Below are 113,339 nucleotides of genomic sequence, written 5' to 3' on the forward strand. Positions count from 1 at the left end.
CACGGAGCGGGCGTTGGGCAATCATCCGCAGGCGTACTCGCATCTGGGGTTGATCCGCTGCGCCCAACTCCTGGACCAGCACGTGTGAGCTGCCCGGCCCGCACCCGGCCCGTGTCCGGTACCGGACGTGGTGCCGGGCGCGAGTCGGGTGTGGGCCGGGTGCGGGTCGCGGGCCGAGCGCGGTGTCGGGTGCGGGCCGGGTGTCGGACACGGGCCGAGCGCGGGTCGCGGGTCGGGTGTGGGTCGATGGTCCGGACCGGCGGATGGGGTGCCGCCACACACCGATGTCCGGAAGGCGGCACCGATGACCACGACCGGCACCATCCTGACCCGGCGCGCGGTCAACCGCGCCACGCTCGCCCGCCAGTACCTGCTGCGCCGTGTGGACCTGCCCGTCACCGAGGTCGTCACGCATCTGGTCGGCCTCCAGGCCCAGACCACGCACACCTGGTACGTCGGTCTCCAGAGCCGGATCGAGGGGCTCGATCCGCACGCGGTCGGGCGGCTGCTCACCGACGGGGAACTCGTCCGCGCCACCCTGGACGTGCCCCCGGCCGCCGCTCACCCCGAACGGCGCAACCGCCACGCCCGGGGCTGGTCCTGACCGTGCGGCACGCCCAGTTCGGCGAAGCGTGACCGTACCCGCGCGCCGCCGAGCTTCCCGCGCTCCAGGTGGATGGTGCCGCCGGTCGTCTCCACGGCGTGCCGGACGATGTCCAGGCCGAGCCCGGTCGAGCCGCCGCCGCTCGTGCCGCGCCGCAGCGCCCTGACCGGGTCGGCGAAGCCGGGGCCCGCGTCCTCCACGATCAGCGTCACCCACCCCGCGTGGCACACCGCCGTGACCGCGAACGGGCTGCCCGCCGGGGTGTACCGGAACACGTTGCCGACCAACGCGTCCAGGACCGCGGCGCAGTCCTCGCGGGACAACCCGACCCGTGCGGGCGCCTCGGGAAGGCTCACCTCCACCTCGCGGCCCTGGTCCGAGGCGAGCAGGGACCAGAACCCCATCCGGTCGCGGACCGCCTCCGCCAGATCGCACTCACGCGGTCCCGCGTCGTCCGCCGGACGCACGTTGCGGATGATGTCGTCCACGTCCTGTTCCAGCGTGCCGACCGCCTCGCGGATCCGGTCCCCCTCCGCTCCCCGCAGGGCCTCGGCGTCCAGCCGCAGCGCGGTCAACGGGGTGCGCAGCCGGTGCGAGACGTCGGCGGCCATCTCGCGTTCCCGTTCCAGGAGCCCCTGGACGCGGTCGCCGATGGCGTTGATCGACTCCCCCAGCACCACCAGGTCCCGCGGGCCGCGCACGCGGACGCGGGCGTTCAGCCTCCCCTCACCGATGGCGACGGCCGTTCCGGCCAACGCGCCCAGGGCCAGTCTGGCCGGGCGGCTGAGCCGGTCGGCGAGGGCCACCGCGCCCGCGACCGACAACACCGCCACCAGGGCCAGGACCGCCACGGTGCGGCCGAGTTCCGCCACCGCCTCGCCCCGGGGCACGTACACCTCGACGACCGCGTCGCCCTCCGCCGGGGCGGGCGCCGGGAACAGGTGGGCGGTGCCGCCCTCCACCCGCACCTCGTCGGGCTCCCCGGCACGCGCGCTCGCCCGTGCGTCCCCGGGCAGGGCGTGACTGGCCCCGACCGTCGTCCCGTCCGGCAGGTGGACCGCCAGGTGGCCCCGTTCCCCGGCCGCGGTGGCGGCCACCGCCGCGCGGAGCACGTCGGGGTCCGCCCCGGCCGCGACCACCGCCGCCACGACGTCGGACTGGGTGCGCACCCGCGCCTCGGTCCGGGCCCGGGCGTCGTTCCAGCCCCAGGCCGCGGTCACCGCGACCATCGCCCCGGCCACCAGGACGGTGGCCAGGGTGACGGCCCGCGCCAGCAGGGACCTCACTCGGGTTCCACCAGCTTGAGTCCCACGCCGCGCACCGTGCGCAGGTAGCGGGGCCGGTTCGCGCTCTCGCCGAGCTTGCGGCGCAGCCAGGACATGTGCACGTCGATGGTCTGGTCGTGGCCCACGAAGGGGTGTTCGTGCCAGACCGCCTCGACCAGTTCCCGGCGGCTCACCACCCGGCCGACGTGTTCGGCGAGGTAGGCCAGCAGGTCGAACTCGCGCCGGGACAACTCCAGGGGCCGTCCGGCCAGCGCCGCCTGGCGCGTGGTGAGGCTGATGGTCAACTCCCCGACGGTCAGTTCACCCGGGTCGGACGAGTCCACCGGGGACCGTGACGATCTGCGCAGCAGCGCGTTCATCCGGGCCGCCAACTGGGCGCTGGAGAAGGGCTTGACCACGTAGTCGTCGGCACCGTCGTTGAGCAGGCGCACGATCGACGGCTCGTCGCCGCGCGCCGTCGCCACGATCACCGGCACGTCGCTGTGCCCGCGCAGCATGCGCAGCGCGGCGGCCCCGTCGAGGTCGGGCAGGCCGAGGTCCAGGATGACGAGGTCCGGTTCGTGCTCCGCGGTCTGCCGCAGAGCGTCCAGCGCCGTGCCGACCGGACGCACGACGTGTCCCTGGCCCCGCAACGCCCGTACGAGGGCGTCGCGCACCATCTGGTCGTCCTCGACCAGTAACACCGTTGCCATACGAACACGTTAACCAAACATAAACTGCGACACGAGGCTCAGATCACCTCCGAACTGGACGAACACCGGATGTGAGGGGCGTATCGGGCGTCCTTAAGTCGAACGAGACGTTGCGTTAAGGCTGCCTTAGGGCGCACGACACTACGGTCGTTGCACATCGCCGGTGAGTGGTCCGCGTCACAGGATGCGGAGGTCCCACGCGTACCGGCCCCGGACTGGTCGAGGGGTGCGTTCGCGCACCCGTCCCTCGGAGGTGTCGTGGCAGAAATCGTGATCGACGGCCTGGGCAAGGTCTACACGGACGGAACCCGTGCCGTCAACGACCTCTCACTGGACATCCAGGACGGTGAGTTCCTGGTGCTGGTCGGCCCGTCCGGCTGCGGCAAGACCACCGCGCTGCGGATGGTCGCCGGCCTGGAGCGGATCAGCGAGGGCACCATCCGCATCGGCGAGCAGGTGGTCAACGCGGTGCCCGCCCGCGACCGCGACGTGGCCATGGTCTTCCAGTCCTACGCCCTGTACCCGCACCTGAACATCTACGAGAACATCGCGTTCGGGCTGCGGCTGCGCAAGCTCCCCAAGGGCGAGATCGACCGGCGGGTGCGCGAGGTCGCGCGGGTCCTGGAGTTGGAGGAACACCTGGACCGCAAGCCGGGCAACCTGTCCGGAGGCCAGCGCCAGCGCGTGGCGATGGGGCGCGCCATCGTCCGCAAGCCCCGCGCGTTCCTCATGGACGAGCCGCTGTCCAACCTGGACGCCAAGCTCCGGGTGCAGATGCGGGCCCAGATCGCGCGGATCCAGCGCGACCTCGGCGTCACCACCGTCTACGTCACCCACGACCAGACCGAGGCCATGACCCTCGGCGACCGGGTGGCCGTGATGAAGCGCGGGGTCCTCCAGCAGGTGGGGCCGCCCCAGGAGCTCTACGACCACCCCCGCAACCTGTTCGTCGCCGGTTTCGTGGGGTCGCCGGGCATGAACCTCATCGGCGCGGAGCTCGTCCGCGAGGACGACCGGTTCCGCGTCCGCGTGGGCAGCCAGGTCCTCGACCTGCCCGACGGCCTCCTGCACCGGCGTCCGGCCCTGCGCGACTACGAGGGCGGGAGCGTCGTCCTGGGCATCCGACCCGAGGACATGGAGGACGCCGAGATCGTCGGCGCCACCGAGAACGCCACCCTCACCTCGGTCGCCGACCTGGTCGAGGCGATGGGATCGGACGTGCTCGTGCACTTCCCCCTGGACGCCGCTCCCGTCGTCACCGAGGACACCCGCGAACTCGCCCGGGACGCGGGCGCGGACGAGGCCCCGACCGCTCCGGAGACCGGGGTCGTCCTGGTCGGGCGGTTCAGCCCCCGCACCCACGTCTTCGAGGGCCAGACCATCACCGTCGCCGTCGACACCGAACGGCTCCAGTTCTTCGACCCGACCACGGGCACGTCGATCTACGACTCCTGAGGAGCATCCCCTATGACAACGCACACTCCCCGACCCCGCCTCGCCCGCCCCACGACCACGTCGGCCGCGCTGCTCGCCCTCGGTCTGACGCTCACCGCCTGCGGCGGCGGTGGCGGCACGGACACCGGCGCCGACCTGGGCGGCGCCGCCCTGGAGGTCGTCGGCCCCTGGGCGGGCGCCGAACAGGAGTCCTTCGAGCAGGTCCTGAGCCTGTTCGAGGAGCGGACCGGCGCCACCGTCGAGTACAGCGGAGCCGGAGACGACCTCCAGACCGTCCTGCAGACCCGGATCCAGGGCGGCGACGCGCCGGACGTCGCGCTCATCCCGCAGGCCGGTCTCATCGAGCACTTCGCCGAGGAGGGGGCCCTCACCCCGCTCAGCGACGACGTCGTCGCCGCCCTCGACGAGAACATGGCCGGGGCCTGGACCGACATCGGGTCGGTGGACGGCACCCCCTACGGCGTCTACCTCAAGGTCGCCAACAAGTCCCTGGTCTGGTACAACGACCCCCTCTTCGCCGAGACCGGCGCCACGCCCCCCGAGACCTGGGAGGACTTCGTCGCACTGGCGGAGAACCTGTCCGACGTCGGCGTCGACCCGCTGTCCGTCGCCGGCGCCGACGGCTGGGTGCTCACCGACTGGTTCGAGAACGTCTACCTCCAGACGGCGGGCCCGGAGATGTACGACCAGCTCGCCGCGCACGAGATCCCGTGGACCGACCCCAGCGTCGAGGTCGCGCTGGAGACCCTCGCCGAGGTCTGGGGCCGGGAGCGGCTGCTCGCGGGCGGGACCGAGGGCACCCTGCAGACCGACTTCCCGACCTCCGTGGTCAACGTGTTCAGCGATGACCCCGAGGCCGCGATGGTCGTGGGGGCCGACTTCATCGGCGGCGTCGTCTCCGACAGCACCAACGCCGCGGTGGGCGACGACGCCCAGGTCTTCTCCTTCCCCTACGTCGCGGGGGACGAGGGCGCGGTGGTCGTCGCCGGTGACGCGGCCGTCGCGATGACCGACGACGCGGCCACCATGGAGCTGCTGCGCTTCCTCGCCAGCCCCGAGGCCGCGGCGGAGTGGGCGGCCCTCGGCGGGTTCCTCTCGCCCAACCGCAACCTGACCGCCGACGACTACGCCGACCCGCTCACCGGCCAGGTCGCCGAGCAGATCGTGACCGCGGGCGACAGCGTCCGCTTCGACCTGTCCGACCTCCAGCCCGCCGCCTTCGGCGCGACCGTCGGCGACGGCATGTGGCAGACCCTCCAGGACTTCCTGGCCGACCCCTCGGACGTCGGGGGAACGATGGAGCGCCTGGAGGCCGAGGCCGCCCAGGCCCACGGCGAGTGACGCCCGGCACCGAGAGAGACCGCAGATGACCACGGCTGACCAGACGCCCCCCGCCGGTGCGACCGACACCGGCGGGGGCGCGCCCCCGCCCACCGCGCCCGTACCCTCCGCGCCCGCACCCGACGACGGCCGCGTGCCCTGGCCGCGCCGCCTGTTCGGCCCGGCGACCCTCTTCCTCCTGCCCGCCCTGCTCCTGCTCGCCGTCTTCCTCGCCTACCCGGCCGCGTACTCGGTGGCGCGCAGCCTCTTCGACGGCTCGGGGACGCGGTTCGTCGGGCTGGACAACTACGCGCGCATGTTCACCGACGACCGCACCCTCACCGCGATCCGCAACACCGGGATCTGGGTGCTGGTCGCGCCCGCGCTGGTCACCGGCCTGGGGCTGATCCTCGCGGTGCTCACCGAACGCATCCGGTGGGCGACGGCGTTCCGCGTGCTGCTCTTCATGCCGATGGCGATCTCCCTGTTCGCCTCCGGCGTCATCTTCCGGCTGGTCTACGACGAGGACCCCGACCGCGGGGTCGTCAACGCGGCCGTGGTGACCGTCCACGACGTGTTCGCCGCGCCCTCGGAGTACCCCGGGGCGCGCCCGCGGGAGGAGGTCGCGACCGACGACACCGTCCTGGGCGGGTTCACCACGGTCGCGACCCACGCCCCGGGGGACGGCGTCGCCCTGCCGATGGTCGGCGTGCGCCCCACGGAACTGCCCGAACAGGCCGCCGCCCCGACCCTTCCGGAGGGCGCCGCCGGCCAGATCCAGGGGGTCGTGTGGTTGGACGCCGCCCTCGGCGGCGAGGCCGGCGGGATCGACGACGGGGAGAACGGCATGCCGCGGGTGGCCGTCGAGGCGGTCCGCGACGGCGCGGTGGTCGCGCGCGCCACCACCGGGGACGACGGCCGGTTCACCCTGAGCGGGCTGGACGAGGGCGAGTACGCGATCCACCTCGCCGCGAGCAACTTCACCGAGCCCTTCCGCGGTCTCACCTGGCTGGGCCCGACCCTGGTCACGCCCGTGATCATCTCCTCGTGGGTGTGGATCATGACCGGATTCGCCATCACCTTCATCGCCGCCGGACTGGCCGCCATCCCCCGGGACGCCCTGGAGGCGGCGCGGGTGGACGGCGCCACCGAGTGGCAGGTCTTCCGCAAGGTCACCGTCCCCCTGCTCGGCCCGCTCCTGCTGGTGGTGTTCGTGACCCTGGTGATCAACGTGCTGAAGATCTTCGACCTGGTCTTCGTCATCGCCCCCGGTTCGGTGCAGGCGGACGCCAGCGTGATCGCTCTCCAGATGTGGCAGGTCTCCTTCGGGGCCGGGGGCGACCAGGGGCTCGGCAGCGCCCTCGTGGTCCTCCTGCTGGTCCTGGTCCTGCCGATCGTGTACTTCAACATCCGACGATTCCGACGGGAGCGCCCGTGAGCACCACGACCACCACGTCACCCTCCGTCGTCGAGGTGTCGGTCTCAGGGACGCCCCGGCGCGGCGCGGTCTCCCGGTTCGTGGGCCGGCTCGGATCGGGAACCCTCCAGGTGATCCTCGTCCTGGTGGCCCTGTTCTGGATGGTCCCCGTCGTGGGCCTGATGCTCGTGTCGCTGCGCTCGGAGGCGGACAACACCAACAGCGGGTGGTGGACGGCCCTGTTGCGGCCCACCGAGTTGACGCTGGACAACTACCGCGCCCTGATCGGCAACGAGGCGATCACCCAGGCGTTCCTCAACACCGTCTACATCTCGGTGCCCTCGACGGTCCTGGTCGTCGGCATCGGGGCGCTGGCCGCCTACGCGCTGGTGTGGATGGACTTCCCCGGACGGGACTGGATCATGGTCGCCGTCGTCGGGCTGCTCGTCCTGCCCATCCAGGCGGCGCTGATCCCCGTCTCCCAGCTGTACGGGGCGATGGGCGTGTTCGGCTCCATCACCGGGGTCATCCTGTTCCACGTCGCGTTCGGCCTCCCGTTCGCGGTGTTCCTGCTGCGCAACTTCTTCGTGGGCATCCCCCGGGACCTGCTGGAGGCGGCGCGCATGGACGGCGCGAGCGAGTGGCGCATCTTCCGCAGGGTCGTCCTGCCGGTCGCGCGCCCGGCGCTGGCCTCGCTCGCGGTGTTCCAGTTCCTGTGGGTGTGGAACGACATGCTGGTCGCCCTGGTGTTCACCAGCCCCGAGTCGGCGCCCCTGACCGTGGCCCTGCGCTCCCAGCTGCGCCAGTTCGGCACCAACGTCGACATCCTCGCCTCCGGCGCCTTCCTGTCCATGCTCGTCCCGCTGCTGGTGTTCTTCGCCTTCCAGCGCTACTTCGTCCAGGGGGTCTTCGCGGGTTCCACCAAGTAGGGGCCGTCGGCGCGCGGCGCCCGGTCGGGGTCCCGGCCGGGCGCCCGCCGCGTGTGATCCGCGACGCGGAACCAGCGGTCACGCGGCGCTGCGATAATGGCCGGGGCCCGTCCGCGGTCCAGGGGGACGGGTCGCGGTGGGGGCCGCGGCCGGACGGGCGGGTGGAACGGGGATGACGGGTGGCTGAGCGCACGGCGCTGGATCTGGACGCGCTCGCGGTCAGCGACCGCTTCCAGCTGTTCAACTTCACCCGGCGCGACGACCACATCACCTACCTGTGGATCCTGCGGGCCATGGACCGGCTGCGCGAGGTCCACCAGGTGCAGGTCGGCGCCGAGGACGTCGCCGCCGCCCTGCGCGAGCTCGCCGGCGTCCACCCCGACGTGACCGTGCCCGAGCGCGGCCTGCGCCACCGGCTGGACGAGCTGTCCGCCGACGGGGTCGTGCACCGCCTCGACGACGCCTCCCGCGCGGGCAACCTGGCCAGCTACCGCAACCGCCAGTCGGTCTACCAGTTCAGCGAACTCGGCTACCGGGTCTACCAGGCGGTGGAGAACGTGCTCGGCGCCCGGGTGGAGGACGTCAACCTCTCCCGCCTGGTCTTCTCCGACGTGCTCGCCGACCTGCGCTCCCTCGCCGAGGCCAACCGCACCGGCCAGGTCGAGGACGTCTACCGGCGGCTGTCGCGGGTGGACGCGGTCATGGAGGACATGGGCCGACGCTCGGCGCGCTTCCACGTCACCCTCGGCGAGATCCTGCGCTCCACCGAGGCCTCCCCGGACACCTTCCTGCGCTACAAGAACGCCCTGCTCGTCCACATGTCGGACTTCATGGCCGAACTGGACCGCTACCTGCCGCGCCTGGACCGCGCCGTGCACGAGGTCGAGGCCACCGGCCTGGCCACCCTCCTGTCCCGCGCGGCCGAGGCCGACGAACGCGTGTTCATGGCGCGCGACGACCGCCTCGTGGACTGGCGCCGCCGCTGGACGGCCGTCCGCGCCTGGTTCGCCTCCGACGGCACGGCGCCCACCCGCGCCGCCGAACTCGGCGCCGCCACCCGGTCGGCGGTCTCGGGCGTCATCGCCCTGCTCCGGCAGATCACCGAGGCCCAGCGCGGCGGCGTGAACCGCTCCACCCAACTGCGCCACCTCGCCGAGTGGGTGTTCAACACCCCCGACGAGGGTGCCGCCCACGCCCTGATGGGCGCGGCCTTCAACGTCCGTTCCGCCCGCCACCTGGGCGCCGCGCACGACGACGACGAACAGATCGCGCCCACCACCACCTGGTGGGACGCCCCCGGCGTCGAGGTGTCGGTCACCCTCTTCCGCAGCGACCGGGCGCCGAGCGCGGGGGTGCCCAAACCCGTCCGCCGCAACCCCGGCGCCCGCTCCGAACTGCGCCGCCGCCAATCCGAGGACCGCGCGGCCGAACGCCTGGCCGCGCGGCGGCTCGCGGCCGACGGGGCCCACGACCGCGTCCTCGACGAGACCGACACCCGCGTGCTGCTGCGCCTGGTCACCCGGGCGCTGGAGTCGCGCGGCGTGGTCGCCGGACGCCTGCGGTCGGCCACCGCCTCCGACGGCGGCACCGTCGTCCGCCTGGTGCCCAGCGACCGCGGCAGCACCGTCCGCACCACCCAGGGCAGCATCCACCTGCCCGGACTCCGCCTCGAACTCGCCATGAAGGGGACGTGATGGCCCGCCGCCGCGGCCCCGCGCGCACCGTCGACCCCACCGAGCTGGGCACCTACCAGCAGGCCGTGCGCCGGGTCCTGACCCACGACCTCATCACCGCCGCCCGGCCGCGCCCCGGGGTGCTCGACCAGGTGCTGCGCTGGGCCGACCAGATGGCCGAGGACCTGCGCTCCCTGTTCGGGTACACGCTCATCGCGACCACCGCGCACGTGCGGCTCGTCCGCGAACTGGACGAGCTCGACCCCACCCAGCGCCAGGTCTTCTCCCGTAAGGGGCGCCCGTTCGACCGCCGCAGGCTCGCCTACCTGTGCCTGCTGCTGGCCGCCTTCCAGCGCTCGCAGATCGAGATCAGCCTCGGGGACCTGGTCCGCCAGTTCACCCCCTCGGCCAACGCGATCGAGGGGCTCGGCTACGACCCCACCGACTCCGCGCACAAGGCCGCCCTCGTCGACGCCGCCCACTGGCTGCTGGACCGCGGCGCCCTCCACCTGTCCGACGGCTCGCTGGAGGCGTGGGCGCGCGGCCACGACCAGGCCGACGCGCTCTTCGACATCGACCACGAGATCTGCGAGATCCTCTTCCGCCCCGCCCGCCCCGTCCAGCACCTGGGCAGCGTCACCGGACTGCTCAGCGACGCCCCCGGCGGGCAGAACCGGGAGCGCGCCGCCCAGCGCGCCCGACGCCTGCTCGTGGAGCACCCGGCGGTGTACTACGCCGACCTCGAACCCGAGGTGGCCGCCGCGCTGCGCGGCAGGGGCGTGGCCGAGGAGGTCGCGCGCGTGACCGGCCTGAAGGTGGAGCGCCGCGCCGAGGGCGTCCTGCTCGCCGACCCCGCCGGGAACTTCACCGACCGGTCCTTCCCCGGACGCGGCGGCGCGGTCACCCGCGCGGCCGGGCTCCTCCTGGCGCAGATCGCCACGCTCTTCGAGGAGTCCTGGGCGGCCCTGGCCCACCTGGACGTCCCGTCCTGCGCCCGGGAGCACGCCGACCTCGTCCGGCTCGTCGACGCGGGCCTGCCCCGCCACGGCGTCGTCGGCGAACTCGCCTGGACCGGAAGCGGCGACGCCCCCGCCGCCGAGGCCCCGCCGGGGGAGAGCGCCCGGATGCCCCTGGTCGAACGCGGGCGGCTGGAGGCCATGGTCGCGGACCTGTTCGACGAGTTCGGCGCCGCCTCCTTCACCAACGCCTGGCAGCAGGACCCGCGGGGGCTCCTCGACGCCGCCCTGGCGCTCCTCGCCGACCTGCGGCTGGTCCGCCCCGTGCCCGGCGGCGTCCTGGTGGCGCCCGCCGCCCTGCGCTACCGCAACATCCAGGGCGCCCTGCCCGAACGGGAGGACACCGGCCTGCTCCCGCTCGGCCCCCTCACCGAGGACTCCCGCGCGGACGCCCCCGCCGCCGAGACCGAGACCGCCGAGACCGCCGAGGCCTCCGCGCCCGAGGCCGACGCCGCCCCCGACCCCGCTCCGTACGAGACCGAAGGAACCCGATGACCACCCGAAGGAGCGACCGCTTCCGGCCGAGCCGCGCCGGTGTGATCAACGTCTGGGACTACGTCGACGAGGAGTTCGCCTTCGCCGACGGCCGCCTCATCCTGCGCGGGCACAACGGCTCGGGCAAGACCAAGGCGCTGGAGGTGCTCTTCCCCTTCATCCTGGACGGCCACACCGACGCCCGCCGGCTCGACCCGTTCAGCGGCCAGAACCGGACGATGAAGTCCAACCTGCTCTACCGCGGGCAGGAGTCCGAGTACGGGTACGTGTGGATGGAGTTCGCGCGGCCCCGTGAGGGCGGCGCCCCGGAGACGGTCACGCTCGTCATCGGCCTGCGCGCCCACAAGCACCGCGACGGCGTCACCCCCTCCTTCTTCGTCACCGACCAGCGCCTCGGCGTCGACTTCGGACTGCTCGCCACCGACGGCCGTCCCCTCACCGAGAAGCAGCTCAAGGCCGCCCTCGGCGAGACCGCCCACCACGCCAGCGCCGCCGACTACCGGCGGGCCGTCGACGCGCGGCTGTTCGGCCTCGGCGAGCGCTACGTCCAGCTGCTCGACCTGCTCCTCGCCCTGCGCCGCCCCCTCCTGGCCAAGGACCTGGACCCCGAGAAGGTCTCCGCCACCCTGGCCAGCGGACTCAGCCCCCTGGACGAGAACCTCGTCGACCAGGCCGCCCGCGACTTCGCCAACCTCGCCGCCGTCCAGATCCGCTTCGACAACGCCACCGCCGCCGACGAGGCCGTCCGGGCCTTCCTGGCCGAGTACGCCGACTACCTCACCACCAACGCCCGCCACCGGCTGGCCAGGGTCACCGCCGCCGCCGACCAGGCCACCGCGCACGGCCGCACCGTCACCGAGGCCGCCGCCGAGCACCGGCGGGCCACCCGGGAACGCGACGCCGCCCGCGCCCGCGAGGAGGAGCTCACCGGCCGCGTCGGCGAGAGGTCCGCCGAGATCGCGGGCCTGGAGGCCGACGAGAGACTGCGCGACCACGACCGCCTCCGCGAGCGGTGCCAGCGCCACGACGACGAGGGCCGACGGCTGGCCGGGCAGGGCGCCCGGCTCGACGGCCAGGCCCAGGAGATCGCCCACCTGCGCACCGAGGCCGCGCGGGTCGCCGAGCGCATCGAGCGGGACCGCGCCACGGCGCGCCGCCTGACCACCGACCTCGCCGACGCCGCCGACCGCGCCGGGATCCACCACGACGCCGAGGGCGGGGTCGACACCGGGGAGGACCTGCCCACCACCGTCCGCGCCCGCGCCGCCGCCCGCGGGGGCGACGTGCGCGCGGTCACCGAGCGGCTGGACGCGCTCGACACCGCCGAGGTCGCCCGCCGCCGCGCCGAGTCCGACAGCGCCCGTGCCGCCGACGAGCTCGCCGGACGCGAGGAGGACTGCGCCCGCGCGGACGACGAACTCGCCGCACTCCGCTCGGGTGCGGCCGAGGCCGTGCGCGCCTGGCACGAACGCTGGGACCTGGTCGACGACACCGGCCGCGACGCCCTCCTGGACGCCCTCGCCCGCCTCGGCGAACCCGGCGCCCCCACCCTGGTCGAGGTCTTCAACGAGCACGTCCACGACGCGCAGCTGGAGATCGCCGCGCGGGTGCACGGCCTGGCGGCCCGCGAGGCCGAGACCGGGCGGGAACTCGACCGCCTGCGCCGCGAGCGCGACGACATCGCCGCCGAACGCGACGACGCGCCGCCCGCCGACCCGCTGCGCACCGCGCCGCGCGGCGGCCGTCAGGGCGCGCCCCTGTGGCGGCTCGTCCGCTTCGCCGACGACCTGCCGGAGGAGCACGCCGCGGCGATCGAGGGCGCCCTGCACGCCGCCGGGCTGCTCACCGCCTGGGTCCACCCCGACCCGGCCCTCACCCGCACCGCCCTCGACGACCGCGACTCCGACGCCTACCTGCTGCCGTCCGCGCCGCACCCCGGGCCCACCCTCGCCGACGTCCTGGTCCCCGAGGACCAGGCCCACGTCCCCGCCGCGACCATCACCCGCGTCCTGCGCTCCGTCCCGCTGCACCGCGACCCCGGCGAGGCCGCCACCACGACCGGGGGCGTGGACACCCGCGCCCGGTTCGGACTGGGCGTGCTCGTCGGCGCCCACCCCAAGGCCGCGGCCGAGTACATCGGCGCCACCAACCGCGCCCACCGCCGCCGCGAACGCCTCGCCGCCCGCGACGCGCGCATCGCCGAACTCACCGAGCACCACGCGGACCTGCGCGACCGGCTCGCCCAGGCCCGCGAACGGCTCAAGGACCACGGCCGCGCCCGGGGCGACCTGCCCGACCCCACGCCCGTGGCCCGGGCCGTCCGCGCCGTCGAACACCACTCCACCCTGCTGGCCTCCGCCCGCACCGCCGCCGACCGGGCGCGCCGGGACCTCGACACGGCCGTCGCCGAGGTCGACGCCCACCGCCGCCGGGTGCGCGCCGTGGCCGCCGAACGCGCGATGCCCGCCGACCGCGCCGGGACCGACGCCGTGTCCGCCGCCCTGGCCGACTTCCTCACCACGGCGGACGCCCTGCACACCGCGCGCACCGACGCCGCCGAGTACGAGCGCGACCTCGCCGGGCGCCACGAGACCGTGGAGCGGCTCACCACCGCGTTGGAGTCGGAACGGGAGGAACTGGCCGGGCTGCGCGCCGCGCACGAGGAGGAGGCCGCCGCGCTGACCGCGATGGAGTCGGCCATCGACGCCCCCGTCAGGGAGATCCTCGCCCGCCTCGACGCGCTGCGCTCCGAGCGCGACGCGCTCGCCCGCGACAGGGACGCCGCCAGGAGGACCGCGCAGACCGAGCACGACCACGCGATCCGGTCCGAGACCCGCCGCGACGAGGGCCGGGGCGCCCTCACCCTCGCCCTGGGCGCCCTCCACGAGGCCGTGGAGTCCCTCGCCGAGTTCACCCAGCCCGCCGTGCGCGCCGTCATGGGGGTCGAGCCCACCACCGCCTGGCCCGACCGGAGCACCTGGCCCGCCCCGGAGGAGATGGCCGGGCGGATCCTCGCCGGAACGGCCGGGACCGTCCGCGACGCCCTCCCCGACGGGGTGGGCGCCCTGCTGGAGGCGTTCACCGAGACCGTCGGCGCCACCCCGGCGGTCGGCGAGAGCGAGATCAAGGCCGCCGCCACCCGCATGTCGAACGCGCTGCGGGCCTTCCAGGAGACCCTGGGCGGGGACGCCGAGGGCTACCGGGTCGACCACGAGGTCGGATCCACCGGCATCATCACCGTGTTCGTCAACGACGAGGGCGGCCGCAGCCCCGTCTCCGCCTTCGCGCGCACCATCGCCGACCGGGTCGAGGAGCAGGGCGCGCTCCTCCAGGAGGAGGAGCACCGGGTCCTGGAGGACGAACTGCTCGGCGGCATCGCCCAGCAGATCCACGAACGCGTCCGCGACGCCCGCGACCTGGTCCGCGACATGGACCGCGACACCCGCGCCCGCCCCATGTCCTCCGGTACGCGCATCGGCATCCGGTGGGTGCGCGACGAGTCCCTCACCGACCGGCAGCGGCTGGCCACCCAGCTGGTCAAGCGCGACGAGGCGGGGCTCGGGCCCTCGGGCCTGGCCGAACTGCGCGCGGTGCTGCGCGACATGATCCGCGACCACCACGCCGCCCACCCGCGCGCCAGCTACAAGCAGGTCCTGGCCGCCGTCCTGGACTACCGCGCCTGGTACCGGTTCGAGCTGCGCCTGGCCGTCCCGGGCCAGGAGGAGGTGCGGCTCACCCGCAACAAGCACGAGCAGATGTCGGGCGGCGAGAAGTCCGCGGCGATCCACCTGCCGCTGTTCGCCGCGGCCAACGCGCTGTACTCCTCGGCCGCCCCGACCTGTCCGCGCGTGGTCGCCCTGGACGAGGCGTTCGCGGGGATCGACGACCGCTACAAGCCCGAGCTCATGGGCCTGACCGTCACCTTCGACCTGGACATGTTCATGACCGGGCACGACCTGTGGGTGCACTACGACACCGTGCCCATGGCCGCCCACTACGACATGCACCACGACAAGGGGGCGCACACGGTCTCGGCGCTGCTCATGCTGTGGGACGGGGAGCAGACGGTCGACGCCGACGCCGGGTTCTCCGGCAACGAGGAGCTGGCCGCCGAACTCCTGGGGATCACGCCCAGCCGGTTCGTGCCCCAGTCCACGGCGGGGACCCTCCTGGCGGAGGCCGGGTGAACCTCGACCGCTTCCGGGAGCCCCGGTAGGGAGGCTCACCGGCGCCGCGCGGGATCTCGCGCTCTACGCGCCTTCCGCGACCCACCCCTCGCCGGTATGGCCTCATTCGGCCAACTTTCGACGGGCGGAGTGGCGGTCCGGTTACATTCGCGGAATGGCCCTCATCGCCGTTGGTCTGAACCCCGTGGTGGTCCCGCAACCTGTCCTCCGGCCGCACACGGAGCCCTCCTCCTACCGGAATCGCTGGTCACAGCGGCTGTGAGAACCCCCGACAGCCTCGGACTTGGAGACCGCCCCATGGAACTGCTAGGTGCGAACGATCCCAGAGAAATCGGCGGCTACCGACTGATCGCCGAGCTGGGAGAAGGAGGCATGGGCCGCGTCCTGCTCGCCGCCGGAGAGAACGGGGAACTGGTCGCTCTCAAGTTGGTGCTTCCGCACCTGTTGCGTGACGAGGAGTTTCGCTACCGGTTCCGTCGCGAGGTCCTGACCTCGCGGGAAGCCGCGTCAGGACCCTACACCGCGGCCGTGGTGGACGCCGACGAGGACGCCCGGCAGCCGTGGCTGGCGTCGGAGTTCTTCTACGGCCCCACCCTGGCCGAGGTTCTGGACTCCCACGGCCCCCTCGACGAGCGCGCCACGCTGTACCTGGCGAGGGGCCTGGCGGCCGCACTCGCACAGATCCATGGAATCGAGGTGCTCCACCGGGACATCAAACCGTCCAACGTTCTGTTGACCGAGGACGGGGTGCGACTGATCGACTTCGGTATCGCCCGAGCCCCGGGGACCCGCGGAGACATCACGCTCACCGCGACCGGCGCGATGATCGGAGCGCCCTCCTACATGTCGCCCGAACAGATCACCGGCGCCGAGCTGACGCCGAAGAGCGACATCTTCTCCCTGGGCACCACCCTGATCACCGCGTACACCGGTACGAACCCCTTCGACACCGACACCCCCTTCCAGACCATGAGCAAGGTGGTGGCCGCCGCCCCTGACCTCGGTGCGATTCCGGCCCGGCTGCGCGGGATCATCGAGCCCTGTCTACGGACGGACCCCGAGGGACGCCCCACCGCGCGGGCCCTGTCGGAACTCCTCGGAGAGGTTCCGCGCGGCGACGACCTGTGGCCTCAGGGCGTGCGTGACCTGGACCGGCGACAGCGGAGCGAGGTGTCCGCCCTGGTCCGCGAGCGCGGACACACCGCCACCGTCCGTGCGTCTGACAAGCGGGTGGTCTTCGACCTGGGCGATGAGGCGTCTCAGGAGTCGGGGCCTCGGGAGCCCGCCGGGCAGGAGAAGACGCCACAGGAACCCGCCGACATGGAGATCGAGGTTCCGGTCGGGCCCTTCGGCAATGTGTTGACGACGCTGAAAGTCCCGGCCGGCGTGGCCGCCGCCGTGCTGCTTGCCGCCGTCGGATTCACCGCCTTGGCCGATGACGCCGACAGGGAGGCTTCCAGCTCCAGCGAGGACGTGAGTGTCACCACCCCTGTCACCGACGACACGGATTTCCCCGGCGCCATCGGAGGCGGAAGCGGTCTCGGGACGGAAGAGCCCGAACCCGAGCCCGATCCGATCGCCGACGCCGGTGTCGGCGACTGCTTCCACGACTACGGCAGCGCGATCGTCCCGGATCTCGAACCGGCGCCGTTGTGCGGCAGCGGGACGTTCGAGGTGGTCGACGTCTTCCACCGCACCACCGACCTGGACCGGTGCGACGATGTGGACCGAGTCACCACCAGCGTCTCCTCGGCGGCCAACGAGATGGTGCTCTGTCTGAGCTACGTCCACTCGTTCGGGGAGGCCTACCACGCAGAGCCGGGGGAGTGCGTCTTCGGCCCGGAGGACGACTCCTCGCCGTGGAACATCGTCGACTGCGGGACAGGGGTGTTCCAGGTCCTGGAGCGCATTCCGCGCGAGGATGACATGGACCGGTGCACGGAGTCGACCTACTACAACCATGCCTTCTCGTTCACCACCTCCGAGGACTACCTGGATGTCGTGCTGTGCCTGTCGATGACCTACCCGAGTGACATCGGCTACGCCTCGGTGAACGACTGCCTGTGGATGACCGGCAGCGAGACGGACAGGGACTTCGAGTTCTCCGCGTGCGATCGCGCGAACGTCTACGTGACCGGACTGACGGGTGAGTACGGTGCCGCGGGCTTCTGCGGCAACGACGGTTGGAGCACGTGGCGGAGCAACGAGTTCGCGGCTCACGCCTACACGGTCTGCTGGAGGTACCTGTGAGTCGCCCGCGCCGACGACGGATGAGGCGAGCCCGCCCGCCGGGCCGGGCGGCCCCGGGGTCTACGCTGGCCGATGCGGTGTCGACCCCTCGGGGCGGCAACCGCCCGGGGACCGGTACCCGCCGCCCCGGGGCACCCCACGGGAAAGTCACCTCATGTCCGTCATCTCACGCGCCGCCGACGCCGTCGGCCGCTGGTTCGCCGTCCTGGTCCTGGCCGGAGGGGCCCTCGGACTCCTCGCGCCCGACGCGACCTCGGCCGTCACACCCCACATCCCCCTTCTCCTCGGCGTCATCATGTTCGGGATGGGCCTCACCCTGCGCCCGGTCGACTTCGCGGTCGTCGCCCGGCACCCCAAGGCGGTGGCCCTGGGCGTGCTCGCCCAGTACACGGTGATGCCCCTGCTCGGCTTCGGGATCGCCCACCTGCTCGACCTGCCGCCGCTGCTCGTGGTGGGCATGGTCCTGGTCGGAGCCTCTCCGGGAGGCACCGCGTCCAATGTCATCGTCTACCTTGCGCGCGGCGACGTGGCGCTGTCGGTCGCGATGACCTCGGTGTCGACGCTGCTGGCCCCGGTGCTCACACCGCTGATCGTGCTGGGGCTGGCCGGGTCGACGCTGCCCGTCGACGCGGGCGCCCTCTTCCTGTCGATCCTGAAGATGGTGCTGCTGCCGATCCTGGCGGGACTGGTGCTGCGCCGGTTCGCGGACCGGGCGGTCACCGCCGCCCTTCCGGCGCTGCCGCTGGTGTCGGTCACCGGGATCGTGGTCGTGGTCGCCGGGGTGGTGGGCGCCAACGCGGACACCGTCCTGGGCACGGGCCCGCTGGTCGCGCTGGCCGTGGTGCTGCACAACGCCCTGGGGCTGGGCCTGGGTTACCTGGCCGGCCGGATCGGCGGCGTGTCGGAGAGCGGTCGCCGCGCGGTCGGCGTCGAGGTCGGCATGCAGAACTCGGGTCTGGCCGCCGCCCTGGCCACCGCGCACTTCGCGCCGTTGGCCGCACTGCCGGGAGCGCTGTTCTCCGTGTGGCACAACATGTCCGGCGCGGCCATGGCCACGTGGTGGGCCCGCCGCCCACCGGAGGACACGGCCACCCGATCGGAGGCGGACGTCACCGAGGGCGGGTGAGTGGCGTGCCCGAGCGACGGCGCCGCGCTCACATCCCGTGGACGGCCCTGCGGACGGCCGTGTACCGCTCCCGCACCCGCGGCACCAGCGCGGGCTCCACCTCCGGACCGGCCTCGGCGGTGTCCCACTCCGGGGGCCGGTCGCCTTCGGTCAGGGCCCACGCCGCCTGTCGCGCCGCGCCGACGGCCACGTACTCCGCGGCGCGGGGCACGACCACCGGCGCGCCCAGGATCGTCGGCGCGATCGCCCGCACGGCGGCCGATCGGGCGCCTCCGCCCAGCAGCAGCACCCGGCGCACCGGAACACCGGTGTCGGTCAGCGCGGTCAGCCCGTCGGCCAGCCCGCACAGCATGCCCTCCACCGCCGCGCGCGCGACGTTCTCCGGCCGCATGGTGGACCGACGCAGGCCGTGCAGCGAACCGGCCGCCTCCGGCAGCACCGGAGTGCGCTCTCCGTCCAGGTAGGGCAGCAGGACCACGCCTCCCGCGCCCGGCTCGGCGGCCATGGCCAGCGCGTCCAGCCCGGCCAGGTCCACTCCCAGCATCGCGGCGGTGGCCGTGAGCACGCGCGCGGCGTTGAGGGTGCAGGCCAACGGGAGGAACCGACCGGTGGCGTCGGCGAATCCGGACACCGCGCCGGTGCGGTCGTGCGTGGCCTCGTCGTTGACCGCGAACACGGTTCCGCTGGTGCCCAGGGACAGCGCGGCGTCGCCCGTCCGCAGCCCCAGCCCCAGGGCCGCACCCATGTTGTCACCGGTGCCCGGGGCGACGAGAGCACCCGAGGGCGTGTGCCCGACGGTCTCCCGGGGGGACGCCACCCGGGGCACGGCGACCTCGCGCCCGAACGCCCGTGCGAGCAGGTCGGTGCGGTAGCGGCCCTCCGACGGCGACCAGTAGCCGGTGCCCGACGCGTCACCGCGGTCGGTGGTCGGTTCGCCCCCGCCGCCCGTCAGCCGCCAGGTGAGCCAGTCGTGCGGGAGCATCACCCCGGCCACGCGCGCGGCGGCCTCGGGTTCGTGCTCGGCCAACCAGCGCAGCTTGGTGACGGTGAAGCTGGCCACGGGGACGCTGCCGACCGCGTCCGCCCACGCCCGCGAACCGCCGAGTTCGGCCACCAGGTCGTCGGCGGCCTCCGCGGAGCGCGGGTCGTTCCACAACAGGGCGGGGCGCACGACCTCGCCCTCGCCGTCCACGGTCACCATGCCGTGCTGCTGCCCGGCCACGGCCACCGCCGCCACGCCGTCGAGCAGGCCGGACGTGGCGTCGGTCAGCGCCGACCACCACGCACGGGGGTGGATCTCGGTTCCGTCGGGGTGCGGTGCGCGCGCCTCACGCACCACCGCACCGCTGTCGGCGTCGCAGACCACGACCTTGCAGGACTGCGTCGAACTGTCGATTCCGGCGACCAGGGCCATGTGCGCTCCGGCGGTGAGGGGGTGGGGTGCGACGTCGTCGAGCCCGTGCTCGATGGCGAACGCGGGCAGCGCGGCGCCGTCCCCGGTTCCGCGCCCCGGCCGACGTCAGTGGTGCGCGTGCGGACGGCGCCGCCCCAGGCTGCGGAACGCGCCCCTGTGCTCCTGGGCGGCCCGGGGCCGCGGGGCGGTGGGCGTCTCACCCTCCTCCGTCTCGGACTCGGTGTCCGCCGCCGTCCCGGCCCGAACGGTCGTCCACGCCACCGGCCAGAACGCCACGATCCCGGCGACGGCGATCACGTAGAAGGCGGCGAAGAACGGAAGCTCCGCGGCCAGGCCCATCACCACCAGCGCGACCGTCACCACGATCGTCATCGTCCTGCCCATGATCCCGGCGCGGAAGGTGCCCGCGGCGAACGCCAAAGACCCCAACAGGAAGGCGACGGAGCCGCCCACCAGCAGCGTCAGGGACCACGGCTGCATGGCCTCCACCAGGGCCGGGGTGCCGGCACCCGTCTGCGCCGCCGCCGCGACGGTCAGCCGCATCCCCGCCATCGCGGCGACGAGGACGCCGCTCACGATCACCAACGGGAACGCGAAGAAGCTCCACAGCTCCTCGCCCGCGTCCCTCAGGAGGCCGCGCAGCCCCTGGAAGGCCAGGACGAACAGCGCCAGGGCCCCGATCGTCGCCAGGTTCGCCGCGGCCCACCGGGTGGGATCGGCCTCCACCGCCTGTGCCACCACGTCCGGGCCCGGAGCGGCGCCCGCCAGGTACGGGTGGTACAGGAAGACGGCCAGGAAGACCACCGGGGCGACGGCCATGGCGGCCGCCCGGAACCAGTTGTGCGTGAGCGTGGACATGCTGCCCACCTCCGGTTCGAGAACCGGCCCGGCGCCCGCGCGGCCCGGGCACAGACGGCTCTCCTCCACCCTACGACGAAGGATCCGCCCCGGTACAGGTGCCCGCGACCGTCGCTCCCCGGCGGCCGGTCCCGGGCAGACGCGGGCGGCCACGGCCCGGTTCCTCATCCCCGCCGCCGCCGACGAGGGTCCGCCCGGAGGGCGCGCGTCGGATCAGTCCCGGTCGGCGCGGGTGAGCCCGCGGTACAGGCGGCGCAGACCCTCCAGGAGCGACCCGAGGAGGAAGGACTGGACCAGGGCGCAGACGACGATCCCGCCGAGGAAGAACCAGGCGGGCGCGTCCGCCCCCCAGACCGCGTCCTCGACGACCGGCACGGCCATGAAGGCGGGGAAGGTGAACAGGGCGGGCCACACCCAGACGAACCCGGGGTCCGCGCTGAACACCGTGACGGCCGTGGCGACCGCGGCGGAGCCGCCGACGAGGGCGAGGTAGACCACCGAGGCGGGGTTGGCGAAGGTCAGGCGGATGAGGGGGTGGGCGTTCATGGGCGCTCCCGAGAAGAGGTGGTGTGGCCCCATGTTCCGGTGCGACGGCGGCGTTGTCGTGAGTATCCGTACCCAGGGCCGACGGTGTCCCCGACGCGCGGTCGGCACGTCAGTCGGCGGGCGTGACCGGTGTGACCTCCTGCAACAGGCCCCAGGTGAAGTCGGCGAGGTGACGGTCACCGGCGGAGTCGGTGAGCAGCAGTCGCCAACGCGACGGGGCGGTGCCCTCCAAGGGCGTCGACGGGAGAGCCCGGGCGACGTCGTCGATGACGAACGACCACGGCCGGAGGTCGTCGACGCCGTGCAGCGGGGGCGCCGGCGCCCCGGGGTCGCGCACGAGCCACTCCTGGACCAGGGCGCCGCCGGGTGCGGTGACCACCTCGAAGCGCAGGTCCGGCCAGAGCGACACCGGCCACTGGTAGGCCGTGCACGTCATGCCTCCCACGGTGATGTCGCGTTGGGACGGGGCGGGACCGAGCACCGCGCTGAACCGGCGGACCGGACCGCCGGATCCGCGCCCGCCCCGCACCATGGCCTGCCAACGCCGGTTGGCCTCACGCATCGCGCTGGTCGTGGCGCCGAGCCTGCTCACCGCCTCCTCGACCAGCTCCGGCTGGAAGTCGGCCATCCTGCGCAGCAGGACCAGTTGGAATTCGAGCGCGCTCATGCCACGACCCTAGCCTCGGGTCCGCGCGTGCCGCCGTCCTGAGCGGATCTGGAGCGGATCCGAAGGATTCCGGGAGCGGGGGCGTGCAGAGTTCCCGGTGTCCCCGCGGCCGATCCGACGGCCGCCCCCACACCGGAGCATCGCATGAACACCCTTCCCACCATCAGCGTTCTCGGCCTGGGCAACCTGGGCCGGGCCGTGGCCGAGCGCTTCCTCGACGCGGGGCACACCGTCACCGTGTGGAACCGCTCACCCGGTCGAGCCGAGCGGCTGCGCGAGAGGGGCGCGGCCGTGGCCGCCGACCCCGGGACCGCCGTGGCCGCCTCCGAACTCGTCGTGACCGTCCTGCTGGACCACCGTGCGGTTCGGGAGGTGCTGGGCGGCGCGGCGGCCGAGCTGGAGGGACGCACCGTCCTGAACCTGTCGTCGGGCACTCCCGAGCAGGCGGGGGAGCTGGCGTCGTGGGTCACCGGACGGGGGGCCGCCTTCCTGGCGGGAGCGGTGCTCGCCGTGCCGCAGACGCTGGGCACCCCGGAGGCGTTCACCCAGATCAGCGGAGACGGGGACGCCTTCGAGCGGTACCGCGCGGCGGTGGAGCCGCTGGGCGCCGTCCGCTACGCCGGTGCGGGGCCGGAGCTGGCGTCGGCCTACGACGTGGCGGTGCTCGCGGGGATGTACGGGATGTTCTCGGGGTTCTTCCAGTCCCTGGCCCTGGCCGAGGCCTCCGGGATCACGGCCGCCGAGGTCACCGAGTTGCTGGTCCCGTGGTTGACCGGGGTGGCGGCGGTGCTGCCGCTCTTCGCCAGGGAGGCGGATGATCGGGAGTACGCGACCGAGACGTCCAACGTGAACATCAACCGGGCCGGGCTGGCCTCGATCCTGGACAGCGGACGGGCGCGCGGGGTCCCCGACGACCTGCTCGCCCCGCTGCTGGCCCGGCTCGACCGGCAGGTCGAGGACGGCCACGGCGAGGAGAGCCTGTCCCGGGTGGTCGAGACGTTCCGGGCGGGACGAGGGGAGGCCGTTCGGGCCTGAGGCGGGTGACCTGCTCGCCCGGACCGTTTCCCACCGGGGCGATCGGATCAACCCGGATCGGTCCGGGCGGCGCGCTCCAGAAGCTCGACCACCTCGTGGTCCGGTGTCTGGGAGAACTCCTCGTACCACTCGCCGACGGCCTGGAAGAACTCCGGCTCCTGGAGGCACACGACCTCGTCGGCGACCCGGCGCAGTCCAGCGATCGAGTCGGGGGAGCCGACGGGCACCGCGAGTATCACCTGGTCGGCGCCCTGGGCGCGGGCCACCTGGCACGCGGCCCGCGCTGTCGCGCCGGTGGCCACCCCGTCGTCGACGACGACGACCGTGCGGCCGGTCACCGGCACGCGGGACCGGCCGCCGCGGAACCGTTCCACCCGCTCGTCCAGTTCGGCCTGTTCACGTCGTCGCACCGACTCCAGCGCCGAGTCGCTGACGCCCGCGATGCGGACGATCCGGTCGTTGACGACCCGCACGCCGCCCTCGCCGACCGCCCCCATGGCCAGTTCGGGCTGATGGGGAACGCCCAGCTTGCGGATCACGATCACGTCCAGTGGAGCGTGCAGTCGACGGGCCACCTCGTAGGCGACGGGCACGCCGCCGCGCGGCAACCCCAGCACGACGACGTCCTCGTCGCCGGGGGCGTCCAGCCGCTCTCGCAGCCGCTCGGCCAGGCGCCGTCCGGCGTCGACGCGATCGTGGAACACCGTCATCGCTTCCTCTGTCCGGGAGTTCTCGCTCGCGTTCTCTCCCAGCGAGCCCCGTGCGTGGCGGGCCGGTCAGCCCCACCGGATCTCGGACAGGCTGCCCAGCGGAGCCCGCTCCGCCAGCGCCTCGGGCACGACCAGCGTCTCCGCCTCGTGCAGGAGGTCCGGGAACCGGAGGCGGCAACGCTCCTCCACCTCGCTCAGGGCGACCTGGAACACGCGGAACTCGTCCAGTTCCAGGGCCTCGATCTGGTCGAGGTTCTGCGTCAGCAGGAACGCCGCGGCCCTGAGCTCGCCGCGGTCGGAGAAGGTGATGACCTTCCAGTACTCGCGCGGAATCCGGATCCCGCGGTACAGGCGGTCGTCGCTCTGGAAGACCGGCCCCGCGAACACGCTCACCCTCAGGTCGTCGACCTCGACGTCGGCGAACACGGCGTCCTCCAGCCGCCCCCACAGCCCGCCCTGGCTGCTCTGGTTGAAGTCGTCCATCTGCGGCGTGATGTTGGTGTAGAAGAACGAGTCAACGTTGGCCTTCTCGGCCTCGGCCAGGCTTCCCCAGAGCAGGTCGGCCCGGCGCGCCAGGTGCCCCCGGTCGAGCCGGTTGGCCTTGTACAGCTCGTTGCCGATCTGGGCCTCATCCGGAATCCGCGGATCCCGGGTGAACGGGATCCCGCTGCGGTTGAGCCTCTTGAGCGCGCCGCCGTCGATGTTCCAGGCCACCCAGAAGGCGAAGCGGCGCGACCTGCTCAGCGCCAGCGAGAAGTGCGTGTAGGGGATGACGTCCGTGTCCCGGAGCAGGAACAGGTCCTGCTCGATCCTGGGGTCGAGCCGCGGGACGGGAACACGCGCCCTCAGGAAGTTGGGGTTGTACCCCTCCAGGGCCTCCACCGCCTCGGGCACGGGCGGCCGCAGGGTGATCCCCAGCTCCTCGAAGACCTTGAGGGGGAAGCAGGCGAGTGCGTGCTCGTCCGGTTCCTGCCGGCTCTCACCCGCGAAGTGGAGACCCGCCAGGACCGCGCCCGGCCGGTCGTCGGAGTCCTTGAACATCCACACCGAGCCCGAGTCGCCGGGCAGACTGATCTCTCCGTCCGCGGGCGGGTGGTGCGGATCGACGCCGATCTCGAAGCAGAGGATGGAGCGGGCTCCCACCCCCGGGTAGTGGATCTGGGCGAGTTTGAAGGGGCTTCGGACCACGCCGTGCGTCACTCCGGTCGTACGGCCGCTCTTGACCACCCTGTCACCGATCTCCGGCTCCCCCAGGTCCTCCGGTGCGACACCGAGACCGAGGATGTCCGGGTCGAAGCGGCGGTCCTCGACCGTGGCGATCGCGCAGTCCCCCGCGAACCCCAGGTGGGAACGCTCCAGCCTGCCGAGCCGGTTGCGGTCGACGTGCGGGTCGTCGGCCCTGCCCGGTTGCACGATGTCCTCACCCGGTTCACCGTCCGCCCCGTGCAGGACGTGCCAGTTGCTCAGGATGAAGGGCGTTCCGTCGTGCTTGTCGAAGACGACGCAGCCGATGGTGCCCGCCGTGCTCCTGACGTGCCCGACGCTCACACCGGGCAGCGCCGGGTCGAGGCGCTTGTGGCGGGTCGTGCTCTCGGCCTCGGCCACGACCCGGAACTGCGGCGCGTAGCTGCGCTGGAGCACGTCCGTGGGCACCTCGACGCCCTCCACGACGATGGACTCCGGGAGCCTCCTCGTGCCCAGCGCCTCCAACCGCTCCGGTTCGGCCTTGGTGTCGACGGTGAACTGGAGCGCGATCTCTCCCTCCGGCTGACCGCTCCTCGACTTGTGGGCGATGCCGATGGACGACACGTTCGGATCCCTCAGGTAGTCCTCTCCGTGGGCTCGGATGAACTTCTTGAGGGAGGCGATGAGCTCGTCCTGGTCGGGGGCGCCCCTGGGCGACGTGTCCTTGTTCTCGGTAGCCATGGGAAGGATCTCCTCAGCGGAACCGACGCGTTGGATTCGGTGGGAACTCCTGCTCGCCGCCCTCAGGCTAACTCCGGTAAACCTGACATTCTACCCAAAAAAGGCATAAGTGAGTCAGTGTCTCACCGCGTCGGTTCGGCCCGCCGATCGGCGCCCGGGGGAGGCGCGGTCGACACACGTTTATTCTAGTACTAGAGTATCGGCATGGCCGACGACCTGACGCCCGCCGAGCTGACCGTGCTCGGCCTGCTCGTGGAGAAGCCGAGACACGGCTACGAACTGGACGAGGTCATCGACGCCCGCGGCGTCCGCGAGTGGACCGAGATCGGCTTCAGCTCGATCTACTACCTGTTGACCCGGCTCCGTGGACGCGGTCTGATCACCGAGGTCGACGCGTCGCCGACGGCACGCGGCAAGGCCCGCCGGGTGTACGGGCCGACGGCCGAGGGGTTCCGGGCGTGCGCGCGGTCGGCCGAGGCGGCGGTGGCCGAACTCCGGCCGGTCTTCCCGCCGCTCCTGGTCGGTCTGGCCAACCAACCGGTCATCGCCCCCGACCGTCTCCGGGACGCGCTCGACCGGCGGGCCGCGGCCCTGACGGAGAGGATCGCCGCCGTCGGCGCGGCCCGCGACGCCCAACCCGACGCACCCGGTTTCGTCCACGCCCTCTTCGACTACGCGCTGGGCCAACTGGCGGCCGAACAGCGGTGGCTGCGGGCCTACCGGGCCGACCTGGCCGAACCCGGCGACCCATCTCACGACACACCCCCCACCAGGAAGGCGGACGGCCATGACGCGCTATGACGTCAAGCGGGAACTCAAGCAGTGCTACGCGCCGAAGAACACCGACTGGGCGCTGGTCGAGGTGCCCGCGCAGCGGTTCCTCGCGATCGACGGCCACGGCGTTCCCCACGCCGACGCCGACTACGGGCGTGCCGTCGAGGCGCTCTACGCCGTCGCCTACACGATCAAGTTCACCAGCAAACGCGAACTCGACCGGGACTTCGTCGTCGGGCCGCTCGAGGGGCTGTGGTGGGCCGAGGACCCGGAGGTCTTCGTCACCCGGGACAAGGACGCCTGGCAGTGGCGCATGCTCATCAGTCAACCCGACTGGATCACCGGGGACCTCGTCGAGGAGGCCAGGGAGGCCGCACTGGCGAAGAAGGGCCTTCCCGCGATCGCCGACGTCCGCCACGAGACCCTGCACGAGGGCACCAGCGCCCAGGTCCTGCACGTCGGCTCCTACGATGACGAGGGGCCCGTCCTCGCCAGGCTCCACCACGAGTACCTCGCCGCCCACGACCTGCGCATGGCCGGGCACCACCACGAGGTCTACCTGAACGACCCGCGCCGGACCGAGCCCGCCAAACTGAGGACCGTCCTCCGGCAGCCCGTGCGTGCGGTGCGCTAGCGGCTCACATCGCACCCCCACCCCCGGAGGCCCGCAGTGCAACCAGTCGATCTCGCGGTCATCGCGGTGTACCTGTCGGGCTCGGCGTGGCTCGGCCTGAAGCTGTCGGGACGGCAGCGCGACACGACGGACTACTTCATCGGCGGCCGACGGCTGCCCTGGTGGGCGGTGTGCCTGTCGGTGGTGGCCACGGAGACCAGCGCCCTGACCGTGATCAGCGTGCCCGGCGTGGCCTACCTGGGCGACGTCACCTTCCTCCAGGTGGCGGTCGGCTACCTGGTCGGGCGCGTGGTCGTCGCCTTCGTGCTGCTGCCCCGCTACCACCGGGGCGAGATGACCACCGCCTACACCTACCTGGGCCGGCGCTTCGGCCGCGGCATGCAGGGCACGGCGTCGGTCGCGTTCCTGTTCACCCGCCTGCTCGCCGACGGGGTGCGCCTGTTCGCGGCGGCCATCCCGATGCGGATCGTCCTGGGCCACTACGGGGTGGACCTGTCCTACTTCGCGATCATCGCCCTGCTGGCGTGCGTCACGGTCCTGTACACCCTCATCGGCGGTATCAGGGCCGTGGTGTGGGTGGACGTGGCGCAGATGGGGCTGTACGCCGTCGGCGGCGCCATCGCGTTGGCCGTCATCACCAGCGGCCTCGACGTGAACTTCCTCGCCGTCGCCGCCGACGCCGGCAAGACCCGGTTCCTCGACCTGGCGTCGAACCCGGTCTCCGCGCCCTACGCGACGGTCACCGCGGTCCTGGGCGGCGCCCTGCTGTCCACCGCCTCACACGGCGCCGACCAGATCATCGTGCAGCGGCTGCTGGCATGCCGCACCCCGCGGGACGCCCAGAAGGCGGTGATCGGCAGCGGCGTCGTGGTGTTCCTCCAGTTCGCCCTGTTCCTCACCGTGGGCCTGGCGCTGTTCTCCTACTTCGACGGCGCTTCCGTCGACCGGCTCGGGCTCTCCGGCTCGGACGAGGTGTTCCCGACGTTCATCGTCGAGGGGATGCCCGCCGGTCTGTCGGGCCTGCTGCTCGCCGGGATCATGGCGTCGGCGATGAGCACCCTGTCCTCGTCTCTGTCGGCGCTGTCCTCCTCCACCATGGCCGACCTGTACGAGCGGTTCAGCCGCCGCGAGCTCACCGACGCCCAGGGCCTGCGGCTGGGGAGGCTGTTCACCCTCGGATGGGGACTGGTGTTCATCGGGGCGGCCGCGATGTTCACCGGCACCGACAACCCGGTCGTCGAGCTGGGCCTGTCCGTGGCCGGCCTGACCTACGGCGGTCTGCTCGGCTCGTTCCTGTTGGGCCTGTGGGTGCGCCGGGCGCGCCAGACCGACGCGCTCGTCGCCTTCTGCGCGGCCGTGGCGACCATGGCCTGGCTGTTCCTGTTCGAGCGCGACCTGGTCGGGTTCACCTGGTACACGGCCATCGGCGTGTCCGTCGTGCTCGGCCTGGGCTCCCTGCTCTCGCTGCGCCACCGCGAACCGGCCGCCGGGACCGCGGGCCGCGTGGACGGGGACGGGACCGTCGACTCCCGCGAGGGCGCCCTGGAGGGCGGAGGGGAACGGCCCTGACGCGCGCGGAGCCGCCGTGCCCGGCGCCGCGGTCCCGCGCGTCGGTGATTTCCGGTTCGGGTGTGCTGCGGGTCATTAATTGACTACGGTTCGGCGGAGCGCCATAATGGATTATGTCCTGAGGATGGATAAATTGTCCTCGGTCATCGAATTCGATCCCTGTGCGGAATGAATTCTATGGCCCGGGGAAAGGATTGCACTGATGCGCAGTCGGCTGAGTATGATCGCGTCTGCTTTCTGTGCTTCGAGTCTGCTGTTGCTCACGGCCTGCGGTGGCCAGCAGGGGTCTGGGCTGGGTGGTTCGGGAAGGGAGGAGATCCGGCTGCTCCAGCAGCCGTGGGAGGACCTGATCGTGGAGAACGAGATCGTTCGGCAGGTCCTCGAGGACAACGGCTATCAGGTGAGTGTCCAGGAGGTCTCCCTGCCCTTTGGCGCGCAGGCACTCGCCGACGGCCACGTGGACGCCTACCTGGGGCACTGGTGGCCGACTCAGGAGCCGTTTTTCGAGGATCGTCTGGAAGCCGGGGACATCGAGGTCCTGAGTACGCTGATGACGGGTACGACCTATGCGCCCGCGGTTCCCGGGTACGTCGCGGACGAGTACGGTGTGCGTTCCTTGGTCGATCTGGCCGAGAACCAGGATCTGTTCGAGAGCGAGTTGCTCGGAATCGAGGCCGGCACCTCGGGCAACCGGCACATCCTCGACGCGATCGCGAGTGATGCGTACGGGCTCGGCGAGTGGGAGCTCGTGCAGTCGAGCAGCGCCGCCATGCTGGTCGAACTCGAACGCCGCGCGGACGCCGGGGAACCGGTCGTGGTCCTGGGCTGGCGGCCCCACTGGATGAACGACGAGTGGGACCTGGTCTACCTCGACGACCCGCAGGGTGTGTGGCCCGGCGCCGGCGAGATTCGCGTTCTCGCGCACGCGGGATTCGCGGACGACAACCCGAACGCCGCGCGCTTCCTCTCCCAGATGGAAGTCGACACCGAAACCGTGTCCGAATGGACCAGGCAGATCAGCAGGGAGAACGTACCCGTCAAAACGGTGGCGCGGGACTGGATCGCGGAGAACACCGACCGGGTCGACGCCTGGCTCGAGGGTGTGGAGGCCGCCGACGGTCAGCCCGCGCGGGCTTTCGGTGCTTGAGGATCACGGAAACGGCGGCCGCGGGAGAACGCCGCCGGCACGGGGGAGCCGCCGCGCGGACGCACACGAGGACCCCGGAAGACGTACGAACGTCATTCGTTGGCCCTGAGCAGCTCCCGGGTCCGGCGGAGCAGCGCCTCGCGCACGGCGTCGGTCGAGAGCACCCGCAGGGAGGTGCCCAGGCCGAGCAGGTAGTCGGCGAGCTGTCCCACGTCGTTGCCGCCGATCTCGACCACGGTGGCGCCGGATCCGTCGGGGCTGTGCGCGCCGATCGTGGGCGGGACCACGGCCAGGGCCCGGTCCAGGGGAAGCGGAAGCCGGATCCTCGCGTACACCGGGTACACGACGCTCGCGATGCCTTGGGAGACGAGCGACGCGGCGTCGGGCGGGTCGACCAGTTCGGCCGGCTCGGCGGTGAGCCGTGTAGCGGTCACGCGGTCGGCCCGGAACGTACGCCACTCGCCCTTGCCGACATCGCGGGCGACGAAGTACCAGCGAAGGCCTGTGTGGACGAGGCGGTACGGATCGACGCGCCGGACGGTCGAACGCCCCGCGTGGTCCCGGTACGACAGCTCGGCGCGCAGCCCGCTGCGGCACGCGCGCGCCAGTTCCAGCAGCGCGTGCAGGCTGATCCGCGGTTCCCGGGACCGCGGGGTGTGCGCCAGGGCGGCGTCGAGTTCGCCCAGCCGGTCGGCCAGCCGCCTCGGCAGGGCCTGGCGAAGCTTCAGAAGGGCCGACAACGCGGCCTGGTCGGCGCCCCGGGCCCCGCTGAGCGCGGCCGTACGCAGACCGACGGCCACGGCGAGGGCCTCCTCGTCGTCCAGGACCAGCGGCGGCAACCGGGCGCCGGGGCTGAGCCGGTACCCGCCCCACGGCCCCGGGTCGGACTCGATGCCGTAGCCGAGGTCCCGTAGCCGGGCGATGTCACGCCGGACCGTCCGGTCGGTCACCGACATGTGCTCGGCCAGCTCGCGGCACGTCCAGACCGGTCGTGTGGACAACAGCGACACCAGGCGCAGCAGTCGAGAAGTGGTACCCATCACAGTCACTCGGTGTGGGGCGGGATGAGGACAGACCCTGTCCGGGTCGCGTCCTACTCTCGCACACCATGAGCACAGCAGACACCTCGTCCACCCCCGTGATCCGATTCCTCTCCGTCGACTTCGACTGCCCGGACCCGGCCGAGCTCGCCCGCTTCTACGGCGACGCCCTCGGGCTGCCCGTGCAGTTCTCCAGCGACGACTTCGTCCTGCTCGGCCGCGCGGGCGCCCCCGGGCTGGGATTCGTCCGGCAGACCGACTACCGGCCCCCGTCCTGGCCGGACCCCGCCCAGCAGAAGCAGGCGCACATCGAGCTGAGCGTCGACGACCTGGACGCCGCGCAGGACCGGATGCTGGCTCTGGGCGCTGTGATGGCGCCGTTCCAGCCGCGGCCCGACGTGTGGCGGGTGCTGCTGGACCCGGCCGGCCACCCCTTCTGCCTCGCCACCCACGGAGTCTGACGCCAGGGGACCGTCCCGCCGAACACCGGCACCCGTGGGAGGCTTCCCCGCCGCGCACGCGACGCGGTGGAGGGGCGACCCGAATCCGGTCGGGCGCCCCTTCCGCCTGGTCGGGCGTCGACGTCGTCGGGGACTACCGGACGACGTCGAAGACCTGCTTCTGCACGCCGTTGGAGTACACCTCGTGCTCGACGAGCTTCAGCTTCTGGGCGTCCTTGTCGGTGTCGCTGAACAGCCGCTTGCCCGCTCCGAGCAGAACCGGGAACACCAGGAGGTGGTAGCGGTCGACCAGCCCGGCGTCGGCGAGGGCCCTGCCCAGGGTGGCGCTGCCGTGGACGGAGATCGGGCCGCCCTCGGTCTTCTTGAGGTCCGCGACGTCGTCGATCGAGCTCAGGATCGTGGCGGGCCAACGCGGGTCGTCCTCGGTCAGCGTCGTGGAGACCACGTACCGGGGCATGGCGTTGTACCCCGCGAACTCGTCCGTCATCGTCGGCCAGACCGGCGCGAACGCCTCATAGCTGCGGCGACCCATGAGCAGCGCCGTGGCCTCCTCCTGCTCGCGCGTCTTGATCTCGTAGGCCGCCGGGTCCATCTCGACGCTCTTGAAGGTCCAGCCGGTGTTGCGGTACCCGGGCTCGCCGCCGGGGGCCTCCATCACGCCGTCGACGGACACGAACGCGGTGACGATCAGTGGGCGCATCTTCGGTCTCCTCCATCACTTCTGTGTGCTGCCTTCATCCTCCCGTCGAACGGACCCGTCCTCGATCGACACCCCGCCCGACATTTCTTCGAGGGCGGTGTGCCCGAGCATCCGTGCTCCAGGGCTGAGTACGCCGGGGATCTCAGCCCTTCGATCCCGGCTTCCAGTCCTGGGCGAGGAGCCCGAGCAGCACCTGGTCCACGAACTCGCCCATCACCCAGGCCGAGGAGCGCAGCACGCCCTCGCGGACGAAGCCGTTGCGCTCGGCGGAGCGCAGCATCGCGGCGTTGTCCGCCAGCGTCTCGACCTGCAGCCGCCGCAGGCCGCGCACGACGAATCCGTAGTGGCACAGCACCGCGACCACGTCGGTGCCGTAGCCCTTGCCCCGGGAGGACGGCAGCAGCCCCAGCCCGATGTGCGCGGACCGGTTGTGGTTGTCGATGCCCCACAGCACCGCGGTGCCGACCAGTGCGCCGCCGTCCAGCTCCACCACGGAGAACGGGACGTTTCCCTGTTCCTTGTCGTCCACCGTGAGCGGCGACGCCGTCGAGCCGGGGGTGATCGGCCGCCACGGTCGGGCCTGCGATCGCGAGTGGGTGACCACGTCGTCGTAGAGCCCGGCCTGCAGGATCGGGATGTCGTCCTCGTGCCGGGCCCTGAGCCCGACCTCGCTGCCTCTGAGCATCCAAGATTCCTATCCGACCGGGCTGGCCGACGGCAAACCGATAAGGAGCTGGTCTTCACGACCGAGAGGGGTGGGGCCCGAGTCTGTCGGGACCGGCCCGCCTCGTCGGACACGTGCCCGAACCCGAACCGCCCATCGGGCATCGGACCGTGCGGATGAAGGATCCGTGACACGACGAGCGGATCGGACACCCCCACGAATACTGAGGCCCCGTATGCGAGCACCCCGAGCAGAAGAGACGCGTCCCCGTCGGGGCCCACGGTCCCGGCCCGTGGCGGTGGCGGGCCTGGTGATCGCGGTCCTCGGGCTGATCGGCGTGCTCCTGCTGCTCGTGACACCGGCCAGCCACCACCTGGGCTCACACGAACCCAGCCCCTGCCACCCCGTGGTCCCCTGGGTGTTCCAACCGAGCGATCCGCTCTTCGACAACGAACGGCTCGGCTCCTGGACGAGGGGCCAGTGCGCCCTCGCCCGCCAGGACCGGATCGCGACGGTGCTGATGGTGGCCGTACCGACGGCCGCCTCCGGTGCGCTCGGCGTGGGCGGCCTGCTGTTCCGTCGGCGCTGATCAGCCGGGTGTTTCGAGCGATGACGTCAGCGGTTCCCGGATTCACCGCCCCCGCGCGTGCGGCTCCGGCTTCCCGTCATCGGCCCCCGGGGGGCGTGATCGCTGAGGGCGAACACGGGATCGGGAAGATAACTCGGCTCCTTTTTATTGAGTCTGTTTGACTCAACTAGGAGGATTCATGAGTGAGACTCCCGCCAGCGTGACCTTCCCGGTGCTTCCCCTCGATGACGACGTCGTCCTGCCGGGCATGGTCGTACCGGTCGACATGACCGAACCCGAGGTGCGCGCGGCCGTCGACGCGGCGCAGGCCGTCGCGCGGTCGGGCGGCCACCGTGACTCCGCGAAGGGCCCCGAGGTCCTTATCGTGCCGCGCGTGGACGGCTCCTACGCCGCCGTGGGCACCGTCGGCGTCGTCGAACAGGTCGGACGCACCCGCGAGGGAACCCCCGCCGCCGTGCTGCGCGGCACGGCCCGCGCCCGCGTCGGCAGCGGCACGACCGGCCCCGGCGCGGCCCTGTGGGTGCTGGCCACCGTGCACACCGAGCCGGAGGGCGAGTACCCGGGCAAGGTGCTGGAGGCGGCCCGCGAGTACAAGTCGCTGCTCACCACCTACCTGCACAAGCGCGGCGCCTGGCAGGTCCTGGACGGCGTGCAGCAGATCACCGACCCCAGCCGCCTCGCCGACCGCGGCGGCTACTCGCCGTTCCTGACCGCCGAGCGCAAGCTCGAACTGCTGCGGACCTACGACGTCCTCGACCGCCTGCACCTGCTCACCGAGTGGACCCGTGAGTACCTCGCGGAGTTGGACGTCACCGAGAGCATCGACCGCGACGTCCAGGAGGGCGTGGACAAGCAGCAGCGCGAGTTCCTGCTGCGGCGGCAGATGGAGGCCATCCGCAAGGAGCTCAACGAACTCGACGGCCGCCCCGGCAGCGAGGAGGACGACTACCGGGCGCGGGTCGAGGCGGCCGACCTGCCCGAGCACGTGCGCGGGGCCGCGCTCGACGAGGTCGACAAGCTGGAGCGGGCGGGCGACTCCTCGCCGGAGTCCGGCTGGATCCGCACCTGGCTGGACACCGTCCTGGACATGCCGTGGAACGAGCGGACCGAGGACGCCTACGACATCGCCGGGGCCCGCGAGGTCCTGGACGCCGACCACACCGGCCTGACCGACGTCAAGGACCGGATCACCGAGTACCTGGCCGTGCGCAAGCGCCGCGCCGACCGTGGGCTGGGTGTGGTCGGCGGGCGCCGCAGCGGCGCCGTGCTCGCCCTGGTCGGCCCGCCGGGGGTCGGAAAGACCTCGTTGGGCCAGTCGGTCGCGCGCGCCATGGGCCGCCGGTTCACCCGGGTGGCGCTCGGCGGCGTCCGCGACGAGGCCGAGATCCGCGGCCACCGCCGCACCTACGTCGGTGCGCTTCCGGGGCGGATCGTCCGGGCGATCAAGGAGTCCGGGTCGATGAACCCGGTGGTGCTCCTGGACGAGATCGACAAGGTCGGCTCCGACTTCCGAGGCGACCCCACGGCGGCGCTGTTGGAGGTGCTGGACCCGGCGCAGAACCACACGTTCCGCGACCACTACCTGGAGGTCGACCTCGACCTGTCGGACGTGGTGTTCCTGGCCACCGCCAACGCCCTGGACACGATCCCCGGCCCGTTGCTGGACCGGATGGAGCTGGTGGAGCTGGACGGCTACACCGAGGACGAGAAGGTCGCGATCGCCCGCGACCACCTGCTGCGCAGGCAGGTCGAGCGGGCCGGGCTGGTCTCGGCCGACGGCGAGCCGGAGGTGGAGGTCACCGAGGACGCGTTGCGGTCGCTGGCCGCGGAGTACACGCGGGAGGCGGGTGTGCGCGGCCTGGAGCGGACCATCGCCCGCATTCTGCGCAAGGTCGCCTCCGCGGCGGCCCTGGGGGAGCGGGAGACGCCGGTCCGGGTGGACACCGGCGACCTGCGCGGCTACCTGGGACGGCCGAGGCACACCCCGGAGTCGGCTGGTCGGACCTCGGTGCCGGGCGTGGCCACCGGCCTGGCGGTGACCGGGGCCGGGGGAGACGTGCTGTTCGTGGAGGCGTCGCTGGCCGACCCCGAGTCCGGGGCGGGCGGGCTGACGCTGACCGGTCAGCTCGGCGACGTGATGAGCGAGTCGGCGCGGATCGCCCTGTCCTACCTGCGGGCCAGGGGCGCCGAACTGGAGCTGCCGGTGGGCGACCTCAAGGAGCGCGGCGTCCACCTGCACGTCCCGGCGGGCGCCGTCCCCAAGGACGGGCCGAGCGCGGGCGTCACCATGACCACCGCTCTGGCCTCGCTGCTGTCGGGGCGGCCCGCCCGCGCGGACGTGGCGATGACCGGTGAGGTCTCGCTGACCGGCCGGGTGCTGCCGATCGGCGGCGTCAAGCAGAAGCTGCTGGCGGCGCACCGGGCGGGGATCACCACGGTACTGATCCCCGAGCGCAACGAGCCCGACCTGGACGACGTTCCGGAGGAGGTGCTGCGGCAGCTGACCGTGCACGCGGTCGGCGACGTGCGCCAGGTGCTGGAGCTGGCGCTGGAGCCCGCCCGCCCCTCCACCGCCCTCGACGGGGACGCCTCGCGTGCCGCCCGGGTCTGAGCCGGTCGCCGCCACGGTGTGATCCCGTGCGACCCCGCCGCTCCGGGAGCCGGTTCGGGCTCCCGGAGCGGCGCTCGCTCCCGATGCGACGCCGCGTGACCCACGAGACGGAGGGTGTTCCGGTACTGAATTTCCCGATAGGTTAGGCTCGCCTTTATTAGGATAGCCTTCCCTTGGGAGTTCCCTCATGCCCCGTACCTCCAGGCCCCTGCGGGTCCATCCCATCGTGCTGCGCCGCGCGACGGTGACCCGGGTCGTCGACGTCACCCCGAACACGCGCCGCCTCACGCTCACCGGGGACGACCTGACCGCCGGGGAGATGGGGGAGGGGCACCCGCGTCCGCCGTTCCGGTCGGACGGGTTCGACGACCACGTCAAGATCGTCGTCCCGCCCGACGACGGCACGGCGCCGCACATCGGCACCCAGCAGGAGACCCGGTTCGCCTGGAACCCCGAGGTGCTCACCCGCACCCGCGACTACACCGTGCGCGGATGGGACCCCGAGGCGAACACGTTCGACGTCGACGTCGTCCGCCACGACCACGGCCTGGCGTCGGCCTGGGCCTACCGGGCGCGGCCCGGGGACGAGCTCCACTTCGCCGGTCCCAAGTCCTGCGCCCTGCGCAACGACGAGGCCGACTGGCACCTGCTGGTCGGCGACGAGACGGCGCTCCCCGCGATCGGCCGCTGGCTGGAGGAGGCCCCCGAGGGCACCCGAGGCCACGTGATCGTCGAGGTCCCCACCGCCGCGGACATCCAGGAGATCCCCACCGCGGCGGACGTCGAGATCGAGTGGCTGGTCCGCGGCGACGTCCCCGCCGGAACCAGCACCCGGATGCTGGAGGCCGTCCTGCGCCTGACGCTGCCGGAGGGACGCGTCTACGCGTGGGTCGGCGGCGAGGCGATGACGGTCGCCCCCATCCGCCGCCACCTGCGCAAGGACGTCGGCCTGCCGAAGGAGGACACCGAGGTCGTCGGCTACTGGCGCCGCCCCGAGGCCCAGGCGGCCCCCTCGGGCGACGACGCCGAGAGTCTCGTGCCCGCGGCGGAGGACGGTGAGCGGACCACGATGGACCTGCTCAACGAGGCGCACGAGCTGACCGAACTCGCCCCGCCGATCATCGCGCGCGTCGCGGTCACCCTCGGCGTCGGGCCGCTGGTCGCCTCCGGCGCCACCACCCTCGACCGGCTCAGCCGGGGGACCGGCGTCGAAGCGGACCGCCTCGCCCTCCTGCTCGACGCCATGACCGCGTTGGGGCTCATCGAGCGCGACGGCGACCACTACCGCAACACGGCCCTCGGCGGCGTCCTCATGGAGGACTCGACGGTGGAGGCGCTCTCCCTCGACAACCCGGCCAACCGCGAGGCGCTCGCCCTCGTCGACCTCGTCGACGTCCTGCGCTCCGGCGGTCGTTCGACCCGGGCGGGCACGCCGTCGTGGCGTGAGCGCCGGGCGGCCGACGCCGCCCTCGACACCGCCCACCAGGACCGCGCCGCCGACCTGCTCCAGTACGTGTTGGAGCCGCTGGCGCGGCTCGCCCCCGTCGCCGACGCCCGCACCCTCGCGGTCGTCGGCGACGCCGCCCCGTACGTGGCCTCGCGGATCGCGGGCGGTCGGACGGTCCAGCTGCCGGGCGCCGACGAGAGCCGGTGGCCCGCCCACGACTGCGCGATCCTCGTCAGCGCCCTGGAGGGCCGCTCCGACGAGGCCGCGCTCGACCTGCTGCGCGCCGCGCTCACCGCCGGTCCCGCCGTCGTGCTCGCCGAGCGGACGGCGGACAAGGCCGCCACCGACGAGCACGTCGCCGAACACGCTCTGACCAGCCTCGCGCTCACGGGCCTCGTACCGCGCACCGGCGACCGGATCGCCCGGCTCCTGCGCGAGGCGGGCGCCTCCACCGTGGAGCGCGCGACCCTCGGCTGGGGGTTCGGCTCCTACGGGACCGTGACCGTCGCCCGTGTCTGAGTCCACCGTCGCCGCACCCGGGGACCGGGGCGTGGACGGACACCCCGGTGCCGCCGCCTCCCGTGCGCGGACGCCGCTGATCCTCCTCGGCCTGACCGCCGCCCTGGTCCTCGCCTGCGTCGTGAGCGTGTTCGTCGGCGCCGAGCACGTCGATCCCGCACGCGTGCTCGTCGTGTTCTCCGGCGCGGGCGACCGCGAGGCCGCGGTGCTGGTGTTCGACTACCGGATGCCCCGCACGGTCATCGCGATCACGGTCGGCGCGGCCCTGGGCGCCGCCGGCGCCCTGATCCAGGCCCACACCCGCAATCCGCTCGCCGACCCTGGCATTCTGGGCGTGAACGCCGGCGCCACGCTCTTCGTCGCCATGGCGATCCTGGTGGGTCTGCCGGCCACGGTCAGCGCGCTCGTGTGGCCGGCCCTCGCGGGCGCCGCCTGCGCGACGGCCGCCGTCCTGCTGCTCGCCTCGACCGGTCGCGGCCCGGCGACCCCCGTCCGCATGACCCTCGCCGGTGTCGCGCTCACCGCGGTGTTCGGCGGCGTCACGACGGCGGTCAGGCTGTTCGACCAGGAGACCTTCGAGCGGTACCGCTCGTGGGTGGCGGGTTCGGTCGCCGGGCGCTCCCTCGGCGATCTGGCGGCCGTCACGCCGTACATCGTCGTCGGCCTGGTGCTCGCGCTCCTGCTGGTGCGCTCGCTCAACGCGATCGCGCTCGGTGAGGACATCGCCGCCTCGCTCGGCGTCAGCGTCCGGCGCACGCGGGTGCTCACGGTCGGCGCGGTCACGCTGCTCGTCGGCGCGTCCACCGCCGTGGCGGGTCCCATCGGCTTCCTCGGGCTCCTGGCGCCGCACGTGTGCCGCCTGCTCGTCGGCAACGACCACACGCGCGTCATCCCGATGTCGATGCTGGTCGCGCCGGTCGTGCTGCTCGTCGCCGACACCCTGGCGCGCGTGGTGGTCCCGCTGCGCGAGATACCCGTCGGCGTCGTGACGGCGTTCGTCGGCGCGCCGCTCCTCATCTGGCTCATCTGCGACCGGAAGGTGCACACCCAGTGAGCGTCTGGATCAGGGCCGAGCGCGGCTCGATCGTGGTGCGGACACCCGGGCGCCCACCGGTGTCGGGGCGGCTCCACGCGCGCACCCTGCTCGTGTGCGCGGGGCTGCTCGCGATGACCGCGGCCGTGACCCTGGCGGCGCTCATGCTCGGCACCGTCGTCTACTCCCCGGGGGAGGTCGTGCGGGCGCTGTTCGGCGAGGCGGAGGCGTCGGCCGAGCTGTTCGTCGTCCAGTGGCGTCTGCCGCGCGCGGTGGCGGCCGCGGTGTTCGGCGCGGCGCTCGGAGTGGCCGGGGCGTACTTCCAGAGTGTGACCCGCAACCCGCTGGGCAGCCCGGACATCATCGGTTTCTCGGCGGGGGCCTCGGCGGGCGGCGTCGCGGTGGTCGCCTACGTCGGTTCGGGCTTCGCTCTGGTCGCCGGAGGCGCGCTCCTGGGCGGGTTCGCCGTCGCGGCGATCGTGCTGCTGCTCTCGCGCGGGGGCGGTGTCGCCGGGTTCCGGCTGATCATCGTGGGCATCGGTCTGAGCGCCATGCTCGCCAGCCTGGAGGCGTGGTTCATGCTCTCCGCGGACCTCGCGATCGCCCAGGCCGCCGCCCTGTGGGGCGTGGGCACGCTCAACGGCACGAGCTTCGAGTACACCGGGCCCGCGATGGTCATCGCGCTCGTCGCGACGCTCGTCTCCGGTGTGCTCCTCCAGCGCCGCCTCGGTCTGCACGACCTCGGTGAGGACCTGTCCGCCTCGCTCGGCGTCCGGGCGTCGCACACACGGCTCATGGCGGTCGTCGCGGGCGTCCTGCTCGTGGCGGTCGTGATCGCGGCCGCCGGTCCGATCGCGTTCGTCGCGCTGGCCGCACCGCACGTCGGGCGCGGGCTCGCCGGTTCGACGGGGGCCTCCCTCGCCCCGGCGGCCTGCGCCGGGGCCCTCATCCTCGCGAGCGCCGACCTCGCCGCCCAACACGCCGTCCCCGGCCACTCCTTCCCGGTCGGCGTCGCCACGGTCGCGGTCGGCGGCCTCTACCTCGTCACCCTGCTCGTCCGAGAGAACCGGAAGGGAACCCTGTGAGCACGTCCGACGGTTCGCCGTCCGCCGCCGCGGTCCCGCTGCGGGCCGACGACATCACCATGGCCTACGACACGCGGGTCATCGGCGAGCACCTGACCGTCGACATCCCCGACGGCGAGTTCACCGTGATCATCGGCCCGAACGCCTGCGGCAAGTCCACCCTGCTGCGCTCCCTGGCGCGCCTGCTCAAGCCCACCGCGGGCACGGTCCGCCTCGACGGCGCGGACATCCACACCCTGCGCGCCAAGGAGGTGGCCACGCGGCTCGGACTGCTGCCGCAGTCGGCCGTCGCACCCGCGGGCATCTCGGTGTTCGACCTGGTGCGCCGCGGCCGCTACCCGCACCAGTCGATCCTCTCCCGCTGGAGTGAGGAGGACGAGCGGAGCGTGCGCCGCGCACTCGACCAGACCGGCGTGACCGCGCTCGCCGACCGTCCGATCGACGAGCTGTCCGGCGGCCAGCGCCAGCGCGCGTGGGTGGCCATGGCGCTCGCCCAGGAGAGCCCGATCCTGCTGCTCGACGAGCCGACCACCTTCCTGGACGTCGCGCACCAGATCTCACTGCTCGACCTGTTCGCCGACCTCAACCGGACGGGCGGGCGCACGATCGTGGCCGTCCTGCACGACATCAACCACGCGGCCCGCTACGCCGGGCACCTCATCGTGATGTCGCGCGGGCGCGTCGTCGCCGAGGGCCGCCCCGCGGACGTGCTCACCACCGCACTCCTGGCCGAGGTCTTCGACATCGAGGCCTCCATCATCGAGGACCCCGTCAACGGCGGTCCGCACGTCATCACCAGACACCGGGGCGGCGCCTCCGCCCCGGCCACCGAGCACCGGAAGGTCGCCCCATGAAGTCCACCCTCGTCCCCCTCGCCGCGGGCGCCGCGGCCCTGTCCCTCGCCCTCGTCGGCTGCGGGTCGACCAGCACCGACGACGGTGACGCGGGAGGCGCGGGCACGGTGCAGACCCGGACCGTCACCGACTCCACCGGCGCCGAGGTCGAGGTCCCCGCGACGCCCGAGCGCGTCGTCACCCTCCACTACGCGGCCACCCAGCCCGTCTACGACCTGGGGTTCACCCCCGTGGGCCAGGGCGCCTTCGAGCCGGGCATCGTCCCCGAGGAGCTGACCGAGGAGATCGAGTCGGTCCCGGTCGTCGCCGAGGGGCCCGAGCCCGACCTGGAGGCGATCGCCGGACTCACGCCCGACCTGATCCTGGCCGGGAACATCCACGAGGAGGAGCTCGTCAGCCAACTGGAGGCCATCGCCCCGGTCTACGTCTACACCCACCGCGGCGGCGACCGGGCCAGGTGGGACCTGCGCACCGAGGAGATCGCCGACGCGCTGGGCGTTCCCGAGCGGGCGGACGAGCTCGCGGACGCGTTCGAGGCGCGGCAGCGGGAGATCGCCGACACCTACGCCGACGTGATCGAGGGGACGTCGGTCGGCGTCATCGGCGCCTACGAGGAGAACAACTTCTACGCGTGGGGCGAGGACAACATGAGCGGCACCCTGTTGACGCCGCTCGGCTTCACGTGGTCCGAGCAGGAGAACGCGACCGTCGCCGACGAGGCGGAGCCGGAGGCCGTCGTCTCGAACGAGCGGCTCGGTTCGGTCGTGGGCGACGCGGACGTGCTGTTCATCGACTCGAACCTGCGCGGCGAGGTCAACGCGTTCATGGCGGACCTCCAGTCGACGCCGCTCTACCAGGAGCTCCCCGCGGTCGAGAACGGGCGCGTGTACGCGGCGGGGAAGAACACCGTCGCGGGCTACACGGACGCCGACTACACGCTCGACCGCGTGGAGGAGGCCCTCCGGGACATGCGGCAGGAGTAGGCCGGTCACCTGACCGGATCGGCTCCGGCCACGGGTCGCGGACCGCCCCTCGCCGCGGTCCGCGGCCCCCGTCAGCCGATGGGGAGACCGGTGTAGTTCTCCGCGAGGTCGGCCGCCGCGAACGGCGAGCTGGCGATCCGGTCGAGCTGCGACAGCTGGAGGCGGCCGTCGAACCCCGACTGCCCCGGATCCGTGTGCAGGGTGGTGGTCATGAGATACGAGAAGTGCTCCGCGCGCCACACCCGGCGCAGACACGTGTCGGAATAGGCGTCCAGCAGCTCCGTGGACCCGGTGGTCTCCAGGTGCGCGAACGCGCGCGCCAGGACGGTCACGTCCGAGGCGGCGAGGTTGAGCCCCTTGGCCCCCGTGGGCGGCACGATGTGGGCGGCGTCCCCGGCCAGGAACAGACGGCCGTGCCGCATCGGCTCGGTCACCGAACTGCGCATCGGCAGGACCGCCTTGGCGGTGATCGGCCCCCGGTGCAGCCGCCACGATCCGTCGGCGCCGAGGCGTGTGTCCAACTCGTCCCAGATCCGTTGGTCCGACCAGTCCGCCGGGTCCTCCCCGTCGGGCACCTGGAGGTAGAGGCGGCTCACCGACGGGGAGCGCATGCTCGCCAGCGCGAAGCCGCGATCGGAGTGCGCGTAGACGAGTTCGTCGTAGGCGGGCGGGGCGTCGGCCGTCACGCCCAGCCACGAGTAGGGGTAGGCGCGCTCGAAGGTGCGGCTGGCCCCCTCCGGGACCGCCCGGCGGGCCACCCCGTGGTGGCCGTCGCAGCCCACCACGTAGTCGCAGGTGAGCACCGTCTCCTGGCCCCCGTGGGTGTACCGGACGACGCAGGTGTCGGTGTCGGCGCCCTCGACCGCGTGGACGGGCGCCTCGAACAGCAGCGGCTCGCCGTCCGCCATCCGCAGCGCGATGAGGTCCTTGACCATCTCCGTCTGGGCGTACACCCACACCCGGCGCCCGCCCGTCAGGGACGGGAAGTCGACGCGGTGGCGGCGCCCGTCGAAGCGCAGTTCGATCCCGTCGTGCGGGATCCCCTCGCGGTCCAGCCGATCGGCGGCGCCCGCCGCGCGCAGCGCCTCGACCGTGCCCTGCTCCAGGATCCCGGCGCGCTGGCGCTGTTCGACGTACGCGCGGTCGCGGCTCTCCAGCACGACGCACCCGATGCCGGCGCCCTGGAGCAGCCGTGCCAGGAGGAGCCCGGCGGGTCCCGCCCCGATGACGGCGACGCGGGTGTGGTGGGGGTGGGACATGGTCACTCCTCGGTGAGGTCGGCCAGCACGCGTTGGGCGGTGGCGAAGGCGGAGTTGGCGGCGGGCACACCGCAGTAGATCGCCGACTGGAGGATGACCTCGCCGATCTCGGCGGGGGACAGCCCGTTGGTGAGCGCGGCCCGCACGTGCATGGCCAGTTCGTCGAGGTGCCCGCGCGCGACGAGGGCGGTCAGCGTCACGCAGCTGCGCGTGCGCCGGTCCAGGCCCGGGCGGGTCCAGATCTCGCCCCACGCGTAGCGCGTGATGAGGTCCTGGAAGTCGGCGGTGAACGGGGTGGTGCGGGCCGCCGCGCGGTCGACGTGCGCGTCGCCGAGGACGGCGCGGCGCACGGCCGTCCCGGCCGCGTACCGCTCGGCGTCCGTGCCGGGGGACAGGTGGCCGACCAGGGCGGCGGTGACGGCCTCGGGCCGCTCGATGCCCGGGAGGTGTCCGGCGCAGCCGATCTCGGTGAGGCCCGCGCCGGGGATGCCGTCGGCGAGCGCGCGCCCGTGCTCGGGCGGGGTGGCGCGGTCCTCGCGGCCGGAGACGACGAGGGTGCGCGCGCGGATGTCGCCCAGGCGTCCACGCAGGTCGTAGGAGGCCAGGGCGGTGCAGCACGCGGCGTACCCCCCGGGGTCCGTGCCGGCCAGGTCGGCGAGCAGTGCCTTGCCCGCGAGGGTGGCGGCGGTGTCGGGGTCGGCGAACCACCGCTCCGGGGCCGTGCCGGTCAGGGGGGCGGTCCCCTCACGCCGTACGAGGTCGGCGCGCTCGTGCCACGCGGAGGGGGCGCCGAAGCGCGCGGAGGAGCACACCAGGGCCAGGGACGCCACCCGTTCGGGGTGGTGCGCGGCCAGGTGGGCGCCCACGGCTCCGCCGAGGGAGATCCCCGCGTAGTGGAAGGCCGTCCACCCCCGGGCGTCCGCGAGGTCGAGGACGAGGCGGGCCAGGTCGGCGACGGTCGCCCCGGATCCCGGCGGGAGCGAGGCGGGCGAGGGCCCGTGGCCGGGCAGGTCGTAGCGGAGCACCCGGTGGTCGCGGGCCAGGGCGGGGAGCTGCGGCTCCCACACGGACAGGGAGGTGCCCAGGGCGGGCCCGAGGATCAGCGGGGGCGCGTCCTCGGGTCCGTCGAATCGGTGGTGGAGCGGTTCGGTCACGGGTTCTCCGTCGGGTGTTCGGGGACGTTCGCCGTGCGCGTCGGGCCGGGCTCGGGTCCGCACGGGCGGCGGGCGGGTGGACTCGGTGGCCTCACCCGGACCTCCGGGGGTCGGCCAGGGCGCGGTCCACCAGGAGGGGCGCGGCGCCCAGGTAGGCGGCGGGATCGGTGAGATCCGCCAACCACCCCTCCTCCAGATCCGCGAGCTCGGGCAGCTCCCGCAGGGCCTCGGCCAGGGGCAGACCCTCCTGGGCCGCCCGGCGCGAGGCGCGGGTGAGCAGCTCCTTGGCGCGGGCGCGCCCGACACGGGCGGACAGGGCCGCGGCGATCCGCTCGGAGGTGATCCGCCCGCCGGTCAGGGCGAGGTTGGCCGCCATCCGGTCGGCGTCGACGCGCAGCCCGCCGACCATGACGGCGGCGTCGCGGGCGGCGCCGCCGGCCAGGCGCAGGGCCTCGCGCAACGTCTGCCACTCGGCGTGCCAGACGCCCGCGTGGCGTTCGTCCTCGCACACCATCCCGGCCAGCAGCACCGAGGCCAGCGCGGGCAGCTGGCGGGCGGCGGCGGCGACGAGCGCCGCCCGCACCGGGTTGGCCTTGTGCGGCATCGCCGAGGAGCCGCCTCCGGTGGCCTCGGCGACCTCGCCGATCTCGGTGCGCGACAGCACCAGCACGTCGGCGGCGATCTTGCCGAGCGCGCCGCCGGTGAAGGCGAGCGCGGAGCCCAGGTCGGCGATCGGCGTGCGCAGGACGTGCCAGGGCAGTCGCGGTTCGGCCAGACCGGTCCGGCGCGCGTACGCGGCCAGGAGTCGCGGGCCGGTGTCCGGCGCCCGGTCCGGCGCGTACTCCGCGAACGCCGCCAGGGTCCCGGCCGCCCCGCCGAGCTGCACCGGCAGCGCGGCGCGCACCCCGGTCAGCCGGTCGACGGCCGCGACCACCAGCTCCCGCCAGCCCGCCGCCTTCAGACCGAAGGCGGTCGGGACGGCGTGCTGGGTGAGCGTGCGCCCCGCCATGGGGGTGGCGCGGTGCCGGGCGGCGAGGTCGGCCAGGGCGCGCTCGGTGCGGGCCAGGTCGTCCAGCGTCAGATCGACCGCGCGCGCCGCGACCAGCATGGCCGCGGTGTCCATGACGTCCTGGCTGGTGGCGCCCCGGTGGACGTAGGGCGCGGACTCCTGGCCCACCGCCGCCGTCAGGTCGGCGACCAGGGCGATCACCGGGTGGCCGTCGGCGCGGGCGCGCAGTGCCAGGTCCCGGGGGTCGAAGCGGGTGGCCTCGGCGGCCTCGGCGACCGCCCGCGCGGCGGCGGGCGGGACCAGGCCCAGGTCGGCCTGGGCCGCGGTCAGGGCGGCCTCCGCCGCCACCATCGCCGCGAGGAAGGCGGCGTCCCCGGTGGCGGCCTCGACCGCCGCCCCGGCGCGTCCGGGGGCGAGCAGTCCGGTGTCGAGCGGGTCCGGCCCGATCGGCTCGCGGTCCGCGGGAGCGGTGTCGTTCGGCTCGCTCACGGGAACTCCAGGAACACGGTCTCGCCCTCACCCTGGAGGCGGATGTCGAAGCGGTGGGCGCGGTACGCGCCCGGTTCGGGCGCCGCCAGCAGCGTCTCGCGCCGCTCCCGGGGCAGCGCGGCCAGCAGCGCGTCGTCGGGGTCGTCCACGAGGTAGGCGCGGGTGTACAGGTGGTGCAGCAGGCCCCGCGCGAAGACCGCCACGCACACGTACGGGACCCCGCCGGGCGGCAGCGTCCGCACCGCCCAGTGCCCGTCCGGGTCCGTCGCGACCCGCCCGAACCCGGTGAAGCCCACCCCGTCGCGGCCCAGGTCGCGGCCGGTCGCCGGGTCGCGGCGCATCGACCCGGGCGCGCCCGTGCGCGTGCCGTCCGGTGCGGGCTGCCAGGTCTCGACGAGCGCGTCCGGCACGGGCTCTCCGGCGCCGTCCAGGACCCTCCCGCGCAGGGTGATCGTGTCGGGATGACCCGTGGGAGCCACCCGGCCGCCGTCCGCGAAGGGCAGGGCGTTGCCGTAGAACGGGCCGACGGTGTGCGAAGGCGTGGGCGCGAGCCTCATCGGTCGTCCTCCTCGGGCTCGGTCCAGGTGGCGGCCGGGCCGTCCAGGACGATGTCCCAGCGGTAGCCCAGCGACCACTCGGGCACGGACAGGTCGTGGTCGTAGGTGGCCAGGAGGCGGTCGCGGGCGGCCTGTTCCGTCACCGACTGCAGGATCGGGTCGAACGGGAGCAGCGGGTCTCCCGGAAAGTACATCTGCGTCACCAGCCGCTGCGTGAACGCCTCGCCGAACAGGGAGAAGTGGATGTGCGCGGGACGCCAGGCGTTGGTGTGGTTGCGCCAGGGGTAGGCGCCCGGCCGGATGGTGGTGAAGGAGTACCGCCCCGCCGCGTCGGTCAGGCAGCGCCCGAACCCGGTGAAGTGGGGGTCCAGCGGCGCCGGGTGCTGGTCGAGCTGGTGGGCGTAGCGGCCCGAGGCGTTGGCCTGCCAGACCTCCACCAGCTGGCCCCGCACCGGTCGGCCCCGGCGGTCCAGCACGCGACCGGTCACGGTGATGCGCTCGCCGAGCGGTTCACCCGCGTGGTGGCGGGTCAGGTCCGCGTCGAGGGCGGTGACGTCGGTGACGCCGAAGGCCGGTCCGGTCAGCTCGACCGCCTCGGGGTCGCGCACCGGGAACAGCGGCCGGGTCGGGTGGCGCAGCGCGCTGCTGCGGTACGGCGGGAAGTCGCGCGAGGGCTGGTCGCTCGCGGGGGCGGCGGCCTGGGCACGGGCGATCGCGACGTCGATGTCGGCCTGGGTGGGGTTCGGCGGCAGTGCGGTCATGGCGCTCCCTGGAGAGGAGGGGCTGGTGTTTCGTGGAACGGGTGACGTCAGGGGCGACGTGTGGCGGGGCAGGTGTCCGCCCTATCACGCCCTAGCGTTCGAGGACGAGGGCCAGGCCCTGTCCGACGCCGACGCACAGGGCGGCGACCCCGGTTCCGCTTCCGGCCGAGGCCAGTTGGTGGGCGACGGTTCCGGCCAGGCGGGCGCCGGAGGCGCCCAGCGGGTGGCCGAGGGCGATGGCGCCGCCGCGCGGATTGAGGACCGCCCGGTCGAACTCGGGCCACTCGGCCAGGCAGCCGAGGACCTGGGCGGCGAACGCCTCGTTGAGTTCGAGCACGTCCACGTCGGTGAGGGAGCGCCCCGCCCGGGTCAGGGCGCGGCTGACCGCCTCGACGGGGCCGAGCCCGAACCACTGCGGTTCGACGGCGCTGACCGCGCTGGCCGAGATCCGCGCCAGCGGTTCGCGCCCGGTCGCGCGCACCCCCTCCTCGTCGGCGAGCAGCAGGGCGGCGGCGCCGTCGTTGAGCGGGGAGGAGTTGCCCGCCGTCACCGTGCCGCCCTCGGGGCGGAACGACGGCGCCAGCCTCGCCAGGGCCTCCGGGGAGGTGTCGGGCCGCACGCTCTCGTCGCGGTCGACCGTGACCGCCCCGCCCCGGCGCCGGGGCACCCGGACGGGGACGATCTCGGCGTCGAACAGTCCACGCTCCCGGGCGGCGGCCGCCTTGCGGTGGCTGTCCAGGGCGAACGCGTCCTGCTCCGCGCGGCCGATCCCGTGCTTGTCCGCGATCAGCTCGGCGGACTCGCCCAGCGGCACCGTCCACCGCGGTTCCATCGCCGGGTTGACCATCCGCCAGCCCAGGGTGGTGGAGTACAGATCGGCGTGGCCCGGGGGGAAGGCCCGGTCGCTCTTGGGCAGCACGTACGGGGCGCGGGTCATCGACTCCACCCCGCCGGCGACCAGGACGGACGCGTCGCCCAGCGCGATGGCGCGGGCCGCCTGGACGACGGCCTCCAGCCCGGAGGCGCACAGCCGGTTGACGGTCACCCCCGGCACCGACGTCGGCAGCCCCGCCAGCAGGGCGGCCATCCGTCCCACGTTCCGGTTCTCCTCGCCCGCGCCGTTGGCGTTGCCGAGGTACACGTCGCCGATCAGGGCCGGGTCCAGGGCGGGGGAGCGGTCCAGCAGGGCGCGGAGGGTGTGCGCGGCCAGGTCGTCGGGGCGCACGGCGGCCAGCGCGCCGTCGTACCGGCCGACCGGGGTGCGCACGGCGTCGACGACGTAGACGTCCCGGGTCCTCACGCCCCCACCTCCTCGGCGACGCGCACCTTCGCCTCGGTCCGGGAGAGGACGTCGTCCGGGGTGACCCCGTCGGCGAGTTCCACGAGCGCGAGCCCGTCGCCGGTGACGTCCAGGACGCCCAGGTCAGTGATGATCCGGTCGACGCAGGCGCGGCCGGTGAGGGGAAGGACGCACTCCTCGACGATCTTGGGGCTCCCGTCCCTGGCCGTGTGCGCCATGGTGACGATGACGCGGCGGGCGCCGTGCACCAGGTCCATGGCCCCGCCGATCCCGGTGACCAGCTTTCCGGGGACCGCCCAGTTGGCGAGGTCGCCGCGGGCGGAGACCTGCATCGCCCCCAACACGGCGGTGTGGACGTGGCCGCCGCGGATCATCGCGAACGAGAGCGCGGAGTCGAAGAAGGAGGCGCCCGGCAGGACGGTGACGGTCTCCTTGCCCGCGTTGATCAGGTCGGGGTCGACCTCGTCCGCCCGGGGGAAGGGGCCGGTGCCGAGGATGCCGTTCTCCGACTCCAGGACCACCTCCACGCCCGGGGGCAGGTGGTTCGGGATCAGGGTGGGCAGCCCGATGCCGAGGTTGACGTACTCGCCGTCGCGCAGTTCACGCGCGGCGCGGGCGGCGATCTGCTCGCGTGTCCAGGACATCAGGCGTCCACCTCCGTGACTGTGCGCTTCTCGATCCGCTTGTCGGCGGCCTGCTCGGGGGTGAGCGGCACGACCCGCTGGACGAACACGCCGGGCAGGTGCACGTGGTCGGGGTCGATCTCGCCCGGTTCGACCAGCTCCTCCACCTCGGCGACGGCGGTGCGCCCGGCCATGGCGGCCAGCGGGTTGAAGTTGCGGGCCGCCCGGCGGAAGACGAGGTTGCCGTGCCGGTCGCCCCTGGCGGCCCGCACCAGCGCGAAGTCGGTGGTGATGGCGTGCTCCAGCACGTGGGGGACGCCGTCGAACCCGCGGACCTCCTTGGGCGGCGAGGCGACGGCCACCCCGCCGCGGCCGTCGTAGCGCCAGGGCAGCCCGCCCTCGGCGACCTGCGTGCCGACCCCGGCGGGGGTGTAGAAGGCGGGGATGCCGCTGCCGCCCGCGCGCAGGCGCTCGGCGAGCGAGCCCTGCGGGATGAGTTCGAGCTCCAGCTCACCCGCCAGGTACTGCCGTGCGAACTCCTCGTTGGAGCCGATGTAGCTGCCGGTGACCCGGCTGATCCGGCCCGCCGAGAGCAGGACGGACAGGCCGGTGTCCATGGCGCCGCAGTTGTTGGAGACGACCGAGAGGTCGGTGGCGCCGCGGTTGAGCAGGGCCTGGATGAGGACCGTCGGGACGCCGCTGAGTCCGAAGCCGCCGACCGCGATCGAGGCTCCGTCGTGGACGTCCGCCACGGCCTCCGCGGCCGTGGGTGCCACTTTGTCCATCCGCTTCCGCCCCATCATGTTCGCTAGGTGAACTAAAGTTCATTAATGAACCGATGTAAGTGTCGCGTGGCGGCCTCGCGCCTGTCAAGCCCCGGTAGCGTTCGATCCGAACGAGGAACTGTGGAGGTCCCCCATGCCGGTCACCGCGACCACGCCCGCCAAGCCCGGGGAGTCCGTGGCCACGCTCGAACGGGGACTGGCCGTCGTGCGCGCCCTCGCGGCGGCCCCCGCGACGCGCATGCGCCGGAGCGACCTCGCCCGCGCCACCGGTCTGGCCCGCGCCACCGTCGACCGGGTCGCCCGCACCCTCACCCACCTCGGCTACCTGCGGGCCGAGGAGCACGACGCCGTGCTCACCCCGCTCCTGATGGAACTCGGCAACGCCTACCTCGCGGCCGACCCGTTGGCCGACGCGGCGGACGTCCCCGCCCGGAGCCTGGCCGACGAGCTCGACGAGTCGGTGTCGGTGTGCGTCCCCGACGGCGACGGGGCGCGCTTCGTGATCCAGTGCCCCCGGCGGCGCGCCATGGCGGTCACCTTCCACGTCGGCGACCTGCTGCCCGCCGAACGCTGCGCGCCCGGGGCGCTCTTCGCCGCCGACTGGGACGAGGACACCTGGCGGCACTGGCGCGAGCGCGTCGCCCCGGCGCCGCCCTCAGCGCCGGCCGGCGACGCGCGCGGGGACTCCTCCGGAGCGGCGGGACGTCAGGGCCCCGGCTCCGACGCGGCCGCCGTCCCCGACCTGGCGGCCCGCACGGAACGGGCGGAGCGGTCGGGCTCGGCCGTGGACGACCAGCTCGTCGAACCGGGGCTGGTAGCCGTCGCCGTCCCGGTGCGCGGCGACGACGGCCGGGTCCGGTGCGCGGTGAGCGTCGTCAGCCACACCAGCCGCCACACCGCCGACAGCCTCGCCGACCTCGCGCTGCCCCGGTTGCGCGCGTGCGCCGACACGGTCGCCGAGGCGTTGGCGGAGCACGTCCCCGCGGAGCCGCCGTCCCCCTCGGGGCGCGCCGACGCCCTGCGCACGGCCAAGGAGGAGCTGGGCGCGGACTTCCTCCAGTCGCTGGCCCGGGGGCTGGAGGTGCTGACCTGCCTGCGCGTCACCGGAGGGCGCACCCTGACCGAGGTCGCCCAGGCCACCGGTCTGGCCCGCGCCACCGCCCGCCGCTCGCTGTCCGCGCTGACCCAGCTGGGCTACGTCACCACCGTCGACGACCGCCGGTTCACCCTCCTGCCCCGGGTCCTGGAACTGGGCTACGCCCCCCTGTCCCGGCTCACCTTCGAACGGATCGCCACCCCCCACCTGGCCGACCTGGTGCGCCGGGTGCACGACTCCGCGTCCGTGTCCGTGCTCGACGGCGACGACATCCGCTACGTGGCGCGCGTGGCCACCACCCGCGTCATGGGCGTGGACCTGGGGGTGGGCACGCGACTGCCCGCCCACCCCACCTCGATGGGCCGGGTCCTGCTGGCCGGGCGCCCGCCCGAGGAGCTCGCCGCGCGGCTCACCCGTGCCGTCCCGGAACGGCTCACGGAGCACACCCGCACCTCGCCCGAGGAGCTGGCCGCCGTGGTCGACGAGGCCCGCCGCTCGGGGTACGCCCTCGTCGACCAGGAGCTGGAGGAGGGGCTGTGCTCGATCGCCGTCCCCGTCCGGGACCGGGACGGGCGGGTCGTGGCCGCCGTGAACGTGGCCGCGCACGCCGCCCAGCGGGGCTCGGACTCCCTGCGCGAGGAGGTCCTGCCCGAGCTCCGCGAGGCGGCGCGTCGGATCGAGGCCGACCTGGCCGCCGCCAGCGAGCGCAACCCCGGCGCCCTGCCGTCCTGACGGCGGGGCCCGGGTGCGCTCCGTCCCGTGGGGGAGGTCAGGCGAGGGTGGCCTCCACGGGAAGCCTCTTGACGCCGTTGACGAAGTTGGAGCGGACCCGCGGGACGTCGCCGGTCAGCCGCATGTCGCTGATGCGCGGGATGAGCTCCTCGAACATGATGCGGATCTCGGTGCGGGCGAGCAGGTTGCCCAGGCACAGGTGCGGGCCGCCCTTGCCGAAGGTGACGTGGTCGTTGTCCTGGCGGGTGACGTCGAAGTCGTACGGGTTGCCGAACGCCTCCTCGTCGCGGTTGCCGGAGGCGAACCACATGACCACCTTGTCCCCCTCGCGGATGCGCTTCCCGCCGAGCTCGGTGTCGCGGGTGGCGGTTCGGCGGAAGTGGTAGACGGGCGAGGCCCAGCGCAGGAACTCCTCCACCGCGTTCGGGATCAGGGACGGGTCGCGGCGCAGCAGGTCGAGCTGGTCGGGGTGCTGGATCAGTGCGTGCATGGCGTGGGAGATGGTGTGCCGGGTGGTCTCGTTCCCGGCCACCACCAGCAGCAGGAAGTAGTTGTCGAAGTCCTGCCGTGACAGTGGCACGCCGTCCCGCGGGGTCACGTTGACCAGCCTGGAGACCAGGTCGGTGCCCTCGCCTCCGCGTCGCTGGCGGGCCAGCTCGCGCCCGTACTCGAACACCTCCAGCGAGGCGGGGGAGCGGAAGGGGAGATCGCGGTACCTCTCGCTCTCCTCGCTGCCGAGCAGGACGTCGGCGTAGTCGGGGTCGGTGTTGCCGATGATGCGGTTGCCCCACTCGATGAGCTGGAGGTTGTCCTCCTCGGGCACGTCCAACAGGCGGGCGAGCACGTTGATGGGGAAGTCCGCGGAGACCTCCTCGACGAAGTCGAAGCGGCCCTTGGCCAGGGCGGCGTCGAGCGTGTGGGCGGTCAGGCCGCGCAGGAAGTCGGTGTAGCTGTTGATGACGCTCGCGCCGAACTGCCGCTGGATGACGCTGCGCAGGGCGCGGTGGCGCACCCCGTCCAGCTCCAGGATGGAGGCGCGCTTCCTGATCTGGTCGTCGTCGACCTCCTCCAGGTTGACGAACCTCGTCGAGGTGAAGGTCTCGGGGTCGCGGTCCACGCGCGCGATGTCGGCGTGGCGGGTGACCGCCCAGAAGCCCGCGTTGGGTTCGGGCTCGGGCTGCCAGTGGACGGGGTCCTCGTGGCGCAGGGTGTGGAACATGCGCCAGGGGGTGACCCCGTCGGCGAACTTCCCGGGGTCGGCCAGGTCGACCTCGTCGAGCGGCAGCGGGTCGGGGGGAGCGGTGGTGCGGGTGGTCAAGGCCGTCTCCTTGGTCGTCACAGGTGGTGGGCGTACTCGGTGAACTCCCAGTCGGTCACGTGCCGGTGGAAGCGATCGACCTCGTCGCGCTTGTAGGAGAGGAAGGACGCGGTGAACTCCTTGCCGAGGACCTCGGTGAGGTCGGTGTCCGCCTCCAGCGCGTCGAGCGCGGCGGACAGGTCGGTGGGCAGGAGCGGGGCACGGGCGGTGTCGTAGCCGTAGCCCTCCAACGGGGCGGGCGGTTCCTCCCCGGCGACCACGCCGAGGAGCGCGGCGGCCGCGGTGGCGGCGACCAGCAGGTACGGGTTGGCGCTGGCGTCGCCGAGGCGCAGCTCGAACCGGGCGGCCGCGCCGCGTTCGGGCGGGACGCGCACCATGGCGCTGCGGTTGTCCAGACCCCAGTCGATCAACCACGGCGCGAGGGTGCCGGGGCCGAAGCGCTTGTAGGAGTTGACCGTGGGGTTGGCCAGGGCGGCGAGCGCCGGGGCGTGGACCAGGACGCCCGCGATGGCGTGTCGGGCCGTGGAGGACAGCCCGAAGGCGCCCTCGGGGTCGTCGAAGGCGTTGCGTCCCCCGGCGTCGTCACAGGACACGTGCAGGTGGAAGCCGGACCCGCCGGCGTCGTTGAACGGCTTGGCCATGAAGGTGGCGAGCCGGTTCTCGGCGCGGGCGAGCTCCTTGACGGCCGCCTTGAACCGGAACGCCCGGTCGGCGGAGTCGAGGGCCGCGGAGTGGTCGAGGTTGATCTCGAACTGGGCGCCGTCGAACTCGTGGTTGCCGTTGGTGACGCCGATGCCCAGGCCGTGCAGCACGCGCAGGGTGCGGAGCAGGTGGTTGTCGGGGTCGGCGCGCCGTCCGGCGGTGTAGATGTGGCCGGTCTGTTCGGTGTAGCGGCGCCAGGCGCCGTCGGCGCCGGGGGAACACAGGAAGTACTCCAGCTCCGGACCGACGATCGGATGCAGTCCGTGCTCGGCGCACCGCTCCAGGACCGAGCGCAGGAGGTCGCGGGGCGATTCCGGGGCGGGCCTGCCGGTGGCGGGGTCGGTGACCTCGCCCAGGCACCAGGCGACGCCGGGCTCCCAGGGCAGGGGGTGCAGCGTGTCCAGGTCGGGGCGGACGGTGATGTCGGGCAGGCCCGCGTCCAGACCGCCCGGGACCGGGACGACGTCCCCCTGGGGGCTGGTGTGGTACACGGCGCGGCAGAAGGCGAGTCCGTGCTCGACGGCGGCGGGCAGCCGTTCGACGAGGACGTCGCGGGCCCGGTCGGTGCCGTTGAGATCGGGGTAGGCCACGCGGACGACGTCGATGCCGGACGCGGTGAGGCGGTCGATGTGCTGGCCGAGGGTCGCGGGGTCGTGAGCGCTCACCGGAGTCTCCTCGTGGTGGATGGGGTGAGACGGGGCCGGATGCGCGTCGATGCGGGTCGCCGCGACACCCAGCATTCGTTTGGTGCCAAACGTTAAGTGGCGGGAGGGTGCTGTGCAAGAGGTCACACGAAAAAAATTATCCAGATGGATAGCCATTGACCAGGCCCTCGGGGCGCGCGTATGTTGTTTGGAGCCAAACGAGTCGCGGAGGCGTGCATCACCACGCTCCCGCGGGCCGGGGGCCGTCCCGAGCGGCGGCCCCCGGCCGACCCGTCATCGGGCATTCCGCACCGACGCCCTCACGCTCCAGGAGGACCGGCCATGAAGGTCGTCGTCGACATGAACAAGTGCAAGGACCACGGCCAGTGCGTCTTCGCCGCCCCCGACATCTTCCAGCTCGACGCCCAGGCGCACCTGACCTACGTCAGCGATCCCGACGAGTCGCTGCGCGCCGACGCCGAGGACGCCGCCGACGTCTGCCCTCTGCAGGCCATCCGGATCGAGGGCTGACGCCGTGACCAGACCCCACACCGGCCGCGTCGTCGTGGCCGGGGCGTCCATGGGCGGTCTGCGCGCCGCCGAACACCTGCGCGCCGCCGGGTGGACCGGGCCGATCACGGTGGTCGGCGCCGAGCCCCACATGCCCTACAACCGTCCTCCGCTGTCCAAGGAGGTCCTGGCCGGGACAGACTCGTTCGACTCCCTGGCCCTCACTCCCAAGGCGAGCACCGCCGACGTCGAGTGGCGGCTGGGCGCCGCCGTGGTCTCCGCCGACCTGGACCGGCGCCGCCTGGGCCTGGAAGGCGGAGACGTGCTCGCCTTCGACGGCCTGGTCGCCGCCACCGGGGTGCGCGCCCGGCGGCTGAACCACCCCGGCCCCACGGCCGGGCGTCACACCGTCCGCACCATCGACGACGCCCGCGCGCTCGCCGGCGCACTCGTCCCGGGCGCGCGCGTCGTGGTGGTCGGCGCGGGCTTCATCGGCTGTGAGGTGGCCGCCACCGCGCTCGGCCTGGGCGTCCGCGACGTGACGGTCGTCGACCCCGAGCCCCTTCCGATGCTGCGCGCGCTCGGCGATCCGCTCGCCCGCGAACTCCTGCGGCGGCACACCGAGCGCGGTGTCCGCTTCGCGCTCGGCGACGGCGTCGCGGGGTTCTCGGGCGCCGACCGCGTCACCGGCGTCGTCCTCGGCGACGGCACGACCCTTTCCGCCGACGTGGTCGTGGAAGCCGTGGGCTCGGTCCCCAACACCGAGTGGCTCCAGGGCAACGGACTGGACCTGTCCGACGGCGTGCGGACCGACCGGCACCTGCGCGTCGGCGGGCTGCCGCACGTCGTCGCCGTCGGGGACGTCGCCCGCTTTCCCAACGCCCGCTACGACGGCGTGCCCCGCAGGGTCGAGCACTGGTCGATCCCCACCGACACCGCCCGGCACGCCGCCCGGGTCCTGGCCGCCCACCTGGCGGGCGGTGAACCGGACCCGGCCCCCTTCGCGCCGCTGCCCACCTTCTGGAGCGACCAGCACGACCTCCGGCTCCAGTCCTTCGGCTCACCCGCTCTGGGCATGGCCGACGTCCGCGTCCTGGAGGGGGACCTCACCGGCGACGCCGTGGTCGGCTACCACGACGACGGGACGCTCGTCGGCGTCGTCGCGCTCGGCGGTCCGGCCGCGGTCGGCGCGGCCGCCCGCCACCGCGCCCAGCTCGTCCGACAGCCCGTGCCCACCGCCTGACGACCTACGGAGACCGACATGACCCTCCGCGGATTCTTCCCGCCCAAGACGGCGACCGGGAAGTCCTCTCTCGTTCCGCCGCCGCCCTGGCGGTACTCCGGCGACCTGCTCACCGTCGAGTACCGCACCGACCCCGACCGCGTCCGCGAGCTGCTGCCCGAGCCGCTGGAACTCGTCGAGGAGGACCCGGGCGCGGTCGCCCTCGTCTGGGCCGACTGGCAGTCCTGCTCCACCGGCGGCGACGAACTGCTCGACCCGGTGCGCGCCCAGTACAAGGAGGCGTTCGCGGTCGTGCGCTGCTCCTACCGGGGCCGCGTCTACTCGCGCTGCGTCCACATCTGGGTCGACAAGGACTTCGCCGTCGCCCGGGGCCTGCACCAGGGCTATCCGAAGAAGCTCGGCTCCATCCACCAGACCCGCCCCCATCCCTTCGGTCCCGCGCCCCGCATCGAGGCGGGCGCCCGCTTCGGCGCCACCCTGGCCGCCGCCGACCGCCGACTCGCCCAGGCCGTGGTGACCCTGCGCGAGCCCTCCGAGACCAACGGGTTCGTCAACGGCCACCCCATGGCCCACCACCGCTGGCTGCCCTCCGTCGAGAAGGGCAAGGGGCTCGCCGTCGACGAGCTGATCGAGTCCGGCGCCGCCTCCTTCGAGGCCGGGCAGGCGTGGAAGGGGGAGGCCGAACTGGACCTGTTCGACTCACCCACCGAGGAGCTGGCCCGTCTGGAGGTCCGCGAACCCATCGCCGCCTACCACCGGCGGGTGGGGGTCGTCTGGGACGGCGGACGCCTGCTGGAGTCGGGCACCTCCGGCGCCGAGTGACCACCCTCCCACCACCAGGAGATCCTGACATGTCCGCACACACCACCACCGTCGCCGGAGTGGACGTCGACACCCGGCACTGGATCGGCGGCCGACGCGTGGCCTCCGCCGAGACGTTCACCGACATCTCCCCGATCGACCAGGGCGTCCTCGGGGAGATCGCCCGCGGCGGCGCGACCGAGGCCGAGGCGGCCGTGGCCGCCGCCACCGAGGCCTTCCCCGCCTGGGCGGCCACCTCCCGCGCCGAGCGCGCCCGCTTCCTCCACGCCATCGCCGACGGCGTCGACAGGCGCCGGGAGGAACTGGCGATCGTCGAGACCAACGACAACGGCGCGCTGCTGCGGTCCCACCGCCGAGGCGTCATGCCTCGCGTGGCGCACAACCTCCGCTTCTTCGCCGACTGGCTCCTGGAGTTGGAGCACGCCCCCTTCGACACACGGGGCCACACCAACCACGTCTCCTGGGACCCGGCGGGTCCGTGCGTGCTCATCACCCCGTGGAACGCCCCGTTGATGCTGGCCACCTGGAAAGTCGCTCCGGCGCTCGCGGCGGGGAACACGGTGGTGCTCAAGCCCGCCGAATGGTCCCCGCTCACCGCGTCCCTGCTGGCCGACATCGCCGCCGAGGCCGGGCTCCCGCCGGGCGTCCTCAACGTCGTCCAGGGTTACGGAGCCGAGGTCGGCGCCCCGCTCGTCGCCCACCCCGACGTGCGCCGCGTCAGCTTCACCGGATCGGTTCCCACCGCCAGGACCATCGCGGCGGCGGCCTCGGCCAACCTCACCCCGCACAGCCTGGAGCTGGGCGGAAAGTCGCCGCTGCTGGTCTTCGCCGACGCCGACCTGGACCTGGCCGCCGACCTGGCGGTCGAGCAGTACGACAACGCCGGGCAGGTGTGCCTGGCCGCCACCCGCCTGCTCGTCGAGGAGTCCGTCGCCGAGGAGTTCACCCGACGCTTCGTCGAGAAGGCGTCGAGCCTGACCCAGGGCGACCCGCGCGACGAGGCGACCTCCGTCGGCCCCAACGTCCACCCCCGCCAGGTGGAGCGGATCGACGGGTTCGTCAAGCGCGCCCTGGCCGCCGGAGCCCGCGCGGTGGTCGGCGGCGGACCCAACACTGACCTGGGCGGCCTCCACTACCGTCCCACCCTGCTCACCGACGTCGCCCAGGACTCCGAGATCGTCCAGGAGGAGGTCTTCGGCCCGGTCCTGACCTTGCAGACCTTCGCCACCGAGGACGAGGCCGTGGCGCTGGCCAACGACACGCGCTTCGGGCTGGCCGCCACCCTGGCCACCGGTGACGCCGCGCGCGCCGACCGCGTCGCCGCCCGGCTGGTCGCGGGCACCGTGTGGGTCAACTGCTTCTTCGTCAGGGACCTGCGCGCGCCCTTCGGCGGCTCCCGGCAGTCGGGGCTGGGCCGTGAGGGCGGCACCTGGAGCTTCGACTTCTACTGCGACCTGAAGAACACCGTCACCGCACCGAAGGGATGGAACGACCATGGGTGAGATCGTCGGGGCGGGGCTGCTCGCCCACGTCCCCACCATCGTCCTGCCCCGCCAGGACCGTCTGGAGCTCAACCAGGGCAGGGAGATCACGCTCGTCACCGGCTTGGAGGAGCTGCGCCGGGACGTCTTCGAGGCCCTCGACTACGACACGGTCGTCGTCCTGGACTCGCACTGGGCCACCACCGTCGAGTTCGTGGCCACCGCCCAGCGGCGCCGGGCCGGGCTGTTCACCTCCGAGGAACTGCCGCGCGGCATGTGCCGGATGCCCTACGACTTCCCCGGCGACCCCGAGCTGGCCCACAACGTCGCCCGCCGCGCCGACGAGCACGGAACCTGGATCACCGCGATCGACGACGACTGCCTGCCGATCTACTACGCCACCGTCAACCTGTGGAAGTTCCTCGGCGAGGGACTTCCCGACAAGCGGTGGGTGAGCATCGGCGTCTGCCAGACCGGCGACATGGAGGACCACCTGCGGCTGGGGCGCGCGCTGGCCGACGGCATCGCCGCCACCGGGGGCCGCAGAGTCGTGCTCATCGCCTCCGGTGCGCTCTCGCACACCTTCTGGCCGCTGCGTGAACTGCGCGACCACGAGGCCAGCGACCCCGCACACGTGTTCAGCCCGCAGGCCCGCGCCGCCGACGAGGAGCGCATCGCCTGGTTCAAGGAGGGCCGCCACGACAGGGTCCTCCAGACCATGGGGGAGTTCTGGAGGTACAAGCCCGAGGCGAAGTTCTTCCATTACCTGATGATGGCCGGAGCCCTGGGCGAGGAGGCGTGCACCGCGCCCGCCCGCCAGTACGGCGAGTACGAGAACTCCATCGGCACCGGCCAGGTCCACCTGTGGTTCGACCGCCCCGAGGGCGGCTGGACCGCGCCCCACACCGACAAGGAGCCCGCCCGTGCCTGAGTACCGCCGTATCCTCCTCGACGGAGCCGCCGTCGAGTCCGTCCGGGACGGTGCCGAGCTGGTGGTCGGGGACGGCCGCCGCGTCAGGGTCGAGGACGCGCTCCACCTGCCGCCGGTGGCGCCCTCCAAGGTCGTCGCCGTGCACCTCAACCACCGCAGTCGGGTCGAGGAGTTCCAGATCCGGCTGCCCGCCGCACCCACCTACTTCCACAAGCCGGTCTCGGCGCTGAACTCCCACGAGGGCGCCGTCGTGCGCCCCGAAGGGTGCGGGTGGCTCAACTACGAGGGCGAGATCGCCATCGTCATCGGCCGCACCTGCCGCAACATCGCCCCGGAGGAGGCCGGGGAGTACATCGCCGGGTACACGGTCGCCAACGACTTCGGTCTGCACGACTTCCGCGACACCGACGCCGGGTCGATGCTGCGGGTCAAGGGCTCCGACACCCTGTGCCCGCTCGGGCCGGGCCTGGTCACCGGCTGGGACTTCCGGGGCAAGTACCTGCGCACCTACGTGAACGGGGAGCTGGTCCAGGACGGGTCCACCGACGAGATGCGGTGGGACATGCACTACCTCGTCGCCGACATCGCCCGCACGATCACCCTCGTGCCCGGGGACGTGCTGCTGTCGGGGACCCCGGCGGGCTCCCGGCCGGTCCGGCCCGGCGACGTGGTCGAGGTGGAGGCCGAGGGGCTCGGGCGGCTGCGCAACCGCGTCGTCAGCGGACCGACCCCGATCCGCGCGGACGTGGGCGCCCAGCCCACGGAGTCGGAGGAGGTCGTCTCCACGGCTCTGGGCGGTGACTGGGAGTTCCGTGGCGTGCGGCCGCCGCGGCGTTGACCGGAGCGGGGCCGGTCCCGCTCCGTGACGGCGGGGACGGGTAGGGTCACGCCCATGACCGACACATCGGACACCGCGCGGCCGACCACGTCCCGTTCACGCGAACGCGCTGGGCGGCGGGTCGGATACGGGGAGGGGCGCGCGGCCCTGCTCCGAGCCGCCGTCCGCGTCGTCGCCCGGCGCGGCCTGCGGCATCTGACCTACCGGGCCGTCGCGGAGGAGGCCGGGGTGACGCACGGCCTGGTCGTGCACCACTTCGGCTCACGCGATGCGCTCATCGAGGAGGCGCTGGCCTACGCGGTGCGCACCAGCGTGAGCACCAGTCTGCTGGAGTCGGGCAGCGGCCGGGTCGAGGACTTCGCGGCGGGGCTGTCGGAGCTGGTCGAGGCCGACCCCGACCTACAGGCGTTCCAGTACGAGTTGCTCTTGGAGGCGCGCCGCCGGCCCGAGCTCCGGGAGCAGGTGCGGGCCCTGTACGACGACTACCGGGCGGCGACCGAGCGGGAGCTGTCCCGGATCCTGCCCGCCGACGCCGGGCCCGGCCTGACCCGCTTGGTCTTCTCCGCGCTGGACGGCCTCGTGCTCTACCAGCTCACCCTGGGCGAGCGCGGGGACACCGACGCGGCCGTCGGCGAACTGCGCGAGCTGCTGCGCGGGCTGGCGGGGGAGCGGGGCGCACGGCAGGAGTAGCCGCGGAGCCGTTCGGGCGCCCCCGCCGTCCTCGGCGGGGGCGCCGTCGTGTCGCGGCCGTGTCGCGGAATCGCGAAGACACCCGCGCACCCCTTGCCATCTGGATAGTTCGCCGCCACCATGGGGTAACTCGTTTGGGTCAAAACGATATTTCCCCCACTCTTCCAAGCAGGTGATCCGCGTGGAACGCCAGAGCGTCGAGCCCCAGCGGCCGGCACCGACCTCTCCCGCACCCGCTCCGGGCAGGCTCAAGTCCGGAGCCGTCGGGGCGGCCGGGATCGTCTTCTTCGTCCTGTCCGCACAGGCCCCGCTGACCGGTGTCGCCGGGGCCGTCCCCATCGCCGTCGGCATCGGCAACGGGCCCGGCGTCCCCGCCGCCTACACCCTGGCGGGTCTGCTGATCCTGCTCTTCGCGGTCGGCTTCACCGCCATGGGTCGTCACGTCGTCAACGCGGGGGCCTTCTCCGCCTACATCGGCACCGGGCTGGGCCGAACCACGGGGTTGGGCAGCGCCGGGGTGGCGCTGTTCGCCTACTGTGCCATCCAGGCCGCCATGTACGGGCTCTACGGAGCCACGATGAGCGGGCTGGTCGCGTCCTTCACGGGCGCCGACACGCCCTGGTGGATGTGGTCCCTGCTGACCATGGCCGTGGTCCAGGCGCTGGGCGCGTCGGGTGTGGAGATCGGTGCCCGTGTCCTCATGGTCCTGGTGGTGGCCGAGTTCAGCATCCTGCTGGTGTTCGCGCTGGTCACCCTGGTCACCGGTGGCGGCCCCGAAGGCCTGAACCCCGCCGGCAGCTTCTCCGCCGACGCGCTGCTGCGGGGGGCGCCGGGGGTGGCCGTGATGTTCGCGGTCGCGTCCATGTTCGGCTTCGAGGCGGGCGCGATCTACGGTGAGGAGGCCAGGGACCCCGAGCGGACCGTTCCCCGGGCCACCTACACCGCCGTCATCCTCGTCACCGGGTTCTTCGCCCTCGCCTCGTGGATGCTGATCTCCTCCCACGGCGCGTCCGCCGCCACCGGGGCGGCACGGGCGAGCCTGGAGAGCGATCCGGCCGAGTTCGTCCTCACCCCGGTGGCGGCCCTCCTGGGCGGCTGGGTCCACGACGTGCTGCCCGTGCTCCTGGCGACGTCGCTCTTCGCCGGCATCCTCGCCTTCCACAACTCCGCCAGCCGCTACATCTTCGCCCTGGGGCGGGAGCGGGTGTTCAGCCCCCTGCTGCTGGTGGTCAACCGCCGCCAGGCGCCGTGGCTCGCGGGGGCGGTGCAGACCGCGCTCGCCCTGCTGCTGGTGACGCCGTTCGCCGTGCTGGGGCTGGACCCGGTCCTGACGCTCTTCTCCTGGTTCAGCGGCACGGCCGTTCTGGCGATGATGGCGATGTACCTGCTGACCTCGGTCTCGGTGATCGTGTTCTTCCGCCGCGAACGGGCGGACGAGCGGCGCTGGAGCACCCTGGTCGCCCCAGCGCTCGCGGCGGTCGGCCTGGCCGGCGCGGTCCTGCTGATCCTGATCAACTTCACGACCCTGGTCGGCGGCTCACCGGGCACCGCGGCGCTGCTGGCGCTGACCGTCCCGGCCGTCATGGCCGCCACTCTCGGGCTGGTCAGGGCCACGAGGCACAGGAGGCCCGCCCCGGTCGGGTGAGGGCGGCGGGCCCGGGCTCACACGGACGCGATCCGATCGAGGAAGGCGTCCACGAGAGCCCGGGCCCGCTCGCCGGCCTCGGCCTCCAGGGCGACGGTCCGGTCCACGAGCGCCGCGGGGTCGACCCCGCGGCGCTCGCACTGGGCCGCCCCGCCCGCCTCCAGCCAGCCGCGGATCATCCGCGCCGTGGCCTCTGGGTGGAACTGCACGCCCAGGGACCGTCCGACGCGGAACGCCTGGGGGCCGACGGCGGTGCGTGCCAGCTCCACCGCTCCGGGCGGCGGGACACAGCGGTCGTCGTGCCATTCGAGCCAGGGACCGGGGCCGACGAGGTCCGGGTCGTCGGTGTCGATCTCCGTCCAGCCGATCTCGGGGCGGGGCGCGGGCTCGACGGAGCCGCCCGTCGCCGCGGCCAGCACCTGGGCGCCGAAGCAGATGCCCAGGACGGGGACGCCCAGCCCGTGGGCCTCGCGCACGAGCGCGATCTCGCCGCCGATCCAGCGTCCGATGGTCTGCTCGTCGTAGACCGACCAGGGGGAGCCCATCGGCACGACCACGTCCCACCCGTGCGGGTCGGGGAAGTCGAACGCCACGTCGGGGGAGTCGAAGCGGTCCTCGGGGACGACCCTCAGGACCGTGGGGTCGTAGCCGCGCTCAGCGAGGCGTTCGCCCACCTGCCCGGGCTCGGTGATGTGCTCGTGGACGATGATGAGCGCGCGCACGCGGCTCCCTTCTCCCGTGTTGTTCGTACGGGCCCAAATGATACGCCCGGACGTCTTGTGCGGGAACAGTCGGGCTCATATCGTTTGGAATCAAACATATTTTCCGTCCCGCGGAGGCCACGAGTGCTGGAGATCACCCACGACGAGCTGACGCACCGCGCCGCGGCGCTCGCCCCGCCCACGCACCACCACATCCACGGCGCCGACGAACCCGGCGGCGGCCGGACCTACCCGGTGGTCTCACCCCGCGACGGCCGCGTGCTGACCGAGGTCGCCGACGGGGGTCCCGCCGAGGTCGACGCCGCCGTGGCGGCGGCCCGCCGCGCCTTCGACACCGGCCCCTGGCCGCGCCTGTCGCCCGCCGACCGGGGCCGCGCCCTGGTGCGCCTGGCCGACCTGCTGGAGGAGCACCGCACCGACCTGGCCCTCACCGTCAGCCTGGAGATGGGCAAGCCCGTCACCGACGCCCACGCCATCGAACTGCGGGCCGCCATCGCCACCTTCCGCTGGTACGGGCAGCTCGCCGACAAGCTCACCGACGAGATCCCGCACACCGATCCCGCCGCGCTCGCCCTCGTCACCCGCGAACCCGCCGGGGTCGTCGGCGCGGTCGTCCCGTGGAACTTCCCCCTCACCCTGGCCTCCTGGAAGATCGCTCCCGCCCTCGCGGCGGGCTGCACCGTGGTGCTCAAGCCGTCGGAGGCCACCCCGCTGTCCGCGCTCACGCTCGGCCGCCTGGCCACCGCGGCGGGGCTGCCGCCCGGGGCCCTCAACGTCGTGACCGGCGACGGCCCCACCGCGGGCCGGGCCCTGGGGCTGCACGCCGACGTCGACGTGCTCGCCTTCACCGGCTCCACCGCCGTGGGCCGCCACTTCCTGCGCTACGCCGCCGACTCCAACCTCAAGCGCGTCTGGCTGGAGCTGGGCGGCAAGTCACCCAACATCATCCTCCCCGACGCCCCCGACCTCGACCTGGCCGCCACCACCGCCGCCTGGGGGATCTTCTTCAACCAGGGGCAGATGTGCACGGCCCCCTCCCGGCTCCTCGTGCACTCCTCGATCGCCGAACGCGTCACCGAGGCCGTCGTCGAACACGCCCGCGCCCTGCGCTTGGGAGACCCCCTCGACCCCGCGACGACCATGGGGCCCCTGGCCGGGGCGGCCCACCTCGAACGGGTCCTGGAGCACGTCGCCGCCGCCCGCGACGGGGGCGCGCGCCTGCGGACCGGCGGCGCGCGCACCCTGACGGAGACCGGCGGCGCCTTCCTGGAACCCGCCGTCCTCGACCGCGTCGACCCCTCCTCCCGCCTGGCCAGGGAAGAGGTGTTCGGCCCCGTCCTGGCCGTGCTCACCTTCGACGACCCCGACGAGGCCGTCGCCCTCGCCAACGACACCGACTACGGCCTGGCCGCGGGCGTGTGGACGGCCGACCTGTCCACCGCGCACCGCATGGCCCGCGCCCTGCGGGCCGGGACGGTGTGGGTCAACTGCTATGAGGAGGGCGACCTGACCGTGCCGTTCGGCGGGATGAAGCGGTCCGGCAACGGCCGCGACAAGTCCGTCCACGCCCTGGAGAAGTACACCGAGCTCAAGACCACCTGGATCCAGCTGTGACCCGCCCGCTCATCGCCGTCCCCGCCCGCTTCTCGGCCTCCGCGTCCGCCCTGCGGTACGCCGCCGAGGTCAACGCCCGCGCCCTCGTCGAGGCCGTCTGGCGGGCCGGGGGCGAGCCCGTCACCCTCCACCCCGCCGACCCCGGCGGAGTGGGCGGGCGGCTCGCGCGCTTCGACGGCCTCCTGCTGCCCGGCGGAGGCGACCTGGCCCCGCACCTGTACGGCGAGTCCGACGCGCACGCCAGCGTGTACGACGTCGACGACGAGCAGGACGCCTTCGACCTGGCCGCCGCCGGGTGGGCCCTGGGGGCGGACGTTCCGCTCCTGGCGGTCTGCCGCGGACTGCAGGTCGTCAACGTCGTGCTGGGCGGAACCCTCGAACAGGACATGGGAGGCGCCGGGCGCGAGCACCGCCACGTCGTCCATCCCGTCGCCCTGGAGCCCGGTTCGCTCGTGGCCGCCGCCACCGGCGAGGGCAAGGTGGAGGCGTCCTGCTACCACCACCAGCGGGTGGCCCGGCCCGGCGAGGGCCTGACCGTCACCGCTCGCGCGGCCGACGGCACCGTGGAGGCGCTCGAACTCCCCGGACGCCGGGGATGGTTCGCCGCCGTGCAGTGGCACCCGGAGGACACCGCGCGCACCGATCCCGCCCAGCGGCGGCTGTTCGACGCGTTCCTGGCCGCCTCGCGGGAGGACTAGGCCCGGGGGCGGCGCCCGCTGCGGCGCCGAGCGGGCTCGGCGCCGTCGAGCAGTTCGAGTCTGCGCTGTTCGCCGTGCTCCTCGACCTGGACCACCACCCGCCGCAGGAGGTCGGCCAGTGTGCCGCACTCCTCGTCGCCGAGGCGGGCGGTGACGAAGGCCTCCTCCTCGTTGAAGGCGGGGAAGACCCGGCCCATCAACTCCTCGCCCCGTTCGGTCAGGGTCAGGAGTACCAGGCGGCCGTCGGTCGGGTGCTTCGAGCGTCGGAGGAGGCCCCGTGCCTCCAGCGTGCGGGCCACTCCCGTGAGCGTCCCCTTGGAGATCCCGGCCTCCTCCGCCACCGTGCGCGTCTCGGACTCGCCCCAGACCCAGACCACCCACAGCACGACGAACGCCGTCCACGTCAGGTCGCTGTCGCGCAGCACGGTGTTCTCCAGGTGCTGGCGCACCGCCGAGGCCGCACGGTAGATGTTGGCGACGGCCGCCATCTGCTCCCGGTGGATCGGGACGCCGCCGAGCTTGGCCCGCGCCAGCTTCTCGGCCTCGGTGATGGATCGCTGGCTGGGCACGCGGGCACGCTCCTTCGACGCGGGGTCGTTCGGTGTCAAAGTGTAGGGCCCGTTCGGGTTCGGCCCCCGAAGAGCGGGCGGGTGCCGAGCGAGGCGGTCCGGGGCGCGGTGACACCGGTCGCGGTCTCACCGCCGGCGGCTCCGGAGACGGGTACACAGGTTGAACGACGAGCCAGTACTGCGACGAGTGGCAGGTGGGGATACTGGCGGTGAGGGACAGACCAGAGAGGCCGATCCTGTAGAGGCGATACGTCATGCCGCAGTCCTATCCGCGCTTCCTGTGGGTCCGGCGCGACGGGAGTCCCCGGTTCGCGGTGAGCGCGCGCAGCGTCGCCGGTCAGATGTTCGTCCTCCAGGTGCTGGTCGTGGTGGTGCTGGTCGCCATGGGGGCGGCGGCCCTGGTGCTGCAGAGCCGGTACGACAGCGAGCGGGGGGCGAGCGCCCGGTCGCTGGCCGTCGCCGAGACCTTCGCGCAGGCGCCGGGGATGCAGGAGGCACTGGCGTCCGACGATCCGTCGGCGGTGCTGCAGCCGCGCGCCGAGGAGGCCCGGGAGGGGTCGGACGTCGACTTCATCGTGGTGATGACCCCTGAGGGCACCCGCTACACCCACCCGAACCCCGAACGCATCGGGCAGACCTTCATCGGCACCATCGAACCGGCCGCCGCCGGAGGGATCGTCACCGAGACGTACACCGGCACCCTCGGCCCCTCCGTGCGCGCCGTGGTCCCCGTCACCGCGGAGGACGGCGAGGTCGTGGGCCTGGTGGCCGCCGGCGTCACCCTGGAGAGGATCGGCGCGACCGCCGGGAAGCAGTTGCCCCTCCTGCTCGGCGGCGCGGTGGTCGCGCTCGTCCTCGCCACGGGCGGGGCGGCGCTGATCGGCCGTCGGCTGCGGCACCAGACGCACGGGCTGGGGCCGACCGAGATGACCAGGATGTACGAGCACCATGACGCGGTCCTGCACTCCGTCAAGGAGGGCGTCCTGATCACCGACGGGGACGGTCGCCTGGTGCTCTCCAACGACGAGGCGGACCGGTTGCTCGGACTGCCTCCGGAGGCCACCGGCCGACCCGTCGACGAACTCGGCCTTCCCGCGTCCATCGCCGCGCTGCTGATCTCCGGACGCGTCGCCACCGACGAGGTGCACCCCGCCGGAGATCTGCTGCTGGCCGTCAACCAGCGGACCACGGAGCTGCGGGGAGCGCCGCGGGGAAGCGTCATGACGCTCAGGGACACCACGGAGCTGCGCGTGCTGTCCGAAAGGGCCGAACTCGCCAGGAAGCGCCTCAAGCTGCTGTACGACGCCGGAGCGGGCATCGGCACCACACTGGATGTGGCGCGGACCGCCGAGGAGCTGGCCCGGGTGGCCGTCCCCCGCTTCGCCGACTTCATCGCCGTCGACCTGGCGGATCCCGTGCTGCGAGGCGAGGAACCCGGTCCCGACCGTGCCGTCGTGCGCCGGATCGCCCTGCGCGGTGTCCGGGACGACCCGCCGCTCTACCAGGTGGGGGAGCTGATCGAGTTCGTGCCGTCCAGTCCGCAGGCGAGGGGGCTCGGCAGCGAGCAAGCCGTGCTGGTGCCCGACCTGACGGACGCCCCCGCGTGGCGGGCCCAGGATCCCGAACGCGCCGAGAAGATCATCGAGTACGGGATCCACTCGCTCATCGCGGTCCCGCTGCGTGCCCGGGGGACCGTGCTCGGAACGGCCACCTTCCTCCGTTCGGAGAAGCCCGCCCCCTTCGACGAGGACGACCTGTCCCTCTCGGCGGAGCTGGCGGCCCGCGCGGCGATCTGCATCGACAACGCCCGCCGCTACACCCGCGAACACACCATGGCGGTGACGCTGCAACGCAGTCTGCTCCCACGGGAGCTGCCCGAACAGAACGCCTTCGAGGTCGCCCACCGCTACCTGCCCGCGCACGCCGGAGGGGCGGGCGGGGACTGGTTCGACGTCATCCCGTTGTCCGGCGCGCGCGTGGCGCTGGTCGTCGGCGACGTCGTCGGCCATGGCATGCACGCCGCCGCCACGATGGGCCGTCTGCGCACCGCCGTCCACAACTTCTCAAGCCTGGACCTGCCGCCGGACGAGCTCCTGGCGCGCCTCGACGAGCTGGTCATCCGCATCGATCTGGAGGAGTCCGCCGCGCCCGACAGGGTCTCCGACCGCACCGTCGCCGACGGGCTGATCGGAGCCACCTGTCTGTACGCCGTCTACGACCCGACCTCCGGGCGCTGTGTCCTGGCGCGCGCCGGCCACCCCCTGCCCGCACTGGTCGACCCCGACGGCACCGTGACCTTCCCCGAGTTGCCCGCCGGGCCGCCCCTGGGCCTGGGCGGCCTGCCCTTCGAAGCCGATGAGCTGCTGCTGCCGGAGGGCAGCCAACTGGTCCTGTACACCGACGGGCTGCTGGAGGACCGCGACCGGGACATCGGCTCAGGCCTCAACCGGCTGCGCCGGACGCTGGCCGCCGCACCCGGCCGGACACCGGACGAGACCTGTCGGGAGGTGTTCGGCTCGCTGTTGACCGACCGGCCGGAGGACGATGTCGCCCTGCTCATCGCCCGCACCCGCAGGCTGCCCCCGGACCGGGTCGCCGAATGGGACGTGCCCGTGGACCCCGCGGCCGTCGCCCCCGTCCGCGCCTCCGTCGCACGGCAGCTGACCGCCTGGGAGCTGGACGACAGTGCGTTCGTCACCGAACTGATCCTCAGTGAGCTGGTCACCAACGCCATCCGCTACGGCCGCGGCCCGATCCGGGTTCGCCTGCTCTACGACCGCTCCCTGATCTGCGAGGTCTCCGACGCCGCGAGCACCGCCCCGCACCTGCGTTACGCGGCCAGCACGGACGAGGGCGGCCGCGGCCTGTTCCTGGTCGCGCAGCTCGCCGAACGCTGGGGCACCCGCTACACCGCCGAAGGCAAGGTCATCTGGGCCGAACAGTCCCCGAACGGCCGACAGGACCAGCTCGTCGGCGCGGGCGACCTGGACCTGTTCTGAGTTCGGTTCGGGCGCCGAGGGGCTTCCGGGACGCGACCCCGGAAAGCCCCTCGGCGCCGCGCGGTCAGCCGCGGAAGCGCAGCACCGGTTTGAGCACGCGGCCCGCCTCGGCGTCGGCCGCCGCCTCGTTGATCCGCTCCGGCGGGTAGGTCCGCACCATGCGGTCGAACGGCAGGCGGCCCTGGCGGTGCAGCTCGACCAGACGCGGGACGAACGTGTCGAGGTCGCTGTCGCCCTCGATCACCCCGCGCACGGTGCGGCCCTGGAGGAGGTCGTTGACGTCCAACGCCACCTCGCTGCCCATCGGCGGGGCGCCGACCACGGCCACACTCCCGGCGACCGCGAGCGCGTCCACGGCCTGGCGCAACACCGCCGGCACCCCGCTGGACTCCACCGCGGCATCGGCCCCGCCCCCGGTGAGCTCGGTGATCCGGGCCACCGGGTCGTCCTCGGCGGCGTTGACCGTGTGGGTGGCGCCCAGCTCCCGGGCCAGTTCCAGCCGGGAGGGCACGACGTCGACCGCCACGATCGGGTGGGCGCCGGTCAGCGCGGCGGCCATCACGGCGGACAGTCCCACCGCACCCGCCCCGAACACCGCCACGCTCTGTCCCTTCTCAGGTCGGAGCACGTTGAGGACCGTCCCCGCCCCCGTCTGCACACCGCAGCCCACGGGCGCCAGAGCGGCCAGTTCGTCCTCGTCGCGGACGCGCACGGGAACGACGCCGCGCTGGTCCACCACGGCCCGGTACGCGAACGACGACTGTCCGAAGAACCGGCCGCCGACCGGCTCGCCGTCGGCCCCCGTGATGGGCGTGGTCCCGTCGGGACGCCGCCCGGAGAAGTTGCGCGGCAGGAACGCGGCGCAGTAGGCGGGGTGTCCGGCGGCGCAGTTCGCGCACCCTCCACACGAGCTGAACGACAGCAGGACGGTGTCGCCCGGTTTGGCGCGGGTGACGTCCGCGCCCACGGCCTCCACGACCCCGGCGCCCTCGTGCCCGAGGACGGCGGGGAGCGGGACCGGCAGACCGCCGTCCCGGGAGGTCAGATCCGTGTGGCAGATGCCCGCGGCCACGACGCGGACCAGGACCTCGTCGGGACGGGGGTCGTCCAGGCTGACCTCCGCCCAGCCGAAGTCACCGGTGCCGGGCCGGGCCACGGCCGCCCGTGTGGTCACCATGAGGGCTCCTTTCATGTGCGTTGGAGGGGAAGGGAGAGTCAGAAGGGGTAGACGGCGGCCCGGGTGCGGACGGTGATCCAGCGGGTCTCGGTGAACGACTCGATGTTGGCGGCGGGTCCGCCGACCCGGCCGAACCCGGAGTTCCCGACGCCGCCGAACGGGGAGACCGCCTCGTCGTTGACGGTCTGGTCGTTGATGTGCGCCATTCCCGAGGGGATGCGTTCGGCCAGGGCCATCCCCTTGCCCACATCGGAGGTGGTGATGCCCAGGCTCAGCCCGTACTCGCTGTCGGCGGCCAGCTCGGCGGCCTCGTCCAGCGTGTCGAAGGCCAGCACCGGGGCGACCGGGCCGAACACCTCCTGCGCGTAGGCGGGCATGTCCCGGGTGACGTCGGCGAGCACGGTCGGCCGGTAGAACAGCCCCTCGTGGGTGCCGCCCGCGGCCAGTCGGGCGCCCGCCTTCACCGTGGCGGTGACCAGCTCGTGCACCCGCTCCACCTGGCGGGCGTCGATGATCGGGCCCAGCGCGACCTCTCCCGTGGCCGGGTCGCCGACCGGCAGCGCCTCCGCCTTGGCGGCGAGCCGCTCGACGTACTCCCCGGCCAGGCTGGAGTGCACCAGGTGGCGCCCCGAGGCCATGCAGATCTGTCCCGAGTGCAGGAACGAACCCCACGCGCCCAGCCCGACGGCGGCGTCCAGGTCGGCGTCGTCGAGCACGATGAACGCCGAGTTCCCGCCCAGCTCCAGGTGGGCCCGCTTGAGGTGGCGGGCGGCGAGCTCGCCCACGGCGCGGCCCGCCGCGGTGGACCCGGTGAAGGAGATGACCCGGACCCGCGGATCGGTCACCAGCGCCTGCCCGGTGTCGGCGCCGCCGGGCAGCACGTGCAGCAGGCCTTCGGGCAGTCCGGCCTCCTCGAAGATCCGCGCGATCGCCGCACCCGCGCTCACGGAGGTGCGCGGGTCGGGCTTGAGGACCACCGCGTTTCCCAGGGCGAGAGCGGGGGCGATCGAGCGCATCGCCAGGATCAGCGGGAAGTTGAACGGCGCGATCACACCGACCACGCCGACGGGCACCCGCCGGGTCAGGGACAGCCGGTCCTGGTCGGTGGGCAGCAGCTCGCCCAGGGGCGCCGAGGCCAGCGCGGCCGCCTCCTCGCACTCACGGACCGAGACGGACACCTCGATGGCCGCCTTGGCCGGGATCGACCCGGATTCGCGGATCAGCCAGTCCTGGACCTGACTGGCGTGGCTCTCCAGGACGTCCCCGGCGCGGCGCAGTACCCGGGCCCGTTCGCGGTGGGGCAGGGCGGCCCAGTCGCGCTGGGCCCTGGCCGCGCGCTCGGTGGCCTCGGCCACGTCGGCGGGTGAGGCGACGCCGACGCGGCCGAGTTCGGCCCCGGTCGCGGGCTCGGTGACGGGCGCGTCGGCGGCGGCGTCGCGCCAGCCGTCACTGAAGATCCGCCCGGTCCAGAGCTCGGGGTCGAGCAGGTCGGGGGTGTCGGTGGTCTCGGGAGTGCCGGTCGTCGGTCGCTGGGTCATGCCGGGTCCTTTGGTCGGTGGTGTCGGTGGTCAGGGGACGTCGATGGACAGGTGCCCGCCGACCGCGCGGGACACACAGGTGCACAGGGTTCCTCCGTCGGCCTTCTGGCGGTCGCTGAGGAACACGTCGCGGTGGTCGACCGGTCCGGTCGAGGAGAGCACCTTCACCTCGCACAGGCCGCACTCCCCCCGGAGGCAGTCGAACATCATGTCGGCGCCCGCCGCGCGCAGGGCGTCCAGCAGCGAGCTGGTGCGCGGGACGTCCGTGCTGATGCTCAGTCGGGGGATCTCGACCGTGAACGTCTCGGAGGGATGGTGCCCCACGCCGCCGAAGGTCTCGTGGCGCAGCGCGGCGGCGGGACGTCCGGCGTCGCGCCAGTGCCGTCGGAGTTCGTCGACCATGCGCATCGGTCCGCACACGTACGCCTCCGTGCCCTCCGGCTCGGCGCGCGCCAGCTCAGCCAGGTCGAGTCGGCCTCCCTCCTCGGAGACGGCGCAGGTGACGCGGTCGGGGTGGTCGGCGAGCAGGGCGTCGAGGAAGGGCATGCGCTCGCGGGATCGGCCGGCGTAGACCACGCGATAGTCCGCTCCGGAGCCGCGCAGGGTGCGCGCCATGCCGATGATCGGGGTGATACCGATCCCGCCCGCCACCAGCAGGTAGCGCTCCCGTCCGGGCAGCAGGTCGAAGCCGCGGAGCGGCTCGGACACGGTGAGGGCGTCGCCGGGCCGCAGCCCGTGCATGTAGCGGGAACCGCCCCGGCTGTCGGGGTCCAGTCGCACGGCCACCGCCAGCATCCCCCGGTCGCGGCCGTCGTCCACGAGGGTGTAGGAGCGGGTCTCGGGGCGGCCGTCGATGTGCACGGTGACGTCGATGTGGCTGCCCGGCGGGGGAACGATCGGTCCGAGGTCCCCGGGGTCGAGGACGATTCGGCGCACCTCGGGGGTGAGGGGGTCGGTGTCGCGGACACGCGTGTGGATCCACCGCGTCCTCCGTCGCCCGGCCATCAGAGTCCCGCCTCGGCGGCGACCATGCGGTCGAGCAGGCGGCGCACCCACATGCCGCCCGCGTCGATGTTGAGATTGTAGAAGTCGTAGTCGGGGTTGGCCTCGATCGCCCGCTGCTGGGCGTTGAGCATGGTCTCGTCCTCGAAGAAGACCCCCGACACCCCCTCGCGCAACTGGGTGGTGACGCGCTGGTCGCCCAGCTGGTAGTCGCGGGCGAAGGCCCAGAAGTAGTGGGAGGCGCGCTCGGTCTCGGGGGTGATGGTGTTGAGGACGTAGCCGTTGACTCCCTGACCGCGGTCGCCCTCGGGGGCGCCGGTCCCGGCCTTGGCCACCCCGACGTCGATGCAGATCGTCGAGGGCCTCTCGAAGCGGATGATCTGCCAGCGGTCCACCGGTCCGGAGTAGTCGGGGAAGCGTTCGGCCAGCTGGGCGGCCCAGAACGGCGGCGCCTGGATCCCGTGCATCCACCGGCTGACGGTGACGGTGGTGTCGGTGTGGGTGACCTCGAAGGGCACCTCGTTGAGCTCGGCGTTACCGATGCTGCCGCCGTGCAGGAACGTCTCGTGGGTCAGGTCCATCAGGTTGTCGAGGACGAGCCGGTAGTCGCACTCGGTGCGGATGGTCGTGCCGTCGCCGGCCCAGGCGGGGTCGTCGTTCCAGTGCATGTCGGGGACGAGGTCGGGGTCGGCCAGGGCGGGCTCGCCGGGCCAGATCCACACGTAGCGGTGGCGCTCGACCACGGGGTGGGACCGCACGCAGGCGCTCGGGTTGATGGTCTCCTGTGCGGGCATGTGGGTGGCGCGCCCGTCGGAGTCGTAGCGGATCCCGTGGTAGCCGCACTGGATCTCGTCCCCGACCAGCTGCCCCATGGACAGCGGGACCAGACGGTGCCAACAGGCGTCGGCCAGCGCGGTGACGCGGCCGTCGGCGCGCCGGTAGAGGACGACCGGGGAGTCGCACACGGTGCGGGCCAGCAGCGTGCGACCGACCTCGTGGTCCCAGGCGATGGCGTACCAGGCGTTGAGCGGGTAGGTGCGCGTCTCCTTCATGGGAGGCCTCCGGTTGGTCGTTCGGATCAGCGGGCGTCGATGTCGGTGAGGTCGCGGCGGCCGGTCTCCCCGGTGAACCAGATGGCGACGGCGCTGGCCAGACCGGCGGCCACGAGCATCCAGGAGACGCCGTGCGTGGCGGTGCCGCCGCCCGACGCGGTGAGGAGCGAGGCCGCGACCAGCGGGCTGAGCCCAGCCCCCAGCACGGTCGCCGTCTGGTAGCTCACCGACGCGCCGGTGTAGCGCAGGTGGGTGTCGAACATCTCGGCGAGCAGGGCGGCCATCGGCGCGTACATGGCGGTGAGCGCCACGGCGTGCGCGAGCACCACCCCCGCGATCAGCCCGGCCACAGCACCGGTGTTCACCAGCCAGAACGCTGGGAAGGCGGTGACCGCCACGGCCAGCGCGCCACCGAGGTAGACGGGCCTGCGGCCGACCCGGTCCGACAGCCTCGCGTAGAGCGGGGTGAGGGCGATGGCCAGGGTGGAGGAGACGACGACGGCGGTCAGCGCGGCCGACCGGCCGTGGCCGATGCCGATGGCGTAGGAGATGACGAAGGCCGTGAAGACACCCTGGGCCGCGAACGGCGCGATTCCGGCCACCACGGCCAGCACCAGGTTCCTGGGCCGGGTGAGCAGGACCTCCACGAACGGGAGGCGGCCGCGCGGGCGTTCGACGGGCGCGGGTGCGGCCTGCGCGAACACGGGGCTCTCGCTGATCCGCAGCCGGACGAACAGGCCGACGCCGATCAGCGCCACGCTGGCCAGGAACGGGACGCGCCAGCCCCAGGCCAGGAACTGTTCGTCGGGCAGCAGTCCGGCCAGGGTCAGGGCCAGGGTGGCCAGCACCGCCCCGGTGGGGGCGCCCATCTGGGTGACGCCGCCCCACACGCCGCGACTGCCCGGCGCCGCGTGTTCGACGGTCATCAGGGCGGCCCCGCCCCACTCGCCGCCGACCGCGACGCCCTGGACGAGCCGCAGCGCCACCAGGATCACCGGCGCGGCCAGGCCGATGTGCTCGTAGGTGGGCAGCAGGCCGATGAGGGTGCTGGCCACGCCCATGAGGATCATCGTGGTGAGCAGCATCCGCTTGCGGCCGAGCCGGTCGCCGAAGTGGCCGAAGACGATCCCGCCGAGCGGGCGGGCGACGTACCCGGCGGCCAGGGTGCCGAAGGAGGCGATGACGCCGACGAGCGGGTCGAGGTCGGGAAAGAACAGCGGTCCGAACACCAGCGCGGCGGCGGTGCCGTAGAGGAGGAAGTCGTACATCTCCACGGTGGTGCCGATGTAGCTGGACAGGGCGACGCGGCGGATCTCGCGCGGGTCGACCCGGGTGCCGGACCGGGGGTCTGGGGCCGGGGCCGCAGGAGTGGCGGAGGAGGTCATGGGGGATGGTGTCCTCTCGGTGGTGGCGCCGGGGCGCCCGGGCGTCAGGCGTAGTAGCGGTAGACGGCTTGCAGGACGCAGGCGGGCTTGTCGGCGCCCTCGATCTCGACGGCCCCGTCGACGGTGGCCTGGACACCGCCCCGGACGTCGGTGACCTCGGTCAGCCGCGCGGCCAGCCGCACGCGCGAGTCCACCGGCACGGGGGAGGGGAAGCGGACCTTGTTGAGGCCGTAGTTGACGGCCATGTCGATGCCCTTCATCTCCAGGACCTCGCCGAACATCGGGATGACGAGGGAGAGCGTGAGGTAGCCGTGCGCGATGGCGCCGCCGAAGGGGCCGTCCTTGGCCCGGTCGGGGTCGGTGTGGATCCACTGGTGGTCGTCGGTGGCGTCGGCGAAGGTGTCGACACGCCGCTGGTCGACGGTGCGCCAGGGGCTGTGGCCCAGGTCCGCGCCCGCGGCGGCGCGTAGTTCGTCGAGTCCGGTGACGGTGATCGGCATGGTGCGGTGTCCTTCGGGGTCGTGGTGGCGGGTGGTCAGGTGGCGCCGTGCTGTCGGCGCAGGTCGGCCTTGCGGAGCTTGCCGGTGGCGTTGCGGGGGAGTTCGTCGGTGAACACCACGGACCGCGGCACCTTGTAGCGGGCCAGACGGCCCTCGAAGTGGGCCAGGACGTCCTTCTCGGTGGGGTTGCTCCCGGGGCGGGGGACGACGACGGCGCGGCCGACCTCGCCCCACCGCTCGTCGGGGACCCCGATGACCGCGCATTCGAGCACGTCGGGATGCTCGTGCAGGACGTTCTCGACCTCGGCGGGGTAGATGTTCTCCCCGCCCGAGATGATCATGTCCTTGGCGCGGTCCACGATGTACACGAAACCCTCGGCGTCCGCCGTGGCGACGTCGCCGGTGCGGAACCAGCCGTCGGCGGTGTGGGCGCGGGCGGTGTCGTCGGGTCGTCCCCAGTAGCCGCGCATCACGTTGGGTCCCTGGACGACGATCTCGCCCGGTTCGCCGGGGGAGGCGTCGGTCAGGTCGGGGCGGACGATCCGCACGTCGGTGAAGACGCTCGGCCGCCCCGCGCTCCCGGCCTTGCGGACGCTGTCGGCGGCGCCGAGGACGAGCACGCCGGGCGCGGTCTCGGTCATGCCGTAGCCCTGGAGGAAGGTGAGCCCCCGCTCCTGGTAGGCGGCGATGGTGGACCCGGGGACGGGGGCGCCGCCCACCATCAGCACGCGGAGCGAGGACAGGTCGGCGTCGGCCCAGCCGGGGTGCGCGGCCAGGGCGTTGAACATGGCGGGCACGCCGAACATCCAGCTGATCCGCCGGGTGGCGAACAGTTCGATGACGCGCGCCGGGTCGAAGCCCGGCTCGACGACCACGCGGCCGCCCTTGAGCAGGGTGGGCAGGCAGGTCATGTTGAGCGCCGCGGTGTGGAACATGGGCGCGCTGACCAGGGTGACCTCGTCGGCGGTGACGTCCACGTCGATGAGGACGTTGACGCAGTTCCAGGTGATGTTGCCGTGGGTGAGTTCGGCGCCCTTGGGCTGCCCGGTGGTTCCGGACGTGTACATGATCATGCAGGTGTCGTCGAGGCCGACCGGCTCGTCCACGGCGACGGGCACGGCGGCGGCGATCAGCGTCTCGTAACCGTCGGGGGCGTCCTCGTCCACCGGGACCAGGACGCGCAGACCCGTCCCGTCGCGCAGTTCCCCCGCGGCCTGGGACTGCTCGGCGCCGTGCACCAGGACGCGCGAACCCGAGTCGTCGATCATGTACGCCAGCTCGGGGGCGGCCAGGCGGGTGTTGAGCGGCACGAACACCGCGCCCAGCCGCGCGGTCGCGAGCAGGGTCTCCAGCAGGGCCGGGTGGTTGGCGCCCAGGTAGGCGACGCGGTCGCCGCGCCGCACGCCCCGGCCGCGCAGCGCCGCGGCCAGTCGGGTGACGCGCTCGTGCAGCTCGGCGTAGGTGAACGACCGCTCCCCGTGGACGATCGCGGTGCGCTCGGGTGAGGAGCGCGCCCGCCGCGCGGTCCAGGAGCCGATCCCCTCGTCACGCATCGCCGCCTCCCTCCAGGCCCAGCAGCCGGGCCGCGTTGTGCTTGAGGATTTTGGGCCGTACCTCGGGCTTGATGTCCAGGCGCTCGAAGTCGGCCAGCCAGCGGTCGGGGGACAGGACGGGGTGGTCGGAGCCGAACAGCACCCGGTCCTGGAGCAGGGAGTTGGCGTAGCGGACCAGCTGGGGCGGGAAGTACGTGGGCGACCACCCGGACAGGTCGATGTACACCTGGGGCTTGTGCACGGCGACCGACAGCGCCTCGTCCTGCCAGGGGAAGGACGGATGGGCCATGATGATCGGCATGCCGGGGAAGTCGGCGGCCACGTCGTCCACGTACAGCGGGTTGGAGTACTTCAGGCGGATGCCGCCCCCGCCCGGGGCGCCCGCGCCGATGCCGGTCTGGCCGGTGTGGAACAGCGCGATGGCGCCCAGCTCCTCCAGGGCCTCGTACAGCACGTAGGCGGAGCGGTCGTTGGGGAAGAACTCCTGGAGGCTGGGGTGGAACTTGAAGCCGCGGACGCCGTACTCGGTGACCAGTCTGCGCGCCTGCCGCGCGCCCAGGCGGCCCTTGGCCGGGTCGATGCTGGCGAAGGGGATGAGCACGTCCGGGTGGTCGGCGGCGGCCTGGGCCACCTCCTCGTTGGGGACGGCGGGCAGGCCGGTGGTGGACTCGGTGTCGACGGGGAAGACGACGGCCGCCATGCGGCGCTCGCGGTAGTAGGCGGCGATCTCGGGCAGCGTCGGCTTGCGGTGGGCGGCGTCGGTCCCGAAGTAGGCGCTGGAGGCGTCGTGCAGGGAGTCGTCCAGGGACTGGTGGCCCTTGGCGGAGATCTCGGCGTGGGTGTGGACGTCGATCGCGGTGATGCTGTCGAGGTCGATGTTCATCGGGTTCCCTCCTCCGGGGCGGCCGGGGCCGGGATGCCGACGCTCTCGGGAACGCGGCCGAGCGTGGCGGGCCAGGCGGCGGCGATCTCTCCGGCGCTCCAGCCGCCGTCGGTGAGCGCGACGACCGTCTCGGCCGGGTGCGACCACAGGGAGAGGCGGTCGCCCCCGATCCCGACGCACTGGCCGGTGACCGAGGCGGCGGCGTCGGAGGCCAGGAAGGCGACCAGTCCGGCCGCGTCGTCGGGGGTGCCGAACCCCTCGCCCTTGCGCAGCCAGCCCGGCAGGGGTTCGCCGCGCTCGCGGGCGGCCTCGACGTAGGGCGCGAAGGCGGGAACGGTCTCGGTCATCGCGGTGGCGGCGACGGGGATGACGGCGTTGACGGTGATCCCGGCTCGGGCGCACTCCATCGACCAGGTGCGGACCATGGCGGCGATCCCGGCCTTGGCGGCGGCGTAGTTGGTCTGGCCGAAGTTGCCGCGCTGCCCGGCGGGGGAGCCGACCAGGACGAGCCGTCCTCCCCCGCCGCGTTCGCGCATGTGGGTGACGGCGGCGCGGGCGCAGGTGAAGGTGCCGCGCAGGTGGACGTCGATCACGGTGTCGAAGTCGTCGTCGGTCATCTTCCACAGCACGCGGTCGCGCAGCACGCCGGCGTTGGTGACCAGGACGTCGAGTCGGCCGAACTCCTCCACGGCCCGGTCCACGAGGCGTCGCGCGGTCGAGGCGGGTCCCACCGCCGCCGCCTCGGCGACGGCGGTGCCGCCCTCGGCGGTGATCGTGTCGACGGCCGCCTTGGCCGCCTCGGCGTCGGCGTCGTTGACCACGACCGCCGCGCCCGCGGCCGCCAGGCGTCGGGCGTAGGCCAGGCCGAGTCCGCGTCCGGCCCCGGTGACCAGCGCGCTCTTGCCCGACAGGTCGGTGCTGTCCGCCATGGGGGTCTCCTCGTCGATGTCGGTTCGGTGTCGGTGTCGGGGACGCGGCGGATCGTCGGAGTGAGGGCAGTCACTCGGTCCGCCGTTGGTCTCGAAGTTAGGCATAATTTAGATTGAAGTCAACAACTTGCCCAACTTTTACCGTGGGCGGCGCGGCTACGCTGATGCCGAAGGGAGAGCGCATGACGACTGAGGAGATCGAGGACTTCGAGGCGCCGGACAGGCCGACGGCCGCCGACGAGGGCTCCGGAGCGCGGCTGCGCCCGCAGTCGCTGATGCTGGCCTTCCTCGGCGACTTCGTGCTCGGCCGGGACGTCGGCGTGTTCTCCGGGAGCTTCATCGACGTCCTCGCCCGCGTCGGGGTGTCCGAGCACGCCGCCCGCTCCACACTGAGCCGGATGGCGCGGCGCGGCCACTTCCACCGGGAGCGGCACGGCCGCAGGGTCTACTACGGGCTCACCCGGCGCTGCGCCGAGATCCTCGCCGACGGTGAGCGGCGGATCTGGACGACCGGGGCGGTGAACCAGGACGCGGAGGCGCCGTGGACCCTCCTGGCGTTCTCCCTCCCGGAGGGGCGCCAGCGCGAACGCCACGACCTGCGGACCCGGCTGACCTGGGCGGGGTTCGGGCCGCTCCAGAACGGGCTGTGGATCGCCCCGGCCGAGCTCGACGCGTGCCAGGTCATCGACGGGCTCGGGATCGCCGACAACGTGCGGATCTTCCACGCGCGGCCCGCCGCTCCCACCGAAGTGGACCGGATCATCGCCGACGCCTACGACCTGGACGACCTGGCCGCCCGCTACCGGTGCTTCCTGGACCGGTGGGACACCCCGGACCCGATGCCGGAGGCCCCCGACGACCTGGCCCGACTGCTCCTGCTGATGGCCGACTGGCTCCGGACCATCCGCCGCGACCCGCGCATCCCGCTCGCGCACCTGCCCGACGACTGGCCCGCGGTCCGGGCCCAGAAACTCGTGTACGAGCTGCACGGGACCCACATCGTGCCCGCCCGGGTCGAGGCCGAGCGGATCCTGGACACCGTCCCCATGCCGCCCTCGGACTGAGCGCCGCCGTTCGACGGGGCGGTCGCGGACGCTGGAGCGGCGGCCCCCGTCCGGTCGGCGCGACGGTGCGCGGCACGACGGCGGCCGGGTATGGTCCGGGGCGCTCCCGCCTCCCGTCCGCCGCGGGAGCGCCCCGGGGTCTACGACGCCTCGTACACCAGGTCGCCCCGCACATAGGTCCGGGCCACCCGGGCCTCGTGGATCGCCTCGACCGGGCCCGCGAACGGGTCCCGGTCGAGTACCACCAGGTCCGCCAGGGCGCCCGGCCGGAGGGTCCCGGTGTCGTCGAGACGGTTGACGTACGCCGATCCCGCCGTGTAGGCGGCGATCGCCGTCGCCAGGTCCAGCCGCTGCTCCGGGAGGAACACCGGACCCGACTCCCCCGGAGAGACCCGGTTGACCGCGACGTGGATCCCCGCCAGCGGATCGGCGCTGCTCACCGGCCAGTCGCTGCCCGCCGCCAGGACCGCCCCGGACCGGTGCAGGGACCCGAACGGGTACTGCCACGCGGCCCGCTCGGGGCCCAGGAACGGGATGGTCAGCTCGTCCATCTGCGGCTCGTGCGCCGCCCACAGCGGCTGGATGTTGGCCGTCGCGCCCAGGGCGGCGAAGCGCGGCACGTCGTCGGGGTGGACGACCTGCAGGTGCGCCAGGTGCGGGCGGTTGACCGACGGCCCGTTGGCCTTCCTCGCCGCCTCGACCGCGTCGAGCGCGTCCCGTACGGCACGGTCCCCGAGCGCGTGGAAGTGCGTCTGGAAGCCGAGCCGGTCCAGCTCGGCGACGTGGTCGGGGAGCAGCTCCGGGTCGATGAAGCTCGTGCCCCGGTTGGCCGTGGCGCAGCCGCAGCCGTCCAGGTACGGGTCGAGCATCGCGGCGGTCCCCGTCTCGGCGATCCCGTCGAGCATGAGCTTGACGGAGTCCGCGCGGAACCGCCCGTGGGAGAGGGCGGCGCGCCGCTCGACGAGGTCGGGGATCTGCTCGGCCCCGCGCCCCCGGTCCCACCACAGCGCGCCGACGACCCGCGCGGTGAGCCCGCCCTCGCGTGCGAGCTCCACGTAGGTGGCCGACGGGTCGGGGATCCCGGAGAAGGACCCGACCAGGGCGTCCTGCCAGGCGGTGACGCCCAGGGAGTGCAGGTGCTCCTGTGCCCGCAGCAGCGCGGCGCGCAGATCGGACGGGGTCGGCTCGGGTGTCAGACGGCTGACCAGACCCATCGCCCCCTCCTGGAGGAGGCCCGTCGGCTCACCGTCGGGGTCGCGCTCGATCCGGCCGTCCGGGGGGTCGGGGGTGTGGCGGGTGATGCCCGCGAGTTCCAGCGCCCGGCTGTTGACCCAGGCCCCGTGGTGGTCGCAGTTGGGCAGGTAGACCGGCCGGTCCGGGACCACCGCGTCCAGATCCGACCGGTGCGGCGCGCCGCCCTCGAAGGCCTCCATCGACCAGCCGCCCCCGGTGATCCACGCGCGCTCGGGGTGCGCGGCGGCGTAGGCGGCCACGGCGGCGAGGGTCTGGGCCCTGGTCCCGGTCGCGGTCAGGTCGCACTGGACCATCTCCAGGCCGGCCGCGACGGGGTGCGCGTGCGCGTCCTGGAAGCCGGGCAGCAGGAGTCGGCCGTCGAGGTCGACCACCGTCGTCGACGGCCCGACCAGATCCCCCACGTCCTCGTTCCCGACGGCGGTGATCCGGCCTCCGGTCACGGCGACGCCGGTCGCGCCGCCCGACGGACCCTCGGGGGTCAGCACGGGGCCGTTGGTGAAGACGAGGTCGGCGTGTGGGGAGTTCAATGCGGTGTTCCCTTCGGTCGGTCAGCGGACGGAGGTCAGCTCGGCCTCGTCCGCCGCGGCGGACTCCGAGGCGCGGAGGAAGTAGGGGGAGCGGCGGACGTAGCGGGCCCAGGCGGCGGTGGCGATCCCGGTCGCGACCATGGCGATCGGGATCGACAGCAGGAACCAGCCGTTGTCCGGATCCACCGCGAAGTGGTCCGTCGAGGTGGCGAAGGACCAGCACAGGTAGCCGGTGATCCCGAGGACGACCGACGCGCCCACCAGCGGCAGGACCACCGCGCGCAGACCGGCGCGCGGCGACTCCCGCACCAGGTGCCGGAACCGCACCGCGGCCGCGAGCGCGGTCAGCGCGTAGATCAGCGCGACGAGGATCCCGACCGAGTTGACCGTCGCCATGATCACGTCGGCGAGCCGGGGGATGACCAGGGACAGGACGGCGACGCCCGCCGCGACGGCGCCCAGCGTCAGGGTCCCCGCGGCCGGGGTCCCGAAGCGCGGGCTGACCCGCGACCACAGCGGACCCAGCGTGCGGTCCCGGCTCATCGCGAACATGCCGCGGGCGGTGGGGATCACGCCGGACTGGAGCGAGGCCACGGCGGAGAACATCAGCGCCACCAGGGGCAGCGCGGCCAGCGGCTGGTCGGCGAGGTGACCGGCGAAGACGGCGAGCCCCTCGGGGCCGGTCGCGGTGAGTTCCTCGGCGGACAGCACGCGCTGGAACGCCACGGAGCCGAACAGGAACAGGGCCAGCGTGGAGAACAGCGTGAGCAGTCCGGCCCGCGAGGCGTCCCTCGGGTCGCGGACCTCCTCGCTGACGCTGAACGCCGCCTCGAACCCCCAGTAGCAGAACACCGACAGCAGCAGGCCCTGCGCCAACACCTCGACGGAGGGGAGCGCGAACGGGTTGAACCAGTCGAGAGTGAACGGGTTGGGGCCGACGGCGATCCCGTAGCCGAGGAACCCGAGCAGGACCGCGTACTCGAACACCAGCAGCCCGCCCTGGAGCCGGGCCGCCGCGCGCAGGCCGGTGACCGCGGTCAGCGTGACGCCGACGAGGACGACGACGCCCACCATGACGGACTGCGCCGTCGACCCCGGGTCCAGGACCAGCCCTCCGACGCGGTCGACGCCCGCCATGAGGATCGTCTGGAGGATCGCGGACCCCGTCACGGCCGTCGTGTAGGCGAGGAAGGCCACGGTGGCGACGATCATCGTCCAGCCCGCGAGGAACCCCAGCCAGGGGTTGAGGGAGCGGCCGACCCAGACGTAGGTGTTGCCCGCGTTCGGCTCGACCTTGTTGAGCTGGGTGTAGGCCCCGGCGATGCAGAGGATGGGCAGGAAGCCCAGGAGCATGATCGCGGGCAAGTGGGGGCCGACCACCATGGCCATCGCGGTGAGGCCGATGCCGATGCTCGTGGTGGCCGCCGTGCTGGACGCCGCGATCGCGACGCCGTCCAGGACGCCGATGGACCTGCGCAGGGGTGGAGGGACAGCCGGGGTGGTCGTCATGCCGGGCTCCGTTCGCTGGGGGACCGTCCGGTGAACGGCAATGGAACACGGCGGCCTCTTCACAGGTCAATGCCGTTGTCATAAGCTGCCACCGGCAGAGGCCGACCGAGGGAGGGCCGATGAGCGACCGAGTGGTGCCGCCCGACGCGCGTCGGAGGAGGCGGCCGACCAAACAGGGGGTCGTGCTGTCGGAGGAACTGATCGTCGAGACGGCGTTGCGGCTGGTCAGCGAGCACGGTGCCGACGCCCTGACGGTTCGGCGCCTGGGCCTGGCACTGGGAGCCGACCCCAGCAGCCTCTATCGGTACTTCCGCAATGCCGACGATCTGCTGTTGGCCGTGGCCGACGCGCTGATCGGTCGCGCTCTGCGGGACTGGGCGCCCTCCGGAGACTGGTGCGCCGACCTGCGTGAACTGGGTCGACGGCTGCACGCCGGTGCCCTGGCGCACCCGCAGGCGACCGTGCTGAGCGCGTGCCGCGTCACCGGTCGCGCGCACGAGATCCGGGCGGTCGAGACGGCGCTGGGCCTGTTGCGCGGAGCCGGGTTCCCCGACGCCGAGGCGGTGCGGATCTACCACGCGTTCATCGACCAGGCGCTGGGCTTCGCGGCTCTGGACGCCGCCAACGCCGCCCTGCCCCAGGCCGCGCACGACGCGGAGGAGGAGGCGTGGCGGACGACGTACGGCGGACTGTCGGAGCGGACCCACCCCAACATCGCCGCGACGGTGCCGCTGCTGGCCGCCACCATGCGGGGCAGCGCCTACCCGACGGCGCTGAACATGCTGCTCGCGGCGGCCGAGGCCCGCCTGGCGGTCCACACCCGGCAGGGATGAGCCCCGGAACCGCTATGCACGCGAGGGGGGCTCACCCGGCGGATGGGGCCCCGCGTGGATGTGGACCTGCCCGATGTTCCCGGCCTGGACGACGGTGCCGTGCGCGTCACCGTGGACCGTGTTCACCGTTGCGGGGTGCCCCCGTGGCCCGTGGGGTGGTGCGTCCGGGGCCGAAGCCGACCACCTCCGCTCGGCCCGGTGTCTCAGCTCCTGCACGACCAGGTCAGCGACGCCCGAGGCGACCCTGCAGGCGAACACGCCGACCGCGATCGCCAGGAGGTACAGCAGGAGTGCGGCGGGGCTGAGCGGCGGATTCTGGGCATGCTCGGCGAGGGGCGGTCCCCCGGGTAAGAGGGGCGAGAGCCAGGATCCGGTGAGCCAGTGCCGTGCACCCTTCGGTCGACGGTCGGTACGCGTTCCGTGACACTACACCGCCCGCCCGACACACCGCGAGACCGGGTGGCAGCACCCGGACCCCGGTGGATCGCCGGTCTCACCCGCGTGAGGATCCCGCGACCGAGCCCCGCACGCCCGGTGGGTCTGTGCCCCCCGCCCCGCGTCCGAGGATGCTCCGTCACCGGCCGAGAGCGACCCCCGCGTGTCAGCGCTCCTTCGTGCGCTCGGAGTGCCCCAGCTCGCGGTCGGGGGCGATCCGGTCCCGGATGAGCCGCTTGAGCTCGGCCGCGTCGGTGAAGGCGGCGTCGGTCGTGCGCGACCACACGCTCTCCCCGTCCAGCCGCACCTCGAACACGCCCCCGGTGCCGGGGACGAGCGCGACCTCGCCCAGGTCCCCCTCGAACGTCGTCAGCAGCTCCTGTGCCATCCACGTCGCCCTGGGGAGCCACCGGCACTGCGTGCAGTACTCGATCTCCAGCCGCGGCTGCCTGTCCACCATGTATCCCAGAATGCCACGCCCGGCGATCGTGACGTCGATCGCCCCGCCTCCCGTCCGGCGTGCCTTCCGCCTCTGGTAGACCGGTGCCATGAGTGTCGCAGCGTTGCAGGAGTTGCTGGAGAGGTTCGCTGACGCCCGAGACTGGGGTCCCTACCACACGCCCAAGAACCTCGCGATGGCCCTGTCCGGCGAGGCCGGCGAGCTGGTGGCCGAGTTCCAGTGGCTGACCGCCGAGGAGTCCGAGCGGGTCATGGCCGACCCGGACAAGGCGACGGCGGTCCGCCAGGAGATGGCGGACGTGTTCTGCTACCTGCTGCGCCTGGCCGACGTGCTCGGGGTCGACCTGGACGCGGCCGTCCGCGAGAAGGTCGCGATCAACGAACACCGCTTCCCGGTCCCGCGAGCCTAGGCCCGGCGCGTCGCCGCCCCGGCCGGATCGGGGCGGCTCCGGGTTTCCCGCCCCCGCGCCCGCCCGCCGCCGGGGAGAGTGGTAGGACGGTGTCCGCCGTCGGGAGCCGTCCCGCGCCGTCGGGCCGAGACCGACCGCGAGACCGCACTCCGTGCCGGAGCCGGGCCACCGCCCGCCGAGGAGTGGGTGAACGGAGGGGCAGTGGACGTTCTGGCGTTGGGGAGACGGGAACGCGTCGCGTGGGCGCGAGCGGTCCGCCGGTACGCGGTGCCGAGGTGGATGATCGAGCGGGCGACCGAGCGGCGTCTGGCCGGGGACTGGAGGGGCGCGTGCGCCGCCGCCGGTGTGGACGTGGCCTTCGACCCCGCGGAGGCGGCGAACCGCCACGGGACCGAGTTCGCCGCCGCGCTGGAGGACGACCTCCTCCACCTCGCCCCCGACCTGGTCCGCTGGCACCTGCCCCGGGGCGAGCCGACGCACACCACGATCGCCCCCGGCCAGCGGATCCTGTTGTCGTGGCCGGGAGACTCCACGGACGCGGAGCGGCCCCTGCTGGTCGTGCGCACGCCCCGGTGGGCGGTGCTCGGGTCACAGCGTCTGACCCTGGGGCTCGACCGCCCCGCCGACCCCGGGAGGGGGCGGTACGCGACCCACCCGACCATCGACCGGCCGCACGCCGCGTTCTGGCGCGGCGTCACGCACGCCTGGACGACCTCGCGCCACCTGTGGGACGCCAGGAAGGCCCCTGAACTGCGCGAACGTATCGGGGGGAACGGGGAGCGCGCGCCGTTTCTGAACCCCGACGGCACGCCCCGCGCCGTCGCCGACCCACCCGCCACCGATCAGGGGAGCCACGACCCCGTGGCGTTCACCGAGTGGGTCGTCCAGACGTATGAGCGCGGGGACGTCGTGGAAGCCCTCGCCGCCGCTGGAGTGGACGCCCGGTTCCCCATGGGGTGGCTTCCGGAGGGTCGGCGCGGCTGGGGGGACCCGCCGCTGCGCCTTCCGCTCGACCCGACCCGGATCGGGCCCGAGACGCGGAGGCTGGCCGAGGCGGGTCACGAACCCCGGTTCTGGATTCCCTTCGACGATCGCACCGTGGTGAGGGTGAGCCTCGACGGGACGGACCGGGTCCGACTGCGGCTCGGCTCCCACGACTCCCTCTCCCCCTGGGGTGTCCTGCTGCCCGAGGCGTGCTGGCAGCGGTCGCCGGACCTGGACCTGCTCCGCGACGGAGGAGCGTCCCCCGACGAGCTGCATCCGCTGGTGCGCGAGGCCCTCGCCCCCGGGGCCCCCGATCCGACCGGTCCGGTGGGGCCACCGGAACCCGACCCGCCCGCTCCCGTGCGGATCCGCTGTCAGGGCACGTGGCACGAGATGGCCTTCGCCGACGGAGAACTGCGCGACTCGCATGGTCGGCGGGAGGACCGCGAGGCCGCGCCCGGGGACCTCGGAGAGCACGGCGCCGGGTGCCTCGCCGTTCGCGAGGCGTGGTCGACGGGCAGGGGCTGGCTGCCCGAACCGTGGGTCGCCCAACGCCAGGGCCTGTTCCAGCGGATCCAGCACGGCGACACCCCCGGCGTCCTTCGGCTGCTGGACGCCGGACTGGACCCTCGCGTGCGCGACGACCTGGGCCGCACACCGCTCCACCTGCTGAGCAGGGTCGACCACGAGGAGGTGCTGCCGAGACTGCTGGCGGCCGGACTCGACGTCGAGGCCCGGGACGACGAGGGGCGCACGCCGCTGTTCACGGCCGTGGCGGAGTACGGCTCGTGGCGGCTCGTCGAGGATCTCGTGGAGGCGGGCGCGCGCTACGACGTCGTCTGCGCGATCGACGGGCGCAGATCGTCGCTGCCCGTGCTCATCTACCGGATGGGCCGGACCGACCTGTTGCTCCTGTCGACCAGGATCGTGAAGGAGTACCCAGAACTCGGGCGGGTGTGAGCGTGGCGCGACCCGCCGCCACCGCGAGCGGGGCCGTTCCCTTCCACCCCGGGGCGTTTCACCCGCCACAATGGAGGGCATGTCGCAGCGCAGTCCTCGCACCCGGTCCGCCCACGCCACGCAACCCTGTCCGTGCGGCCGTGACGCCGCCTACCAGGACTGCTGCGGACGCCTGCACGCCGGGCTCGCGTCCGCCGCCACGGCCGAGGACCTGATGCGGTCGCGCTACAGCGCCTTCGCCGTCGGCGACGAGGCCTACCTGCTGCGCAGCTGGCACCCCGACACCCGGCCGCGCCGCCTCGACCTCGACGCCCGGACCGAGTGGGTGCGCCTGGAGGTCCTCGGCGCCACGGGCGGCACGCCGTTCCACAACGAGGGCACGGTCGACTTCCGCGCCGTCCACCGCGAGGGCGGCCAGGAGTTCGAGCTCCGCGAGCACAGCCGGTTCGTGCGCCACGAGGGCGCCTGGGTCTACCTCGACGCCCTTCCCGAGTAGCGCGTCGGCCCTCCCTCAGGAGCCGAGCCCCCGGCCCCGCACGCCCCCGACCGTCGCTCACGGTCGCGACGCCATGACCGAAAACTGGAACCACGTTCCTGAACTGGACTGATGTGCGCTCTGGGTACCCGGGTGGATGCGGAGAGTTTCGCCATGAAATATTAAGGGTTCGTATAGTTCCTCCCCGCTACAGAACGGACGCAGAGAGCGCATGGACCCGCGAACCCCAGGTCCGCTCGAACAGGATGACCTCATCCAGGCCATCGGTCGGGCCCTCGTCACGGCCGTCCCCGACGGGTGGCGGCAGCTCACCTACCGCACCCGCGTGGTCGGATCCCTCATCGACGACATCCTCGCCGTCCAGGGGGTGGACGGCGAGATCCGCCCGACGCCCGTCCCGGAGGGCGCGGCCGAGCCGCTGACCGACCTCAAACGCGCGTGCTACCTGGAGGGCAGGGGCACGTGGCTCACCATGGTCCTGTCCATCGACCACTCGGGACAGTTCGACGTCGACTTCGACCACGACTCCGATCCCCTGCTGACCCGCCCGCACAACGCCTACGCCTACGCCCAGGAACTCTCCCGCTTCCCCCGCACCGAGGAGCACGTCCCCGCATGGCTGCGCGCCAGGCTCGACGAGGCGCGTCCCATGAGCCCGCTCATGATGGCCGCCGAGTTCGGCGCCGCGCTGGTCGCCGCCTGCGCCGGTGAGGGGCTCACCGCCGAGTACCGCGCCCCGACGGCTCTGCGCGTCGACCTCCCCGACGGCACCGCCCTCCTCGACGCCGACATGGAGGAGACCTTCGACCAGGGGGTCGTCCTGCTCCCCGAGGACCGCGCCAGGCTCGCCGCGCACGTCGCCGGACACCTCGCCCGCTCCGCCGGACTCCGCACGGACACCCTCGCGGGAGCCCCGAACCCCGCCGGGGCCGACGCCCCCGACACCCCGGGCGACCCCGTCGCCGACGCCCTGCGCGCCGCCTTCCTCCGCCACGGCGCCGACGTCTCCTTCCGGGGGCCCGACACCCTCGTCCTGCCGATCGCGGGCACCACCGCCTCCACCGACATCGGCGGGCTGCGCCGTGCCCTGGCGGGCCGGGATCCCGAACGGATCGCCCGGTACGCCGCGGACTTCGCCCGCGCCGCCGTCGACCAGCTCGCCCAGGCCACCGGACAGGCGGTCGAGCCCCCGCACCGGCTGCGAGTCCGTCTGTATCCGGCGACCATGTTCCCCGAGGGCGCCGTGGACCAGGTCCTGAGCCGCGAGATCGTCCCCGGCCTGTGGCAGACGGTCGTCGTCGACGGCGCCGACAGCCTGCAACCCCTGTCCCGCAAGGCGCACGCGAACTCCGGCCGCCCCGAGGAGCAGGTGTTCGCGGGGGCCGTCGCCGCCTCCGTGGCCGAACCCGTGGAGGTCAGCCGACACGAGGTCGACGGCACGCCGTTCGTGCGCATCGGCGGCCAGCACCCCTACGTCGCCGCGCACGCCCACGACCTCGACCGCCACCTGGGCGAGGCGCCGCACGGCGCCCTGGTGGCGTTCCCCGTCCCCGAGGTGCTCATCGTGCACGAACTGGGGCAGGGCCACCCCGTCGAGGCCGTGCGGAACCTCCAGGAGATCGCCCGACGCTGCACCGCCGACGCCGCCAAGCCGATCAGCTCCCAGGTCTACTGGTGGCACCCCTCCTCGCGCACCCGCGATCCGGGCGACCCCGTGGACCTGCGGTTGGTCGGGGTCGACGACGAGGAGGGGAAGGCGTCGCCGCACGCGCCCGACGAGGAGTTCTCCCGGCTCGTGCATTCGCTGACGTAGCCGTCCGCGCCCGGGAGAACGCCGACGCCCCCGCTCTCTCGTCGGACAGCGGGGGCGCCTCGTTCCCGTGATCGTGCCCGCAGGAGCAAGATCACGGAGGGTTGGTTAGTTCAGGTCACCCTTGGCGACGTTGAGGAATGCCTGCCACTCGTTGCCGCAGAAGAAGAGTGCACCCAGGTCACGATGCTTGGTGTCCCGGACCCCGGTGATCGGCCCCTCGGCGACCTCCACGCACTCGCCTCGCTCTGCGCTGTAGCTGGCGGTGTGCCAGGGGGAGACGGGCGCCAACGTCGCTTCGGTGGCCTTGTGCTCGGTCATCAGAGCCTCTCCAGTTCGCCCGCCAGGCGGCGGATGAAGTCTTGCGTGTCATCCAACGGCAGCGCAGCGGCCTGCATGTACTCGAACCTGTGCTCGTGATCGGCCAGTTCCTTGTTGCCTTCGAAGAAATGCCCGCTGGGGAGAACGTCAATGTAGCCCACCCGGTCGGTCTCGCCGAGGTGCAGCAGGGTGTAGCCGCAGGGCTGCGCCATGCCCTTGGACAGTAGCAGCACCTGGATGTCGATGTTCGGCCGCTGGTTGAGCTCCAGCAGGTGCTGGAACTGGGTGCGCATCACCTCCGGACCACCGACCAGGCACCGGAGCGCCGACTCGTCGATGATCGCCCAGATCCGGGGTGGGTGGCCGCGATCCAGAATGCTGGCGCAACGCTCGATCCGGGCAGCGACGCGCTTCTGACGCTCCTCCGAGTCGGCCACGAACCCGCGCGACATCAGGGCCTCGATGTAGTCCGGGTGCTGGAGCAGTCCCGGAACGACGCCCATGGCGTACTGCTGGATCTTGGTCGCCTCGTTCTCCAGGCTGTAGAAGGCGTTGCCCGCCACGTCCTCGTGCTGGAACCACCACGGTTTCTGTTTCCTCGCCGCCTTGGCGATCTCGACCAGCTCCTCCCGGAGCGCGTCGCTCGCTCCGTACAGGCGGCACAGTGCGGCGACGGCCTCCGTCGTCAGGCGGACGAACCGCCCGTTCTCGATTCGGTAGAGCTTGCTGGTGTCCCACCCCAGCTCGTTGGCGACCTGCTCCTGGGACATCTTCGCCTGGCTTCTGAGCCGCTTGAGCTGGCTCACCAGATAGTGCCTGCGGACGGGGGAGCCCTGGGCCACGGTGATCTCCTTCGTTCCATCGATGTCGCGCTGGTGGGTGGGGATCGTGGACATCATCTCACTGGATCCAAAAGGGGCATGTGCTCATAATGCGGACCACTTTAGTTGCATGCCTTGTAAGTTCTTTGGTCTGTGTCTAGCTTAGGGGTGTCAGCGCGGCTCTCAACGAGACAACCGAGCGGAGGTCGGCCATGACCGGTGAACGGCGTGTACGGGCAGGCATGAGCGGTGGAGGGGGGAGGGACGGGACCGCCGACGAGCTGTGGATCCGATTCGGGGCCAGGATGAAGGCCGCACGCGAGAGCGCGGGGCTGTCCCTGGACTTCCTGGCCGACCGGTGCGTCACCTCGATCGACGTCCTCCGTGAGGTGGAGGCCGGGAAGGAAGTCCCGGACCGTCACCAGATCGCCGCCTTGGACCGGGAACTGCGCGCCAAGGGAGTCCTGTGGGACGCGTGGGCGCACGCCCACATCACCGATCGACTCGCCGTCGGGGCCACCGCGGCCGACTTCATGCGCTCGGCACAGCAGATCCGCGTCTACGCCCCGCTCGTCCTGCCCGATCACTTCCTCACCGAGGACTACGCCCGTGCTCTCGACAGGGCCGAATGTCCCATGGAAGTCCGCAGCTTCATCTGCGACCGGCACCGCCGCTCACGCCTGATGCCGACCAGCTCCGGACCGCCCTACTACTGCGTGGTCATGGACGCGGACGCCCTGACCCGTGTCGTCGGCAGCCCGGAGACCACCCGGGAGCAGTGGGGGTTCCTGCACCGACTGGTCTCCGGCGGCCGGGTCAGCCTGCACGTCATCCCGCGCGGCACGGCCCACCACCCCGGGCTGCGCGGCGCGTTCTGGACCCTGTCCTTCTCACCCCGGCACACCCTCGCCCACACCCCGCACCCGCGCGGCCCCGGCCATCTGATCAGCGACGCCTCACTCGTCAAGGGGTACGTCGACCTCTTCGCCACCCTCCAGGGCGCAGCGCTGTCCGCCCCCGACTCGCTCCGGTTCCTGGAGGAACTGCTGCGGTCGCACGAGAACGAGCCCAAGGCCATCACCACCGGCCCCGACCTCCGCAGCGCGGCCGATCGGACGTCCGACCGCGACTCCGGGGCCACCACCGACCCCCTGCGCTCCCTCCGCTGACAAACGGCGAGCTCCGAAACGAAAAAGTGCTCTGGCGGGTGCTGGTACCACCCGCCAGAGCGCGCCGACAACCGATGACGAATCCATCCGAAAGGAATGCCGACATGCCCATGGTGCCGCAGCCGCGCGCTCCTATCCACACCCCCACCCCGCCCTTCGCCGGGCGGCGCTGGCCCTCGCGCGTCTACCCCGGCGACCTCGCCCAGACCTCCTGGGTCCGCGCGGACCTGCGCGCCGACCTCGCCCGCCTGGAGGGAACCGACCCCGACTGGTCGGACACGGTCGTGCTGTGCGCGAGCGAGATGTTCGCGAACGCCTGTGACCACTCCCGCTCCGGCCAGGACCCCGACGGCCGAGTCATCCGCACCCTGTCGATGCCCACCGCCACGACCGTGCACGTGTCGATCGTCGACGACGGAACCCGGGACACGGTCGCGACCATCAGCGGCCCCCGGATCCCCGAGCACCGCACGCCCCAGGAGTGGGAGGAGGCCGAACGCGGCCGGGGCCTGCTGCTCATCGACCACCTGGCCACCGCGTGGGGCACCCGGGCGGTCGTGGACTTCCCGTTCTGCGGCGGCCTGGGCACCGTGATCTGGGCCGAATTCGCGCTGCCCGTCGCCGCGTGCGCGGGCGCGGGCCGGTGAGCGCCGACGTGCGGGCACACGCCGGGCCGGGCCAGCCGCACCGCCACCGCGAACCCCGCTCCACCGGCTGGTTCCTGGCCACCCACACCCTCGCCCGCAGGCGGCCGAACCGGACATCTTGACATGGAACTGCTCCGGACCCGCTCTCAGGAGTCTTCACCGGGGTGGTGCGTGGTGATCAGGCCCAGGTGTCACGGTGCTCGACCACCACGCTCTGTCCCGCCAGACCCAGATGGCTTCCCTTCCCGCACCGCGTCTGCGCGGTTTCCTGAAGGTGGGTCACCAGCAGGGAGATGTTGTCGACGATATCGGTTGAATCCGTCTCCTGCGGCGACTTGCCGATCATCCGTGCGAGATGTGCGTCCAGGATGTCCGCGTTCAGCCTCAGGACCAGTGGTGGACGGAAAGTCGATTCGTATACCCGGTGGATGGCCATCCTTGAGTCCTCGCGCAGAAAATTCATCTCGATACCGGATCTTGCGGCGAAGTCGAGAAAGGTGTTGAGCGCCTGTTCCTTGTCCATGGTCACCCCTGCGGGTAGGAGGTGATGACGCCCTTGCTGCTTTCGATCACCACGACCCCGCGAAAACGCTTCCTGAGCTGCTTACCCTTGTAGAGCATGACCGGCGCGCTGAAGCGGTACCTGTTGTGCGGCTCACGGCTGACGCGCTCGGTGCTGATCAGGACCTGCTCCATCGCCCAGTCGCTGAACGTGCGCCAGTCGAGACTCAGCGGGCTCGCGTATGCCTGCCAGTCATGTCGGTGATCATGCAGGATGTGATAATAGCCGTACTTTCTGGTCCCACATCGCAGATGCACGGTCTTCGCGGAACCGCCGCCGGTCTTCTCGAAGGTGCGCACGATCTTGGACTCATCGTCTCGGAATCCGCAGGCCGCCCAGGTCTTCTGTGGTCGCAGGGCGGACGGTGTGAGGCGCGTGTCTCCGATGACGACCGAGTAGCTCGCGTGTCCGGCCCCGGATCTCGGTAGTTCCGCTTCAGCCAGGGCCGGAGCCGGAGTGAGGAGTACTAGTGAAGAAATGGCATGAATGACCCATTTTCGTAACACCGTGGCCTCTTGCCCTGATGTTGAATCCCGCTTTCTCTCGGTAGGGATATCACGCGGTACCGGCCGTGGGCGTTGATCGGGGAGCGGCGAGTCGTCTACAGGTGGATGCGGGAACGTGATACCCGCGGCGGGGACGTCGAGGAAGACGGTGGGGCCCGGATGCCGTGTGTCGGCGGTGTGTGGTTGTCTTCTCGTATGGGTGTGGAGATCGAGCGGTTCCTGCGGTTGGCGACGGCGCTGCCCGAATGCACGCACACGGAATCGGACGCCTACACGACGTTCCGTGTGCAGGGCAAGCCGTTCGGCTACCTGTGGCCGCGTACCGCCACGGTGGGGCTGAAGCAGACGTTGGTCGAACAGGCCGCGCTCGTGGCGGAGCGCCCCGAGGTGTTCGAGGTGCAGTTCACCGCGGGCGGGTTCGGCTGGGTGGTCGTCCACCTCGACGGGATCGACCTGGACGAGCTCAGCGAACTCACCCTGGAGGCCTGGTACCTGACCGTGCCCGAGGACATGCGGGACGTCTCTCCGACACCGGCGGCCCTCGTCGAGGCCTCGTCCGGATGATCTCCCAGTCCGCGTGTGGCGCCGCGCTGGGCCGATGCTCCCCGTAGCGCCTCCTGACTCCCGCCAGGATCAACGCCCCTCGTCGACCAGCAGCTTCTTCTGGACCTTGCCCATGGCGTTGCGCGGCAGCACGTCGACCACGCGCACCTCGCGCGGACGCTTGTGCACGGACAGACGGGTGGCCACGTGCTCGACGACCGCCCCGGGGTCGATGCCGTCGCCCACCAGGTAGGCGACGATCCGCTGCCCCAGGTCGTCGTCGGGCTCGCCCACCACGGCGGCCTCCCGCACCGAGGGGTGACCGAGCAGCGCCGCCTCGACCTCGCCCGCGCCGACCCGGTACCCGCCGGTCTTGATCATGTCCACCGACATCCGCCCCACGATCCGGTGCCACCCCTCCCCGTCCAGGACCGCCGCGTCACCGGTACGGAACCAGCCGTCGTCGGTCCACGCCGCCGCCGTGGCCTCCGGCAGACCGAGATACCCGTCGAACATCGTGGCGCCGCGCACCTGGAGCTCCCCGATCGACTCCCCGTCCGAGGGGACGGGCTCGCCGCGCTCACCGCGCACCCGTGACGCCACGCCGGGCAGCGCCGTTCCCACCCAGCCGGTGCGGCGCGGGGCGTCGGCGCGCGCGGCCAGGGTGATCAGCGACTCGGTCATCCCGTACCGCTCCACCGGGCTGTGTCCGACCAGTGCGCGCAGGTCCTCGGCCACCGGGTCGGGGAGCGCGGCGCTGCCGGACACCAGGAGCCGGGCCCCGGCCAGGGCACGGGCGCTGGCCGGGTCGCGGGCGATGCGCGACCACACGGTCGGCACACCGAAGAACAGGGTGCCTCCCGCCCGCGCGGAGGCGGCGTAGGCGGCGGGCGTGGGCCGGACGGTGTGCACGAGCGGACCGCCCACCCGGAGGGGACCCAGCACGCCCAGGACCAGACCGTGCACGTGGAACAGCGGCAGGCCGTGGACGAGCATGTCGTCGGGGGTCCAGGACCAGGCGTCGGCGAGGCCGTCCAGGCAGGCCGCCATGGCTCCCCGGGAGATCACGGCGCCCTTGGGCCGGCCGGTGGTCCCGGAGGTGTAGAGGATCAGCCCGGTGGAGTCGGGGGAGGGCTCGGGGAAGTCGGGGCAGGACCGCTCGGACGGGTCGACGGGGACCGCGGGCAGGTCGACGCCCTCCGGCTGATCGCCGAGCCAGAGGGACGCGCCGGAGTCGCGCACGATGTGGCGGCGCTCGGCCGTACCCGAGTCGGCGGGGACCGGGACCACGGGGACTCCGGCCAGGAGACCGCCGACGATCGCGACCACCGTCCTCAGCGACGCCTCCCCGTGCACCGCCACGGCGTCGGCTCCGGCGATCCGGTCGGCGACGGCGGCGGCGGCCGACCAGAGCCCCTCACGGTCGAGCTCCTCGTCACCGACCCGCACCGCGAGCCCGTCACCCGTTCCGGAGCCCAGCAGCATGTTCCGTCCCCGCTCTCGTCCGTCCCCGATCCGGTCGCCAGCCAGTAGACCACACGCCGGTCGCACGTCTCACCGGGTGTTCGCGCGGGTGTTCGTGCGAGCGGTACGGGGAACAGACCCCGCATGGAGGTCGTGGGTGTCGACGGGTGCCGTCGAGGATGGGTGGCCGTGCACCTACGCGACGGCCGGTGGCTGCGCGCCGGGCTCCATCCGGATCTGTCCTGCGTCCTGAAGGACACCTCCGCGCACGTGGTGGCCGTGGACATCCCCATGGGGCTGCTCGCGGACGGGGCTCGCGCGTGCGACGGGCGGATCCGCGGGCTCCTCGGTCCACGGGCGAACTCCGTCTTCCCCACCCCGCCGCGAGGGGTCGTCCAGGTGGAGGACTTCGAGACCGCCAACCGGCTGTGCCGCCGCCTCACCGGTCGGGGGCTGAGCCGTCAGACCTTCGCCCTCTTCCCGAAGATCCGCGAGGTCGACGCGCTCAGGGGCGAGTGGGGCGACCGCCTGTACGAGGTCCACCCGGAGCTGTCGTTCCGCGCGATGGCGGGCGCGCCGCTGAGGTCGGGCAAACGGACCTGGAACGGTCAGGCCCTGCGCATGCGGCTCCTGGCCGACGAGGGCATCGTTGCCCCCGAGGACCTCGCGGAGGCCGGCGAGGTCCCGGTGGATGACGTCCTGGACGCGGCGGCCGCCGCCTGGACGGCGGCGCGGATCGCCGCCGGTCGGGCACACACCTGTCCCGACCGGCCGGAGCGCGACGAGCGGGGCGGTCCGATCGCGATCTGGTACTGAGCGGGACGGGCTCACCCGACGTCGCGTCCGCCCGGCCGCACCTCACCGCAGCGCCTCGGCCGACCGTCGTTCTCTCAGGTCGTCGAGCTGCCTGCGCACGGCGGCCACGGCGGCGCGCCGGGCACCCGAACCAGGCGGGGGAGCGGGTGACGGCACGGGCGGCCGGTGCGCGCTCTCCTCCAGTGAGGCGAGCGCGCGTGCCAGGAGCTCCGGGTCGATTTCGGGGTCGGCGCCCTCGCCCTCCACGTCCTCCGGAGGAGGCGGCGACGGCGCGGCCACGCGCGGCGCGGGCGGGTGGACGAGTTCGTCGGGGACCGAGCGGCAGGGGCGGGCGCACGCCCGGCAGGAGCCGCCGGGCACGTTGCGAACGCCAGGGTGGTCGGGGCAGGTGCGAGGCGCGGTTCCGGCGTCGTCGACGACGAACTCGGGTGGCCGGGCGAAGGGGTCGCCGTCCTCGGACGTGCTCGGCCGGGGCCGGGGATCGGTGGGAACCCCGGGGTCCGCGGCCGACCCACGCCTTCGCTCAGGCGTCCGTCGAGGAAGGTCCGCGCGTCCTCGGCGCTGCGCATGCGGCGCATGAGGACGGGGAAGGGACGGCGCGCGGTGCCCGTGTCGCTGACCAGGGCGGCGAGGTCGGCGGGTGTCAGCCCCTCCTCCAGGACCCTGAGCGCGGCCCGCTCCAGGGCGGCGCGGTCGGCGCGGGGATCGCGCAGGGCGTGGTCCGGGATGCGTTCGATCCACGGGACCGCCGGACCCGCCTGGCGGGGCTCGCGCGTCCGGACGGACGGACGGAGAGGGGTCGCTGGGGGAAGGGTCGGTGGGGAAAAGGTCTGTCGGTCGATCTGACGGGGCGGCGACGTCATCGTGACATGTCGTGGTTTCACGGTGACATGTCGTTCCCGTCGGCGGGTGGGGGCGGGATGCCGCGTCGAGGGGCTCCTCGCCCAGGGTGGCGCGCACCTGGTTGATCTCCGCCACGGTCTGCTCCGGGAAGGCGGACAGGGGGATCAACAGCTCCAGGACCTCGGGGAGGCGATCGGCGTGGAGGCGTCCCGCGCCGATGTCCCCGGCGAAGAAGACGCGCTTCGCGTCTCGGGACAGGCGTCGGACGATCCCGGCGCGCACGAGGTCGTTCACGGCCCGGCTGACCGTGGAGGGGCTCACATGGTGGCCGCAGCGCGCGACGATGGTCCTGTGGTGGAGGAAGCACCAGCGCCCGTCGGGGTCCACGGCCCTCGCGATGGCCATGGCGACCAGGCAGGAGCGGGCGTTGGGGAGCAGCCCGTCGTCGATGGCCTGGGCGACCCAGAACAGGGGGACGAACCCGACCCCCTTCATCACGCCCTTCGGACGCTTGACGGGACCGGAGCCGCACACCGGTGGTGCGGCCGAATCCGGGGTTTCGGACACGGGGTACGGGCAGGGGGCACTAGACTGCACGGCAGCCGCCTTCCTGGTTGTGCAGGAGGGGTGGTCAGAGCCCGGAGCCGGTGTTGGTAGCACCGACCGGGCTCGACTTCTTTTCGGGACCCAACGTAGCGGAGCGAACACGGGTTCGGGTGGGTTCGGGGAAAATGGCGGAGAACCGGCCGAACACCCGTCCGCCGACCGGGGCGTGAACCGCCGGAGCCGCCCGGTGGTCCGGGCGGCTCGCGGCTGGTCAGGGGTTGTTCGCCGGGGCTACGACCCCGCGCCCTCGTGGGCGGGGCCGGGACGCAGCCCGAACGGGACGCCGAGGCCCGTCAGCCACCCGCCCTCCTCCAGCAGACCGAAGATCTCCTGGGTGACCTCCTGGTCCGGGGCCCGACGGGGCGGCCAGCCGAACTCCGTGGACACCATCGCCCAGCTCGGGCCGTGGCCGTGTTCGTCGCGGTAGTCGGCCACCCACCGGGCGACCTCGGCCTCGCGGCCCGCGAGCAGGTACCGGGCGCGTTCGGGGACGGGGACCTCGGCGGGGGTGATGGCCGGGGCGACCCGCGGCGGCGTCGGCGGCACGAACGGGACCGGCGCCATGGGCATGGTCAGCTCGGTCAGGTGCGCCTTGACCGTGGACCCCTCCACCCGCAGGTCCTGGATCCAGTCGAGTCGGAGCAGCCACTCGGCCAGCTCGGTGACCTCGTCCTCACCGCCGGTCAGGGCGCACGCGGCCACGACGTCGTCGGCCGGCAGGCAGATCCGCCCGTCGCTGTCGGCCTGGGCGGCCAGGTAGGCCGCGACCAGGCGCAGGCGGTTGGGCTTCTTGCGCATCTTCTTGTGCGTGAGACTGCGGGTCACCCAGCCGGAGGCGCGCGAGCGCACGCCGTTGCCGACGTCCCACGGGTTGCCCTGGAGGTCGGGCAGTCCGCACCGGGCGATGTCGGAGGGCTCGGCGTTGATCGCCCGCTCGGGGGTGGTGTCGAGCCACCCGGACGAGACCAGTGTGGTCAGGGCGGCGTGCGCGTCCTCCATGCGGAGCGATCGCACGTCCTGCCCCGTCATGTTCGCGTAGCCCTTGATCGCGCCGCGCAGGGCGCAGGTGAGCGCGAGCAGGCGGCTGTCGGGGTCGTCGCCGACCGAGCGCCGCTTCAGGTAGGCCCACACGTCGCGGAGGAAGGCGGACTGGAGTTCGTTGAGCGGCAGCGGGCCGCGCTTGTGCGGCTTCTTGGGCTCCTCCCGCTGTCGCCGTAGGTGCTCCTGTTCCTTGCGCTTGCGCTCCTTCTTGGTCGAGAGCTTCCTGCGGTCGGCCCAGCCGGGCGGGATGCTGATGCCCAGTTCGGCGCAGCGGGCGCACTCCATCGCCGCCGCCAGGTCCGCGTTGGGCTTGTGGAACCTGGGCTGGGGGACCTTCGAGGGTCGGGAGGAGACGTGCACGTCACTGGTCACGGTGCGTTGCGTCATGTGAGGAGGGTAGCGACGATCCCGCCCCTGTTGTCCGCGATCCACGGAATCGGGCGGCCTACGCACGCGGGGCCGGTCCGAGCAGCGCGCCGACCGTGGTCGCGACCCCGGCGCGGATCCGGTCCCAGTCGTAGCCGCGTTCGCGCAGTTCGGCGTTGAGGTCGGCGTCGACCGTTCCCAGCAGGACGTGTGCGAGGTGGTCGGGGTCGGGGCGGTCGGCGCACAGGATGGCCAGGTGCCGGTGCCAGAACACGTAGGACCCGACGCGGTAGCGCGCGCCGGGGGCGGACGTCTCCGACAGCCGGACCAGGTCCAGGTGGTCGGCCAGGTGGGTCAGGTAGGCGTCGAGGAAGGCCAGCGCGCGCTCCCGGGCGGGCGCGCCCGGACCCAGGGGGGGACCGCCGAAGACGATCCGCTCCTGGAGTTCGCGTTCACGCTGGTCCAGCAGGGCGGCGACCAGGCCGGACTTGTCGCCGAACCGGCGGAAGACCGTCCCCTTGCCGACCTCGGCCGCGCGGGCGACGGCGTCGACGGTGAGCGCTTCCACTCCCCCCTCCGCGAAGAGGCGCGCGGCGGCGTCCAGGACCCGGGCCCGGTTGCGTGCCGCGTCGGCCCGCTCGCGTGGGGGACGGCGCAGCACCTGGAGTAGTTCGTCGTTCACGGCGACCAGTCTACTGGACAAACGGACTTTGGTCCGGTTAAGCTCGTCGACGTAAGCGGACCGCAGTCCGGATAGGAGAGGAACCATGACCGCACTCATCAGCCGCGAGGAACTCCGGGGGTACGTCGACGCCGGGACGGTGACCGTGGTGGACGCCCTCGGCGGCGCCTACTACGAGCAGCAGCACCTGCCCGGCGCCGTGGCCCTGGTCGCCGACGAGGTGGCCGACCGGGCGGCCGAGGTGCTCCCCGACAAGGACGCCCTCATCGCCGTCTACTGCTCCAACCCGGCCTGCGGGAACAGCCAGGCCGTGGCCACCGCCCTGGAGGGGCTCGGCTACACCCGCGTGCGCAAGTACCGCGAGGGGATCCAGGACTGGGTGGAGGCCGGGCTGCCCGTCGACAAGGGCTGAGGCGACGCGTCGGGAAACCGACCACGCGTCCGGTGGGGCAGGATCGGTGCCATGGGTGAACTGGTGCTGATCAGACACGGGCAGACCGAGTGGAGCCGCGCACGGCGGCACACCGGTCGCACGGACCTTCCCCTGACCGAACAGGGGGAGCGGGAGGCCGCGGCCCTGCTCCCCCTGCTCGCCGGGCGCGACCTCGACCTGGTGGTGACCAGCCCGCTCCGGCGTGCGGTGCGCACGGCCGAGCTCGCGGGCCTGGGGGAGGCGGTCCCCGACCCGGACCTCATGGAGTGGGACTACGGAGGATACGAGGGGATCACCACCGCCGAGATCCTGCGCGAGCGGCCGGACTGGAACCTGTGGACCGACGGCGTCCCGGAGGGCGACGAGGAGCACCCGGGGGAGAGCGTCGAGCACGTCGGGGAACGCGTCGACCGGGTGCTGGCCGCCGTGTCCCTGCTCCTCGGGAACGGGCCCGGCCCCGACGTGGCACTGGTGGCGCACGGCCACGTCCTGCGCGTGCTCACCGCGCGCTGGCTGGGCCTGGCACCCGGCGACGGGGCGCTGTTCCGGCTGGACACCGGGGCCGTGAGCACCCTGGGCCGTGAGCACGGGCGTCCGGTCATCACCTCCTGGAACCGGACCGCCTGAGCGCATCGCGATCCGAGGGGCGCGCCCGCGGCGTCAGTCCCCTCGGTCGGTGTCCTGTCCCCTGGGGCCGTGCCACCGGTACGAGTGCACGGTGACGTCCTCGTGCTCGGGCGCGGTCGGGGCGTAGCGGCCCGCACGGCGGCCGAACGAGCGGGCCCAGGGTGCGGCCGTGATGCCGTGCGCGTACACGCTGAGCAGGACGGTCACACCCGCGACCAGCAGGATCCGGTCCGCCTCGGCGATGTCGCCCTGCTCGACCACGAGGAGGGCGAACACGATCGACGCGAGCCCGCGCGGCCCGAACCAGCCGAGGAAGCACACCGTCTCGGGGCGCAGCCTCGCGCCGAGGGTCGCCACGGCCACGGCGAGGGGGCGCACCACCGCCAGGCTCAGGGCCGCGTACGCCAGGGTCCACCCGTCGACCTCGTCGAGTCGCGGGCCGATGATCACGGCCCCGAACAGGGCGAACGTCATCAGTGTGAGGAGTTCGCCCTCCCGCTCGGCGAACTGGTGCACGAACGCCCGTTGATCCCGGGCCAGCGCTCCGAAGACCATGCCCGCGACGAACGCCGCCAGGAAGCCGCTGCCCGTCGTCACCTCCGCGCCCGCGTAGGCGAGCCAGGCCACCCCCAGGGAGAACAGGCGGCGGTGGGTCGCGTTGACCCACCCGGCGGCGTCGGCCCGGGTGATCGCCCACCCGCCGAGTCCGCCCACGGCCCCACCGACCAGCGCCCCCACCCCGATCTGCGCCGAGGCGAAGCCCACCCACGACCAGGCGGATCCCTCCAACCCCTCCGACACGGGGGCGAGCGCGGCGAACACCATGACGGCGGGGAGGGCGATGCCGTCGTTGAGTCCGCTCTCGACGTTCAGGGACTGCCGGATCCGGATGGGCAGACGGCGGTCGGAGACCATCGCCGTCCCCAGGGCCGCGTCGGTCGGCGCGAGCACGGACGCCAGCAGCACCGCCCCCGCGAGACTGAGACCGGGAAGGATCCCGAAGGCGGCCGCCGCGCCGAGCGCGATACCGGTGGGAATGCCGATCCCGAGCAGGCGCAGGGGAAGGTGGTACTCGCGGCGCAGCACCCGGAGGTCGATGCGGACGGCGTCGGTGAACAGGACGAGCACCAGGGCCGCCTCGGTGAGGATGCGGACCGCGGTGCCCGTCGTGCCCTCGCCCAGCAGGTTCAACCCGCCCGCGCCGAGGACCAGACCTCCGGTCGTGAACACCATCGGCGCCGTCAGGGACGTCCCCTGCGTGCGGCCCGAGATCAGCGCGTAGCCGAGCAGGAGCACGGCGAAGGCGATCACGTCCGTCACCCGCGCCCCCTCCCTCCGATGACGCGACGACACCGATCGTGTCAGCCCGGACCCGGTGAGGCGAGCACCCCACGCTGGGCCCGCCCAGATCGGCCCGAGGGCGCCCCGTCTCCTGGGACGTGCCGGTCCAGGACGTCGCCCAGGACCGCGCAGGCGTGGCGCAGCTGGGACATCGTGGCCGAGCCGTAGCCGATGATGAGGCCGTGCACGCTCGGCTCGCCCCGGCTCGCGTGGCCCGTGTCCATGACCAGGACGCCGCGTTCGGCCGCGGCGTCGACCACCCCGGCGACGGCGTGCGCGGGGAGCGGCAGGAGGACGTGCAGCCCCGCGGTGTCCCCGGTCAGGTGCTCACCCAGGCACTCGACCAGCAGTCCGCGGCGGCGGGCGTACTCCCGTCGCATGCGGCGCAGGTGCCGGTCGAGGTCACCGCGCTCCAACAACAGGGCGGTGGCCGCCTGGACGGGACCGCTCGTGCGGTCGGTCAGCTGCGCGCGGACCTCGGCCACGCGGTCGACGAGGGCGGGTTCGGCGACGAGCCATCCGATGCCCAGGTCGGGCGAGAGCGTCTTGGACAGGGTGCCCAGGAGGATCACCCGGCCCGGGTCCAGGCCGTACAGGGCGGGCAGCGGGGCGACGTCGTACCGGAACTCGGCGTCGTAGTCGTCCTCCACGACCATCGCTCCGTTCGCCCTGGCCCACGCCAGCAGCCGTTCGCGGCGCGGGATCGGCAACCGCCCGCCCAGCGGGTACTGGTGGGCGGGCGTCGTGTACACCACGGACAGGTCGGACGGCAGGTCCTCGGTCAGGATCCCGTCGTGGTCGACCGGGCAGGAGACGGCCTCGGCCCCGCGCGACCCCAGGACGCGGTGGGCCTTGGCGTAGCCGGGGTCCTCGACCCCCACGCGCGTGCCGGGGCCGAGGAGGGTCGCCGCGACCAGGTCGAGCCCGTTGCCGGTGCCACGGGTGACCAGGACGTTCTCCGGCCCGACCCGGACCCCGCGCGCCCGGCGCAGGTGTTCGGCCAGCAGCGCGCGCAGGCGCGGCTGGCCGCGCGGGTCGGGATCGTCGTCGAAGGGCTCCTCGGCCGCGTGCCGCCAGGCCCGGCGCCAGGCGGCGCGGTCGATGTCGAACACCCACGGCGCGCCCGGCCGCAGGTCGACCATCCCCTGCCGTCTGGCCCGCTCGCGGGACAGACGCGGGGCGGCGGGGCGCACCGGGGGCGGGTCGACGGCGGGCAGGGGGCCGTGGTCGGCGACGAAGGTACCGGACCCGTGCCGTCCCTCCAGCCACCCCTCCGCGTAGAGCTGCTGGTAGGCCTCGGTCACCACGGTCCGGCTGACGCCCAGCTGCGCGGCGAGGGCGCGGCTGGACGGCAGGCGCTCGCCGGGTTCGAGGTAGCGGTCGGACATGCCGTCGCGCAGCGCGTTCGCCAGCTGTGCGGTCAGGGGCGTGTCGCCGTCGCGGTCCAGGTCGATGGGCAGGTCGGTGAGGTGCCGGGCCACAGTGGTCTTCCGTTTGCGGTGAGAAGTGGACGTGGTCGGGATATCCACTCCTCCCTAGCCTAGGGACATGCTCTCCACCACCGAACGGACCCGGCTCGGCCGGGCCAAGCACAAGGCCAGGACCGACCGCGCCGCACTGTACGCCCTGCTCGACGAGGCGCTGGTGTGCCACATGGGTGTGGTCGTGGACGGCACGCCCATGGTGGTGCCCACCGGGTACGGACGCGTCGGCGACACCCTGTACCTGCACGGCTCCACCGGTGCGCGGTCGCTGCGTGCGCCGGGCGAGGTGTGCGTCACCGTCACCCTGCTCGACGGCATCGTCCTGGCCCGCGCCGCCTTCCACCACTCCGTCAACCACCGGTCGGCCATGATCTACGGGACGCCGCGCGTGGTCACCGACGAGGAGGAGCGGATGGAGGGGCTGCGGGCGCTGACCGAGCACCTGGCCCCGGGGCAGTGGGACGCGGCGCGCCGCCCCAACGCCAAGGAGATGGCGGCCACGCGCGTGCTGGCGCTGTCGCTGGAGGAGGCCTCGGTCAAGGTGCGGACCGGCCCGCCCGCGGACGACGAGGAGGATTACGCGCTGCCGGTCTGGGCGGGCGTGCTGCCGGTGCGCCAGGTCTTCGGCGAGCCCGAGCCCGACCCCGCGCTGGCGTTCGACCTGGCGGTGCCCGACCACGTCGCGCACCGCCCCGACCCGGTCCGGACGGGGGCGTGAGGAGGAGGGCGCGGCGGGGTCGGAGGCCGGAACCGTCGTAACCGACTCCGTTCCGTCACCGATCATGGGTGGGATGTCCCCTCCTCCTTCCCCCAGGGCACCGACGCGCTCGTGGACGACGAGGGCCGGTCACCCAGGCCCTGGAGACACTCTTCGACATCGCCGGGTGCAGGCGGGAGAACCACCGGGACCTTGCAGGAATGTGATCTTGCGTTTCGGGGCGTCGACGGTTTGGTGCTCTGGCCGAAGGGAGTGTTCGCACTGTCTCCTGTTCGGCCTTCGGCGGGCCGGGGAGGGAGGTCTCCCCGGCCCGCCGAAGGGGTTACTCGGGGCGGTAGGCGCGGATCGCGTCGGCCATGGGCGTCGCGAAGCCCATGTCGCCTGCCGGGATCGCGCTGCCGTCGAGGGAGAGCACCATGGCGCCCTCGTCCGGGCCGGCGCTCAGCGTGCAGCTCACCCGGTGGGCGGAGGCGCGCTCGAAGCCGAAGCGCGGGTAGTACGCCGGGTGGCCGAGAACGGTCATGGTGTGCTCGCCCATGTCCCTGGCCGCGTCAACCGCCGCGCGGACCAGAGTGGTTCCCACACCGGTGTTCTGGTGCCCGGGAGCGACCGACACGGGAGCGAGGGTGAGCGACGGGACACCGCCGATGCTCGCGCGGGTGACGAGGACGTGGCCGATGACGGTGCCGTGGTCGTCCTCGGCGACGAGCGAGAGCTCGGGGATCCAGCTGATGTCGGCACGCAGGGCGTCGACGAGGTCGGCGTCCTCGGGGGAGCCGAAGGCCTGGGTGATGACCTCCCGCACGCGCGGAGCGTCGGTGGAGGTCTCGGTTCTGATCTTCATGGCGAGTGGGTTGCCTTTCGGGTTGGTCTGTCGGTCTGGTGGCGCCGCCCCGCGGCGGAGGAGGTCGTCGGCGGCGGTCTGGCCACGGGAAGAGGCGTGGCGCCGGTCCTTCCCGTGGCCCGGGGCGCGGTCACAGGGTGAGCAGCGCGCGGTGGGCGATGCCGGTGCCCGTGCCCTGGAGCGGTCTGATGGCCAGGCGCACCAGGGCGAGCGGGTTGTCGTCGCCCGCGACGCGGTTGGCGCTGAGCTCGCCGCAGCTCAGGCACTGGTGGATGAGCATCCACTCGCCGTCCGCGCGCGCGGACATGGCCACTGCCTCCATGCGGCCCCGGCAGGGCGACGCGCGATCGCCCGGGATGCGGTGGTCGACGTGCAGGCTGACCAGGCAGTGCGGACAGTGGTTGCGGTGCGCGGTTCCCGGTGCGTCCAGGGGCACGTCCAGGCGGCAGCCGGCGCACTTGAAGTCGTTCGCACGGTGGCCGCCGTGCCCGTGCAGCACGTCCTTGTGCCGCTGCGGACGACGGCGTGCCGGGGATCGGTCGCGTGAGTTGTTGCGTCGAGGCATGGTCGTCTCCTTCTCCCGGCCCGTCACAGGGCGCCGAACGCTTCGAGCGGGAACGGCGGCTGCGCGAGCGGGCGGACGGCCATGCGCATCAGGATGAGCTGGTTGTCGTCCACGCGGACGGGATGGGAGACGAGTTCGTCGCAGCGTACGCAGCGGAGGATGATCCTCCAGTCACCATCGCGCACTACGGCGACGGCGATGGGGGACATCCGCCCGTGGCACTCGCTGGGCCCGCCCTCGACGTGGTCGGCGACGTGCTGGGAGTGCAGACAGGACGGGCAGTGGTCGCGGCGCGCCCCGTCGGCGGTGGTGGACACGGTCAGGCCGCACCACGCGCAGGAGAAGTCGTCGATCCTGAGGGTGGTGTGCGGGTCGCTCTGGCGAGCGGAGGTGTTGCTGGACACCCGGGTGCTCCTTGCTGGGAGATCAGACATGGCAGCAAGAGCAGGCCGAGCGGCCTCAGTGAATGAGGATGTGCCGAAGGATCACGCCGACGGAGAGGAGGGCGCAAAGGCACAGGCGATTCAGGGCACCGGAAACCCAGGTCCGGTTGCCGCGCGGGAACGGCGGCGCGGAGAACGGACGGTTACGCGGTGCGGAGAGGCGCGCTCGGCGCGGGCCGGGTCATCAAACACCCTTCCTGGGGCACATGGGCATGGTGCATGGTCCGCGATCCGCGGACTTCGATCACCGTAGCAGCAACACCGGAACACCGGCCAACTATTTCCGTGCGGGGTCCGACCGCGACCGCGTGCGGTGCCAGGACCGGGATCCTCCCGCCGCTGGCGCCCGGAAGGCATGTGCTCACCGACCCCGACGGGCGCGAGGTCGACGTCCAGGTGACCTGACCCGTTCCCCCTGGTCGGCGTGTACCTCCCCGAAGATCATTGCTCCATGTCATTGACTTGTTTCCGAATGTAGTGACGAATGGGTTTTCGGAGGAGAAGACATGTCTGTTCGGAACACGCTGTGCACCGTCGCGCTCGCGGTCGTCGTCGGACTGGCCCCGGGGGCGGCGCACGCCCAGAGTTCGGAGGAGCCGGTCGACGTCCGGTGCGAGTCGACGGGTTCGTTCTGGGGCCTGGTGATCTGTGCCGCCACCTGCTCGAAGGCGCTCGACAAGGAGACCGTGACCCTGCAGGAGTGCAAGGCCCTGGAGGAGTCGGGCCGGTAGCTCTCCTGGGGTGGCGGCCCGGTGCGTCCCGTCGACGTTCGACACCGCAACGTCTGACCTCGAACCCGCTGGCTGGTTCGGGTGTCGAAGCACGTTGTGGAGGTGAGCCGCCGGGGAGGCCGTCGCGCTGTTCATGTGCCGCACGTGCCAGTTCCGCTGCCGCGCCCCCCACCCGGGGCCGTGGTCGGGCAAGCCGCGTGACTCCTGGTGCGACGGCTGTGACTGACGCCTGGAGTTCGAGGTCGGGGACGGCGACCGGCATGGGGCGGCCAAGGCGGGGTGGGACGGACGTCCCACCCCAGGGCGTCGGCTAACGCAGGTGGGAGGCGCCGTTGACGTCCAGGACCGCGCCCGAGCTCCACACGGCCTCGGGGGAGGCCAGGTAGCGCACCGCGGCGGCGATCTCCCGGGGCTCGGCGACGCGGCCGAACGGGCTGTCGGCGCGGACGGCGTCGGTGAGTCGGTCCGCCACCCGCTCGGTCTCGACGAAGCCCGGCGCCACCGAGGCGACGCTGATGCCGTGCGGCGCCAGCGCGACGGCGAGCGACTGGCCGAGGGAGTGCAGGGCCGCCTTGCTCGCACCGTAGGCGGGGTGGTCCGGCTCGCCGCGGTAGGCGCCCCGGGACCCGACGTTGACGATGTGTCCGCGCGTGCCCCGATCGACCATGTGCCGGGCGATGAGGTAGCTCACATTGGCCGCGCCGAAGACGTTCACGTCCATGACCGACCGCCAGGCCGCCCGCCACTCGTCGAAGGAGACCGAGGAGATGGGGTGCGCCGGGTTGAGCGCGGCGTTGTTCACCAGGACGTCGATCCCGTCCCTGTGCTCGATCGCCCGTTCCACCAGCGACGCGGCCCCGTCGGGGTCGGCGAGGTCGGCCTGGAGGAGGACGTGCCCCTCGCCGGGCAGCCGTGCCAGTGTGGTCTCCGCCTCGCCGCGACGGCTCCCGCAGTGCACGACCACCCGGTCGCCCTGCTCGGCGAAGGCCAGGGCGATCGCCCGGCCGATCCCACGGGAGGCTCCGGTGACCAGGACGTTCCGGCTCACGCGGTCTCCCTTCGCGGGACTGCGTTGTGTCGTTCGTATCTCATCCCAGGGCATGACATATCCGTGACCCTAGTGCGCGGTTCCGCCCGTTCATCCCCCGTTGGCGCGGTGGGGCACTAGCGTTGCGTGCATGGATCGTCTCACTGCGCTCAGGGAGCACCTCAGATCGCTGCCCGTGGACCGGGTCGCCGACATCCTCGGCGAGCTCGTCGAGGGGGTGGAGGAGGACGCCCGACGGGACCTGTTGCCGTACGCCGCGAGCGCGGTGGCCCGCTCCGGGGTGTTCGACGCCCTCACGTCGGCGCAGTGCGACCTCCTGGTCGCGGCCGCCGACGTCGCGGCCAGGACCGAGGCCGCCTCCGGGCGCCCGGGACGACGGGTCCGCCGGCCGAACGGCCCCGTCGCGCAGCCGTTGCACCGTGGGGAGCTCCTGGCCCGGATCGGCACGTGGCAGGGGACCGCGCGGCGCGCCGCCGAGGCCGCGCTCGGTGAACTGGAGGGACGGGCGCTCCTCTGGCCCGCCGGGGACGACCGCTACCACCTCGCGCTGGGGTTGGTGGAGGCCTTCGGCGTCCACCGCTGGGGCCCGCGCGCCTACTCCGCCTTCTCCGAGATCCTCGCGGTCACCGAGCTGCACCGGGTGGCTCTGGCGCTGGGAGCCGACCCCACGCGGGAGCCCGCCGCTCTGCGGCGCGGGATCGTCACGCGGCTGACCGACCCCGACCGCGTGAGCGCGCTGCTGGCGACCGCGCCGGAGGGCGCGGTCACGCTCTTACGCCGACTCGCGGCCCGTGGCCAGGTGCTGGCCGCGGACTGCTTCGAGGAGGACGGCGGCACGCGCTACCGGTTCCGCCCCGAGGGTTCCGGCGATCCGGACACCGACTGGCTGACCGAACGCGGACTCCTGGTACCGGTCGGGCCGAACAGGGCCATGCCACCGCGCGAGGTGGCCGCCGCCGTTCGGGAGAGCGCCCCGTTGCCCTTCACTCCCCGTCCCCCCGAGCCCGTCGGGGTCCCGACCGACGCGTCGGCCGTGGCGGACCAGGCGACCGCGGCCGCGGTCGCGGCCCTGGCCGCCGTCGACCGGCTGGTCGCCGAGGTCGCCGCCCGGCCGGTGGCGCTGCACGGCGCGGTGGGGATCGCCTTCGCGGAGCGCGACCGGCTGGTGGAGGCCGTGGGCGGCGGCGTCCCGGAGGCCGGGCTGTGGGTGGAGACGGCCTATGAGGCGGGACTCCTGGTTCGCGACGGGCGGCGGATCATCGCGGCCGAGTGGGTTCGGGCCTGGGTGCGTGCCGACCCCGCGCGCCGCGTCGCACCGCTCCTGGAGGCCTGGCTCCGACTGCCCGGGGTGCCCACGTGGTGTCTGGACGAGCGGGAACTGTCGATTCCGGGGGCCCAGGCCCTTCCGGGGGCGGTCGCGCTGCGTTCCGCGCTCGTCCTGGCACTGGGCGCTCTGCCGGAGGGGTTGGGCAGCGGAGTCACCTCCGGACCGCTGCTGAGCGCCGGGATCGTCGAGGATCAGGGCGGGGCGCTGCCGCCCGGGCTGTTCTCCCTGGTGCGGGCGGCGCTGTGGTACCGGCCGGCCGCCGGGGACTCGGGGACCGTGGTCGAGGCGTTCGTCCACTCGCTGTACGAGGCGGAGCTACTGGGCGTGGCGGCGCTGGGCGCGCTCAGTCCCCTGGGCCGGGCCTTGGCGGGGTGCGTACGGGGCGGCAGCGGGCGGTGCGGGGACGGTGAACTGGAGAAGGCCGCGGCGGCGCTCCTCCAGGGCGAGGACACTCCGTCTCCGGGAGACGCACCCGGGGCGCCGCACGGCTTCGCGACGTCGACCGCCCGCGTCGGACGGTCCCTGGTGGAACTCCCGGCGCGGGCGCGGCGCCGCAGGCTACTGGACTGGGCGCGCTCCCTCGCCGACGACGTCTGACCCCTGTGCGGCGACGGGGGCCCGTCGCTCCGTGCGGTCGCGGCGGCGCGCGTGGGTGACGACGACGGCGACGGTCGCGGCCAGGAAGACGGCCTGCATCACGGTACGCGGCACGATTTCCTGGTGCGCCGGCAGGTCCGTGCCGGTCAACGCCAGGTGGACGTTGGCGGGGAACATCGCCAGCAGCAGGGCGGTGAGACCGGCGGCCGCCCAGGGCGCCGTCCGCGACCACAGCAGCGCGGCGGCTCCGAGCAGCTCCAGGACGCCGGTGACGGTGACGAGCAGGTCGGGAGCGGGCAGCGCGGGCGGAACCATCGCGATGAGTTCCTGGCGCATCCCGACGAAGTGGACCACGCCGGTGAGGGTGAACATCGCGGCGAGACCGCCCCGCAGGGCGACCGGCCACGGGCGCAGCCGACGTACGCCGAGGGCACCCGCGACCCCCAGGGCCAGGGTGACGCCGACCAGGGTGATGAGGGGTTCCATGGTGACTCCTTCTTGAACTTTCCAGTGGAAAGATAACCCCATGGGGGGAGATCTTGTCAATGGAAAGTTCTGGCGGGGTCGTCCGTGGGCTCCAGTGGGCCGTACGGAAGGGCATCAAGGGGGCAGGGGTGGTCGGCGGTCGGGTCGACCGGTCGACTGTTCCCGCCGGACACGACCGACGGGCGTTCGCCGAAGCGGTCCCGAGGCGGGAAGGGCGATACCCGACGGCCCCTGATGATGGGCAGGCAGCTGGGTTCGGGGATCGGCCGGAGGGAGGTCGGGCGCCGCGCGTCGGGTCTCAGGTCCTTCGGGCGCCCCGCGTTCGGTTCCCGCCTCTGGGCACAGCGCTTCCGGGTACCCCGCTTCCGGGCACCGAGCGTCGGGTCTCAGGTCCGCGCGTTCGGGTCTCACCTCCTCCGAGCATCCCGCTTCCGGGCACCGCGCGTCGGGTCTCAGGTCCTTCGGGTACCGCGCGTTCGGGTCTCACCTCCTCCGGGCATCCCGCTGTCGGCTCCCGCCTCCGGGCACCAGCGTCGGTAGGGACAGGCGCGGCAGACCGGACCGGGCGTGGCCAGGTGAGCGGTGTCCGCGTGCCAGGAGGCCGCCAGTTCCCGAACGGCCGTCCGCGCCGCGGAACGGATCCGTTGCGGGGCCGGATCGATCGTCCGGACGCGCGCGCCGGTGGGGGCGAGCCGCTCGATCTCGATGACCGGTGGCGTGTGCACCGGGAGGACCTTCGCCGCGACCAGGAGGACCAACAGGGCGGTCCGAGGGTGGTGGGCGAGAAGGCCGGGGTCGTCCCGAACCGGGTCGACCTCCTCCGCCACGAGGTCACGGAGCACCCACGACCCGCCGCGCCGGAACACCAGATCGCAGCCCGTACGGACGAGAACGTCCGACAGAGGGTCGTCGACGGTCAGCGGAAGGTCGACGTGGGTCGGGTCCGTGCGGTCGGCGTCGCCCAGGGGGCAGACGGTCAGGTGGTGTTCGAGCATGGCCGCGCCCACCCGCGCGGCGCGGCCGGTGAGCCCCACACCGTCCGTCGACCAGGCGCCGCGGTCGACAGGGAGGTCGTCGCGGGTGCAGGCTCGGGCGGGCGCGCGCGAGTGGAGCCGCGCCAGCCACGACCGGACGGCCTCCGCGTGACGGCCGACGGGCTGTTCCGCCCCGGCGGCGGGCAGCCCCAGGTCATGGAAGTGGGCCTTGGCCGGGCACTCACGGTGGTACCGTCCAGCCGTCACCGACCAGGTACGGCGTGGGCGCGACCGGTCCTGCACGCCCAGCAGCCCGGGTGTGCGCGGCAGGCGTCCGCAACCGTCCCGGACCCGGCACGGCAGGCAGTCCCCGCCCGGGACGCGCCTGCCCGGGCTCAGCGCCGCGCGCAGCCCCTCGCGACCGGCGGCGGCGAACAGGTCCCGGGACTCCGCCACGGTCCCGTCGAACAGCGTGGTCGCGTCCCCGTCCAGACACGACACCCGAACGACGCGGACGCGTGTGGGCGGCGGTACCTCCGACGGCGTGCGCGTGGGGTACGGCGTGCCGCCCGCGTACCGCCACGGCTCGGCCTCGACCGCGGCCCGGTTCACGTGCGCCCCCGCGGCCGCGACGAACGCCGCGACCGCCGCCTCCGCGTCCGTGGTCGGACACGCTGACGAGGGGACCGGCACGCGCAACTCCCGGATCACCTCGGGTCCGTCGCGCAGGAGGTAGCGGCGGCCCCACACGCAGATCTCGTAGGGCCGGGCGCGCGCACGCCCCGGGCCGGGCAGGTGCTGGAGGATCCACGGGTCGGCGACGGGGGAACGGTCGGCGCCGTCGGCGGTCAGGGCGTCCAGGTAGGTCCTGGCCGCGTGCCGGGTCCAGGCCAGCAGCCCCTCGTGCGCGGGCGCCACCCACCCTCCCATGACGCGGGTGCCGCGATCCCCGCGTCGGGGTAGGTGCGCGCAGGCCTCGTCGACCGGCCGCCCCTGGTGCTCGACCAGGTCGAGCACGGCCGTCAGGGGACCCAGGGGCGACCGCGCGAGGTAGGGCCGCTTGCCGGGGGCGGCGGCGCCGAAGGCCTGCTCGGATCTGCTGCGCAGATGGGTGGGGCAGCGGCGGGCGCCGGGGCGCACGGAGCCGCTGTGGACACGGATGACGGGTGCGAGGTCGGCGATGCCGGTCGTCCAGGGGGCCATATCTCCTCCTGGTCGCGAGTGTGGCACGTTTCGTCACATGCTGGCTGAGAGCCTGTGGATAACGGGGACTGCCTGTCTTCAGGCTGGTAGAAATGCCTCAGAGTTCACTTTTCTCCCAAAACAACCATTAAGGCATCCCCCATGTCATTCCGCCCGCGCGCGGCCCTGAGTGCGGCGGTGGCCGCGCTGACCCTCACCGCCTGCGCTCCGTTCGACGGCGTCCTGCGGGACTCCGTCGAGGACGTCCTCCACGACGTCGCCACGGACACGGCTCCGATCGTCCCGACCCTCGACTTCGACCAGGTCGACCGGGACGACCCGTTCGGCGGCACCGACGCCGAGGACTACGCGGAGGGGTTCGACCTCCCCGACGAGGTCGCCGCCGTCGGCCCCTATCCGACCGGTCGCGTCCGCGAGGCCTACGAGACCGCCCAGGACCTCCTGGAGGCCGTGTACCTCAACCA

102 protein-coding genes and 2 pseudogenes (1 of these 104 running past the window's edge) are annotated in these 113,339 nt (G+C 73.1%); 53 read left to right on the forward strand and 51 right to left on the reverse strand.

Annotated features, from left to right (window positions below; genetic code table 11):
* Positions 1-304: 304 nt before the first annotated feature.
* A pseudogene (locus AB0I72_RS06670) lies at positions 305-541 on the forward strand (crosslink repair DNA glycosylase YcaQ family protein); the annotation flags it as partial.
* 20 nt (positions 542-561) lie between these two features.
* On the opposite strand, the gene AB0I72_RS06675 reads toward AB0I72_RS06670, so the two are convergent.
* Both AB0I72_RS06675 and AB0I72_RS06680 read right to left on the reverse strand, forming a co-directional pair.
* A complete protein-coding gene (locus AB0I72_RS06675) occupies positions 562-1,890 on the reverse strand; it encodes a HAMP domain-containing sensor histidine kinase (protein WP_358563787.1) in 1,329 nt (442 codons plus the stop codon).
* On the reverse strand, positions 1,887-2,582 hold the full coding sequence (locus tag AB0I72_RS06680; RefSeq protein WP_358563789.1) for a response regulator transcription factor: 696 nt from the start codon (positions 2,580-2,582) through the stop codon (positions 1,887-1,889). The genes AB0I72_RS06675 and AB0I72_RS06680 overlap by 4 nt, the downstream gene beginning before the upstream one ends.
* 258 nt (positions 2,583-2,840) lie before the next feature.
* Between AB0I72_RS06680 and ugpC the strand changes: the two genes are divergently transcribed.
* The 9 genes from ugpC to AB0I72_RS06725 all read left to right on the forward strand — a co-directional run bounded on the left by ugpC (position 2,841) and on the right by AB0I72_RS06725 (position 18,450).
* Positions 2,841-4,037, forward strand: a complete 1,197-nt coding sequence (gene ugpC / locus AB0I72_RS06685) for a sn-glycerol-3-phosphate ABC transporter ATP-binding protein UgpC (RefSeq protein ID WP_358563791.1) — start codon at positions 2,841-2,843, stop codon at positions 4,035-4,037.
* A 12-nt stretch (positions 4,038-4,049) separates the two neighbouring features.
* A complete protein-coding gene (locus tag AB0I72_RS06690) occupies positions 4,050-5,378 on the forward strand; it encodes an extracellular solute-binding protein (RefSeq protein ID WP_358563793.1) in 1,329 nt (442 codons plus the stop codon).
* A 25-nt stretch (positions 5,379-5,403) separates the two neighbouring features.
* Positions 5,404-6,795 (forward strand): ABC transporter permease subunit, encoded by a 1,392-nt coding sequence (locus tag AB0I72_RS06695; protein ID WP_358563795.1) that lies wholly within the window; start codon positions 5,404-5,406, stop codon positions 6,793-6,795.
* Complete coding sequence (locus AB0I72_RS06700; protein WP_358563797.1) at positions 6,792-7,703, forward strand: carbohydrate ABC transporter permease; 912 nt, start codon at positions 6,792-6,794, stop codon at positions 7,701-7,703. The genes AB0I72_RS06695 and AB0I72_RS06700 overlap by 4 nt, the downstream gene beginning before the upstream one ends.
* 179 nt (positions 7,704-7,882) lie before the next feature.
* Positions 7,883-9,397, forward strand: a complete 1,515-nt coding sequence (locus tag AB0I72_RS06705; RefSeq protein WP_358563799.1) for a TIGR02677 family protein — start codon at positions 7,883-7,885, stop codon at positions 9,395-9,397.
* Positions 9,397-10,887, forward strand: a complete 1,491-nt coding sequence (locus tag AB0I72_RS06710) for a DUF2398 family protein (RefSeq protein WP_358563801.1) — start codon at positions 9,397-9,399, stop codon at positions 10,885-10,887. The genes AB0I72_RS06705 and AB0I72_RS06710 overlap by 1 nt, the downstream gene beginning before the upstream one ends.
* Positions 10,884-15,074 (forward strand): TIGR02680 family protein, encoded by a 4,191-nt coding sequence (locus AB0I72_RS06715; protein WP_358563803.1) that lies wholly within the window; start codon positions 10,884-10,886, stop codon positions 15,072-15,074. The genes AB0I72_RS06710 and AB0I72_RS06715 overlap by 4 nt, the downstream gene beginning before the upstream one ends.
* Before the next feature lie 297 nt (positions 15,075-15,371).
* The gene (locus AB0I72_RS06720; RefSeq protein ID WP_358563805.1) at positions 15,372-17,324 is read left to right on the forward strand and encodes a protein kinase; all 1,953 of its coding nucleotides are present in this window, start codon (positions 15,372-15,374) and stop codon (positions 17,322-17,324) included.
* 154 nt (positions 17,325-17,478) lie between these two features.
* On the forward strand, positions 17,479-18,450 hold the full coding sequence (locus tag AB0I72_RS06725; RefSeq protein ID WP_358563807.1) for a bile acid:sodium symporter family protein: 972 nt from the start codon (positions 17,479-17,481) through the stop codon (positions 18,448-18,450).
* A 28-nt stretch (positions 18,451-18,478) separates the two neighbouring features.
* On the opposite strand, the gene xylB is transcribed toward AB0I72_RS06725, so the two are convergent.
* The 4 genes from xylB to AB0I72_RS06745 all read right to left on the reverse strand — a co-directional run bounded on the left by xylB (position 18,479) and on the right by AB0I72_RS06745 (position 21,935).
* Positions 18,479-19,864 (reverse strand): xylulokinase, encoded by a 1,386-nt coding sequence (gene xylB, locus AB0I72_RS06730; protein WP_358563809.1) that lies wholly within the window; start codon positions 19,862-19,864, stop codon positions 18,479-18,481.
* A 105-nt stretch (positions 19,865-19,969) separates the two neighbouring features.
* The gene (locus tag AB0I72_RS06735) at positions 19,970-20,722 is read right to left on the reverse strand and encodes a hypothetical protein (protein WP_358563811.1); all 753 of its coding nucleotides are present in this window, start codon (positions 20,720-20,722) and stop codon (positions 19,970-19,972) included.
* 213 nt (positions 20,723-20,935) lie between these two features.
* Positions 20,936-21,268 (reverse strand): hypothetical protein, encoded by a 333-nt coding sequence (locus AB0I72_RS06740; RefSeq protein WP_358563813.1) that lies wholly within the window; start codon positions 21,266-21,268, stop codon positions 20,936-20,938.
* Between the two features lie 109 nt (positions 21,269-21,377).
* Positions 21,378-21,935: a hypothetical protein gene (locus AB0I72_RS06745; protein ID WP_358563815.1), complete on the reverse strand. Its 558-nt coding sequence runs from the start codon at positions 21,933-21,935 to the stop codon at positions 21,378-21,380.
* A gap of 144 nt (positions 21,936-22,079) precedes the next feature.
* Between AB0I72_RS06745 and AB0I72_RS06750 the strand changes: the two genes are divergently transcribed.
* Positions 22,080-22,970: an NAD(P)-binding domain-containing protein gene (locus AB0I72_RS06750; RefSeq protein WP_358563817.1), complete on the forward strand. Its 891-nt coding sequence runs from the start codon at positions 22,080-22,082 to the stop codon at positions 22,968-22,970.
* 47 nt (positions 22,971-23,017) lie between these two features.
* Here AB0I72_RS06750 and AB0I72_RS06755 read toward each other — a convergent pair whose 3' ends face one another.
* On the reverse strand, positions 23,018-23,680 hold the full coding sequence (locus AB0I72_RS06755) for a phosphoribosyltransferase (protein ID WP_358563819.1): 663 nt from the start codon (positions 23,678-23,680) through the stop codon (positions 23,018-23,020).
* 66 nt (positions 23,681-23,746) lie between these two features.
* The gene (locus AB0I72_RS06760; RefSeq protein WP_358563821.1) at positions 23,747-25,606 is read right to left on the reverse strand and encodes a DNA/RNA non-specific endonuclease; all 1,860 of its coding nucleotides are present in this window, start codon (positions 25,604-25,606) and stop codon (positions 23,747-23,749) included.
* 204 nt (positions 25,607-25,810) lie between these two features.
* Between AB0I72_RS06760 and AB0I72_RS06765 the strand changes: the two genes are divergently transcribed.
* The 4 genes from AB0I72_RS06765 to AB0I72_RS06780 all read left to right on the forward strand — a co-directional run bounded on the left by AB0I72_RS06765 (position 25,811) and on the right by AB0I72_RS06780 (position 29,730).
* Complete coding sequence (locus AB0I72_RS06765) at positions 25,811-26,407, forward strand: PadR family transcriptional regulator (RefSeq protein WP_358563823.1); 597 nt, start codon at positions 25,811-25,813, stop codon at positions 26,405-26,407.
* Complete coding sequence (locus AB0I72_RS06770) at positions 26,394-27,014, forward strand: GyrI-like domain-containing protein (RefSeq protein WP_358563825.1); 621 nt, start codon at positions 26,394-26,396, stop codon at positions 27,012-27,014. Before AB0I72_RS06765 ends, AB0I72_RS06770 begins: the two co-directional genes overlap by 14 nt.
* A 36-nt stretch (positions 27,015-27,050) precedes the next feature.
* Positions 27,051-28,583 (forward strand): sodium:solute symporter, encoded by a 1,533-nt coding sequence (locus AB0I72_RS06775; RefSeq protein WP_358563826.1) that lies wholly within the window; start codon positions 27,051-27,053, stop codon positions 28,581-28,583.
* Positions 28,584-28,803: 220 nt separating this feature from the next.
* Positions 28,804-29,730, forward strand: coding sequence for a glycine betaine ABC transporter substrate-binding protein (locus AB0I72_RS06780; protein ID WP_358564571.1), 927 nt, complete (start codon positions 28,804-28,806; stop codon positions 29,728-29,730).
* A gap of 92 nt (positions 29,731-29,822) precedes the next feature.
* Here the strand turns inward: AB0I72_RS06780 and AB0I72_RS06785 are convergent, their stop codons facing one another.
* Complete coding sequence (locus AB0I72_RS06785; RefSeq protein ID WP_358563828.1) at positions 29,823-30,770, reverse strand: YafY family protein; 948 nt, start codon at positions 30,768-30,770, stop codon at positions 29,823-29,825.
* A 68-nt stretch (positions 30,771-30,838) separates the two neighbouring features.
* On the opposite strand from AB0I72_RS06785, the gene AB0I72_RS06790 reads away from it, so the two are divergent.
* The gene (locus AB0I72_RS06790; RefSeq protein ID WP_358563830.1) at positions 30,839-31,231 is read left to right on the forward strand and encodes a VOC family protein; all 393 of its coding nucleotides are present in this window, start codon (positions 30,839-30,841) and stop codon (positions 31,229-31,231) included.
* A gap of 133 nt (positions 31,232-31,364) precedes the next feature.
* Here AB0I72_RS06790 and AB0I72_RS06795 read toward each other — a convergent pair whose 3' ends face one another.
* Together AB0I72_RS06795 and AB0I72_RS06800 are read right to left on the reverse strand one after the other, a co-directional pair.
* Positions 31,365-31,931, reverse strand: coding sequence for a dihydrofolate reductase family protein (locus tag AB0I72_RS06795; RefSeq protein ID WP_358563832.1), 567 nt, complete (start codon positions 31,929-31,931; stop codon positions 31,365-31,367).
* A 142-nt stretch (positions 31,932-32,073) separates the two neighbouring features.
* Positions 32,074-32,616 (reverse strand): GNAT family protein, encoded by a 543-nt coding sequence (locus AB0I72_RS06800; RefSeq protein WP_358563834.1) that lies wholly within the window; start codon positions 32,614-32,616, stop codon positions 32,074-32,076.
* Positions 32,617-32,887: 271 nt separating this feature from the next.
* Here AB0I72_RS06800 and AB0I72_RS06805 point away from each other — a divergent pair, with 271 nt between their 5' ends.
* From AB0I72_RS06805 to AB0I72_RS06835, 7 genes are all read left to right on the forward strand, one after another.
* Entirely contained in the window at positions 32,888-33,184 is a 297-nt protein-coding gene (locus tag AB0I72_RS06805; protein ID WP_358563836.1) for a hypothetical protein, read from the forward strand.
* A gap of 178 nt (positions 33,185-33,362) precedes the next feature.
* Entirely contained in the window at positions 33,363-35,795 is a 2,433-nt protein-coding gene (gene lon, locus AB0I72_RS06810; RefSeq protein WP_358563838.1) for an endopeptidase La, read from the forward strand.
* A 187-nt stretch (positions 35,796-35,982) separates the two neighbouring features.
* Positions 35,983-37,761 (forward strand): siderophore-interacting protein, encoded by a 1,779-nt coding sequence (locus AB0I72_RS06815; RefSeq protein WP_358563840.1) that lies wholly within the window; start codon positions 35,983-35,985, stop codon positions 37,759-37,761.
* Positions 37,754-38,815: an iron ABC transporter permease gene (locus AB0I72_RS06820; RefSeq protein ID WP_358563842.1), complete on the forward strand. Its 1,062-nt coding sequence runs from the start codon at positions 37,754-37,756 to the stop codon at positions 38,813-38,815. The genes AB0I72_RS06815 and AB0I72_RS06820 overlap by 8 nt, the downstream gene beginning before the upstream one ends.
* Positions 38,812-39,879 (forward strand): iron chelate uptake ABC transporter family permease subunit, encoded by a 1,068-nt coding sequence (locus AB0I72_RS06825; RefSeq protein ID WP_358563844.1) that lies wholly within the window; start codon positions 38,812-38,814, stop codon positions 39,877-39,879. The genes AB0I72_RS06820 and AB0I72_RS06825 overlap by 4 nt, the downstream gene beginning before the upstream one ends.
* 59 nt (positions 39,880-39,938) lie before the next feature.
* On the forward strand, positions 39,939-40,733 hold the full coding sequence (locus AB0I72_RS06830; RefSeq protein WP_358564573.1) for an ABC transporter ATP-binding protein: 795 nt from the start codon (positions 39,939-39,941) through the stop codon (positions 40,731-40,733).
* A complete protein-coding gene (locus AB0I72_RS06835) occupies positions 40,730-41,716 on the forward strand; it encodes an iron-siderophore ABC transporter substrate-binding protein (protein ID WP_358563846.1) in 987 nt (328 codons plus the stop codon). Before AB0I72_RS06830 ends, AB0I72_RS06835 begins: the two co-directional genes overlap by 4 nt.
* Positions 41,717-41,787: 71 nt before the next feature.
* On the opposite strand, the gene AB0I72_RS06840 is transcribed toward AB0I72_RS06835, so the two are convergent.
* The 8 genes from AB0I72_RS06840 to AB0I72_RS06875 all read right to left on the reverse strand — a co-directional run bounded on the left by AB0I72_RS06840 (position 41,788) and on the right by AB0I72_RS06875 (position 49,653).
* Positions 41,788-42,975: a 4-hydroxybenzoate 3-monooxygenase gene (locus tag AB0I72_RS06840; protein ID WP_358563848.1), complete on the reverse strand. Its 1,188-nt coding sequence runs from the start codon at positions 42,973-42,975 to the stop codon at positions 41,788-41,790.
* A gap of 2 nt (positions 42,976-42,977) precedes the next feature.
* Positions 42,978-44,129 (reverse strand): 4-carboxymuconolactone decarboxylase, encoded by a 1,152-nt coding sequence (pcaC, locus tag AB0I72_RS06845; protein WP_358563850.1) that lies wholly within the window; start codon positions 44,127-44,129, stop codon positions 42,978-42,980.
* A gap of 91 nt (positions 44,130-44,220) precedes the next feature.
* Complete coding sequence (gene pcaB, locus AB0I72_RS06850; protein ID WP_358563852.1) at positions 44,221-45,627, reverse strand: 3-carboxy-cis,cis-muconate cycloisomerase; 1,407 nt, start codon at positions 45,625-45,627, stop codon at positions 44,221-44,223.
* Positions 45,624-46,184 carry a protocatechuate 3,4-dioxygenase subunit alpha gene (pcaG, locus tag AB0I72_RS06855; RefSeq protein ID WP_358563854.1) on the reverse strand — a complete coding sequence of 187 codons (561 nt, stop codon included), beginning with the start codon at positions 46,182-46,184 and terminating at the stop codon, positions 45,624-45,626. Before pcaG ends, pcaB begins: the two co-directional genes overlap by 4 nt.
* Positions 46,181-46,945, reverse strand: a complete 765-nt coding sequence (pcaH, locus tag AB0I72_RS06860; protein ID WP_358563856.1) for a protocatechuate 3,4-dioxygenase subunit beta — start codon at positions 46,943-46,945, stop codon at positions 46,181-46,183. Before pcaH ends, pcaG begins: the two co-directional genes overlap by 4 nt.
* A gap of 91 nt (positions 46,946-47,036) precedes the next feature.
* A complete protein-coding gene (locus AB0I72_RS06865) occupies positions 47,037-48,245 on the reverse strand; it encodes a thiolase family protein (protein WP_358563858.1) in 1,209 nt (402 codons plus the stop codon).
* Positions 48,242-48,889 (reverse strand): CoA transferase subunit B, encoded by a 648-nt coding sequence (locus tag AB0I72_RS06870; protein ID WP_358563860.1) that lies wholly within the window; start codon positions 48,887-48,889, stop codon positions 48,242-48,244. The genes AB0I72_RS06865 and AB0I72_RS06870 overlap by 4 nt, the downstream gene beginning before the upstream one ends.
* A complete protein-coding gene (locus AB0I72_RS06875; RefSeq protein WP_358563862.1) occupies positions 48,889-49,653 on the reverse strand; it encodes a CoA transferase subunit A in 765 nt (254 codons plus the stop codon). The genes AB0I72_RS06870 and AB0I72_RS06875 overlap by 1 nt, the downstream gene beginning before the upstream one ends.
* A 133-nt stretch (positions 49,654-49,786) precedes the next feature.
* Here AB0I72_RS06875 and AB0I72_RS06880 point away from each other — a divergent pair, with 133 nt between their 5' ends.
* Entirely contained in the window at positions 49,787-51,481 is a 1,695-nt protein-coding gene (locus AB0I72_RS06880; protein ID WP_358563864.1) for an IclR family transcriptional regulator C-terminal domain-containing protein, read from the forward strand.
* Between the two features lie 37 nt (positions 51,482-51,518).
* Here AB0I72_RS06880 and AB0I72_RS06885 read toward each other — a convergent pair whose 3' ends face one another.
* Both AB0I72_RS06885 and AB0I72_RS06890 read right to left on the reverse strand, forming a co-directional pair.
* A complete protein-coding gene (locus tag AB0I72_RS06885; protein ID WP_358563866.1) occupies positions 51,519-52,799 on the reverse strand; it encodes a cytochrome P450 in 1,281 nt (426 codons plus the stop codon).
* A 17-nt stretch (positions 52,800-52,816) separates the two neighbouring features.
* Positions 52,817-54,166, reverse strand: coding sequence for a glutamine synthetase family protein (locus AB0I72_RS06890; protein ID WP_358563868.1), 1,350 nt, complete (start codon positions 54,164-54,166; stop codon positions 52,817-52,819).
* Between the two features lie 321 nt (positions 54,167-54,487).
* Between AB0I72_RS06890 and AB0I72_RS06895 the strand changes: the two genes are divergently transcribed.
* From AB0I72_RS06895 to AB0I72_RS06930, 8 genes are all read left to right on the forward strand, one after another.
* The gene (locus tag AB0I72_RS06895) at positions 54,488-54,676 is read left to right on the forward strand and encodes a ferredoxin (RefSeq protein ID WP_358563870.1); all 189 of its coding nucleotides are present in this window, start codon (positions 54,488-54,490) and stop codon (positions 54,674-54,676) included.
* Between the two features lie 4 nt (positions 54,677-54,680).
* Complete coding sequence (locus tag AB0I72_RS06900) at positions 54,681-55,898, forward strand: FAD-dependent oxidoreductase (protein ID WP_358563872.1); 1,218 nt, start codon at positions 54,681-54,683, stop codon at positions 55,896-55,898.
* 18 nt (positions 55,899-55,916) lie between these two features.
* Positions 55,917-56,720: an acetoacetate decarboxylase family protein gene (locus tag AB0I72_RS06905; RefSeq protein WP_358563874.1), complete on the forward strand. Its 804-nt coding sequence runs from the start codon at positions 55,917-55,919 to the stop codon at positions 56,718-56,720.
* 29 nt (positions 56,721-56,749) lie between these two features.
* Positions 56,750-58,222: an aldehyde dehydrogenase gene (locus AB0I72_RS06910; protein WP_358563876.1), complete on the forward strand. Its 1,473-nt coding sequence runs from the start codon at positions 56,750-56,752 to the stop codon at positions 58,220-58,222.
* A complete protein-coding gene (locus AB0I72_RS06915) occupies positions 58,215-59,132 on the forward strand; it encodes a 3,4-dihydroxyphenylacetate 2,3-dioxygenase (RefSeq protein WP_358563878.1) in 918 nt (305 codons plus the stop codon). The genes AB0I72_RS06910 and AB0I72_RS06915 overlap by 8 nt, the downstream gene beginning before the upstream one ends.
* Positions 59,125-59,970 (forward strand): fumarylacetoacetate hydrolase family protein, encoded by an 846-nt coding sequence (locus AB0I72_RS06920; RefSeq protein WP_358563880.1) that lies wholly within the window; start codon positions 59,125-59,127, stop codon positions 59,968-59,970. Before AB0I72_RS06915 ends, AB0I72_RS06920 begins: the two co-directional genes overlap by 8 nt.
* 54 nt (positions 59,971-60,024) lie before the next feature.
* On the forward strand, positions 60,025-60,660 hold the full coding sequence (locus tag AB0I72_RS06925) for a TetR family transcriptional regulator (protein ID WP_358563882.1): 636 nt from the start codon (positions 60,025-60,027) through the stop codon (positions 60,658-60,660).
* 181 nt (positions 60,661-60,841) lie between these two features.
* Positions 60,842-62,305: an APC family permease gene (locus AB0I72_RS06930; RefSeq protein WP_358563884.1), complete on the forward strand. Its 1,464-nt coding sequence runs from the start codon at positions 60,842-60,844 to the stop codon at positions 62,303-62,305.
* Positions 62,306-62,322: 17 nt separating this feature from the next.
* Here the strand turns inward: AB0I72_RS06930 and AB0I72_RS06935 are convergent, their stop codons facing one another.
* A complete protein-coding gene (locus AB0I72_RS06935; RefSeq protein ID WP_358563886.1) occupies positions 62,323-63,027 on the reverse strand; it encodes a type 1 glutamine amidotransferase in 705 nt (234 codons plus the stop codon).
* A 123-nt stretch (positions 63,028-63,150) separates the two neighbouring features.
* Here AB0I72_RS06935 and AB0I72_RS06940 point away from each other — a divergent pair, with 123 nt between their 5' ends.
* A complete protein-coding gene (locus tag AB0I72_RS06940) occupies positions 63,151-64,641 on the forward strand; it encodes an aldehyde dehydrogenase (protein ID WP_358563888.1) in 1,491 nt (496 codons plus the stop codon).
* Entirely contained in the window at positions 64,638-65,339 is a 702-nt protein-coding gene (locus AB0I72_RS06945; protein WP_358563890.1) for a gamma-glutamyl-gamma-aminobutyrate hydrolase family protein, read from the forward strand. The genes AB0I72_RS06940 and AB0I72_RS06945 overlap by 4 nt, the downstream gene beginning before the upstream one ends.
* On the opposite strand, the gene AB0I72_RS06950 is transcribed toward AB0I72_RS06945, so the two are convergent.
* Positions 65,336-65,908, reverse strand: coding sequence for a MarR family transcriptional regulator (locus AB0I72_RS06950; protein WP_358563892.1), 573 nt, complete (start codon positions 65,906-65,908; stop codon positions 65,336-65,338). The two genes, AB0I72_RS06945 and AB0I72_RS06950, sit on opposite strands and share 4 nt — an antisense overlap.
* A 254-nt stretch (positions 65,909-66,162) precedes the next feature.
* Between AB0I72_RS06950 and AB0I72_RS06955 the strand changes: the two genes are divergently transcribed.
* Positions 66,163-68,907: a SpoIIE family protein phosphatase gene (locus tag AB0I72_RS06955; protein WP_358563894.1), complete on the forward strand. Its 2,745-nt coding sequence runs from the start codon at positions 66,163-66,165 to the stop codon at positions 68,905-68,907.
* 64 nt (positions 68,908-68,971) lie between these two features.
* Here AB0I72_RS06955 and AB0I72_RS06960 read toward each other — a convergent pair whose 3' ends face one another.
* From AB0I72_RS06960 to AB0I72_RS07000, 9 genes are read right to left on the reverse strand one after another with little or no spacing between them, the layout of a single operon-like run.
* On the reverse strand, positions 68,972-70,084 hold the full coding sequence (locus AB0I72_RS06960; RefSeq protein ID WP_358563896.1) for an NAD(P)-dependent alcohol dehydrogenase: 1,113 nt from the start codon (positions 70,082-70,084) through the stop codon (positions 68,972-68,974).
* A gap of 38 nt (positions 70,085-70,122) precedes the next feature.
* Complete coding sequence (locus tag AB0I72_RS06965) at positions 70,123-71,622, reverse strand: benzaldehyde dehydrogenase (RefSeq protein ID WP_358563898.1); 1,500 nt, start codon at positions 71,620-71,622, stop codon at positions 70,123-70,125.
* 30 nt (positions 71,623-71,652) lie between these two features.
* Positions 71,653-72,627, reverse strand: a complete 975-nt coding sequence (locus tag AB0I72_RS06970; RefSeq protein WP_358563900.1) for a PDR/VanB family oxidoreductase — start codon at positions 72,625-72,627, stop codon at positions 71,653-71,655.
* A complete protein-coding gene (locus AB0I72_RS06975; protein ID WP_358563902.1) occupies positions 72,627-73,676 on the reverse strand; it encodes an aromatic ring-hydroxylating dioxygenase subunit alpha in 1,050 nt (349 codons plus the stop codon). Before AB0I72_RS06975 ends, AB0I72_RS06970 begins: the two co-directional genes overlap by 1 nt.
* 26 nt (positions 73,677-73,702) lie before the next feature.
* Complete coding sequence (locus tag AB0I72_RS06980) at positions 73,703-75,061, reverse strand: MFS transporter (RefSeq protein WP_358563904.1); 1,359 nt, start codon at positions 75,059-75,061, stop codon at positions 73,703-73,705.
* Between the two features lie 44 nt (positions 75,062-75,105).
* A complete protein-coding gene (locus AB0I72_RS06985) occupies positions 75,106-75,561 on the reverse strand; it encodes a MaoC family dehydratase (RefSeq protein WP_358563906.1) in 456 nt (151 codons plus the stop codon).
* A 35-nt stretch (positions 75,562-75,596) separates the two neighbouring features.
* Positions 75,597-77,114, reverse strand: a complete 1,518-nt coding sequence (locus AB0I72_RS06990; RefSeq protein ID WP_358563908.1) for a long-chain fatty acid--CoA ligase — start codon at positions 77,112-77,114, stop codon at positions 75,597-75,599.
* Positions 77,107-77,997 (reverse strand): amidohydrolase family protein, encoded by an 891-nt coding sequence (locus AB0I72_RS06995; RefSeq protein WP_358563910.1) that lies wholly within the window; start codon positions 77,995-77,997, stop codon positions 77,107-77,109. The genes AB0I72_RS06990 and AB0I72_RS06995 overlap by 8 nt, the downstream gene beginning before the upstream one ends.
* On the reverse strand, positions 77,994-78,926 hold the full coding sequence (locus tag AB0I72_RS07000; protein ID WP_358563912.1) for an SDR family NAD(P)-dependent oxidoreductase: 933 nt from the start codon (positions 78,924-78,926) through the stop codon (positions 77,994-77,996). Before AB0I72_RS07000 ends, AB0I72_RS06995 begins: the two co-directional genes overlap by 4 nt.
* Before the next feature lie 182 nt (positions 78,927-79,108).
* Here AB0I72_RS07000 and AB0I72_RS07005 point away from each other — a divergent pair, with 182 nt between their 5' ends.
* Positions 79,109-79,990, forward strand: a complete 882-nt coding sequence (locus tag AB0I72_RS07005) for a PaaX family transcriptional regulator C-terminal domain-containing protein (RefSeq protein ID WP_358563914.1) — start codon at positions 79,109-79,111, stop codon at positions 79,988-79,990.
* A gap of 140 nt (positions 79,991-80,130) precedes the next feature.
* Here AB0I72_RS07005 and AB0I72_RS07010 read toward each other — a convergent pair whose 3' ends face one another.
* Both AB0I72_RS07010 and AB0I72_RS07015 read right to left on the reverse strand, forming a co-directional pair.
* Complete coding sequence (locus AB0I72_RS07010; protein WP_358563916.1) at positions 80,131-81,771, reverse strand: amidohydrolase family protein; 1,641 nt, start codon at positions 81,769-81,771, stop codon at positions 80,131-80,133.
* Between the two features lie 21 nt (positions 81,772-81,792).
* Complete coding sequence (locus tag AB0I72_RS07015) at positions 81,793-83,280, reverse strand: APC family permease (RefSeq protein WP_358563917.1); 1,488 nt, start codon at positions 83,278-83,280, stop codon at positions 81,793-81,795.
* A 119-nt stretch (positions 83,281-83,399) separates the two neighbouring features.
* Here AB0I72_RS07015 and AB0I72_RS07020 point away from each other — a divergent pair, with 119 nt between their 5' ends.
* Together AB0I72_RS07020 and AB0I72_RS07025 are read left to right on the forward strand one after the other, a co-directional pair.
* Positions 83,400-84,113, forward strand: a complete 714-nt coding sequence (locus AB0I72_RS07020; protein ID WP_358563919.1) for a TetR/AcrR family transcriptional regulator — start codon at positions 83,400-83,402, stop codon at positions 84,111-84,113.
* A gap of 198 nt (positions 84,114-84,311) precedes the next feature.
* Positions 84,312-84,464: a hypothetical protein gene (locus AB0I72_RS07025; protein WP_358563921.1), complete on the forward strand. Its 153-nt coding sequence runs from the start codon at positions 84,312-84,314 to the stop codon at positions 84,462-84,464.
* Between the two features lie 250 nt (positions 84,465-84,714).
* On the opposite strand, the gene AB0I72_RS07030 is transcribed toward AB0I72_RS07025, so the two are convergent.
* Positions 84,715-85,008: a SelT/SelW/SelH family protein gene (locus AB0I72_RS07030; RefSeq protein ID WP_358563922.1), complete on the reverse strand. Its 294-nt coding sequence runs from the start codon at positions 85,006-85,008 to the stop codon at positions 84,715-84,717.
* 88 nt (positions 85,009-85,096) lie between these two features.
* On the opposite strand from AB0I72_RS07030, the gene AB0I72_RS07035 reads away from it, so the two are divergent.
* From AB0I72_RS07035 to AB0I72_RS07050, 4 genes are all read left to right on the forward strand, one after another.
* Entirely contained in the window at positions 85,097-85,417 is a 321-nt protein-coding gene (locus AB0I72_RS07035; RefSeq protein WP_358563924.1) for a nucleotide pyrophosphohydrolase, read from the forward strand.
* 186 nt (positions 85,418-85,603) lie between these two features.
* A complete protein-coding gene (locus AB0I72_RS07040; protein WP_358563926.1) occupies positions 85,604-87,361 on the forward strand; it encodes an ankyrin repeat domain-containing protein in 1,758 nt (585 codons plus the stop codon).
* 79 nt (positions 87,362-87,440) lie between these two features.
* Positions 87,441-87,857, forward strand: coding sequence for a YchJ family metal-binding protein (locus tag AB0I72_RS07045; protein ID WP_358563928.1), 417 nt, complete (start codon positions 87,441-87,443; stop codon positions 87,855-87,857).
* A gap of 211 nt (positions 87,858-88,068) precedes the next feature.
* Positions 88,069-89,670, forward strand: coding sequence for a hypothetical protein (locus AB0I72_RS07050; RefSeq protein WP_358563930.1), 1,602 nt, complete (start codon positions 88,069-88,071; stop codon positions 89,668-89,670).
* Positions 89,671-89,775: 105 nt separating this feature from the next.
* Here the strand turns inward: AB0I72_RS07050 and AB0I72_RS07055 are convergent, their stop codons facing one another.
* Together AB0I72_RS07055 and AB0I72_RS07060 are read right to left on the reverse strand one after the other, a co-directional pair.
* On the reverse strand, positions 89,776-89,988 hold the full coding sequence (locus tag AB0I72_RS07055; RefSeq protein WP_358563932.1) for a DUF397 domain-containing protein: 213 nt from the start codon (positions 89,986-89,988) through the stop codon (positions 89,776-89,778).
* Entirely contained in the window at positions 89,988-90,884 is an 897-nt protein-coding gene (locus AB0I72_RS07060; protein ID WP_358563934.1) for a helix-turn-helix transcriptional regulator, read from the reverse strand. Before AB0I72_RS07060 ends, AB0I72_RS07055 begins: the two co-directional genes overlap by 1 nt.
* A gap of 137 nt (positions 90,885-91,021) precedes the next feature.
* Here AB0I72_RS07060 and AB0I72_RS07065 point away from each other — a divergent pair, with 137 nt between their 5' ends.
* Both AB0I72_RS07065 and AB0I72_RS07070 read left to right on the forward strand, forming a co-directional pair.
* Positions 91,022-91,978 (forward strand): helix-turn-helix transcriptional regulator, encoded by a 957-nt coding sequence (locus AB0I72_RS07065; RefSeq protein WP_358563936.1) that lies wholly within the window; start codon positions 91,022-91,024, stop codon positions 91,976-91,978.
* 104 nt (positions 91,979-92,082) lie between these two features.
* Positions 92,083-92,625 (forward strand): ATP-binding protein, encoded by a 543-nt coding sequence (locus AB0I72_RS07070; protein WP_358563938.1) that lies wholly within the window; start codon positions 92,083-92,085, stop codon positions 92,623-92,625.
* A gap of 178 nt (positions 92,626-92,803) precedes the next feature.
* Here AB0I72_RS07070 and AB0I72_RS07075 read toward each other — a convergent pair whose 3' ends face one another.
* The gene (locus AB0I72_RS07075) at positions 92,804-93,148 is read right to left on the reverse strand and encodes a hypothetical protein (RefSeq protein ID WP_358563940.1); all 345 of its coding nucleotides are present in this window, start codon (positions 93,146-93,148) and stop codon (positions 92,804-92,806) included.
* A gap of 2 nt (positions 93,149-93,150) precedes the next feature.
* Entirely contained in the window at positions 93,151-93,486 is a 336-nt protein-coding gene (locus AB0I72_RS07080; protein ID WP_358563942.1) for a hypothetical protein, read from the reverse strand.
* 402 nt (positions 93,487-93,888) lie between these two features.
* Between AB0I72_RS07080 and AB0I72_RS07085 the strand changes: the two genes are divergently transcribed.
* On the forward strand, positions 93,889-94,257 hold the full coding sequence (locus AB0I72_RS07085) for an MmcQ/YjbR family DNA-binding protein (protein ID WP_358563943.1): 369 nt from the start codon (positions 93,889-93,891) through the stop codon (positions 94,255-94,257).
* A gap of 69 nt (positions 94,258-94,326) precedes the next feature.
* Here the strand turns inward: AB0I72_RS07085 and AB0I72_RS07090 are convergent, their stop codons facing one another.
* Complete coding sequence (locus AB0I72_RS07090) at positions 94,327-95,721, reverse strand: acyl-CoA synthetase (protein WP_358563944.1); 1,395 nt, start codon at positions 95,719-95,721, stop codon at positions 94,327-94,329.
* Between the two features lie 123 nt (positions 95,722-95,844).
* Here AB0I72_RS07090 and AB0I72_RS07095 point away from each other — a divergent pair, with 123 nt between their 5' ends.
* A complete protein-coding gene (locus AB0I72_RS07095; RefSeq protein ID WP_358563945.1) occupies positions 95,845-96,516 on the forward strand; it encodes a DUF429 domain-containing protein in 672 nt (223 codons plus the stop codon).
* 42 nt (positions 96,517-96,558) lie between these two features.
* Here AB0I72_RS07095 and AB0I72_RS07100 read toward each other — a convergent pair whose 3' ends face one another.
* The 3 genes from AB0I72_RS07100 to AB0I72_RS07110 all read right to left on the reverse strand — a co-directional run bounded on the left by AB0I72_RS07100 (position 96,559) and on the right by AB0I72_RS07110 (position 100,054).
* Positions 96,559-96,876 carry a hypothetical protein gene (locus tag AB0I72_RS07100; protein WP_358563946.1) on the reverse strand — a complete coding sequence of 106 codons (318 nt, stop codon included), beginning with the start codon at positions 96,874-96,876 and terminating at the stop codon, positions 96,559-96,561.
* A gap of 1,320 nt (positions 96,877-98,196) precedes the next feature.
* Positions 98,197-99,393, reverse strand: coding sequence for a hypothetical protein (locus tag AB0I72_RS07105; protein WP_358563947.1), 1,197 nt, complete (start codon positions 99,391-99,393; stop codon positions 98,197-98,199).
* Between the two features lie 58 nt (positions 99,394-99,451).
* The gene (locus tag AB0I72_RS07110; RefSeq protein WP_358563949.1) at positions 99,452-100,054 is read right to left on the reverse strand and encodes a helix-turn-helix domain-containing protein; all 603 of its coding nucleotides are present in this window, start codon (positions 100,052-100,054) and stop codon (positions 99,452-99,454) included.
* Positions 100,055-100,139: 85 nt separating this feature from the next.
* Between AB0I72_RS07110 and AB0I72_RS07115 the strand changes: the two genes are divergently transcribed.
* Positions 100,140-100,466, forward strand: a complete 327-nt coding sequence (locus tag AB0I72_RS07115; protein WP_358563951.1) for a rhodanese-like domain-containing protein — start codon at positions 100,140-100,142, stop codon at positions 100,464-100,466.
* A 51-nt stretch (positions 100,467-100,517) separates the two neighbouring features.
* On the forward strand, positions 100,518-101,114 hold the full coding sequence (locus tag AB0I72_RS07120) for a histidine phosphatase family protein (RefSeq protein ID WP_358563953.1): 597 nt from the start codon (positions 100,518-100,520) through the stop codon (positions 101,112-101,114).
* Between the two features lie 33 nt (positions 101,115-101,147).
* Here AB0I72_RS07120 and AB0I72_RS07125 read toward each other — a convergent pair whose 3' ends face one another.
* Together AB0I72_RS07125 and AB0I72_RS07130 are read right to left on the reverse strand one after the other, a co-directional pair.
* A complete protein-coding gene (locus AB0I72_RS07125) occupies positions 101,148-102,434 on the reverse strand; it encodes a cation:proton antiporter (RefSeq protein ID WP_358563955.1) in 1,287 nt (428 codons plus the stop codon).
* A gap of 41 nt (positions 102,435-102,475) precedes the next feature.
* Positions 102,476-103,936 carry a PLP-dependent aminotransferase family protein gene (locus AB0I72_RS07130; RefSeq protein ID WP_358563957.1) on the reverse strand — a complete coding sequence of 487 codons (1,461 nt, stop codon included), beginning with the start codon at positions 103,934-103,936 and terminating at the stop codon, positions 102,476-102,478.
* Between the two features lie 67 nt (positions 103,937-104,003).
* Here AB0I72_RS07130 and AB0I72_RS07135 point away from each other — a divergent pair, with 67 nt between their 5' ends.
* The gene (locus AB0I72_RS07135; protein ID WP_358563959.1) at positions 104,004-104,657 is read left to right on the forward strand and encodes a pyridoxamine 5'-phosphate oxidase family protein; all 654 of its coding nucleotides are present in this window, start codon (positions 104,004-104,006) and stop codon (positions 104,655-104,657) included.
* A 322-nt stretch (positions 104,658-104,979) separates the two neighbouring features.
* Here AB0I72_RS07135 and AB0I72_RS07140 read toward each other — a convergent pair whose 3' ends face one another.
* From AB0I72_RS07140 to AB0I72_RS07150, 3 genes are all read right to left on the reverse strand, one after another.
* A complete protein-coding gene (locus tag AB0I72_RS07140; protein WP_358563961.1) occupies positions 104,980-105,501 on the reverse strand; it encodes an N-acetyltransferase in 522 nt (173 codons plus the stop codon).
* Positions 105,502-105,631: 130 nt separating this feature from the next.
* Entirely contained in the window at positions 105,632-106,066 is a 435-nt protein-coding gene (locus AB0I72_RS07145; RefSeq protein WP_358563963.1) for an RNHCP domain-containing protein, read from the reverse strand.
* Positions 106,067-106,089: 23 nt separating this feature from the next.
* Positions 106,090-106,470 carry an RNHCP domain-containing protein gene (locus AB0I72_RS07150; protein ID WP_358563965.1) on the reverse strand — a complete coding sequence of 127 codons (381 nt, stop codon included), beginning with the start codon at positions 106,468-106,470 and terminating at the stop codon, positions 106,090-106,092.
* Positions 106,471-107,015: 545 nt separating this feature from the next.
* Between AB0I72_RS07150 and AB0I72_RS07155 the strand changes: the two genes are divergently transcribed.
* Together AB0I72_RS07155 and AB0I72_RS07160 are read left to right on the forward strand one after the other, a co-directional pair.
* Complete coding sequence (locus tag AB0I72_RS07155; protein ID WP_358563967.1) at positions 107,016-107,240, forward strand: hypothetical protein; 225 nt, start codon at positions 107,016-107,018, stop codon at positions 107,238-107,240.
* A gap of 109 nt (positions 107,241-107,349) precedes the next feature.
* Positions 107,350-107,466 (forward strand): annotated as a pseudogene (locus tag AB0I72_RS07160) (regulator); the annotation flags it as partial.
* 84 nt (positions 107,467-107,550) lie between these two features.
* Here AB0I72_RS07160 and AB0I72_RS07165 read toward each other — a convergent pair.
* On the reverse strand, positions 107,551-108,288 hold the full coding sequence (locus AB0I72_RS07165) for an SDR family oxidoreductase (protein WP_358563969.1): 738 nt from the start codon (positions 108,286-108,288) through the stop codon (positions 107,551-107,553).
* Positions 108,289-108,418: 130 nt separating this feature from the next.
* On the opposite strand from AB0I72_RS07165, the gene AB0I72_RS07170 reads away from it, so the two are divergent.
* On the forward strand, positions 108,419-110,212 hold the full coding sequence (locus AB0I72_RS07170; RefSeq protein ID WP_358563971.1) for a hypothetical protein: 1,794 nt from the start codon (positions 108,419-108,421) through the stop codon (positions 110,210-110,212).
* Here the strand turns inward: AB0I72_RS07170 and AB0I72_RS07175 are convergent.
* Both AB0I72_RS07175 and AB0I72_RS07180 read right to left on the reverse strand, forming a co-directional pair.
* Positions 110,174-110,698, reverse strand: coding sequence for a hypothetical protein (locus AB0I72_RS07175; protein WP_358563973.1), 525 nt, complete (start codon positions 110,696-110,698; stop codon positions 110,174-110,176). The genes AB0I72_RS07170 and AB0I72_RS07175 overlap by 39 nt on opposite strands.
* A gap of 452 nt (positions 110,699-111,150) precedes the next feature.
* Positions 111,151-112,875, reverse strand: coding sequence for a PD-(D/E)XK nuclease family protein (locus AB0I72_RS07180; protein ID WP_358563975.1), 1,725 nt, complete (start codon positions 112,873-112,875; stop codon positions 111,151-111,153).
* A 141-nt stretch (positions 112,876-113,016) separates the two neighbouring features.
* On the opposite strand from AB0I72_RS07180, the gene AB0I72_RS07185 reads away from it, so the two are divergent.
* Positions 113,017-113,339, forward strand: the beginning of a protein-coding gene (locus tag AB0I72_RS07185) for a hypothetical protein (RefSeq protein ID WP_358563977.1). It continues 553 nt past the right edge of the window; 323 of the gene's 876 nt are visible here — the first part of the coding sequence; the start codon lies at positions 113,017-113,019; the stop codon falls past the right edge of the window.

Source organism: Nocardiopsis sp. NPDC049922 (genome assembly GCF_040660275.1).
Classification (GTDB): domain Bacteria; phylum Actinomycetota; class Actinomycetes; order Streptosporangiales; family Streptosporangiaceae; genus Nocardiopsis.

Bases quoted from the DNA above. Each gene is read 5' to 3' on its own strand.
- AB0I72_RS06910 (WP_358563876.1), top strand. From the start codon at position 56,750: ATGTCCGCACACACCACCACCGTCGCCGGAGTGGACGTCGACACCCGG.
- AB0I72_RS06765 (WP_358563823.1), top strand. From the start codon at position 25,811: ATGGCCGACGACCTGACGCCCGCCGAGCTGACCGTGCTCGGCCTGCTC.
- AB0I72_RS07135 (WP_358563959.1), top strand. From the start codon at position 104,004: ATGCTCTCCACCACCGAACGGACCCGGCTCGGCCGGGCCAAGCACAAG.
- xylB (WP_358563809.1), bottom strand. From the start codon at position 19,864: ATGGCCCTGGTCGCCGGAATCGACAGTTCGACGCAGTCCTGCAAGGTC.
- AB0I72_RS07005 (WP_358563914.1), top strand. From the start codon at position 79,109: ATGACGACTGAGGAGATCGAGGACTTCGAGGCGCCGGACAGGCCGACG.
- AB0I72_RS06905 (WP_358563874.1), top strand. From the start codon at position 55,917: ATGACCCTCCGCGGATTCTTCCCGCCCAAGACGGCGACCGGGAAGTCC.
- AB0I72_RS07075 (WP_358563940.1), bottom strand. From the start codon at position 93,148: ATGGACAAGGAACAGGCGCTCAACACCTTTCTCGACTTCGCCGCAAGA.
- AB0I72_RS07095 (WP_358563945.1), top strand. From the start codon at position 95,845: ATGGAGGTCGTGGGTGTCGACGGGTGCCGTCGAGGATGGGTGGCCGTG.
- AB0I72_RS06760 (WP_358563821.1), bottom strand. From the start codon at position 25,606: ATGGCTACCGAGAACAAGGACACGTCGCCCAGGGGCGCCCCCGACCAG.
- AB0I72_RS07015 (WP_358563917.1), bottom strand. From the start codon at position 83,280: ATGACGACCACCCCGGCTGTCCCTCCACCCCTGCGCAGGTCCATCGGC.
- AB0I72_RS06710 (WP_358563801.1), top strand. From the start codon at position 9,397: ATGGCCCGCCGCCGCGGCCCCGCGCGCACCGTCGACCCCACCGAGCTG.
- AB0I72_RS06690 (WP_358563793.1), top strand. From the start codon at position 4,050: ATGACAACGCACACTCCCCGACCCCGCCTCGCCCGCCCCACGACCACG.
- AB0I72_RS06925 (WP_358563882.1), top strand. From the start codon at position 60,025: ATGACCGACACATCGGACACCGCGCGGCCGACCACGTCCCGTTCACGC.
- AB0I72_RS06790 (WP_358563830.1), top strand. From the start codon at position 30,839: ATGAGCACAGCAGACACCTCGTCCACCCCCGTGATCCGATTCCTCTCC.
- pcaH (WP_358563856.1), bottom strand. From the start codon at position 46,945: ATGACCGCACTGCCGCCGAACCCCACCCAGGCCGACATCGACGTCGCG.
- AB0I72_RS06830 (WP_358564573.1), top strand. From the start codon at position 39,939: ATGGCCTACGACACGCGGGTCATCGGCGAGCACCTGACCGTCGACATC.
- AB0I72_RS07140 (WP_358563961.1), bottom strand. From the start codon at position 105,501: ATGAAGATCAGAACCGAGACCTCCACCGACGCTCCGCGCGTGCGGGAG.
- AB0I72_RS06740 (WP_358563813.1), bottom strand. From the start codon at position 21,268: ATGAACGCCCACCCCCTCATCCGCCTGACCTTCGCCAACCCCGCCTCG.
- AB0I72_RS06975 (WP_358563902.1), bottom strand. From the start codon at position 73,676: ATGAAGGAGACGCGCACCTACCCGCTCAACGCCTGGTACGCCATCGCC.
- AB0I72_RS07065 (WP_358563936.1), top strand. From the start codon at position 91,022: ATGACCGGTGAACGGCGTGTACGGGCAGGCATGAGCGGTGGAGGGGGG.
- AB0I72_RS07120 (WP_358563953.1), top strand. From the start codon at position 100,518: ATGGGTGAACTGGTGCTGATCAGACACGGGCAGACCGAGTGGAGCCGC.
- pcaG (WP_358563854.1), bottom strand. From the start codon at position 46,184: ATGAGGCTCGCGCCCACGCCTTCGCACACCGTCGGCCCGTTCTACGGC.
- AB0I72_RS06755 (WP_358563819.1), bottom strand. From the start codon at position 23,680: ATGACGGTGTTCCACGATCGCGTCGACGCCGGACGGCGCCTGGCCGAG.
- AB0I72_RS07000 (WP_358563912.1), bottom strand. From the start codon at position 78,926: ATGGCGGACAGCACCGACCTGTCGGGCAAGAGCGCGCTGGTCACCGGG.
- AB0I72_RS07085 (WP_358563943.1), top strand. From the start codon at position 93,889: ATGGGTGTGGAGATCGAGCGGTTCCTGCGGTTGGCGACGGCGCTGCCC.
- AB0I72_RS06785 (WP_358563828.1), bottom strand. From the start codon at position 30,770: ATGGGTACCACTTCTCGACTGCTGCGCCTGGTGTCGCTGTTGTCCACA.
- AB0I72_RS06800 (WP_358563834.1), bottom strand. From the start codon at position 32,616: ATGCTCAGAGGCAGCGAGGTCGGGCTCAGGGCCCGGCACGAGGACGAC.
- AB0I72_RS06980 (WP_358563904.1), bottom strand. From the start codon at position 75,061: ATGACCTCCTCCGCCACTCCTGCGGCCCCGGCCCCAGACCCCCGGTCC.
- AB0I72_RS06715 (WP_358563803.1), top strand. From the start codon at position 10,884: ATGACCACCCGAAGGAGCGACCGCTTCCGGCCGAGCCGCGCCGGTGTG.
- AB0I72_RS07060 (WP_358563934.1), bottom strand. From the start codon at position 90,884: ATGTCCACGATCCCCACCCACCAGCGCGACATCGATGGAACGAAGGAG.
- AB0I72_RS06735 (WP_358563811.1), bottom strand. From the start codon at position 20,722: ATGTCCACGCTCACGCACAACTGGTTCCGGGCGGCCGCCATGGCCGTC.
- AB0I72_RS07055 (WP_358563932.1), bottom strand. From the start codon at position 89,988: ATGACCGAGCACAAGGCCACCGAAGCGACGTTGGCGCCCGTCTCCCCC.
- AB0I72_RS06915 (WP_358563878.1), top strand. From the start codon at position 58,215: ATGGGTGAGATCGTCGGGGCGGGGCTGCTCGCCCACGTCCCCACCATC.
- AB0I72_RS06840 (WP_358563848.1), bottom strand. From the start codon at position 42,975: ATGTCCCACCCCCACCACACCCGCGTCGCCGTCATCGGGGCGGGACCC.
- AB0I72_RS06680 (WP_358563789.1), bottom strand. From the start codon at position 2,582: ATGGCAACGGTGTTACTGGTCGAGGACGACCAGATGGTGCGCGACGCC.
- lon (WP_358563838.1), top strand. From the start codon at position 33,363: ATGAGTGAGACTCCCGCCAGCGTGACCTTCCCGGTGCTTCCCCTCGAT.
- AB0I72_RS07145 (WP_358563963.1), bottom strand. From the start codon at position 106,066: ATGCCTCGACGCAACAACTCACGCGACCGATCCCCGGCACGCCGTCGT.
- AB0I72_RS07090 (WP_358563944.1), bottom strand. From the start codon at position 95,721: ATGCTGCTGGGCTCCGGAACGGGTGACGGGCTCGCGGTGCGGGTCGGT.
- AB0I72_RS06725 (WP_358563807.1), top strand. From the start codon at position 17,479: ATGTCCGTCATCTCACGCGCCGCCGACGCCGTCGGCCGCTGGTTCGCC.
- AB0I72_RS06795 (WP_358563832.1), bottom strand. From the start codon at position 31,931: ATGCGCCCACTGATCGTCACCGCGTTCGTGTCCGTCGACGGCGTGATG.
- AB0I72_RS06880 (WP_358563864.1), top strand. From the start codon at position 49,787: ATGCCGGTCACCGCGACCACGCCCGCCAAGCCCGGGGAGTCCGTGGCC.
- AB0I72_RS06995 (WP_358563910.1), bottom strand. From the start codon at position 77,997: ATGAACATCGACCTCGACAGCATCACCGCGATCGACGTCCACACCCAC.
- AB0I72_RS07045 (WP_358563928.1), top strand. From the start codon at position 87,441: ATGTCGCAGCGCAGTCCTCGCACCCGGTCCGCCCACGCCACGCAACCC.
- AB0I72_RS06965 (WP_358563898.1), bottom strand. From the start codon at position 71,622: ATGACCCAGCGACCGACGACCGGCACTCCCGAGACCACCGACACCCCC.
- AB0I72_RS06780 (WP_358564571.1), top strand. From the start codon at position 28,804: ATGATCGCGTCTGCTTTCTGTGCTTCGAGTCTGCTGTTGCTCACGGCC.
- AB0I72_RS07170 (WP_358563971.1), top strand. From the start codon at position 108,419: ATGGATCGTCTCACTGCGCTCAGGGAGCACCTCAGATCGCTGCCCGTG.
- AB0I72_RS06745 (WP_358563815.1), bottom strand. From the start codon at position 21,935: ATGAGCGCGCTCGAATTCCAACTGGTCCTGCTGCGCAGGATGGCCGAC.
- AB0I72_RS07175 (WP_358563973.1), bottom strand. From the start codon at position 110,698: ATGGAACCCCTCATCACCCTGGTCGGCGTCACCCTGGCCCTGGGGGTC.
- AB0I72_RS07035 (WP_358563924.1), top strand. From the start codon at position 85,097: ATGAGTGTCGCAGCGTTGCAGGAGTTGCTGGAGAGGTTCGCTGACGCC.
- AB0I72_RS06720 (WP_358563805.1), top strand. From the start codon at position 15,372: ATGGAACTGCTAGGTGCGAACGATCCCAGAGAAATCGGCGGCTACCGA.
- AB0I72_RS06955 (WP_358563894.1), top strand. From the start codon at position 66,163: ATGCCGCAGTCCTATCCGCGCTTCCTGTGGGTCCGGCGCGACGGGAGT.
- AB0I72_RS06870 (WP_358563860.1), bottom strand. From the start codon at position 48,889: ATGTCCTGGACACGCGAGCAGATCGCCGCCCGCGCCGCGCGTGAACTG.
- AB0I72_RS07050 (WP_358563930.1), top strand. From the start codon at position 88,069: ATGGACCCGCGAACCCCAGGTCCGCTCGAACAGGATGACCTCATCCAG.
- AB0I72_RS06750 (WP_358563817.1), top strand. From the start codon at position 22,080: ATGAACACCCTTCCCACCATCAGCGTTCTCGGCCTGGGCAACCTGGGC.
- AB0I72_RS06970 (WP_358563900.1), bottom strand. From the start codon at position 72,627: ATGGCCGGGCGACGGAGGACGCGGTGGATCCACACGCGTGTCCGCGAC.
- AB0I72_RS06835 (WP_358563846.1), top strand. From the start codon at position 40,730: ATGAAGTCCACCCTCGTCCCCCTCGCCGCGGGCGCCGCGGCCCTGTCC.
- AB0I72_RS07020 (WP_358563919.1), top strand. From the start codon at position 83,400: ATGAGCGACCGAGTGGTGCCGCCCGACGCGCGTCGGAGGAGGCGGCCG.
- AB0I72_RS06990 (WP_358563908.1), bottom strand. From the start codon at position 77,114: ATGCGTGACGAGGGGATCGGCTCCTGGACCGCGCGGCGGGCGCGCTCC.
- AB0I72_RS06695 (WP_358563795.1), top strand. From the start codon at position 5,404: ATGACCACGGCTGACCAGACGCCCCCCGCCGGTGCGACCGACACCGGC.
- AB0I72_RS06985 (WP_358563906.1), bottom strand. From the start codon at position 75,561: ATGCCGATCACCGTCACCGGACTCGACGAACTACGCGCCGCCGCGGGC.
- AB0I72_RS07115 (WP_358563951.1), top strand. From the start codon at position 100,140: ATGACCGCACTCATCAGCCGCGAGGAACTCCGGGGGTACGTCGACGCC.
- AB0I72_RS06960 (WP_358563896.1), bottom strand. From the start codon at position 70,084: ATGGTGACCACACGGGCGGCCGTGGCCCGGCCCGGCACCGGTGACTTC.
- AB0I72_RS07180 (WP_358563975.1), bottom strand. From the start codon at position 112,875: ATGGCCCCCTGGACGACCGGCATCGCCGACCTCGCACCCGTCATCCGT.
- AB0I72_RS06875 (WP_358563862.1), bottom strand. From the start codon at position 49,653: ATGGACAAAGTGGCACCCACGGCCGCGGAGGCCGTGGCGGACGTCCAC.
- AB0I72_RS07105 (WP_358563947.1), bottom strand. From the start codon at position 99,393: ATGACGCAACGCACCGTGACCAGTGACGTGCACGTCTCCTCCCGACCC.
- AB0I72_RS06770 (WP_358563825.1), top strand. From the start codon at position 26,394: ATGACGCGCTATGACGTCAAGCGGGAACTCAAGCAGTGCTACGCGCCG.
- AB0I72_RS07030 (WP_358563922.1), bottom strand. From the start codon at position 85,008: ATGGTGGACAGGCAGCCGCGGCTGGAGATCGAGTACTGCACGCAGTGC.
- AB0I72_RS07070 (WP_358563938.1), top strand. From the start codon at position 92,083: ATGCCCATGGTGCCGCAGCCGCGCGCTCCTATCCACACCCCCACCCCG.
- AB0I72_RS07155 (WP_358563967.1), top strand. From the start codon at position 107,016: ATGTCTGTTCGGAACACGCTGTGCACCGTCGCGCTCGCGGTCGTCGTC.
- AB0I72_RS06895 (WP_358563870.1), top strand. From the start codon at position 54,488: ATGAAGGTCGTCGTCGACATGAACAAGTGCAAGGACCACGGCCAGTGC.
- AB0I72_RS06815 (WP_358563840.1), top strand. From the start codon at position 35,983: ATGCCCCGTACCTCCAGGCCCCTGCGGGTCCATCCCATCGTGCTGCGC.